103 protein-coding genes, 1 pseudogene and 2 riboswitches (2 of these 106 only partly in view) are annotated in these 114444 nt (G+C 70.6%); of the genes and pseudogenes, 48 read left to right on the top strand and 56 right to left on the bottom strand.

From position 1 onward, the window contains the following. Both hemL and OVA17_RS04645 read left to right on the top strand, forming a co-directional pair. On the top strand, positions 1–962 hold the 3' portion of the coding sequence (hemL, locus tag OVA17_RS04650) for a glutamate-1-semialdehyde 2,1-aminomutase (RefSeq protein ID WP_267788496.1). The gene continues 379 nt to the left of window position 1, outside the view; 962 of the gene's 1341 nt are visible here — the last part of the coding sequence; the start codon falls outside the window, past its left edge; it ends in the stop codon at positions 960–962. Between the two features lie 75 nt (positions 963–1037). Then, a complete protein-coding gene (locus OVA17_RS04645; protein WP_267788495.1) occupies positions 1038–1169 on the top strand; it encodes a hypothetical protein in 132 nt (43 codons plus the stop codon). Here the strand turns inward: OVA17_RS04645 and OVA17_RS04640 are convergent, their stop codons facing one another. The 12 genes from OVA17_RS04640 to OVA17_RS04585 all read right to left on the bottom strand — a co-directional run bounded on the left by OVA17_RS04640 (position 1170) and on the right by OVA17_RS04585 (position 8719). Then, positions 1170–1439, bottom strand: a complete 270-nt coding sequence (locus OVA17_RS04640; RefSeq protein ID WP_267788494.1) for a hypothetical protein — start codon at positions 1437–1439, stop codon at positions 1170–1172. A gap of 17 nt (positions 1440–1456) precedes the next feature. Then, a complete protein-coding gene (locus OVA17_RS04635) occupies positions 1457–2017 on the bottom strand; it encodes a hypothetical protein (RefSeq protein ID WP_267788492.1) in 561 nt (186 codons plus the stop codon). Beyond that, on the bottom strand, positions 2017–2535 hold the full coding sequence (locus OVA17_RS04630) for a hypothetical protein (protein WP_141378282.1): 519 nt from the start codon (positions 2533–2535) through the stop codon (positions 2017–2019). Before OVA17_RS04630 ends, OVA17_RS04635 begins: the two co-directional genes overlap by 1 nt. 38 nt (positions 2536–2573) lie before the next feature. Beyond that, on the bottom strand, positions 2574–2921 hold the full coding sequence (locus OVA17_RS04625; RefSeq protein WP_141378281.1) for a hypothetical protein: 348 nt from the start codon (positions 2919–2921) through the stop codon (positions 2574–2576). Between the two features lie 2 nt (positions 2922–2923). Next, positions 2924–4273, bottom strand: coding sequence for a TNT domain-containing protein (locus OVA17_RS04620; protein ID WP_267788491.1), 1350 nt, complete (start codon positions 4271–4273; stop codon positions 2924–2926). Then, a complete protein-coding gene (locus OVA17_RS04615; RefSeq protein WP_056224595.1) occupies positions 4270–4584 on the bottom strand; it encodes a hypothetical protein in 315 nt (104 codons plus the stop codon). The genes OVA17_RS04620 and OVA17_RS04615 overlap by 4 nt, the downstream gene beginning before the upstream one ends. Positions 4585–4589: 5 nt before the next feature. Continuing rightward, positions 4590–4991 (bottom strand): YbaB/EbfC family nucleoid-associated protein, encoded by a 402-nt coding sequence (locus OVA17_RS04610; protein WP_267788486.1) that lies wholly within the window; start codon positions 4989–4991, stop codon positions 4590–4592. A 97-nt stretch (positions 4992–5088) separates the two neighbouring features. Continuing rightward, positions 5089–5295: a hypothetical protein gene (locus tag OVA17_RS04605; protein ID WP_267788484.1), complete on the bottom strand. Its 207-nt coding sequence runs from the start codon at positions 5293–5295 to the stop codon at positions 5089–5091. 66 nt (positions 5296–5361) lie between these two features. Continuing rightward, positions 5362–5682 (bottom strand): hypothetical protein, encoded by a 321-nt coding sequence (locus OVA17_RS04600; RefSeq protein WP_141378278.1) that lies wholly within the window; start codon positions 5680–5682, stop codon positions 5362–5364. 1001 nt (positions 5683–6683) lie between these two features. Further along, a complete protein-coding gene (locus OVA17_RS04595; RefSeq protein ID WP_267788482.1) occupies positions 6684–7634 on the bottom strand; it encodes a TNT domain-containing protein in 951 nt (316 codons plus the stop codon). Between the two features lie 360 nt (positions 7635–7994). Next, positions 7995–8309: a hypothetical protein gene (locus tag OVA17_RS04590; RefSeq protein ID WP_141378276.1), complete on the bottom strand. Its 315-nt coding sequence runs from the start codon at positions 8307–8309 to the stop codon at positions 7995–7997. 5 nt (positions 8310–8314) lie between these two features. Beyond that, positions 8315–8719 carry a YbaB/EbfC family nucleoid-associated protein gene (locus OVA17_RS04585; RefSeq protein WP_170210723.1) on the bottom strand — a complete coding sequence of 135 codons (405 nt, stop codon included), beginning with the start codon at positions 8717–8719 and terminating at the stop codon, positions 8315–8317. Positions 8720–8803: 84 nt separating this feature from the next. Between OVA17_RS04585 and cofD the strand changes: the two genes are divergently transcribed. Beyond that, complete coding sequence (gene cofD / locus OVA17_RS04580) at positions 8804–9769, top strand: 2-phospho-L-lactate transferase (RefSeq protein WP_267788481.1); 966 nt, start codon at positions 8804–8806, stop codon at positions 9767–9769. Positions 9770–9827: 58 nt separating this feature from the next. Here cofD and OVA17_RS04575 read toward each other — a convergent pair whose 3' ends face one another. The 6 genes from OVA17_RS04575 to cofG all read right to left on the bottom strand — a co-directional run bounded on the left by OVA17_RS04575 (position 9828) and on the right by cofG (position 17285). After that, entirely contained in the window at positions 9828–10901 is a 1074-nt protein-coding gene (locus tag OVA17_RS04575) for a CU044_5270 family protein (protein WP_267788480.1), read from the bottom strand. Then, the gene (locus OVA17_RS04570; protein WP_267788479.1) at positions 10894–11475 is read right to left on the bottom strand and encodes an RNA polymerase sigma factor; all 582 of its coding nucleotides are present in this window, start codon (positions 11473–11475) and stop codon (positions 10894–10896) included. Before OVA17_RS04570 ends, OVA17_RS04575 begins: the two co-directional genes overlap by 8 nt. A gap of 88 nt (positions 11476–11563) precedes the next feature. Then, positions 11564–12199 carry a 2-phospho-L-lactate guanylyltransferase gene (gene cofC, locus OVA17_RS04565; protein ID WP_210075923.1) on the bottom strand — a complete coding sequence of 212 codons (636 nt, stop codon included), beginning with the start codon at positions 12197–12199 and terminating at the stop codon, positions 11564–11566. A gap of 88 nt (positions 12200–12287) precedes the next feature. Further along, a complete protein-coding gene (fgd, locus tag OVA17_RS04560; RefSeq protein WP_267788478.1) occupies positions 12288–13298 on the bottom strand; it encodes a glucose-6-phosphate dehydrogenase (coenzyme-F420) in 1011 nt (336 codons plus the stop codon). A 19-nt stretch (positions 13299–13317) separates the two neighbouring features. Continuing rightward, positions 13318–14787, bottom strand: a complete 1470-nt coding sequence (locus OVA17_RS04555; RefSeq protein ID WP_267788476.1) for a flavin-containing monooxygenase — start codon at positions 14785–14787, stop codon at positions 13318–13320. Next, the gene (gene cofG / locus OVA17_RS04550) at positions 14784–17285 is read right to left on the bottom strand and encodes a 7,8-didemethyl-8-hydroxy-5-deazariboflavin synthase CofG (protein WP_267788474.1); all 2502 of its coding nucleotides are present in this window, start codon (positions 17283–17285) and stop codon (positions 14784–14786) included. Before cofG ends, OVA17_RS04555 begins: the two co-directional genes overlap by 4 nt. 120 nt (positions 17286–17405) lie before the next feature. Here cofG and OVA17_RS04545 point away from each other — a divergent pair, with 120 nt between their 5' ends. After that, positions 17406–17795, top strand: a complete 390-nt coding sequence (locus OVA17_RS04545) for a hypothetical protein (protein ID WP_267788472.1) — start codon at positions 17406–17408, stop codon at positions 17793–17795. A gap of 149 nt (positions 17796–17944) precedes the next feature. On the opposite strand, the gene OVA17_RS04540 is transcribed toward OVA17_RS04545, so the two are convergent. From OVA17_RS04540 to OVA17_RS04530, 3 genes are all read right to left on the bottom strand, one after another. Beyond that, positions 17945–18763, bottom strand: a complete 819-nt coding sequence (locus tag OVA17_RS04540) for a sulfite exporter TauE/SafE family protein (protein WP_210075931.1) — start codon at positions 18761–18763, stop codon at positions 17945–17947. Between the two features lie 76 nt (positions 18764–18839). Beyond that, on the bottom strand, positions 18840–19658 hold the full coding sequence (locus OVA17_RS04535) for an ABC transporter permease subunit (RefSeq protein WP_267788471.1): 819 nt from the start codon (positions 19656–19658) through the stop codon (positions 18840–18842). Continuing rightward, entirely contained in the window at positions 19655–20926 is a 1272-nt protein-coding gene (locus tag OVA17_RS04530) for an ABC transporter ATP-binding protein (protein WP_267788470.1), read from the bottom strand. Before OVA17_RS04530 ends, OVA17_RS04535 begins: the two co-directional genes overlap by 4 nt. A gap of 109 nt (positions 20927–21035) precedes the next feature. On the opposite strand from OVA17_RS04530, the gene OVA17_RS04525 reads away from it, so the two are divergent. The 3 genes from OVA17_RS04525 (at position 21036) to OVA17_RS04515 (ending at position 23364) form a co-directional block, all read left to right on the top strand. Then, on the top strand, positions 21036–22124 hold the full coding sequence (locus OVA17_RS04525; RefSeq protein ID WP_267788468.1) for an enoyl-CoA hydratase/isomerase family protein: 1089 nt from the start codon (positions 21036–21038) through the stop codon (positions 22122–22124). Positions 22125–22216: 92 nt separating this feature from the next. Beyond that, positions 22217–23143 carry a DnaJ domain-containing protein gene (locus tag OVA17_RS04520; protein WP_267788467.1) on the top strand — a complete coding sequence of 309 codons (927 nt, stop codon included), beginning with the start codon at positions 22217–22219 and terminating at the stop codon, positions 23141–23143. A 38-nt stretch (positions 23144–23181) separates the two neighbouring features. Beyond that, positions 23182–23364: a DUF5302 domain-containing protein gene (locus tag OVA17_RS04515; RefSeq protein ID WP_210075941.1), complete on the top strand. Its 183-nt coding sequence runs from the start codon at positions 23182–23184 to the stop codon at positions 23362–23364. A 63-nt stretch (positions 23365–23427) separates the two neighbouring features. Here OVA17_RS04515 and thiD read toward each other — a convergent pair whose 3' ends face one another. The 10 genes and pseudogenes from thiD to OVA17_RS04465 all read right to left on the bottom strand — a co-directional run bounded on the left by thiD (position 23428) and on the right by OVA17_RS04465 (position 34192). Beyond that, the gene (gene thiD / locus OVA17_RS04510) at positions 23428–24864 is read right to left on the bottom strand and encodes a bifunctional hydroxymethylpyrimidine kinase/phosphomethylpyrimidine kinase (RefSeq protein WP_267788465.1); all 1437 of its coding nucleotides are present in this window, start codon (positions 24862–24864) and stop codon (positions 23428–23430) included. Then, positions 24861–25538, bottom strand: a complete 678-nt coding sequence (locus tag OVA17_RS04505; RefSeq protein WP_267788464.1) for a thiamine phosphate synthase — start codon at positions 25536–25538, stop codon at positions 24861–24863. The genes thiD and OVA17_RS04505 overlap by 4 nt, the downstream gene beginning before the upstream one ends. After that, positions 25535–26344 carry a hydroxyethylthiazole kinase gene (gene thiM / locus OVA17_RS04500; RefSeq protein ID WP_267788462.1) on the bottom strand — a complete coding sequence of 270 codons (810 nt, stop codon included), beginning with the start codon at positions 26342–26344 and terminating at the stop codon, positions 25535–25537. Before thiM ends, OVA17_RS04505 begins: the two co-directional genes overlap by 4 nt. Continuing rightward, positions 26336–26427: riboswitch (TPP riboswitch) on the bottom strand. Its footprint overlaps the gene before it by 9 nt. 39 nt (positions 26428–26466) lie before the next feature. After that, positions 26467–27540 (bottom strand): hypothetical protein, encoded by a 1074-nt coding sequence (locus tag OVA17_RS04495; RefSeq protein ID WP_267788461.1) that lies wholly within the window; start codon positions 27538–27540, stop codon positions 26467–26469. 288 nt (positions 27541–27828) lie between these two features. Next, positions 27829–29106 (bottom strand): S8 family serine peptidase, encoded by a 1278-nt coding sequence (locus OVA17_RS04490; protein WP_267789356.1) that lies wholly within the window; start codon positions 29104–29106, stop codon positions 27829–27831. 53 nt (positions 29107–29159) lie between these two features. After that, entirely contained in the window at positions 29160–29561 is a 402-nt protein-coding gene (locus OVA17_RS04485) for a hypothetical protein (protein ID WP_267788460.1), read from the bottom strand. A 261-nt stretch (positions 29562–29822) separates the two neighbouring features. Continuing rightward, positions 29823–30290 (bottom strand): annotated as a pseudogene (locus OVA17_RS04480) (SDR family oxidoreductase); the annotation flags it as partial. Between the two features lie 10 nt (positions 30291–30300). Next, positions 30301–31641, bottom strand: coding sequence for an HNH endonuclease signature motif containing protein (locus OVA17_RS04475; protein ID WP_267788458.1), 1341 nt, complete (start codon positions 31639–31641; stop codon positions 30301–30303). A 598-nt stretch (positions 31642–32239) separates the two neighbouring features. Beyond that, complete coding sequence (locus OVA17_RS04470; protein WP_210075959.1) at positions 32240–32596, bottom strand: GntR family transcriptional regulator; 357 nt, start codon at positions 32594–32596, stop codon at positions 32240–32242. Positions 32597–32599: 3 nt separating this feature from the next. Further along, on the bottom strand, positions 32600–34192 hold the full coding sequence (locus tag OVA17_RS04465; RefSeq protein WP_267788456.1) for a D-alanyl-D-alanine carboxypeptidase family protein: 1593 nt from the start codon (positions 34190–34192) through the stop codon (positions 32600–32602). Between the two features lie 37 nt (positions 34193–34229). Next, positions 34230–34340, top strand: a riboswitch (TPP riboswitch). On the opposite strand from OVA17_RS04465, the gene OVA17_RS04460 reads away from it, so the two are divergent. From OVA17_RS04460 to OVA17_RS04450, 3 genes are all read left to right on the top strand, one after another. Continuing rightward, positions 34332–34967 (top strand): ECF transporter S component, encoded by a 636-nt coding sequence (locus tag OVA17_RS04460; RefSeq protein WP_210075963.1) that lies wholly within the window; start codon positions 34332–34334, stop codon positions 34965–34967. Its footprint overlaps the riboswitch before it by 9 nt. Next, positions 34967–36415 carry an ABC transporter ATP-binding protein gene (locus OVA17_RS04455; protein WP_267788454.1) on the top strand — a complete coding sequence of 483 codons (1449 nt, stop codon included), beginning with the start codon at positions 34967–34969 and terminating at the stop codon, positions 36413–36415. The genes OVA17_RS04460 and OVA17_RS04455 overlap by 1 nt, the downstream gene beginning before the upstream one ends. Continuing rightward, the gene (locus tag OVA17_RS04450) at positions 36412–37197 is read left to right on the top strand and encodes an energy-coupling factor transporter transmembrane component T family protein (protein WP_267788453.1); all 786 of its coding nucleotides are present in this window, start codon (positions 36412–36414) and stop codon (positions 37195–37197) included. The genes OVA17_RS04455 and OVA17_RS04450 overlap by 4 nt, the downstream gene beginning before the upstream one ends. 81 nt (positions 37198–37278) lie before the next feature. On the opposite strand, the gene OVA17_RS04445 is transcribed toward OVA17_RS04450, so the two are convergent. Continuing rightward, positions 37279–37773, bottom strand: coding sequence for a GNAT family N-acetyltransferase (locus tag OVA17_RS04445; RefSeq protein WP_267788451.1), 495 nt, complete (start codon positions 37771–37773; stop codon positions 37279–37281). Between the two features lie 124 nt (positions 37774–37897). Here OVA17_RS04445 and OVA17_RS04440 point away from each other — a divergent pair, with 124 nt between their 5' ends. Genes OVA17_RS04440 through OVA17_RS04425 form a run of 4 tightly spaced genes read left to right on the top strand, consistent with a single transcriptional unit; the run spans position 37898 to position 41289 of the window. Continuing rightward, on the top strand, positions 37898–38881 hold the full coding sequence (locus OVA17_RS04440) for a hypothetical protein (protein ID WP_267788449.1): 984 nt from the start codon (positions 37898–37900) through the stop codon (positions 38879–38881). Between the two features lie 46 nt (positions 38882–38927). Beyond that, complete coding sequence (locus OVA17_RS04435) at positions 38928–39689, top strand: SDR family NAD(P)-dependent oxidoreductase (RefSeq protein WP_267788448.1); 762 nt, start codon at positions 38928–38930, stop codon at positions 39687–39689. Further along, the gene (locus OVA17_RS04430) at positions 39686–40462 is read left to right on the top strand and encodes an enoyl-CoA hydratase/isomerase family protein (protein ID WP_267788447.1); all 777 of its coding nucleotides are present in this window, start codon (positions 39686–39688) and stop codon (positions 40460–40462) included. The genes OVA17_RS04435 and OVA17_RS04430 overlap by 4 nt, the downstream gene beginning before the upstream one ends. Beyond that, positions 40459–41289 (top strand): SDR family oxidoreductase, encoded by an 831-nt coding sequence (locus OVA17_RS04425; RefSeq protein WP_267788445.1) that lies wholly within the window; start codon positions 40459–40461, stop codon positions 41287–41289. The genes OVA17_RS04430 and OVA17_RS04425 overlap by 4 nt, the downstream gene beginning before the upstream one ends. A 162-nt stretch (positions 41290–41451) precedes the next feature. On the opposite strand, the gene OVA17_RS04420 is transcribed toward OVA17_RS04425, so the two are convergent. The 4 genes from OVA17_RS04420 to OVA17_RS04405 form a co-directional block, all read right to left on the bottom strand. Beyond that, positions 41452–42309: a Cof-type HAD-IIB family hydrolase gene (locus OVA17_RS04420; protein ID WP_267788444.1), complete on the bottom strand. Its 858-nt coding sequence runs from the start codon at positions 42307–42309 to the stop codon at positions 41452–41454. 62 nt (positions 42310–42371) lie between these two features. After that, the gene (locus tag OVA17_RS04415; protein ID WP_267788443.1) at positions 42372–43787 is read right to left on the bottom strand and encodes a glycoside hydrolase family 1 protein; all 1416 of its coding nucleotides are present in this window, start codon (positions 43785–43787) and stop codon (positions 42372–42374) included. Positions 43788–43806: 19 nt separating this feature from the next. Beyond that, entirely contained in the window at positions 43807–45663 is a 1857-nt protein-coding gene (locus tag OVA17_RS04410; protein WP_267788441.1) for a beta-glucoside-specific PTS transporter subunit IIABC, read from the bottom strand. A gap of 191 nt (positions 45664–45854) precedes the next feature. After that, positions 45855–46763 carry a PRD domain-containing protein gene (locus OVA17_RS04405; RefSeq protein ID WP_103208169.1) on the bottom strand — a complete coding sequence of 303 codons (909 nt, stop codon included), beginning with the start codon at positions 46761–46763 and terminating at the stop codon, positions 45855–45857. A gap of 138 nt (positions 46764–46901) precedes the next feature. Here OVA17_RS04405 and rlmN point away from each other — a divergent pair, with 138 nt between their 5' ends. After that, positions 46902–48185, top strand: a complete 1284-nt coding sequence (gene rlmN / locus OVA17_RS04400; RefSeq protein ID WP_267788437.1) for a 23S rRNA (adenine(2503)-C(2))-methyltransferase RlmN — start codon at positions 46902–46904, stop codon at positions 48183–48185. Positions 48186–48213: 28 nt separating this feature from the next. Here rlmN and OVA17_RS04395 read toward each other — a convergent pair whose 3' ends face one another. From OVA17_RS04395 to OVA17_RS04380, 4 genes are read right to left on the bottom strand one after another with little or no spacing between them, the layout of a single operon-like run. Next, the gene (locus OVA17_RS04395; RefSeq protein ID WP_267788435.1) at positions 48214–49848 is read right to left on the bottom strand and encodes a class F sortase; all 1635 of its coding nucleotides are present in this window, start codon (positions 49846–49848) and stop codon (positions 48214–48216) included. Further along, entirely contained in the window at positions 49845–50741 is an 897-nt protein-coding gene (locus tag OVA17_RS04390) for a DUF4397 domain-containing protein (protein ID WP_267788434.1), read from the bottom strand. Before OVA17_RS04390 ends, OVA17_RS04395 begins: the two co-directional genes overlap by 4 nt. A 47-nt stretch (positions 50742–50788) precedes the next feature. Continuing rightward, complete coding sequence (locus tag OVA17_RS04385; RefSeq protein ID WP_267788432.1) at positions 50789–52774, bottom strand: hypothetical protein; 1986 nt, start codon at positions 52772–52774, stop codon at positions 50789–50791. Further along, a complete protein-coding gene (locus OVA17_RS04380; RefSeq protein WP_267788430.1) occupies positions 52771–54246 on the bottom strand; it encodes a glycosyltransferase in 1476 nt (491 codons plus the stop codon). Before OVA17_RS04380 ends, OVA17_RS04385 begins: the two co-directional genes overlap by 4 nt. A 329-nt stretch (positions 54247–54575) precedes the next feature. On the opposite strand from OVA17_RS04380, the gene OVA17_RS04375 reads away from it, so the two are divergent. After that, positions 54576–54713, top strand: a complete 138-nt coding sequence (locus OVA17_RS04375; protein WP_267788428.1) for a hypothetical protein — start codon at positions 54576–54578, stop codon at positions 54711–54713. Between the two features lie 90 nt (positions 54714–54803). Here OVA17_RS04375 and OVA17_RS04370 read toward each other — a convergent pair whose 3' ends face one another. From OVA17_RS04370 to OVA17_RS04355, 4 genes are all read right to left on the bottom strand, one after another. After that, on the bottom strand, positions 54804–55514 hold the full coding sequence (locus tag OVA17_RS04370) for a FadR/GntR family transcriptional regulator (protein WP_210076007.1): 711 nt from the start codon (positions 55512–55514) through the stop codon (positions 54804–54806). Positions 55515–55591: 77 nt separating this feature from the next. Next, a complete protein-coding gene (locus OVA17_RS04365; protein ID WP_267788426.1) occupies positions 55592–57025 on the bottom strand; it encodes a GntP family transporter in 1434 nt (477 codons plus the stop codon). Positions 57026–57060: 35 nt separating this feature from the next. Continuing rightward, positions 57061–57960: an NAD(P)-dependent oxidoreductase gene (locus OVA17_RS04360; protein WP_267788425.1), complete on the bottom strand. Its 900-nt coding sequence runs from the start codon at positions 57958–57960 to the stop codon at positions 57061–57063. Between the two features lie 27 nt (positions 57961–57987). Next, positions 57988–59427 (bottom strand): four-carbon acid sugar kinase family protein, encoded by a 1440-nt coding sequence (locus tag OVA17_RS04355; protein WP_267788423.1) that lies wholly within the window; start codon positions 59425–59427, stop codon positions 57988–57990. 163 nt (positions 59428–59590) lie between these two features. Between OVA17_RS04355 and OVA17_RS04350 the strand changes: the two genes are divergently transcribed. The 5 genes from OVA17_RS04350 to OVA17_RS04330 all read left to right on the top strand — a co-directional run bounded on the left by OVA17_RS04350 (position 59591) and on the right by OVA17_RS04330 (position 65400). After that, a complete protein-coding gene (locus OVA17_RS04350; RefSeq protein ID WP_267788421.1) occupies positions 59591–60466 on the top strand; it encodes an ABC transporter ATP-binding protein in 876 nt (291 codons plus the stop codon). A gap of 97 nt (positions 60467–60563) precedes the next feature. Beyond that, complete coding sequence (locus OVA17_RS04345; RefSeq protein ID WP_324289912.1) at positions 60564–61265, top strand: ABC transporter permease; 702 nt, start codon at positions 60564–60566, stop codon at positions 61263–61265. A gap of 149 nt (positions 61266–61414) precedes the next feature. Next, a complete protein-coding gene (locus tag OVA17_RS04340) occupies positions 61415–62428 on the top strand; it encodes an aldo/keto reductase family protein (protein ID WP_267788420.1) in 1014 nt (337 codons plus the stop codon). Positions 62429–63286: 858 nt separating this feature from the next. Beyond that, entirely contained in the window at positions 63287–64921 is a 1635-nt protein-coding gene (locus OVA17_RS04335) for a DUF4407 domain-containing protein (protein WP_267788418.1), read from the top strand. After that, complete coding sequence (locus OVA17_RS04330) at positions 64921–65400, top strand: NUDIX domain-containing protein (RefSeq protein WP_267788417.1); 480 nt, start codon at positions 64921–64923, stop codon at positions 65398–65400. Before OVA17_RS04335 ends, OVA17_RS04330 begins: the two co-directional genes overlap by 1 nt. Positions 65401–65911: 511 nt before the next feature. On the opposite strand, the gene OVA17_RS04325 is transcribed toward OVA17_RS04330, so the two are convergent. Next, the gene (locus OVA17_RS04325; protein WP_210076023.1) at positions 65912–66886 is read right to left on the bottom strand and encodes a zinc-binding dehydrogenase; all 975 of its coding nucleotides are present in this window, start codon (positions 66884–66886) and stop codon (positions 65912–65914) included. A 96-nt stretch (positions 66887–66982) separates the two neighbouring features. Here OVA17_RS04325 and OVA17_RS04320 point away from each other — a divergent pair, with 96 nt between their 5' ends. Next, on the top strand, positions 66983–67561 hold the full coding sequence (locus tag OVA17_RS04320; RefSeq protein WP_267788416.1) for a TetR/AcrR family transcriptional regulator: 579 nt from the start codon (positions 66983–66985) through the stop codon (positions 67559–67561). Positions 67562–67578: 17 nt separating this feature from the next. Here the strand turns inward: OVA17_RS04320 and OVA17_RS04315 are convergent, their stop codons facing one another. Further along, entirely contained in the window at positions 67579–67893 is a 315-nt protein-coding gene (locus OVA17_RS04315) for a YbjQ family protein (protein WP_210076028.1), read from the bottom strand. A 144-nt stretch (positions 67894–68037) separates the two neighbouring features. Here OVA17_RS04315 and OVA17_RS04310 point away from each other — a divergent pair, with 144 nt between their 5' ends. The 5 genes from OVA17_RS04310 to OVA17_RS04290 all read left to right on the top strand — a co-directional run bounded on the left by OVA17_RS04310 (position 68038) and on the right by OVA17_RS04290 (position 73616). After that, positions 68038–68667, top strand: a complete 630-nt coding sequence (locus OVA17_RS04310) for a GntR family transcriptional regulator (protein WP_267788414.1) — start codon at positions 68038–68040, stop codon at positions 68665–68667. Then, on the top strand, positions 68664–70190 hold the full coding sequence (locus OVA17_RS04305; RefSeq protein ID WP_267788412.1) for an MmgE/PrpD family protein: 1527 nt from the start codon (positions 68664–68666) through the stop codon (positions 70188–70190). The genes OVA17_RS04310 and OVA17_RS04305 overlap by 4 nt, the downstream gene beginning before the upstream one ends. Positions 70191–70317: 127 nt before the next feature. Then, positions 70318–71217, top strand: coding sequence for a methylisocitrate lyase (prpB, locus tag OVA17_RS04300; protein ID WP_267788411.1), 900 nt, complete (start codon positions 70318–70320; stop codon positions 71215–71217). Positions 71218–71253: 36 nt separating this feature from the next. Further along, the gene (locus OVA17_RS04295) at positions 71254–72438 is read left to right on the top strand and encodes a bifunctional 2-methylcitrate synthase/citrate synthase (RefSeq protein ID WP_267788410.1); all 1185 of its coding nucleotides are present in this window, start codon (positions 71254–71256) and stop codon (positions 72436–72438) included. Continuing rightward, positions 72438–73616 (top strand): thiolase family protein, encoded by a 1179-nt coding sequence (locus OVA17_RS04290; RefSeq protein ID WP_267788409.1) that lies wholly within the window; start codon positions 72438–72440, stop codon positions 73614–73616. Before OVA17_RS04295 ends, OVA17_RS04290 begins: the two co-directional genes overlap by 1 nt. A 183-nt stretch (positions 73617–73799) precedes the next feature. Here OVA17_RS04290 and OVA17_RS04285 read toward each other — a convergent pair whose 3' ends face one another. Next, entirely contained in the window at positions 73800–74237 is a 438-nt protein-coding gene (locus OVA17_RS04285) for a GNAT family N-acetyltransferase (protein WP_267788408.1), read from the bottom strand. 49 nt (positions 74238–74286) lie between these two features. On the opposite strand from OVA17_RS04285, the gene OVA17_RS04280 reads away from it, so the two are divergent. Continuing rightward, entirely contained in the window at positions 74287–75003 is a 717-nt protein-coding gene (locus OVA17_RS04280) for a Type 1 glutamine amidotransferase-like domain-containing protein (protein WP_267788406.1), read from the top strand. Between the two features lie 127 nt (positions 75004–75130). Here OVA17_RS04280 and OVA17_RS04275 read toward each other — a convergent pair whose 3' ends face one another. Next, positions 75131–78880: a choice-of-anchor I family protein gene (locus OVA17_RS04275; RefSeq protein WP_267788405.1), complete on the bottom strand. Its 3750-nt coding sequence runs from the start codon at positions 78878–78880 to the stop codon at positions 75131–75133. Positions 78881–79040: 160 nt separating this feature from the next. Between OVA17_RS04275 and OVA17_RS04270 the strand changes: the two genes are divergently transcribed. The 3 genes from OVA17_RS04270 to OVA17_RS04260 all read left to right on the top strand — a co-directional run bounded on the left by OVA17_RS04270 (position 79041) and on the right by OVA17_RS04260 (position 81915). Beyond that, positions 79041–79778: a VIT1/CCC1 transporter family protein gene (locus OVA17_RS04270; protein WP_267788404.1), complete on the top strand. Its 738-nt coding sequence runs from the start codon at positions 79041–79043 to the stop codon at positions 79776–79778. A gap of 80 nt (positions 79779–79858) precedes the next feature. Beyond that, a complete protein-coding gene (locus OVA17_RS04265; protein ID WP_267788402.1) occupies positions 79859–81037 on the top strand; it encodes an acyl-CoA dehydrogenase family protein in 1179 nt (392 codons plus the stop codon). An 89-nt stretch (positions 81038–81126) separates the two neighbouring features. Then, a complete protein-coding gene (locus OVA17_RS04260) occupies positions 81127–81915 on the top strand; it encodes an enoyl-CoA hydratase-related protein (protein ID WP_267788400.1) in 789 nt (262 codons plus the stop codon). 4 nt (positions 81916–81919) lie between these two features. Here the strand turns inward: OVA17_RS04260 and OVA17_RS04255 are convergent, their stop codons facing one another. After that, entirely contained in the window at positions 81920–82447 is a 528-nt protein-coding gene (locus OVA17_RS04255) for a MarR family winged helix-turn-helix transcriptional regulator (protein WP_267788399.1), read from the bottom strand. 136 nt (positions 82448–82583) lie between these two features. On the opposite strand from OVA17_RS04255, the gene OVA17_RS04250 reads away from it, so the two are divergent. From OVA17_RS04250 to OVA17_RS04240, 3 genes are all read left to right on the top strand, one after another. Then, positions 82584–83360, top strand: a complete 777-nt coding sequence (locus OVA17_RS04250) for an electron transfer flavoprotein subunit beta/FixA family protein (protein ID WP_267788398.1) — start codon at positions 82584–82586, stop codon at positions 83358–83360. Continuing rightward, positions 83360–84325 (top strand): electron transfer flavoprotein subunit alpha/FixB family protein, encoded by a 966-nt coding sequence (locus OVA17_RS04245; RefSeq protein WP_267788397.1) that lies wholly within the window; start codon positions 83360–83362, stop codon positions 84323–84325. The genes OVA17_RS04250 and OVA17_RS04245 overlap by 1 nt, the downstream gene beginning before the upstream one ends. A 225-nt stretch (positions 84326–84550) precedes the next feature. Further along, positions 84551–85921 (top strand): cytochrome b/b6 domain-containing protein, encoded by a 1371-nt coding sequence (locus OVA17_RS04240; RefSeq protein ID WP_267788396.1) that lies wholly within the window; start codon positions 84551–84553, stop codon positions 85919–85921. A gap of 128 nt (positions 85922–86049) precedes the next feature. Here OVA17_RS04240 and OVA17_RS04235 read toward each other — a convergent pair whose 3' ends face one another. Then, the gene (locus tag OVA17_RS04235; protein ID WP_267788395.1) at positions 86050–86619 is read right to left on the bottom strand and encodes a TetR/AcrR family transcriptional regulator C-terminal domain-containing protein; all 570 of its coding nucleotides are present in this window, start codon (positions 86617–86619) and stop codon (positions 86050–86052) included. 65 nt (positions 86620–86684) lie between these two features. On the opposite strand from OVA17_RS04235, the gene OVA17_RS04230 reads away from it, so the two are divergent. The 3 genes from OVA17_RS04230 to OVA17_RS04220 are packed head-to-tail and all read left to right on the top strand — an operon-like array spanning position 86685 to position 88572. Beyond that, the gene (locus tag OVA17_RS04230) at positions 86685–87281 is read left to right on the top strand and encodes a biotin transporter BioY (RefSeq protein WP_267788394.1); all 597 of its coding nucleotides are present in this window, start codon (positions 86685–86687) and stop codon (positions 87279–87281) included. Next, positions 87278–87982: an energy-coupling factor ABC transporter ATP-binding protein gene (locus OVA17_RS04225; RefSeq protein WP_373459397.1), complete on the top strand. Its 705-nt coding sequence runs from the start codon at positions 87278–87280 to the stop codon at positions 87980–87982. The genes OVA17_RS04230 and OVA17_RS04225 overlap by 4 nt, the downstream gene beginning before the upstream one ends. Beyond that, positions 87976–88572 (top strand): energy-coupling factor transporter transmembrane component T, encoded by a 597-nt coding sequence (locus OVA17_RS04220; RefSeq protein ID WP_267788393.1) that lies wholly within the window; start codon positions 87976–87978, stop codon positions 88570–88572. The genes OVA17_RS04225 and OVA17_RS04220 overlap by 7 nt, the downstream gene beginning before the upstream one ends. 142 nt (positions 88573–88714) lie before the next feature. Here OVA17_RS04220 and cofE read toward each other — a convergent pair whose 3' ends face one another. Both cofE and OVA17_RS04210 read right to left on the bottom strand, forming a co-directional pair. Next, the gene (cofE, locus tag OVA17_RS04215; RefSeq protein WP_267788391.1) at positions 88715–89497 is read right to left on the bottom strand and encodes a coenzyme F420-0:L-glutamate ligase; all 783 of its coding nucleotides are present in this window, start codon (positions 89495–89497) and stop codon (positions 88715–88717) included. Position 89498: 1 nt separating this feature from the next. Next, positions 89499–90005, bottom strand: coding sequence for a GNAT family N-acetyltransferase (locus OVA17_RS04210; RefSeq protein ID WP_267788390.1), 507 nt, complete (start codon positions 90003–90005; stop codon positions 89499–89501). 142 nt (positions 90006–90147) lie between these two features. Here OVA17_RS04210 and OVA17_RS04205 point away from each other — a divergent pair, with 142 nt between their 5' ends. Next, entirely contained in the window at positions 90148–90708 is a 561-nt protein-coding gene (locus tag OVA17_RS04205) for an acyl-CoA thioesterase (protein WP_267788389.1), read from the top strand. A 78-nt stretch (positions 90709–90786) separates the two neighbouring features. On the opposite strand, the gene OVA17_RS04200 is transcribed toward OVA17_RS04205, so the two are convergent. Further along, complete coding sequence (locus OVA17_RS04200) at positions 90787–91764, bottom strand: acetylxylan esterase (RefSeq protein WP_267788387.1); 978 nt, start codon at positions 91762–91764, stop codon at positions 90787–90789. 67 nt (positions 91765–91831) lie between these two features. Beyond that, positions 91832–92947 carry a S1 family peptidase gene (locus OVA17_RS04195; RefSeq protein WP_267788384.1) on the bottom strand — a complete coding sequence of 372 codons (1116 nt, stop codon included), beginning with the start codon at positions 92945–92947 and terminating at the stop codon, positions 91832–91834. Between the two features lie 271 nt (positions 92948–93218). On the opposite strand from OVA17_RS04195, the gene OVA17_RS04190 reads away from it, so the two are divergent. Then, a complete protein-coding gene (locus OVA17_RS04190) occupies positions 93219–98714 on the top strand; it encodes an alpha-L-arabinofuranosidase C-terminal domain-containing protein (protein ID WP_267788382.1) in 5496 nt (1831 codons plus the stop codon). Between the two features lie 234 nt (positions 98715–98948). Here OVA17_RS04190 and OVA17_RS04185 read toward each other — a convergent pair whose 3' ends face one another. Further along, positions 98949–100073, bottom strand: a complete 1125-nt coding sequence (locus OVA17_RS04185) for a S1 family peptidase (RefSeq protein ID WP_267788380.1) — start codon at positions 100071–100073, stop codon at positions 98949–98951. 231 nt (positions 100074–100304) lie between these two features. Between OVA17_RS04185 and OVA17_RS04180 the strand changes: the two genes are divergently transcribed. The 4 genes from OVA17_RS04180 to rocD all read left to right on the top strand — a co-directional run bounded on the left by OVA17_RS04180 (position 100305) and on the right by rocD (position 108047). Next, complete coding sequence (locus OVA17_RS04180) at positions 100305–104003, top strand: aldehyde dehydrogenase family protein (RefSeq protein ID WP_267788378.1); 3699 nt, start codon at positions 100305–100307, stop codon at positions 104001–104003. 167 nt (positions 104004–104170) lie between these two features. Then, entirely contained in the window at positions 104171–105685 is a 1515-nt protein-coding gene (locus OVA17_RS04175; protein ID WP_267788376.1) for an alpha-N-arabinofuranosidase, read from the top strand. Between the two features lie 263 nt (positions 105686–105948). Then, positions 105949–106833 carry a dimethylargininase gene (gene ddaH, locus OVA17_RS04170; RefSeq protein WP_267788374.1) on the top strand — a complete coding sequence of 295 codons (885 nt, stop codon included), beginning with the start codon at positions 105949–105951 and terminating at the stop codon, positions 106831–106833. Next, entirely contained in the window at positions 106830–108047 is a 1218-nt protein-coding gene (gene rocD, locus OVA17_RS04165; RefSeq protein WP_267788372.1) for an ornithine--oxo-acid transaminase, read from the top strand. Before ddaH ends, rocD begins: the two co-directional genes overlap by 4 nt. Positions 108048–108182: 135 nt before the next feature. On the opposite strand, the gene OVA17_RS04160 is transcribed toward rocD, so the two are convergent. After that, complete coding sequence (locus OVA17_RS04160; protein WP_267788371.1) at positions 108183–109718, bottom strand: molybdopterin-dependent oxidoreductase; 1536 nt, start codon at positions 109716–109718, stop codon at positions 108183–108185. A gap of 145 nt (positions 109719–109863) precedes the next feature. On the opposite strand from OVA17_RS04160, the gene OVA17_RS04155 reads away from it, so the two are divergent. The 5 genes from OVA17_RS04155 to OVA17_RS04135 form a co-directional block, all read left to right on the top strand. Further along, positions 109864–110910 (top strand): acyl-CoA dehydrogenase, encoded by a 1047-nt coding sequence (locus tag OVA17_RS04155; protein WP_267788370.1) that lies wholly within the window; start codon positions 109864–109866, stop codon positions 110908–110910. Beyond that, the gene (locus OVA17_RS04150) at positions 110904–112271 is read left to right on the top strand and encodes a PIG-L family deacetylase (RefSeq protein ID WP_267788369.1); all 1368 of its coding nucleotides are present in this window, start codon (positions 110904–110906) and stop codon (positions 112269–112271) included. The genes OVA17_RS04155 and OVA17_RS04150 overlap by 7 nt, the downstream gene beginning before the upstream one ends. Positions 112272–112276: 5 nt before the next feature. Continuing rightward, on the top strand, positions 112277–112987 hold the full coding sequence (locus OVA17_RS04145; RefSeq protein WP_267788368.1) for a glycosyltransferase: 711 nt from the start codon (positions 112277–112279) through the stop codon (positions 112985–112987). Positions 112988–113073: 86 nt separating this feature from the next. Next, positions 113074–114255, top strand: a complete 1182-nt coding sequence (locus tag OVA17_RS04140) for a zinc-dependent alcohol dehydrogenase (protein ID WP_267788366.1) — start codon at positions 113074–113076, stop codon at positions 114253–114255. A gap of 67 nt (positions 114256–114322) precedes the next feature. Beyond that, positions 114323–114444, top strand: partial view of a circularly permuted type 2 ATP-grasp protein gene (locus tag OVA17_RS04135; protein WP_267788365.1) — the start only. It continues 1606 nt past the right edge of the window; the window shows 122 of its 1728 coding nt (coding positions 1–122); its start codon is at positions 114323–114325; its stop codon lies off the right edge, out of view.

The raw sequence follows: 114444 nt of genomic DNA, 5'->3' as shown, positions 1-114444 counted from the left end.
CCGCCATCCGCCTGGCGCGCGGTGTCACCGGTCGCGATCTGCTGATCAAGTTCGCCGGGCACTACCACGGGCACTCCGACGGGCTGTTGGCTGCGGCGGGCTCGGGCGTCGCCACGCTCGCGCTGCCCGGATCCGCGGGTGTTCCCGCTCCGATCGCCGCGCAAACGCTCGTGCTGCCGTACAACGATCTCGACGCGGTGCGCGAGGTGTTCGAGGTGCACGGCGAGAACATCGCCGCGATCATCGTCGAGGCCGCCTCGGCCAACATGGGAGTCGTTCCGCCGCTCCCCGGCTTCAACGCCGCGCTCGCCGACATCGCGCACAGCCACGGCGCCCTGTTGATCATGGACGAGGTGCTCACCGGTTTCCGCGTGCACCCCGCCGGATTCTGGGGCCTGCAGGCGTCGCAGGGCGAGCGCTATCTGCCCGACATCCTCACGTACGGCAAGGTCATCGGCGGCGGCATGCCTCTGGCCGCTCTCGCCGGTCGCGCCGAGATCATGGACCATCTGGCGCCGCTGGGCCCGGTGTACCAGGCGGGAACGCTGTCGGGGAACCCGCTGTCGGTGGCTGCAGGCCTGGCGACGCTCCGCCTCGCGACGCCCGAGGTCTATGCGGCGGTCGACGCCGCGGCCGCTCAGGTGTCGGAGGCGTTGGACGCCGCGCTGACCGCCGAAGGCGTCGTGCACGCCGTCCCGCGCGCGGGGTCGCTCTTCGGCGTCGCGTTCCTGCCCGAGGTGCCCCGCGACTACGCCACCGCCCTGACGCAGCAGTCGTACCGGTACGCCCCGTTCTTCCACGCGATGCTGGATGCCGGCGTCTCGCTGCCCCCGAGCGTGTTCGAGGCCTGGTTCCTCACCGCGGCGCACGACGAGGTCGCTCTCGAACGTGTGCTCGAGGCGCTGCCGATGGCGGCGAAGGCGGCCGCGGAGGCGCTGGATCCGACGCTGCTCGCGCAATAGGGATCATCCCCGAGGGGGAGGCGTTTCGTCCTTTGCGATGATGCGCGGGGCAGGCCCGGTCGCGAGGCTGGAGTCATGCTCCCCGCACGCACTCAGCCCACCGCCTTCTCGTCGCTGCTGTCGCGGCTCGCGTCGTGGTGGCCCACCTCCATGGCCCCGCGGCGTCGGCGCGCGACGTGGCAGCCGTGCCCGCGCGGCCAGGTCTGATCAGCGCCAGGTCCAGCTGAGCAGGGCCGAAAGGGCCCGGATGCCGGCCTCGCCGACGTCGCCGTACTGGCTCGCTATCGCGCGGACGGTGCGGTCGGCCCACGCGGCGAGATCCGTGGCGTCGGCGCCGGGGGTCACGGCATCCATTCGCTCGATCAGGCCCTCGACACGGTCGCGGAGGGCTCGGTCGGGGACGGATTCGGGATGCCGGCCGGGGACGGCGGAGCCGTCGGCCCAGATGTAGGCGGTGAGGGCGGTGTCGAGGGTCATGGTGTCTTCTGAGCGGTCTAGAACGGAGAGGTCTGCGGTACTACGAAGGGCCAGCGCCAGGTGAGGGCGTCCAGGGCGTCATCGGAGAGGCGGGGCATGATCAGCCCCAGACGGGCTCGGACGCGGCCGAGGAGCCCGTCATCGGAGGGCGCCACCTCGTGGAAGACGATCGATGCGGAACCGCGGACGAACGCGGCCAAGACCGGCTCGAGCGCCGGGAAATCTTTCGGGAATCGCGCCGCCACAGGGGCGACGTCGTCGATTGGTTCCGGCGTCACGCCCCACCCGGTGAAGAGCACGATCGCCTCGCTCAGCTGTGCATCGTCGACGACGGGCGCTGACGCGATGCGCTGTTCGGGGAAGCGCGCTCGGGCGTCGGCGACCGTGGCGGGATTGCGGAACCTGCTGTTGGCGGTCCACCAGGTCTGGCAGAAGTCGCACCGGTACAGGAAATCGTCGGGCGACGTCGCGACGATGAAGGCGGGCTGACCTTCGCGCATCGCCAGGTCGAGGCACGCGGGGCAGCCGAGGGGTTTCGGCTGCTCCGGGTCGTGAATGCGGGCGGAGAAAGATCGCATTAGGACTCGGTGTGGGCGCCGCTCTCTTCGTCGAGGAAGAAGAATGGCTCCACGAACTTGCCCGGGGTGGTGATGGTTGACGGCTCACCAGCCTGTGCCAGCTGCAAAAGCTCATGCACGGCGGCGACAAGGGCATCGAGAGTCGGAGGGAGATCAGCCCTCGGGTCCGGCTCCGCCAGTTGCTCGACGATGACCACCGGACGACCGTCCGGAAGACGGGTGTGGGCCACCTCGAGGAGGACGACCTCCGGGGGAAGAACCACCTCCTGCTCCGCGGGATGCGCGGAGAACGCCGCGATGTCGCGTCCGGTACGGCTGACGATGGCGGCAATCGCAGGCGTGGAAAAGTTCTCGGTCGCGATCCGCGGGTCTTTACTGGTGGCGGTGACGCCACGGGTCCATCGAGCAGGCGCGAGCTGCGGGACCGAGGGGAGTCCGTGGAACACGATTCCTGTGTAAGTCGGTAGCTTCTCGAGCGCTTGCAGGAAGCGCGTCGCCGCTTCTGCGGGATCGAACATGAGTGCTCGTGTTTTGTGCGTGTTCGTCAGCGGTGCGGCTACAGCCCCAGCGACCGGCGCAATTCGTCGTCGAAGTTGCGCGTGACGCGTTCGGATTCTGCCTTCTCTCCGGGAGTCAGGCGCACCCCCGGGCGATGCGTCCTGCGTACTTGTTCGAGGATGAAGGCGCACGCCTCCGACTCCGATGCGAAACGCGCCAGTTCAGACCACTGGCCACGATCCTGCGCCCCAACCGCGAAGGAGGACGGCCCGTCTTCCCGGAGGATCAGATCACCGGTAACAGGATCGCCGTCGCCCACGCGTGGGTGTTGAGGGCTCGAGATGGGAGCAGAGCCGAACTCATCGCGGAGCAGACCGCACAACTGCTCGAATGTCAGGTCTTGCATGCTCAATTCTCGACTTTCGTGAGGTACCCGTGTTCCTCAAGCCACTGGACGGGCTTCGGGAGGTGGAACTGAACGCCTCCACCGGGCTGCTCGAACCATGGCGCGATGGCACCGGCGCGCGGCATCCCGGACTCTTCGTCGAAGGGCTTGGCCACCCGGTACTGGAAATAAGGCTGACCGACCGAGTCCGGCGGGATCGCTCGCTCCGGGAACGGCGTGCCCGAAGGCGACGTGTATCTACCGTACGGCTCGCCGTAGCGGTCCATGATGTAGCCCTCGGGGAGGTCGACTTCCTTCGGGGCCCTCCCCGCCGACAGGTCGAACCCGTCATCCGGCGGGTAGCGCCATCCGCCCGTCGATTTGTCGTAGTTGACGCTTTCAGGGTTCCAGTACTTCTCAACGAACTCAGACTCCGAGAGGTCGCCGAAGCGCTGATATGAATCGGGGATGTTGGTGTGCCCCGGGGTTGCGTCGGTGACTTCCGAGGGACCGAGGTGATCCGATGGATTCCGGGCGACCGGCGGCGGATCGGGAAGCGGCGAGGTCGGCTCGTGCGGGTGTGCGGAAGGCGCGTCGGCGGCGGGCCTGCCGCCGGCGGCACGGCGGGGCACCTTCTCGAGGAGACTCGCCCCCTTGCTCATCAGCGCCCGCAACTCGTTCAACAGGTCCCCGAGCTTGCCGCACGAGCGCAGCAGGCCGGTGAGCTTGCCGCTGATCTTGGCGGTCCAGCTCGCAACGCGGGAAGAGACCTGGCTGATGATCCAGGGGGTGGCGAGGCCCACGGTGACGACGGCTTCGGTGGCCCACGAGATCGCCGAACCGACGAGCTGCGAAAGGATGTCGCGGACGAGGTCGTGGACGACCTGGACGATCGTGGAGGCGATCTGCAGTCCGGTGGCCATGGCGCCCGCCCATAGGCCGGAGGCGCGGATGTGGGCGGCTGCGTCGGTCTGGAACCGGCGGTAGGCCTCGATCGCTTCGCCGGCCATGTCGTCGAGGTCGCTGACGACGCGGTCGAGGTAGTCGGCGGAGCTGTTGAGCTGGTTCTGGACGTTGGTCCACGTCTGCGAGAACCCGGCGACGGCGCCGGCATCGCCCGTGAGGTCGTTGAACCAGCCCTTGATCGGCTCGAAGTGGTCGATGAGCCAGCCGAGGCCGGCGGCGATGAGCGAGCCGAGCGGGTCGATGGCGGTGGCGACGGTATCGACGACGGTGCTGAAGGCGGCGAGGCCGCCCTCGACCCAGTTGCCGGACTCGATGGCGGATGCCAATTGGGTCCCGGAATCGAGGAGCCCGGCGCCGCTGAACGGCGTCGCTGTGTCGACCGGACCGGCGACGAGCGCGTTGCTCACAGGCCCGTCTCCAACGCGCGGATCGACTCGAGCACCTTCTGCTCGTACGCGTCCATGTCGCTGCCGACCCCGACGATCTCGGTGGCGGAGCGGCGCACCATGTCTTCGGCGGCACCGATCAACGACCGAGCGGCGTCGGCCACCATCGTCGCGGGCGGCACGAGGAACGAACACAGCACCCCGAACGCCTCGGCGTTCAATCCGCCGGACGATCCTGCGTCACGGGCGACGGAGATGTCGGATGCCACGGCGCTCAATCGCGAGGCGTGCGAGCCGATGAGCTCGGAGTCGACGGCGATGCGATCAGCCACGCGCGTCAGACCCGGAAGCCCATGGGCTGGGCCGGGGGCTCACGATCGAGTTCACCCGCGAGGTGACCGACGATCGGAGAATCAGCCCCGAACGCGACCCGGGTGATCTCCAACGCCTGCTCGCCTGCCAGCACCTGAGCGCGCCCGGCGGTCTCGACGATCAGTTGCTCCAGCGCATCGGGACGCAGCTCGTACGCCGCATCGGCGAGGCGGATACCGGCCAGTCGACCCGCTGCGTCGACGGTCACCGTGACCTCGCGACGCGGAGAGGTCGCCGAAGCGCGGACCGCGTCGATGTCCGCCTGCACCTGCTGCGCCTGCGCTGCCCGAACCTGCGCTTCGGCCACCTGCTGCTCGATCCGGGCGATGGCCGCCTCGGCTTCACGAGAGGAGAAGAGGTCTGTCACTCGGGTGATCGTAGCCCTCAAGTCCATGACCTGGGTCAAAGATGTGAGAACTTTCATTTTCGCGCCGTTCGTGCTGGCGCCATCTGGGTGAGGTGTCTCAGTCTTCTATGCGCGCTTCGGGGAATGCCGCTCGAGCGGCATCCGGTGACACGGGGTTCTGGTAGCGCTGCGTTCCGATCCACCACGTCCGGCAGAAGTCACACCGATACAACAGGTCGGACGGAGACGTGGCGAGGACAAATCGCGGTTGATACGGCTTTCCGGAGTGCGACAGACCGATCTGGCATCCAAGATCATTGCCCATACACAACTCCTTTCACGTTTCTGTCTGAGGCTGGCTGCGCCGCTCATCACGCCTCGACCGAACCGGTCAGCGCAGATTGAGGAAGCCCCAGCGCCAGCCGATGGCCCTGACCGCGTCTCCCGACAGTCCAGGAAAAAGCTCCTGGATGCGCGCATGCAGCCGGTGCCGCAGCGACTGGTCGAACGGGCCCACGTCATGAAGGGTGATCGCTTCAGAAACTGCCAGAATCCGGCGGATCTCCTGCTGCAGAGAGAGCGCCTCGCGCGGACATGTCGTGATCACTGACGAAGGGTCGTCGACCGGCATGGGTGAACGCCCCTCACCGATATAGCGCACCAAGGCGTCGCTGATCACCGTCTGGTCAACGGCGCGGGCAGCCTCGGTCATGCGGGCGATCGTACCCCGGGCCCATCACCGGTAAAACCGACGGGTGAGCACGCCAGGTCGGGGGGGGAAGACTGAACCAATGCTTCCTCCCCCGCCCCGTGTCGTCGTGCTCGCCGGTGGAGTCGGGGGGCGAAGTTCACCCTCGGCGTCCGCGCCGCCCTTCGCCGGCTGAACGCTCCCGAGGCCACCGTCGTCGTTAACACGGGCGACGACCTGTGGCTCTCGGGTGTGAAGCTCCTTGTCCACCTTCAGGGTATACGAGGAGAAAGCCGGCGACAGGCATTCCGGGGGAATGCTGCGTTCCTGGAACGTGACCGACGCAGGGGAAGCAAACTTTCCTGTGTCTTCCTCTGGCCTGGCAGGTGATATTCGGGTGATCATTTCCCTTCGGAAAGAACTTCCGATGCGGGTCTTATTGGCCGCGAGGTGTCGAACCCGCCATCAGGCGGCCAAGTCCACTCCGGGTATCCGTTCTCATAGAAACCCCGGAGATGTGTATCGACAAAATTCCGCCCCGCGGTCGGCAAGGCCAGCGGGCGGCAGGCAGTGGCTTTGCTTGATCCTCGGCCTGAGGCATGCGACCGTCTGGGCGGTATTTTCAGTCGGAGATGGCTCCGCTCGCGGCCTTCCACTCCCGAAGACGCTGTTCCCGCCGCGCGCGCTGTCTATCTCCACTTGCGAGTGATTCTCGCTCCTCCTCCGGTGAATATGTAGGCGTCACGCCCAGTCCGGGCTCGAGATCTTGCCACGCCCACGCGCAGGCATCCGCCTCGCTGGCGAACGTCAGTTCCTCCCCCGCCTCGTTGAGGACAGGGCGCGCTATAGTCCGTAGGTCACCCCGCGTGGCAGTGAATCGTCCGCCCTCATGCTTCACGAGACAGATGACCGTAGGGATTGGCTTGCCGTCATGAGCTAAGGAAATGATCCGCGGCACCCCCTCGACGCCCACTCTCTCTCTCACGAGTTCTTTCAATTTTTCGTAATCCACTATTCGCTCTTTCCTACTTCGGCTTCAAGTAGCCGGCTTCAATCCACTTCGATATTCCGCCAGGAAAATAGAATTGAGTCCCTCCGCCGGGCTGCTGGAAGTCTGCTTGAATGTTCCCCACTTTGACTTCCTCGGGGAGTTCCTTGAGGACGATGAGCTCGTGTGTTTTGAAGCTTGGTGCGAGGCGATCTGGTGGGAGGCTTTGAGTAACGAATGCTGTGCCCGGAGGGGACGCGTACTCACCGATGTCCTTCAGGATCGGAGCCGGAGTAAGGCGCGTTATCGTATCGTTCTTGCTGAGTACCGTGCTGGCCGGGTCTATGGGGAGCGAGGTATCGAAGCCGTTTGATTCTGGCCATCTCCAATCCGCGTGACCCTCTCGAGTGAAGCGCCGCAAGTGAGTATCGATGAACGAATTTCCGTCGAGGTTCCCGAATGGTCTGTAGTCAGGCAGATGCGCATTTGCCGCCCACTGTTTCATATCACTCACAAGCTGGTCTCGACGTGGGTCCAGCCGACGCACACCCGGTAGGGCGACAACGGCTTCTTTCGCGTTATGAACTGCGGTCTTCCCCTTGTCGAGCACTGCGGAGAACTTCTCGGCGACCTGAGCCATTAGCGCCCGCAGCTCCGTCAGCAGATCCCCGAGCTTGCCGCACGAGCGCAGCAGACCGGTGAGCTTGGAGCTGATCTTCGCGGTCCAGCTCGCTACGCGCGACGACACCTGCGCGATGATCCAGGGGGTGGCGATGCCGACGGTGACCACGGCCTGTGTGGCCCACGAGATCGCCGAGCCCACGAGCTGCGACAGGATGTCGCGCACGAGGTCGTGAACGACCTGCACGATGGTCGACGCGATCTGCAGGCCGGTCGACATGGCTCCGGCCCATGACGCGGAGGCGCGGATGTGGGCGGCAGCGTCGGTCTGGAACCGGCGATATGCCTCGATCGCCTCGCCGGCCATGTCGTCGAGGTCGGTGATGACGCGCTCGAGGTAGTCGGCGGAAGCATCGAGCTGGTTCTGGACGTTGGTCCATGTCTGCGCGAAGCCGGCGACCGCTCCGGCGTCGCCGGCTCAGGTCGTTGAACCAGCCCTTGATGGGCTCGAAGTGATCGATCAGCCAGCCCAGGCCCGCGGCGATCAGCGAGCCGAGAGGGTCCATCACGGCGGCGACGGTGTCGGCCACCGCTCCGAACGCTGCAAGCCCGCCCTCGACCCAGTTGCCTGACTCGATCGCCGCGACGAGTTGAGTCCCGGAATCGAGCAGACCCGCCCCGCTGAACGGCGTCGCGGTGTCGACGGGGCCGGTGATCAGGGCGTTGCTCACAGGCCCGCCTCCAGTGCCCGGACGGTCTCGAGCACCTTCTGCTCGTAAGCCTCCATGTCGCTTCCCACCCCCACAATCTCGGTCGCTGAGCGTCGCACCATGTCTTCGGCGGCGCCGATCATCGACCGTGCGGCGTCCGCGACCATCGTGGCGGGTGGAACGAGGAACGAGCACAGAACGCCGAAGGCTTCCGCGTTCAGCCCGCCCGAGGAACCCGCGTCGCGGGCGACGGAGATATCGGATGCCACGGCACCCAGCCGAGACGCGTGCGAGCTGATCAGCTCGGCATCGATGGCGATGCGATCGGCCATCGGACTCAGACCCGGAATCCGGCGGGCGGTGCGGACGGCGGCTCGCGATCGATCTCTCCCGCGAGCCGCTCGACGATCGGCGAGTCCGCACCGAAAGCGGCGCGCGAGATCTCCAACGCCTGCTCGCCGGCGAGACGTTGGGCCCGCCCGGCCGTCTCCACGATCAACTGCTCCAACGCGTCGGTGCGCAGGTCGTAAGCCGCGTCGGCGAGGCGGATGCCGGCCAGTCGACCCGCGGCATCCACGGTCACGGTTATCTCCCGACGCGGCGACGTCGCCGACGCGCGGACGGCGTCGATGTCGGCCTGCACCTGTTGCGCCTGGGCTGCCCGAACCTGCGCTTCGGCCACCTGCTGCTCGATCCGGGCGATGGCCGCCTCGGCTTCACCCGAAGAGAAGAGGTCTGTCACCCCCGCGAGCGTAGTCGTTCTCCTCATGAGCGAGCAGCACCATGTGAACAATTTCATCCGCCCCGCGGGTGAAAGACTGAACCAATGCTTCTCTCCCAGCCCCGTGTCGTCGTGCTCGCCGGTGGAGTCGGGGGGTCGAAGTTCACCCTCGGCGTCCGCGCCGCCCTTCGCCGGCTGAACGCTCCCGAGGCCACCGTCATCGTCAACACGGGCGACGACCTGTGGCTCTCGGGCGTGCGGTTGCAGCCCGACGTCGACTCGATCACCTACGCCCTCGCCGGGGTGAACGACACCGAGCGCGGCTGGGGTCGCGCGGGCGACACCGAACGCGTCAACGAAGAACTCCAGGCGTGGGGCGCGGGCTGGCCGTGGTTCACGCTCGGCGACCTCGACCTCGGCACCCACCTGGCCCGCACCGGGTGGCTTCGTGACGGACACACCCCGACCCAGGTGCTCGCGCGCATGGCGGAACGGTGGCCGCTCGGCATCCGGATGCTCCCCATGACCGACAGCGAGGTCGACACCCACGTGCTGCTCGAGGACGGCGGGCGAATGCACTTCCAGGAGTGGTGGACGCGCCACCGCGCCCAACTCACGCCCCGCGCCTTCGAGAACCCCGGGATCGCGGATGCCGTGCCCGCCCCGGGCATCGCCGAGGCGATCGCGGGGGCCGATGTCGTCCTCATCGCGCCGTCGAATCCCGTCGTGTCGATCGGGCCGATCCTGGCGGTTCCCGGGATTCGGGATGCCGTCCGGGAGACGTCCGCGAAAGTCGTCGGCGTCTCGCCGATCATCGGCGGGCGGGTCGTGCGCGGCATGGCCGACGTGTGCCTGACGGCGATCGGGGTCGAGACCTCCGCCGCGGCAGTCGCCCGGCACTACGGCGCACGGTCGGCGGGCGGCGTGCTCGATGCGTGGCTGCTCGCGGAGGAGGATGCGGCTGCGGCCGCGGACGTCGAGACCGCCGGTATCCGCGCGGTGGTCGCCCCGTTGTGGATGCGAGACGAGGCGACCTCGGCCGCGATCACCGAGGCGGCACTGGGGGTCTGAAACGCGACGGTCACACTGAGCGTGGGAGGAAGCAGCAGGTCTGCGGGCCCCAATCCCCTCACCCCCCGCACAGGCTCGTACCCTCGGGCGCCGCGTCCACGACCGTCGTGGTCACGGAGCTGGAGCCGGTGGCCGTCCCCGCTGGCAAGTCGGCGACCGGATGCAGGAGAACCTGCCGTTCGCCGATGAACGCCCCGGTCTCGGGATCGATGATGATGTCCTGGCGGAAGCCGCCCTCGGTCTCGTCGCGGCCAATCGCGGTGCCGGTCCGGCCGTTCAGCGTGGCCTGCTGCTCGGTGATCGTGACGCCGGGGATGAGTGCTGCGGTGTCGTAGAACACCGAGCGCAGTTCGGCTGAAACGGTTCCCGACCGGAGGCGATCGGCGATCCACACCAGGGCCTCTCCATCGCGCGACGGTCCGGCAGCCCCGTTGTCCTGATAGATCTTCTGGAGCAGTTGCCGTGGGTCGCGAGGGAGCGCGGCGGCGGTGTCGGCATCGAGGGTGACGACGGAGTAGCCGCTCTCGGTCTTTCCTCCCGGGAACGCTTGACGTGCGTCGTGTTCGAGGCCCCCTGCCTCAGCGGCGAACGTCTCCGAGCGGGGGCCGAACGTCTGCACGGGCTCACGCGCGCACCGAACCTCGATCCAGTCAGCTGATCGGTCGGCTGGCACCCAGAGGGCTCGCAGATCGCGTTCGAGAAACGTCGTCAGGTCGCCGTCCCGGAGGTTGCCGTCGTTCTCGCGGCGGGCCTCCTCGGCATCCGCCTCGGTGGTGCCCATGGCGGCGTACAGAGCGTCGGTGCGCACCTCGAGGTACTGTCCCGGACCGACGACGGGGTCCGTCACGCTGCGTGCCGCCGCGGCGGCTGAGCCCAATACCGCCGCTGCGGCGGGGTCCGCACCGACCGGGGCGCCGAGGGCGCCGCCGAACACGAGCACCCCGGTGAGGGCGCAGGTTGCCGCCACAGCCGAACCGACCCAGATCCACCGCTGGCGTGGATGACGGCGAGCGGGGGGAGCGGCGGGCGCGTCGATTGCGCGTAACAGCGCGGCGCGGCCGCGGATCACGTCGTCAGGATTCCGCTCGGGAACGTCGGCCCGGACGCGGTTCAGCAGTGAGATCTCATCCACGGTGGTGCTCTCTTTCTCGGCTCGGAGCCGGGGTGATGTGCGGGGTGATCGCAGCGCGGACCTTTCGCCGCGCGCGGCTCAGACGTGAGCGGACCGTTCCCAGGGGAATATCGAGGGCTTCGGCGATCCCCGCATAATCGAGGTCTCCGAACGTATGGAGCAGCAGCACGTCACGGTCGCCGCGTGACAGGTCGGCGAGCGCGGTGCCGAGGTGCGGGGCGAGTCCGTCGGCATCCATCCGCTCCTCGGCGGTCTCGATGTCGTCGACGTGCACTCGTGCGATGTCGGCCGCGAGCATTCCTCGCCAGGCCCGGGCCTCGAGGCGCGAGTGCTTCTGCATCAGGACGGTGGCGATACCGAGGAGCCACGGGCGCGCGTCGAGGCCACCGGTGAACGAGGCCCGACGCGCGAAGGCGACGAGGAACGTCTCGGACGTCACGTCTTCGGCGAAGGCTACGCCGAGGCGTCTGCCGACGTAACGGTGCACCACGCGCTGGTGCCGGTCATAGAGATCGGCGAAGACGGCCCCGTGTGTCAGGGACCGCACGATGATGTCGCCGTCGTGGGTGCTCACACTGGGTATTGTCCGATTCGCGGAAAAGGTTCTCGATTCGCTCGTCGGATTTCGGGAATGCGGTCGAACGCTCGGACACCCAGCCCGCTCAGGCCGCTGCCGCCGCCAAGACCGCCGCCGTCCGCGGCCCCACGCCCAGCGCCACGGCCTCGGAGAGCTGCGCGGCGGTGTCGACGTCGCGGTGCAGCGTCGAGTCGCGCGCGACGCTCAGGTCGGTGCAGCCGAGCAGGCGGTGGCGTGCGGCGGAGTCGGGGCCGAAGGCCGAGACCCACACCGCCCCGGCGCGTGCGGTGATGAGCGTGGAGCCCGTGCCCTCGGCATCCGTGACCAGACCTCGTTCGACGGATGCCGCGCGCTCGAGCGCGGCGTCGAGATCGGCGGGCCGCAGGGCGGGGACGTCGCCGAGCAGGGCGGCGCGGGGCGAGCCGACACCCGCGACGGCTGCCCCCAAAGCAATGGCTGCGTCGAGACCGCGGGTGTCGCCCTCGGGCACGACTTCGACGGTGCGCGAGCGGCGGAACTCGGCGCGGACGCCCTCGTCGTCGGTGACGACGATGACGCGTGACACCAGATCGGCGGCGGCTGCGGCGGTGATGGTGTCGAGCGCGATGGCGCGCGCGAGGGCCTCGCGGTCGGTACCGACGTCGGTGAGACGCGTCTTGCCGACCGCGGCGGGTTTCACCGGGACGACGATCGTCCAGCCGGAGGTGTCGGGGGTGCTCATTGCCTCCATTGTGTGCCGTACCCCCGACATTTCCGCGCGGGGGTAGCGGGGTGCCGCAAAAGATGCACGGCCAGCCCCGCCGCCCGCCTCAGCTGAACCGCTTGCGCAGGCGAGGGAGGATCTCCTCGCCGTACATGCGCAGGAACTGCTCCTGGTCGTGGCCGGGGTCGTGGAACACGAGGTGGCGGAAGCCGAGGTCGACGTACTGCGCGATGCGCTCGACGTGCTCGTCGGGGTCGGTCGAGACGATGAAGCGCGACGCCGCCCGCTCGATCGGCAGCTCGTTTGCGAGCCGCTGCATCTCGATGGGGTCGTGGACGCTCATCTTCTCTTCGGCGGTGAGGGCGAGCGGCGCCCAGAAGCGCGTCTTCTCCATCGCGGTGTCGTGATCGGGGTGGTACGACACCTTCACCTCCATGAGGGTGTCGACGTCGTCGCGCGTGCGGCCCGCCTTGGCGAGGCCGTCGTCGAGGGCGGGGAGGAGCTTGTCGGTGTAGAGCTCGGGATCCTTGCCGCTCGTGGTGATGTATCCCTCGGCGATGCGGCCGGCCAGGCGCGTGGCGGCGGGGCCCGAGGCTCCGATGTAGATCGGCACCTTCTGCTCGGGGCGGTCGTAGATCGTGGCGTCCTTGACCGAGTAGTAGGTGCCCTCGTAGGTGACGCGTTCGCCGGCCCACAGCTCGTTGATGATCGCGATCGCCTCTTTGAGTCGCTGGAAGCGCTCGGGCGGCTCGGGCCACTCAAGACCGAGCGTGACCTCGTTGAGGGCCTCGCCCGTACCGACGCCGAGCACGACGCGGCCGGGGTACATCACGCCGAGGGTCGCGAACACCTGCGCGATGACGCCCGGGTGGTAGCGGAAGGTCGGGGTCAGCACCGAGGTTCCGATGATGACGCGCTCGGTGCGCGCACCGAGGGCACCGAGCCAGGGGAGGGCGTTGGGGGCGTGACCGCCGTCGTGCATCCACGGCTGCAGGTGATCGGAGAGGAAGACGGAGTCGAAGCCCATCTTCTCGGCGAGCACCCCGAAGTCGAGTAGCTCGTTCGGCCCGAACTGCTCGCTCGAGGCCTTGTAACCGAATCTGAGGGGAATGCTCATGGGTGGCTCCTCTTATGTGTCAGCTGCGCACGGGGCTGTGCGCGGGTTCGAACTCCGACCCGTCGGCGCCGGTGAGGCGCTCGCGGAACGCCTGGACGGTGCCCGGCCACAGCAGGGTCAGCCGCCCCGAACGCTCGTCGACGTACCAGTTGCGGCATCCGCCGGTCATCCAGGGAGTGGATGCCGCGGCGGCGGCGATCTCGTCTGTGTAATCCGCCTCGGCCTCGGGGCGGACGCGCAGCACCCGGTCGGGGCGGCGGTCGCGCTCGGCGAGAGCGCGCACCACGTAGGCGGCCTGCTCCTCGGCCATGAGCACGGCGGAATTGTGCCCGAGGCTGGCATTGGGGCCGTTGAGGACGAAGAGGTTCGGGAAGCCCGCGACCACGGTGGAGCCGAACGAGGTCATGCCCTCCGACCAGTGCTCGGCGAGGGTCGTCTCGTCGCCGCGGACGAGGTCGGCGTAGGGCTGCTGGGCGGCGGCGAATCCGGTGGCGAGCACGAGCACGTCGGCCTCGTGGGTCTCTCCGCCGGCGGCGGTGAGCGTGGAGCCGTCGACGCGCGAGAGGGCCGTCGGCTCAAGGGTCACGGCCTCCGAGGCGACGGCGGGGTAGAACGCGTCCGAGAGCAGCACGCGCTTGCAGCCGAAGGCGTAGTCGGGGGTGAGCGCCGCGCGCAGCGCAGGGTCGGCGACCTGCGCGTGCAGGTGTGCGACGGCGGCATCACGGGCGGTGGCGGATGCCGCGGCGTCGCCCGAACGCGAGGCGAAGCGCTGCTCGCCCTCGGCGTAGAGCTCAGCCCGTAGTCGCGCGAGGGCTCCGGGATTCTCGGCGAGCCGATCGCGCTCGGCGGCGGGGATGTCGCCGCCGCCCCGGGGCATGATCCAGGCGGGCGTGCGTTGGAACAGCGTGACGTGGGCGGCGGTGCGGGCGAGTTCGGGCACGAGCTGCACGGCGCTCGCCCCGGTCCCCACCACCGCGACGCGCATCCCCGTGAGGTCGGCGTCGTGGTCCCAGCGAGCCGAATGGAACAGCGGCCCGGGGAACGACTCGAGCCCGGCGATGGCGGGGACGTTCGGCTCGGTCAGCCGACCGCACGCGAGGACGAGGGCACGGGCGACGAGCGGCTCGGCGCCGGTGTCGATGCGCCACACTGCGTCCTCGGCATCCCACCGCGCTCCGAGCATCGGGGTGCGAAGACGCAGCCGATCGCCCAGGGCTTCGCTTTCGGCGACGCCGCGCAGGTAGTCCTGGATCTCTCCGCCGGGGGCGAAGGTGCGAGACCATCGCGCGTTCGGGTGGGCGGCGAGGCTGTACAGGTGCGCCGGCACGTCGCAGGCGACACCCGGGTAGGTGTTGTCGCGCCAGGTGCCGCCCACGTCGTCGGCGCGTTCGAGCACGACGAAGTCGTCGCGCCCGGCGCGGCGGAGGGCACCAGCCATGGCGAGGCCGGCGAACCCTGCCCCGACGATCGCGGCGTCGAGGATCCTCACGCGCGCGGCCCGTCGGCGGGGAGGGCGTAGCGGGTGCCCCCGCTCGTTTCGATGTACGGGGCGGACGGGTCGGGCAGCGGCACCGCCACCCGGTAGTCCGTCGTCCGCAGTCGGAAGGGACGCATGAGGCTTCGCGCGATGCGCTCGGCTGCGGAGACCGGCAGCTCGAGCCCGTGCTCGATACCGGTATCGGGCAGGACGCGTCCGTCGTAGAGCGTTCCGCCCAGGTCGTCTCCGCCGGAGCGCAGCAGCGCGGCCGCCGTCTCGCGACCGACGCGGGTCCACGGGATCTGCACGTGCGAGATGCTCCCCGACAGCGCGAGGCGCGACACGGCGACCATCGCACGATGCTCGTCGACCGGGCTGCGGCCCTCGACGAGCGCCACGTCGCCGCCGGGCAGGGGAATCGGTACGAACTCGGCGAAGCCGCCGGTCTCGGCCTGGATCTCGCGCAGGCGCCGCAGATGCGCGATGCGCTCCTGGGCGGTTTCGACATGCCCGTAGAACAACACCGACGTCGAGCGGAACCCCGACCGATGAGCCGCGGTGATCCCCTCGATCCACCTGTCGATCTCGAGATCGAGCGGTGCGACGAGGGCGCGCACACGCTCGCTGAGGACTTTCACGCCCGTACCCGGAACGGTGTCGACCCCGGCCTCGTGCATCGCTGCGAGGGCACCGTCGAGACCGAGACCCCCGCGCTCGGCCAGGTCGCGGACATCGGCGGGGCGATAGGCGTGGACGTGGATGCCGGGAGCTGCGCGCTTCACCGTGCGCACGAGGTCCAGGTAGGCGGCGGGATCTTCGGCGGGCACGAGCGAGCCCTGGATGCAGATCTCGGTGGCCCCGAGGGCCGCGGCGTCGGCAGCGATGTCCGCTGCGTCCTGGAGATCGAACTCGCCGCTGCCCGTGCGGCCGGCGCGCCGGAACCCCGTCGAGGTGAGGTTGCGGTTCTGCACGAGGGTCACGGGTTCGCCGACGGTGTACCGGCGGGCGTCGTCGGCGGCCGCGGTGAGCTCGTCGAGCTCAGCGCCTTCCGCGCGCAGGAGTCGTACCCAGTCGTCGTCATCGAGATCGGAGGCTTGGGATGCCGCCCGCTCGGCCAGCCGCTTCACCCCGGGGTCGTGGCCGGGGGCGCCTCCGCGAGGGGAGGAGGATTCGCCACGGGAGGATGCTTCGGCGCGTAGGGATCCTCCCGCTGCGGAATCTCCTTCCGTCGAGACGTCGTCCGTGCCCGTCGCACGGGCATCGGTGCCCCGCGGGATCACGTCGGCCGCGAGCCCCGTGGCATCGGCCAACGCCAGAACCGGCTCGCGAAGCGCCGGGTCGATCCAGCGAGTGGCATCCGCGACGTACTCGGGGTGTGCGGTGAGACGCTCGAGCAGGTAAAAGCCTCGGGTCGCGGTCTGGGCGGCGAGGTCGTCGATCTGCGGCCACGGTCGCTCGGGGTTGACGTGGTCGGCGGTGAGGGGCGAGACCCCGCCCCAGTCGTCGATGCCCGCCTCGATCAGCAGCCCCAGCTCGCGCGGGTCGGAGAGGTTCGGCGGGACCTGGATGCGCATGTCGGTGCCGAACACGAGCCGCGCGACGGCAACCGCGGCCAGGTAGTCGTGCATGTCGGCATCCGGCGCGCCCTGCATCGCGGTGCGGGGCTTCGCACGGAAGTTCTGCACGATGACCTCTTGCACGTGACCGTGCCGGTCGTCGATCTCGCGCAGGGCGACGAGCGACTCGGCGCGGTCGCGCACGGTCTCGCCGATCCCGACGAGAATGCCCGTGGTGAACGGGATGCCGGCGGCCCCGGCGTCGTCGATGACCTTCAGGCGCAGCGCCGGGTCTTTGTCGGGCGAGCCGAAGTGCACCTGCCCGGGCTCCTCGTACAGCCGGCGCGAGGTGGTCTCGAGCATCATGCCCATCGACGGCGACACCGGGCGGAGGGCGGCGAGCTCGTCGGGGTGCATGACGCCGGGGTTGGCGTGCACGAGCATGCCGGTCTCGGCGGTGATGAGTCGGGCGATGTGCGCGACGTAGTCGATGGTCGAGGCGAAACCGTGATCGTCCAGCCAGGCGCGGGCTTCGGGCCAGCGCTCTTCCGGGCGGTCGCCGAGGGTGAGGAGCGCCTCTTTGCAGCCGAGAGCCTGACCCTGGCGCACGACGGAGAGCACCTGCTCGGGGCTCATGTACGCCGGCTTGCGCAGCAGGCTCAGCTGACCGGGGGTGTCGACGAAGACGCAGTAGTGGCACCGGTCGCGGCACAGCGTGGTGAGCGGGACGAACACCTTGCGCGAGTACGTGATGACGCGGTGGCGCCCGGCGCGGTCGAGACCCTCGTCGCGCAGGGCCGAGGCGACGCGCAAGAGCGCAGGGAGCGGGGCGCCCAACAGCGCCTCGGTCTCATCGACGTCGGGGCGGTGACCCGACGAGATCGCCGCCAGAAGGTCGTTGATCGAAGCGCCTCGGGCCGGTGCGACTCGCGGCGCAGCGCTGCCCGTGCTCATTCGTCCAGGCTATCCCGCACCTCCGACATACGGGCCGCCTCGACGCGCACCGGGTGATCGTTGCGCTCCTGTGAGGTGAGGGAGGGGTGGGGGCTGCCGGACGCTGGCAGGATGGAAGGCATGGTGACCCTGCTGCTCGACTCGACGCAGCTCGAGGTCGTGCTCTCGCCGACCGAGCGTGCGATGTCTTTCCGCAAGAGCAACATCGTCGTCCCCCGTGAGCACATCGAACGGGTGCAGCTCACCGACGACGCGTGGACCTGGATCCGCGGTGTCCCGAACCCCGGGATCAACCTGCCCGTCGCGGTCGGCGCGGGTACCTGGAAGTCGGCCGGGGGGAACGACTTCGTCATCATCCGGGGTCGCAAGCCCAGCGTGGTCATCGACCTCTCCGGTCATGAGGAGTTCGAGCGCCTGGTGCTGACGACGAAGCACGGGGTCGCGTTGCTCAAGGCGTTGCGTCTCGACGTGGCATCCGAACCCGAGAACGTCGCCGACATCGTCCGCTGACGCCCGCGCCGGCCGGCGCCCGTGCTCCCAGCTCTCTCTCTCCGCTCGTTGAGTGTCCAAAACACCCGGACGGATTCTGAAAACGCCCGGGTGTTTTGGACACTCAACGGGTACCACGACGCCTGAGACGCAGCTTCCGCGAGCCAGCGCTAGGACGTGAACTGCACCACGGTGTCCCACGCGAGCTTGACGATGAGGATCGACAGCGTGACGAGGAACACGATCCGCACGAAACCGCTGCCCCGTCGGGTCGCCATGTGAGCGCCGATGAAGCCGCCGGTGACGTTCATCGCGGCCATCGCGAGCCCCAGCACCAGCAGGATCTCGCCGTGGACGCCGTACACCGCGAGGGCGGCCAGATTCGTGGTGAGGTTCGCGATCTTCGCGTTGACGCTCGCCTGCAGGAAGCCGTAGCCCAAGACGCTCACGATGAGGATGACGAAGAACGAGCCCGTTCCCGGCCCCAGGATGCCGTCGTAGAACCCCACCGCGAGACCGATCGCCGCCGCCCGCCAGGCGATGGCCACCGCCTTGTCGTGCCGCGGTTCGTGGTGCAGGCCCATCCGGGGCTTGAGCAGGGTGTACAGCGCGACCGCGATCACGGCCACGAGGACGATCGGGGTCAGCACCTCGCGGGGGACGAACCGCGAGAGCGCGGCGCCGGCGGTGGAACCCGCATACGCCCCCGCCACGAGGGGGATCAACAGGACGAGCTGCACCCTGATCTTGCGCAGGTACACCCAGCTCGCCGACAGCGTTCCGAAGAACGAGGACAGCTTGTTGGTGCCGAGGATGAACGGGGTCGCGACGTCTTTCGGAACGGCGATCACGAGCGCGGGGAGCTGGATGAGTCCGCCCCCGCCGACCACCGCATCGACCCAGCCGGCGACTCCCGCGGCGATCAACAGCAGCACGAGGGCGGCCACCGAGACGGGGAGCCACTCGGCGATCACCGGTCCATCGAGCACGGTTGATTCTCACTGACCCCGCAGCAGCCGACCAAATGCGGGGACGATGAGCGCACTCGTCGCGGGTGCGCCCCGCTCAGTCGATGTCGCGGCGCCAGGTCGTGAAGAAACCGATGACGAGGAAGACGACCGCGTACCCCAGCAGAACGAGGCCACCGACCCACCAGTCGAGAGCGCTGTTGTTGCCCGTGCCCATGGTGCCGAAGATCGTCTGCCCCACCAGGGCGTCGCTCGCGGCGCTCGGGAACCACTTGACCACATCGCCGAAGCCCTCGACGAGCCCGCCGATGGTGCGCACGATCGGTTCGATGAACAGTGTCACGGCCAGCACGATGACGATCGCGGCGACCTGATTGCGCACGACCGTGCCCACGCCGATGCCGATCAGGGCCCAGAGGGCGAACGCCAGCAGCATGCGCCCGATCAGCACCCACGTGTCGGAGGAGCCGAGCTCGGCGTCGATACCGAAGACGCTCAGCACGCCCGCGCCGGCGGCGACGGCGGCGATCGAGCCCAGGATGCCGTAGAGCAGCCCGACCACGATGCCGATGACGAATTTGCCGACGAGGACGACGCCGCGGCGCGGGGTCGACAGGAAAGTCGGGGTCAGCGTCTTGTGGCGGAACTCGGTGGTGACCATGAGCGTGCCGATGAGCAGCGGGAAGACGTAGCCGACCGCGGTGGCCGAGCTGTAGACGAGAGGCGGAACGCCGGCGCTCGACATCAGGGGGCCACTCGCTCCGGTGAGCTCGCCCGAAGCGAGCCCTCCGAAGACGAAGGCGAGGGCGGCGGCGGTGAAGCCGACGTAGGCGACGAGCACGATGCCCAGCACCCACCAGCCGGCGGTGCTGAACTGCTTGGTGTACTCGGAACGCGTGGCGGCGACGAGGCTCATCGCTGCACCTCCTGGTCGGCGGGCGTCTTCTCGGACGGGCTCTCGGGCCGGTCGCCGGAAGGTGTGGGCGCGACGATGTCGATCACACCGGTCGAGGCCACGGCGTAGGACTGGCGCGGACCGGCCTCAGACGTCAGGGGCGTCTCGGCCGCGGTGCGCAGCGTGCGGGGTGGGGCGATGACGGCGACGAGGGCGGTGGAGGGACGCGCGTCGTCGTGCGGGGCCGGTGCCTCGGAAGAGAGATCGTCGTGGCTCACCGCGGGGGCGGGTGCGCCGGTCGGTGCGGGGAAGGCGTCGAGACCCGTCGCGGGCGCCGGGGTCGCGGCATCCGGGATCGATTCGGTTGCGGGGACCGCACCCGCGCTCTCGTGCACACGCACCCCGCTCACGAGCTCCAGGAAGATGTCTTCGAGGCTCGCGCCCTTGCTCTGCAGGTTCGACAGGGCGATGCCCGCGCCGGCGGCCAGGCCGCCGATCTCGACCGGGTCGTGGTGGCGGATCGTGAAGCCGTTGCGCAGCAGCTGGTACCCGATGCCGCGCTCATCGAGCACGCGCGACAGAGCCGCTCGGTCGGGGGAGTCGACGACGGTGGCGTACTCGTCGGGGTCGGCGAGGTCTTCGATGCCGCCCTGGAACACCAGACGGCCGCGCGAGATGATCAGCAGCGCGTCGACCGTCTGCTGGACTTCGGCCAGCAGGTGCGAGGAGATGAGGACGGTGCGCCCCTCTTCGGCCAGGTGGCGCAGCAGGGAGCGCATCCAGCGGATGCCCTCGGGGTCGAGGCCGTTCGAGGGTTCGTCGAGGACGACGACGCCCGGGTCGCCGAGCAGTGCCGTGGCGAGCCCGAGGCGCTGGCGCATGCCGAGAGAGAAGCCGCCGACCCGTCGGCCCGCGACGTCGGCGAGACCGACCAGGCCGAGCACCTCGTCGATGCGGGAGGCCGGCAGCCCGGCGGCGCGGGCGTACACCTTGAGGTGGTTCGCGGCGGAACGGCCGGGGTGGAAACTCGAGGCCTCGAGGGCGGCTCCGACGGTCTGCAGCGGCGACGACAGCTCGCTGAAGTTCTTGCCGCCGATCGTCGCGGTGCCCGAGGTGGGACGCACCAGCCCCAAGAGCATGCGCAGCGAGGTGGTCTTGCCGGCGCCATTGGGACCGAGGAAGCCGGTGACCTGCCCGGGTTCGATGCGGGCGGAGAGATCGTCGACGGCGGAGATCGAGCCGAAGCGTTTGGTGAGCCCGGCGAGCTCCAGCACCTGTCCGTCGGGCATACGGCACCTTTCGTTCTGCGTGCGTTCTTCCTATCTTCCCCGATCCGGGGGCGAAAACACAGTTATCCACAGCCGAGGGCGCGGCGGACCGGCTGTGTAACGTGGCACCGTGCACGCACAGCGAACCGAAGACGTCAGCGCGGGCGACACCGCTGCCGACAGTGTCCTGGTCGGGGGTCGCGGTGGCCTCGGTCATCTGACGCTGAACCGTCCGAGGGCGATCAACGCCCTCGACCTCGAGATGATCCGCGCCCTGAACCTCACGCTCGACCGCTGGGAGCAGGACACCGACGTCGACGTGATCCTGCTCGACGGTGCCGGCGATCGTGGATTCTGCGCCGGCGGGGACGTGCGGGCGCTCCACGAGATGGTGACGGCGGGCCGCGTCGACGAGGTGCACGCCTTCTTCCGCGAGGAGTACGCGCTCGACCATCGGATCGCGATCTCGCGCAAGCCCGTGGTCGCGATCGCCGACGGCGTCTGCATGGGCGGCGGCATAGGCCTGGCCGGTCACGCGGCCATCCGCATCGTGACCGAGCGCTCGAAGCTCGCCATGCCCGAGACACGCATCGGGTTCACTCCCGATGTGGGCGGATCGTGGTTGTTGGCTCGAGCCCCCGGCCGGCTGGGCGAGTACCTCGCTCTCACCGGCGGGACGATGGATGCCGCCGACGCGGTGTACGCCGGCTTCGCCGACCACATGGTGCCGACCGCGCATCTCGAGGCGCTCTACGAAGCACTCGAGAACCGCGCCGATCCGTCGAGCCCCACCGAGCTGGTGCTGCTGTTCGATGAGACCCCGGAGCGCTCACGGCTCGAGGACGCCCGCGAATGGGTCGACGACGCCTTCGCGGCCGACGACGTCTTCGGCATCCTGGACCGCCTTCGTCGGCGTCCCGAGGTCGAAGCGCGCGAGACGGCCGAGCTGCTGGCCTCGTCGGCGCCGACCGCGCTCGCGGTGACGCTCGAGGCCGTGCGTCGAGCTCGCGAGCTGCCCTCGCTCCGCGCTGCCCTCGCGCAGGAGTACGGACTGGTCATGTGGTTCGCGCTCACGCAGCCCGACCTCGTCGAGGGGATCCGCGCGCAGGTCGTCGACAAGGACCGGTCGCCGTCGTGGTCTCCCGCGCGACTCGACGACCTTCCTCCCGAGCGCGTCGCCGAGGCCTTCGCCTACGCGCCCGAGCCCGCGCTGTGGTGATCGAGGCCTGACCTCGCCGTCCGGGCCGCACTCAGCCGCAGCGGGTTAGCCTGAGAGGCGCCGCGTCCTCGCGGCAGAACGGATGAACGCACGTGTTCGACAGTCCTATGTCGTCCTCGGCATACGAGGTGCTCCGCGTCGCGGCCGACATCGACGAAGAGGGCCTGCGCCGCGCGTATCGCGTGCGTCTGCGCGAGACGCACCCCGACACCGGGGGCGACGCCGCGTTGTTCGTCCAGGTGCAGCGCGCGTGGGAACTCGTCGGAACGCCCGAGGCGCGCAGCGCCTACGACCGGGGCCGCGGGACGGCTCCCGGGGAATGGGGCGGCGGGGTGCCGGCATCCGCTCCCTCCCGTCCGAGCGACACGCGTCCGCGCGCACGCTCGCACGGCCAGCCCGGCGGGTGGCGACGCGAGCGCTATCTCGGACTCATCCGCGAGTGGGTGGGGCGCGGCGTCGAGATCCCCGACCCCTACGACCCGGCACTCGTGCGCTCGGCTCCGCCCGAGATCCGGCACATCCTCGCCGACGCGCTCGCCGAAGAAGAGACCGCGCGCCTCGTCTCGGAACTGGGCATGGGCTACACGGTGTGGCACGACGTGTTCGCCGATCGCGACGGGCGCGACCCGGAGCAGAAGCTTGACCACCTCGTGCTCGGACCCAGCGGCCTCTACGCTCTGCTGAGCGAGGACTTCGGCGGCCCGGTGGGCGTGCGGCGCGGCGAGATCACCGGAGCGAACGTCATCGGCTCCCCGGTGACCGAGCTCGTGTCGCGGGCGCGTGTGATCGCGCGAGCGGCCGGCGTCCGCTTCAGCGGGGCGATGGTGGTGCTTCCCGACGACGCCGTGCTCGATGCGATCACCGAACTCGGCAAGGTGCGCGGAACGCCCGTGGCCCTGGTCACGCGCAGCGCCCTGACCACGCTGCTGCGGCGCGGAATCACGGGGGGTCGCGAGGTCGGCGGCACCGAACTGTTCGACATCCGCACCAGGTTGCAGCAGCGCGTGCGGCACGTCTGATCAGCGACAGGTCGCCGCTACCTGCCTAGGGTGGAGTCATGAGTACCGACGAGACCTCGGGTGCCTCGGCATCCGACGACATGAAGCGCAAGTTCAAAGAGGCGCTGGAGAAGAAGAACGGCCAGCACCGTTCGGGTCAGGCGCACCTCGACGGCCACTCCGCCGTGCAGGGCACGCACGGAGCGGTCACCAAGCGGGAGTTCCGCCGCAAGAGCGGCTGAGGCCTCCGCCCATCGTCACCCGAGGTGTCGGGGACCCCTCTCATGAGCGGCGTCCCCGGCACCTCACGCGCGTTTCAGGGGCGCTTCGAAGAACGCCAGCTCGAGCGACATGGATCGGTAGTACGCCGTGGCCATCTCGTGCCGGAGGGGAACGGATGCCGATCGTGCGGCGGCATCCGCGATGCGCGCCGCCTCGGCGGATGACACGGCGAACGTCTCGTCTCCGTAGGCCGTGAGCCAATCGGCGTAGGGATGGTCGGCGTCGAAGGTGCCCCGCCAGCGCACGCCGATGTCGGTGTACAGGACGAAGCAGGGCAGGATCGCGGCCACCAGCACCGCGTACGACCCCGCGGCCGCTGCCGCGTGCAGGTGATCGGTGTAGGCCCAGGTCGCCGGGGCTGCCTCGAGCCCGGCCGGATCGACGTGCGACTGGTGCAGCGCCGCCTCCTCGACCAGGCACGACACCGAGGCCGTCGCCCAGAACCGCTGCTCCTCGACCGTGGGAGCGAGGGCCGCCGCGCGCGCGAGCACCCGTGCGTATTCGCGCAGGTAGAGCAGGTCCTGCCCGAGGTACCAGGCGAAGGCGTCGCGGTCGAGATCCCCGGATGCCAGACCGCGCACGAACGCGCAGGCGTCGACATCGGCGCGGGTGGCGGCGGTGGCCTCCCACCGTGCGCTGCTCCAGGATCGGTCGAGGTCGAGGTGGGGGCGCAGCTCGTGCAGATGGTCGATCGGGCCGTTGCCCCGGCCGACGTGCAGCTCTTCGGCGTGTTCGAGGGCGCCGGTGAGCCAGCGCTTCGCGCGGATGAGCGCGTCGGTCCAGGGCAGGCCGTGGGCGGCGAGGGTCGCCATGGCCGACGACAGCGAGCAACCGGTGCCGTGGGTGTGCGGGGTGTCGACGCGGCGGCCCGGAACCTCGTGGACACCGGAAGAGTCGACGATGGCATCCGGGCACTGTCGGCCGTCGAGGTGTCCGCCCTTGAGGAGCACCGCGGTGTCGGCCGAGGCGGCGAGCTGCTGGGCCTGGGCGACCGCGACCCCCCAGGTCGTCGCGACGGGTTCGCGCACCAGCACCGCGAGCTCGGGCAGGTTGGGAGTGACGAGGTCGGCGCGTCGGCACAGTGCGCGCACCGCGTCTTCGGCGTTGGCCTCGAGCAGCCGGTCTCCGCTCGTGGCCACCATGACCGGGTCGAGGACGACGATCGCCGGTCGCGTCGAGGTGAGCCAGCGGTCGACGGTGGCGATGACGTCGGTCGAGCCGAGCATGCCGATCTTCACCGCGTCGATCTCGACGTCCTCGCTGACCGCGCGGAGCTGTTCGTCGAGGAACGCCGTCGGTGGCACATGGACGGAGCGGACTCCGAGGGTGTTCTGGGCGACCAGCGCGGTGACCGCGGCCATGCCGTAGCCGCCGAACGCGGCGATGGATTTGAGGTCGGCCTGGATACCCGCCCCGCCGGTCGGGTCGGTGCCCGCGATGCTCAGGACGCGGGGGATCACGCTCCTTCCTCCCACGCGGCGCGGAGATCCCGGACGACTCCGCCCGGGTGGTCGTCCTCGCTCAGCAGGGAGACCACCGCGACGCCCGCAGCGCCCGAGCGGCGGAGGGCGGTGACGTCGTCGAGGCCGATCCCCCCGATCGCGACGCACGAGAGGGAAGTGGATGCCGCGAGCTCGCCGAACCCGTCGATGCCGAGCGGTCGCGGATGATCGGGTTTCGTCGTCGTCGCCCGAATGACGCCGACGCCGAGGTAGTCGACGGTTCCGCGAAGGAACGCCTCGGCCGTCGCGAGGTGCGCCGGGGTGTTCGCCGTCCATCCGATGAGGGCGTCGGGGCCGAGCAGGGAGCGCGCGGCGTCGACGGGGAGGTCGCTCTGGCCGAGATGGATGCCGTCCACCCGGGCGCCGGCTCCGCGGGTGCCGGGCTTTTGGCCCAGGCGCTCGCGCGCGGCGAGGACGACGTCGAGGCGATCGTCGACGACGAACGTGCAGCGTCCCGAGATGACGTCGGCGAGGTCGAGGGTGCGGGCGAACAGTTCTCCGCCGCTCGCGACCTTGTCGCGCAGTTGCACCACGCTCACGCCCGCGGTGACGGCCTCGTCGACGATGTCGCGCAGGCGCGCGAACGGCACACGGTGATCGGTGACGAGGTGAAGGGACAGGTCGGCGGTCATCGCGTGACCTCGGTGTCGACGCGGACGCGTCCGTCGAGGTCGGCGGGCTCGATCTCGGCGAGCTCGTCGAGGAAGGCCACCGCGAACGACCCCGGCCCTCTCGTTCGGGATGCCGCCCGCTCCGACGCCACGGCCCAGATCACGCTGGCGGTGAGAGCCGCGTCGAACGCGGGGGTGACGGCGAGCAGGCTCGCCATCGCGGCGCCGAGGGCGCAGCCTCCGCCGGTGACCTTCGTCAGCAGGGCGCTGCCGCCGCTCACGCGCGCCGTGCGGGTGGCATCCACGATGAGGTCGGTCTCTCCCGAGACGGCGACGGTGCCGCCGGTGCGGATCGCGAGGGAGCGTGCGGCGTCGAGGGCGTCTTCGGCGGAGTCGGTGGCGTCGACCCCGCGGCCGCCGGAGCCGGTTCCCGCGAGGGCGAGGATCTCGGATGCGTTCCCGCGGACGATCTCCGGGTGCGCGTCGAGCAGCTCGTGTGCGAGGGCGGTGCGCACGGGCAGGGCGCCGACGGCGACCGGGTCGAGGACCCAGGGTGTTCCCGCGGTGACGGCCTCTCGGGCGGCATCCCTCTGCTCGCTCGTGGGGGTCCCGAGGTTGACGAGAACTCCGCCGGAGATCCCGGCGAACATCCCGGCCTCTCCGGGGATGTCGCACATCGCGGGCGAGGCGCCGAGAGCCAGGAGTGCGTTGGCGGTGAAGTTCGTCACCACCGCGTTGGTGATGCACTGCGTGAGCGGCGCGGCCTCGCGGAGTGAGCGCAGCGCTTCGGTGGGGGTGGATGGAGACGACGACGTGCGAACGACCATTCGCGACATCCCTTCGCTAGTACGAACTAGATCAGGTTCGACGGGTGTGTTCTCAGCCCTGGCGGGCACCCCGTGTCACTGCCTGGCACGCTAGCAGGTCGTCGGCCTCCGGATGCCGGTCCTCAGTCGTCGCGTGAACCCGCCGCGGCGTTCTCGGAACGCGGTGCGGTTTCTTCGTCGTCCTCGAGGCGTGGCGCGATGGGGCCGCCGAGACCGCGTCGCTCGTCGCGGCGGTCGGACCGGGAGCCCGAGCCCATGCCTCCGGCGCCCCGGCTGCCGGCGGCGCCGGCCGTGCCGCCGCCCGTTCCACCGGCGCCGGTTGGGGTTGCGGCTCCGCGGCCTCCGGCCGCGGCGGCGTTCGCGCCGGTTCCGGGTGTGCCGGTGCCGCCCGTCGCACCTCCGCCCAGGGAGCCGGTGCCCGAGCGTCCGCCGAGTCCGGCACCGGTGGCCGAGGCCCCGCTCTTGCCCAGGAGGCCTCCGCTGCCGCTGATCGTGCGTCCGGCGGCCGCGGTACTCGAGCCCGTTCCCGAGCTCAACCGGCTCAACGCAGCGGCGCCACCGCCCCCTGCGATCAGTCCCGCCGAGAGGCCCGAGCCGAGGCCTGCGCCTCCGCCGGAGATGCCACCACCGGGGAAGGAACCGCCGATCGAGCCGGGGCCGGAGATGTGTCCGGGGAGGGTGCCGATGCCGGAGATGGAGCCGTCCGGCGTGGGCGGGGTGTAGTGCGGGGGGACCTGTCCGAGGTCGATGCCGGGGCCACGGGGGGCGTCGGGAGAGGGGACGAGATGCGCCGGCGGGGGGCCGGGCGTGGCAGCGTCTTCGACGGGCGCGGGGCCACGAGGGACGGGGACACTCTCGTTTCCACTTCGGTCACCGCCGCGGAATGGCCGCTGGCCGGAATTGGTCGTGCCCGTACCGGCAGGGCCCTCCTCAAGCTCGACCGATCGCCCGCCGTCGCTGGAAAGCGCGGCCGGCGGCGGCGGCGGCGTCGGTGGCGACATGCCGTTCAGAGTTTGGCTGATGGTGGTGAAGTCACCTTGCGCCTGTTGCTCGCGTTGTTGCGCGAGGTAGGCGTTGAAGGCCTGCACCGCTCCCTCGCCAGCCAGCAGCGAGATGGGCCCGAGAAACAGCGTCGTCCCCACCGCGGCAGAACGGACGACGGTCTCCTGGCCGCCCGACAAGCTCCCGGCTGGCAACGCCGAAAGCTTCTCGCGTGCTGCGTCCCGCAGCCCGTTCGCCAAGCGGAGGGCATCGTCGAGAGTTCCCTCGAGATACGCGATCTGCTGCCCGATCGTCTCCGCCGCCGCGTCGAACTTTGCTTTCGCTGCCCCGGCGGCCTCGCCGTCGATGCCCGGCAGCTCAGCGGCGCCCGAGACAACCTCTCGGAGCGAGCCTCAACTTTTCGATGAGGTCTCGCGTCGCGGGCACGTCGAATGGTGCTCCACCTTCGGCGAGATTGATCAACGCCTGCTCGTACCGACCGGTCACGGGTGCTCAACTCTCTCTCGGGTGTCCTGCGCGACACGTCTCGTCCGACTCCTCCGAGTCACGGTGATGGCGACTAGCGCCCCGGCTGCGATGACGATCAAGCCGAGCGCGCTCAAGACGGCGATCAGCGTGATGTCCGGTCCCGCCGGACTACTCGTCGGGTCGTCGTCGGAACGGGGATGGACCTCTGTCGGAGAGGTCACCGAGGGTTCGGCCACCGGGGGATATGCGGAGCCCCGTGCGGCGGCCTGCTCGATCTGCGCGGCGGTCGGAGCCGCCTCGACTCGTCCGACCAGCAGGTTGTCGTCGGGGTATGTCGTGGCATCCACTCCGACGATATTGGCCGGCCACGCCAAGCCGAAGCCGTAACCACTGGTCCGGTCATCCGACAATTCATGCGGTTCTTTGCCGGTATTGCGGAGCAACGCCTGTACCAATTGGTTGGACGTGGCTTGAGGCGAGCGCTGCTCTGCCAGGGCGAGAGCTCCCGCGACGAGAGGCGCGGCGAAGGATGATCCTGATCCTCGCCCGGCGCTGTCCCAGCCGCCGCTCGCGCTACCCACTGTGGTGAGACCCACCCCCGGTGCGACCACGGCGGTGCGCGGATAGACCAGCGAGCGGCCGTCGTCATAGGTGTTCAGTTGGCCCGCCTCGTCTACCGCCGATGCGACGATCACGCCTTGATACTCGCGGAGTCCGGCGAGGTCTCGCGTGGTGGGGTTGGGGCCCGATGCGACCACGGCGACGCCCTTTGCGATGGCGTTCGCTATCACGTCCGAGTCTCCTGGCTCCTTCCCCCCGGCGACCGAGGTCGTGATGATATCTGCGCCGTCGTCGAGGGCGCGCTGTACGCCGAGCGCGACGGCGGTGAGCTGGTCACCGTACTCGGCGGCCGTGCAGGGCTCTTCGTCCGTCTGCGTTCCGAGGCTGTAGAACGTCACCTCGGCATCGGGCGCGATCCCGCGAATGCCGCCGGGTCCTTGTCCGCTACCGATGATCTGCGCAACCACGGTCGCGCCGTGTCCGGCCCCCACGGTGCGTTCTGTCGTGGTCGGTGAGGAAACCTCGGCGCAGAGCGGGCGAGGGTCGACCTTCAGATTGCGACCTGCGAAGACGGGGAGGTCAGGGTTGATGTTGCTGTCGATCACCGCGATCTTCACGCCGGCGCCCGTCCATCCCTCGTTGTGGATGGCTGCAACACCGTACGCTTCATACCACCATTCACCGGTATCCGTTGCGGTCGCGGGCTCCGCGGGAGCTGAGGCGAGGAGCATCGCCACAGCGGCGATACCGAGGCCCGCCATCACGCGAGTTCTCCCGTGGTGCTTCATCCGCCGAACCCTGACCGCGCGGCAGCGGCGTCGCCGGAAGGAGCGGGGACTGGTGTCGACGACACCGCCGGAGTCGTTCCGTTGGCGATGTCGTCGATGAGCGCAGCAGCGCTTCGAGCTTCACCGGCGCTGATCTGATCTCGCTCGCGGAGCAGGGAGACCGCCTGCGCGAGCGCGTCGGCGTTGCGCAGGGCGAACTCACGGACTTCCTGTACTCGTGCCGCGATTTCCGCCGCAACCCCCTCGAGTTTCTTCGTGTACGCCTCGGGAGCGTCCTCTTCGCGATTGCCGTGAACGACTGTGATCGCCGCATCGTTGGGCAGGTCGTCGCTCGCCTGTCGGATACGTGAGACGTGGTAGTCGCTCACCCCGTCGTCGACTCGGATCATTCCGACCATGTCCAGGTTCCTCTCGCGCGTGGCACGAACGGGGCCCGACCACTGGCGAGAGCGTCGCCCCCCGGTTTCGCTTACGACTCCATGATGGCGCATGGGCCGATGTGCGCAAACCGGTTATCCACAACCGCCGACACCCTCACGGGGCCGGTCGAGTAGGGCGTCAACCTTGACCCCAGTACCCGCGGTATCTCAGGCCTGCTCCCCCAGGGAGCAGCGGTTCCTCCGTGCATGCCACGCCCCGGGAGTGGGCGCTCGACGCCGTCAATAGCGTGCGGAAAACCCGCCGTCCGCGTGCAGCAGCTGACCGCTGACCCAGCGACCCTCGTCGGAGAGGAGGAAGGTTGTGATGCCCGCGATGTCGCGGGGCGTCCCGAGTCGACCCAGAGGATGGTGTGCGGGCATTGCGTCGCGCGTGGTGTCGTCCATCCATCCGGTGTCTATGGGGCCCGGATTGACGACATTGGCGGAGATGCGGCGCGGCCCGAGTTCGCGTGCGGCCGAGATGACGATCCGATCGAGAGCCCCTTTCGAGGCGCCGTAGGGCAGATTGCCGGTGGTGTGATCGCTCGTGAAAGCGACGATCGCGCCACCGGTGGCGTCGACCTGTCGGGCGAACGCGGCGATCATCAGGAGAGACGCGCGGGCGTTCACTGCGGTATGGCGATCGAGACTCTCGGCAGTGGTGTTGAGAATGCCGGATTCGATGTCGTGAGCGTGGCTCAGAACCAACGCCTACGCGTCAGAAAGGTGGGGGCATCCCGTCATCGTCGGGGTCGGGTGGGGGCGGGTCATCGGGGAGGAATCGGACGGCGGGGGAATAGGGGAGGGGCTCGTCGGCGTACGTGCGACCGGTCGGGCTGGTCCAGTGGAGAATCCCGCCGGGATGCTGTGTCACGGTCCACCGGGTGAACTGCTTCTGGGTGTGGTGGCGTTGGCAGAGGTGGGCGAGATTGGCGACGTCGGTGGGGCCGCCGAGCGCGTAGTCGCGGGTGTGGTCGACTTCGCAGCGGATGGCGGGGACGGTGCAGCCGGGCCAACGGCAGTGGCGGTCGCGGGCGCGGACGTGACGGTCTAGGGCGGTGGTGCGCTGGTAGGTGTCGGTGTGCAGGACCGCCCCGGTGATCGGATGAGTGACGACCCGGTCCCAGGGGGCGGTGGTGGCATCAGCCAAGGTTCGGGCTGTTTCGGCGTCGATGGGGCCATGTCCGATGAGCTCGGCGGGGTCGTGGTTCTCGCGGTCGGGCGTCAACATCGTCAGCGCGGGCACGATGACTTGCACGCGGGCGCGGATGGCGCCGAGGGTGCCGGGGCCGTCGTCGGTGCGGGTGGGGTCGGCTCCGGGGGAGCCGGTGAGGAGCAGGTCGGCGAGGATGTCGGCCCGTAGCTGCGCGGTCGTGCGCTCATCGGCTGACGCGTCGGGGCCGTCGAGGCGGTGGTCGATCAGGGCGCGGGCCTGGTGGGTGAGTCGGTCGTAGATACCGACCGCCAGGACCGTGGGAAGGGTCGCGACGAGGTCCGACATCCCGTCGTGCCCGGTGGTGATGCGCACGCAACGGGTGTCGCGGCCGCGGCGGTGGCGTTCAGTGAGGGTGGTGGGATGCAGTCGCTCGGCGAGGACGGCGAGGCGCGACCGCAGCCGGCCCGGACTGAGACCCTCGGCGGTGGTGACCGCGAGCGCATCGAACTCAGCCCGTACGTCGACCGGGAGAGGGGAGCCGATGTCGAGGATCACCCCCACGTGGGCACGGGTGAGGACCCCGCCTTCCCAGGCGGAGAGCGTCTCGGGGTAGGCGTCGACGAGGGCCATGGCGCGACCGATCTGGGTCTGCACGGTGCGGTCGGAGATGTTCTCTGCCGCGGCGATCTCGGATGCCACCTCTCGCAGGGCGAGCTCTGCGGCGCGGGAAGACGCGCAGAGGCCTGCCATCACGTCGAGGGCGAGGTGACCGGCTTCGGCGAGGGCGCGGGTGCGGGCTGCTTCGGCGTGGGCGACTGCGGCGCTGGCGCGTCGGACCTCGTCGACGAGGGTCGACAGGAGGCGTGGCCTGCCGGGGTTCGTCGGAGAGGTGTAATCGCGCATGTGTGCATGCTAATGGTGACCTCCGACATTGAAGTGTCTAGAAAATCCCAGATGGGGATAACTTCTTGGGGTGCCCGCCTGGGGAGGAGCGTGGTCCGGCGAAGCGGGCCGGGCGGTCGAGGAAGCGTGCGATGTAGACCGCCTCGACTGGTGTTCACGACAGGCTCATCAACCTCGTGGGAGCGCCTCGATCGGTGGCCCCGACGACCCCAACCGCCCCGGGTGAAAGCGGGTGGCGGACGGGGCGTGACTGGCCGTTCCGACGGATTCAGCCACTGGGTACGAAAGCGACCGTCGGCTCCGCGTAGCCAGCGCCGCACCACGGCGCGTGGCCCCCACCGATTGCGCAGCACCGCCCGCACGAGCTCAAGCGCCTTCTCGGGCGTCACCCCCAGATGCCGTAGCGCAGTGCGTCTGTCGCCCCCACCGATCGCGCAGCACTGCCCGCACAAGGTCGATCGCCTTCTCGGACGTCCCCCGACGTGTCGCACCGCAGCACGTCTGTCGCCCCCACCGATCGCGTAGCGCCGCCCGCACGAGCTCGATCGCGCGCTCGGACGTCACCCCGAGGCGGCGCACCGCAGCGCATCGGTCGCGCTCACCGATCCCGCAGCGCCGCCCGTACGAGCTCGACCGCGTCGTCCGCCGACACCCCGAGGCGCCGCACGGTTTCGACGTACGTGCGCGCCGCACCCGCGGCGCGAGCGGAGGCCGCATCGGCCCCCTTCACGAACGTGCCTGCACGACCGCGGGTTTCGACGTACCCCGCCTCCTCGAGCTCCCGGTACGTGCGCGCCACCGTGTTGGCGGCGAGGCCGAGCTCGGTCGCGAGCGCTCGCACCGGCGGCAGCCGCGTCCCCGCGACGAGCTCGCCGGCCTCGATCTGCGCGATGACCTGCGCCCGTACCTGCTCGAACGGCGGCGTCGAAGAGGTGGCATCCACGGAGAGTCTCATGGCTCAGTCGTTCAGGCCGAAGAGGTCGAGAGGGTGGGTGAGGCGCCACCAGGGGCTCGGCGGGTCGATGTCGCCGGTGAGCTTCACATCGACCGTGTCGGCGTCGACGGGACCGGTCGCGGTCAGCGTCCCCACGGTCGAGCCCGCCGTGGTGGTGTCGCCGAGGCTGAAGGACGTGGAGGTCTGCGCCGCACCGCCGTTCCACAGCACGACCGTGGCGTCGGACTCCGTCACGAGATCGATGTCGGGACCCCACAGCGTCTCGGCCTTGCCGACCAGCGTCCCGGCGGGCACCGAGGGCTTCGGCTGCAGTTCCTGCTCGATGCGGGCGAAGAGGTCGCGCGCGGCCTGGTTGCGGCTGTCGGGCCCGGGCTGACCGAGAACGGCGGCGTACGCGCGCACGGTGGCGGTTCCGACGGTGATGTCTTTCGCGGTGAGCAGGTTCCACGCATCGAGCGTGCCCGTCTTCACCCCGATCACTCCGGGGTCGGCCAGCAGCGCGTTGCCGTTCTTGAACGTGCCGGCTCCGGGCAGGGTCAGCTCCGGGGTGCGCACGATCTCGGCGATCACGGGATTGGCGAGCGCCCGCTCGGCCAGTGCGATGAGCGCGGCCGGGGTGGCGGTGTTGCCGGCTTCGATCCCGGTGGGGTTCACGATCGTGATGCCCTCGATGCCCCGCTCCGCGAGGTACTGGGTCGCGGCGGCCGCGAACTCGGCATCCGTCCCGAAGAGGTCTGTCGACAGGCGCTGCGCGTAGTTGTTGGCGGAGGCGATGAGCATGCCCTGCAGCATCTGCAGCTGGGTGAGGCTGCCGTCGACGGGAACGTCGAGCGACGACTCCCCGCGGGCCCGGTACTGCCAGTAGTCCGCGCTGTCGGCCTGCGTGAAGGTGTAGCTCTTGCCCTGTTCTCCCGGGGCGAGCGGCAGTCGATCGAGAACGACGAGTGCCGTGACGACCTTGGTGATGCTCGCGATCGATTCGGGAGCGCTGGCCGACGACGACAGCGTGTCGGGGATTCCGTCGAGCGCGATCGCCGCTTCGCCCTCGGCGGGCCATGCCGGAACCGCCGCCGGAGCAGCGATCGGCTGCACGGCGACCGCCCGGGTCGTCGGCATGACGGCGTTCAGCGGCCAGAGCAGCGTCGTCGCGGCGTAGGCGGCGATGATCAGCACGAAGAGCAGCGTGGGGATGATCGTTCCGGGGCGCAGCACCGGCCGACGCGCACCCGCGAGCAGGTCGACCGAGCGCGAGGTGGCCCCCGAGACGACGAACGTCGGGGTCGGTCGCGGGGCTCCCGCTTCGTCGGGATCGACCCAGAGCAACGCCCCGAGCGCGACCGGCAAAGGCGTGGCGCGAGCCTCACCGGAGGAGACCTCGGATGCCGGGGGCTCGCTCACCGCGGCATCCGCCACCGCGCCACCCTGCTCCGCCTCCCCGGACCGCAGGGCCGGGGACGTGGCATCGGGAAGCGCAAGGGCGGGGCCGAGCTCGCCCGTCGTCGACAGAGCGGGGCCGAAGTCGCCGGAGGTCGCCGCGCGAGGCGAGGAGTCCTGGGCACGCAGCGCACGCCGTGAGGCCGGGGTCTGCTCGTGCACCCGCCCACGCTACCCCGCGACACCCCTCTATACTCATCACGACAACCACGGGAGTCCGGTGAGCCGGGCTGAGAGGAAGCGAATCCACGCTTCGACCGTCGAACCTGATCCGGATCATGCCGGCGCAGGGAGGAGAGAAATGCACACGTCCACGTCTGCCCCCGCGAACCGCTCATCGGTCGCCGCGACGAACCGCTTCTCGTGGCGCGTCGTCGACATCGTCGTCGCCGCCGTCCTGGGCGTTGCGATCGGCCTGCTCTTCTGGGGTTGGAACACCGTCGGCGGCCTCTGGTTCACCGCGATGGACGGCCTCACCCCGGGTCTCGGCGGGATCGCCGTCGGCATCTGGCTGATCGGCGGCGTCATCGGCGGCCTCGTCATCCGCAAGCCCGGGGCGGCGCTGCTCGTCGAGCTGATCGCGGCGATCGTGTCGGCGCTCATCGGCAACGTGTGGGGCGTGACCACGATCTTCTCGGGCCTGGCCCAGGGTCTCGGCGCCGAGCTGATCTTCCTCGCCTTCCTCTACGTGCGTTTCACGCTGCCCGTCGCGATGCTCGCGGGTGTCGGCGCCGGTGTCGGGGCCTGGGTGCTGGAGCTGTTCCTCACGCCCAACATCGTGAAGTCGCTCGAGTTCAACCTCATCTACCTCGGTACCCTCGCCGTCTCGGGTGCCCTGCTGGCCGGTCTCGTCGGCTGGCTGCTCGTGCGCGCCCTCGCCGCCACCGGGGCGCTCAGCCGCTTCGCCGCGGGCCGGGAAGCGCGTCGCGACGTCTGATGCGGGGCCCCGCACGCGTCGACGTCGAGGGCTGGGGCTGGCGCTACGCCGGTCGCAGGCTGCCCGCCACGCGCGAGGTCGATCTCGTCATCGAGCCCGGAGAGCGCGTGCTGCTGCTCGGGGCCTCGGGAGCCGGCAAGTCGACCTTGCTCGCGGGGCTGGCGGGTCTGCTCGGCGGCGCCGACGAGGGTGAGGTCAGCGGCCGGATCCTCGTCGACGGGGGCGCGCCCGAGGCTCAGCGCGGGCGCATCGGCCTCGTGCTGCAGGACCCCGAGGCGGGCATCGTGCTGTCGAAGGTGGGCGACGACGTCGCTTTCGGCTGCGAGAACCTCGGCGTCCCGGCGGCCGAGATCCCGGCGCGGGTGGCTGAGGCCCTGGCATCCGTGGGGCTCGCCGTCCCCCTCGACCGCCCCACGAAGGCGCTGTCGGGTGGGCAGAAGCAGCGTCTGGCCCTGGCGGGGGTGCTGGCGATGCGACCGGGACTGCTGCTCCTCGACGAACCCACCGCCAATCTCGACCCCGAGGGCGTCGCCGAAGTCCGCCGCGCCGTAGAACGAGTCGTCGCGCGCGAGGGCACCACCCTCGTGCTCATCGAGCACCGTACGGCCGTCTGGGCCGACCTGATGACCCGCGTCGTCGTCCTCGCTCCGGGTGGCGGCGTTCTCGCCGACGGCCCTCCCGACCGCGTCTTCGCCGAGCACGGCGACGCGCTCGCCGCGGCGGGGGTGTGGGTGCCGCAGCGCCCGGTCGACCTTCCCGTACTCGAGCCCGCCTCGACACCGGATGCCGTTCTGCGGGCGTCCGCGCTGTCGACCGGGCGTGAGAGGCACACGGTCGTCGCGTCCGGGCTCGACCTTGACCTTCCGCGCGGTGCCGGAACCGTGATCACGGGACCGAACGGCGGGGGAAAGTCCACCCTCGCGCTGACCCTCGCGGGGCTCCTCCCCGAACTGGCGGGCGAGGTCGTCGCCGCCGAGGAGCTCTCGGCGCGCGGGGGTCGCCGCCCCTCTCGCTGGAGGTCCACGGAGCTGCTGACCCGCATCGGCACGGTCTTCCAGGAGCCCGAGCACCAGTTCCTCGCCTCGACCCTGCGCGACGAGCTCGCCGTCGGACCCCGCGCTCTGCGCAAGGCGCCGGCCGAGGTCGACCGCATCGTCGACGAACTGCTGGAGCGTCTCGATCTGGCATCCCTCGCGCTTGCGAACCCGTTCACGCTGTCGGGAGGCCAGAAGAGACGACTGTCGGTGGCCACGGTGCTCGCCGCCTCTCCCGCCGTCCTCGTTCTCGATGAGCCGACCTTCGGCCAGGACCGTCGCGGTTGGATCGAGCTCGTCGCCCTGCTCCAGCGGGAGATCGAGCGCGGGCGCACGGTCGTCGCCGTCACGCACGATGCGGACGTGGTTCGTCACCTCGGGCAGCACCGCATCCGGCTGGGGGACGCCGCGTGACCGCCCTCGCCGTCGAACGCCCGCGGACGGCCTGGCTCGACGGGGTGAACCCCGTCACCAAGGTCGCGATGGTGCTCGTGCTCGCGGTTCCCCTGCTGGTCTCGATCGACGCGGTGAGCGCGGGGACGGCCCTGATCCTCGAGCTGCTGTGCGTACCGCTGACGGGGGCGGCCTACGGAACCGTCCTGAGACGTCTGGTGCCGGTGATCGTCTTCGCCCCCGTCGCCGCGGTGAGCATGTTGCTCTACGCCCGGCCGGGCGGAACCGTCTACGGCACCTTCCTCTTCGCCACGGTCAGCGACGACTCCATCGCCCTGTCGCTGGCCGTACTGGTGCGCGTCGTGGCCCTGGCCATGCCGATCATCCTGCTCTTCGCCCGCACCGACCCCACCGAGCTCGCCGACGCCCTCGCGCAGGTGGCGAAGTTGCCCAGCCGTTTCGTGCTGGGGGTGCTCGCGGGTGCCCGCACGGTCGGGCTGTTCGTCGACGACTGGCGCACGATGAGCCTCGCCCGCCGCGCCCGGGGCCTGGGCGACCGCGGGGCGATCCGGCGTTTCTTCTCGATGGCGTTCGTGCTGCTCGTCTTCGCCGTGCGTCGCGGCACGAAACTGGCCACCGCGATGGAAGCCCGCGGGTTCGGGTCCGACATCGAACGGACCTGGGCGCGTCCGTCGACACTCTCGTCTCGGGATGCCGTGGCCCTGGGCGCCTCGGTCGCGCTCATCGTCGTCGCCCTCGCGGCGGCGGTGCTGTCGGGGGCGTTCCGGGTGGTGGGGACGTAGGTCCCCGCCGGGGGGCCGATGACGTCGCGAGGGTGGCCGACGACGCGGTGCGTCATGGGCGCTCGATGCGGAGCGGGCGGCTCAGAAGACGTACTCGAAGCAGAGCGAGCGCGGCATGGTCTCGAGATACGGCTCGTACACGGGGATCGGCGTGAACCCCGCGGCGGTGTACACGCGCAGCGACTCGGGCTGCATGCGCCCGCTCTGCAGGATGACGCGCCGTGCGCCAGCGCGTCGGGCGAGGTCGACGACCTCGGCGGTGAGCGCCGAGCCGATGCCGCGTCGACGGCCCGCGGGCACGACGACGAGGCGCTTGAGCTCCCATTCGTCGCCCAGGCGGCGCAGGATGACGTGCCCGAGCGGGGTGTCGTCCGCATCGATCGCCAAGAGGGTGGCGACGACCTGCTCGGCGTGGACGGCGAGCGCCTCGGCGCGCTTCGCGGCGACCTCGGGGGAGTCCTCGGCATCGGCGTCGCGATACCGCTCGTCGAGGTCGGCGTCCAAGACGCCTCGGAGCGTCACGGCTCGGGGATCGTCGACATTCACCCTGTCGATGCGGAAACCGGGGAGATTCACCCGTCGAGCCTAGGCGTGCGCGGGAACCACGCGGTGCGGAGGGACGGTACGGCGTGGAGCAGGACGTTCGGATCCTGGGGAAAAGGAATGCGCGCCGGAGACGAACGGTTCCGACATCGACAGAATGAGCACGGGGGATGCCATGGGATTGTCGTTCGGGATACTCGCGGTGAGTGTGGCCGTCGCGGGCGCCGTGATGTTCGTCGCCATGCCGCGCTGCGGAACCCCGGGCCCCACGACGCTCTTCTTGCGGTTCGCCGCCGTCGCGGGGGTGACGGCGGCCGGTTCCAGCGCGATGTACTTCATCTACGGCGCGGGCGGTGGCATCCTGACCCTCGTTCTCGGGGACGTGGGGATGATACTCGCGCCCGCCCTGCTCATCATCGCGCTGAGCGCCCTCGAGGGGCGGCGCGCGCGGAGGATCTCGGCGGTGATCCTCGCCCTCGTGCTCGTCGTCGCCGTGGTGACCGCCACGGTGCCGCTCCCGAACTCTCTCGCGGTGAAGGCCGTCGCCCTCGCCACCACCTGCGGCGCGTGCGCCTGGGTCGCCGCCCACTCTCGCGTCGAGCCCTTCGGCCCCCTTCGCGTGATCGCGCTGGCGACTGCTCTGTTCGCCGTCTATTCGCTGTCGCGTGCGATGGTGGGCGTCGTCATCGGCTGGGACTCGCCGCTGTATCGCTACGCCTTCTCATTCGCCCCCGCGACGATCCTCGGCGCTCTCGCCGTCGTCGCGATCGGTGCGGCGGTGGTGCGCGTGCGTTTCGGTCCGCGCGTCGAGACGGAGCCCGTGCACTGTCCGGCGGGGGCGACGGTCGTCGTGGGCGATTGGAACCTGGCATCCGCCGCCTATGGTCCCGATCGCATGCGGGGGCTCGTCGCCGACCTGCGCTCCGCCGCACGCGATCTCGATCCCGGCGCCGCCGACGTGCCTCGCGGGACCGAGACCATGGTGCCCGATGCGGTCTCGGCGCTCGGCGCACGCCTGCGGAACGTCTACGGGTGGGAGCCCGAGCAGACCATCCTGCTCGTGGACGGCACCGCCGCCGGGGCGATCCGCACGCAGCAGGGGCGCTCCGCGAGGAGGGAGAGAGGCTCGTCGCGGTCCTGAGTCTCGACTAAAGTGATACTCGGTTTCAGCTTTCGAAGGAGAACGCATGGATATCGCAGGAGCATCCGCCCTCGTCACCGGCGGCGCCTCGGGACTCGGTCTCGCTACCGCGCGCCGGCTCACGGAGGCCGGAGCCCGTGTCACCGTCGTCGACCTGCCGTCGTCGAACGGCGCCGCGATCTCCGAAGAGCTGGGCGGGTCCTTCGCCGCCGCCGATGTGACCGATGCCGAGCAGATCGCCGCCGCGGCAGCTCTCGCCGCCGAGGCCGGGCCCCTACGCGTCGTCGTGAACTGCGCGGGGATCGCCCCACCGGCCAAGGTGCTCGATCGCGACGGTGCCCCTTCTTCTCTGCGGGATTTCGAGCGCGTCATCCGCGTCAACCTCATCGGCACCTACAACGTCATCGCGCAGGCGTCCGCCGTCATGGCGAAGACCCAACCGACCGGGGGCGGCGACCGCGGCGTCATCGTGAACACCGCGAGCGTCGCCGCCTTCGACGGACAGATCGGTCAGCCCGCGTACTCGGCGAGCAAGGGCGGCGTGCACGCCATGACGCTCCCCATCGCCCGTGAGCTCGCGCGCCACGGCATCCGGGTCGTGACCATCGCCCCCGGCATCATGGAGACACCGATGCTCAAGGGCCTGCCACAGGCGGCGCAGGACTCCCTCGGGCAGCAGGTGCCCTACCCGTCGCGCCTCGGCGCCCCCCACGAGTACGCGCGCCTCGTGCTCGCGATCGCCGACAACGGCTACCTCAACGGCGAGACCATCCGACTCGACGGCGCGATCAGAATGGCACCGAAATGACCGACGGCATCCTGCTCCACATCGACGACGGGCTCGCCCGCGTCACCTTCGACCGCCCCGCCTCGCTCAACGCGATGGACTTCCCTATGGCCGCGCGCTGGCGAGAGGTCGCGCACGAGGTCACCTCCGACCCCTCCGTCGGAGCGGTGATCCTGGATGCCACGGGCCCCGCGTTCTGCGCGGGAGGCGACGTGGTGGCCATGGCGACCACCGGTTCGTCGGGCGCCGAGGTGACCGAGACCGCTCGGGCGATCCACGACGGTATCCGCACCTTCGCCGAAGCGCCGCTGCCGATGGTCGCCGCCGTCCAGGGCGCGGTCGCCGGCGGCGGACTCGGGCTCATGCTGACCGCCGACTACGTCGTCGCGAGCGAGAACGCCCGCTTCGTCAGCCGCTACGCCAACATCGGGCTGACGCCCGACCTGGGTGTGTCCACTCTGCTCCCCGCCGCGATCGGCCAGCGTCGCGCGCTGCAGCTGCTGCTGCAGGACCGCATGCTCGATGCCGCGGAGGCCCGGGAGTGGGGTCTGGTGGCCGAGGTCGTGGCATCCGAAGCGCTGAGCACCCGCGTCGAGGAGATCGCGCGCTTCTGGCTCGACGGCGCGACCGCGGCGTTCGGGCAGGCGACGCGGTTGGTGCGCGTGGGCGCCGGACGGTCGTTCGGTGAGAACCTCGACGACGAGGCCGCCACCATCGGCGCCGCCTTCGATACCCCCGAGGCGCAGGCGCGGGTTGCCGCGTTCGCCGCCGCCTCCACGAAAGGACGCTCGTGACGCTCTCGGGAAAGACCATCCTCATGTCGGGCGGGAGCCGCGGGATCGGCCTCGCCATCGCGCTGCGCGCCGCCCGCGACGGCGCGAACATCGCGATGCTCGCCAAGACCGACACCCCGCACCCGAAGCTCCCCGGCACCGTGCACACCGCCGCGGAGGAGATCCGCGCGGCCGGCGGGCAGGCGCTGCCGATCGTGGGCGACGTCCGCGACGAAGCCTCGATCACCGAGGCGGTTCTTCGCACCGTGGGCGAGTTCGGCGGGATCGACATCGTCGTCAACAACGCCAGCGTGATCGATCTGTCGGGCTCGTTGGACCTCGCGACCAAGAAGTACGACCTCATGCAGGACGTCAACGTGCGCGGGACGTTCCTGCTGTCCCGGGCCGCGGTGCCCCAGCTGAAGGATGCCGAGAACCCCCACATCCTCTCGCTGTCGCCGCCGCTGAACGCCACGCCCAAGTGGCTCGGCGCGCACACGGGCTACAGCCTCGCGAAGTTCGGCATGACGATGGCGACCCTCGGCCTGGCGTCGGAGTTCGCGAGCGACGGGATCGCCGCGAACACTCTCTGGCCGCGCACGACGATCGCGACCGCGGCTGTGCAGAACGTCATCGGCGGCGACCGCCTCATGGCCGTCTCGCGCACGCCCGAGATCTACGCGGACGCCGCGTACGAGGTGCTGTGCGCTCCGTCGCGCGAGGTGACCGGGCAGACGCTGATCGTCGAGGACGTGCTCGAGCGCGCCGGAGTCACCGACTTCGGCAAGTACGCCGCCGTGCCGGGGACCCCGGACACGGCGCTGTACCCGGACATCTTCCTCGATTGATCGCGGGGTCATCCCCCGCATAAACGCCGTTCGCGCGCAGAAACGCGCTGTGCTCGTGTTTGCGTGAGCTGATCGCGTTTCTGCGCGCGTGAGGGCGGCCGGAGGAGCGAGTCAGCCCCGCGGGCGGAGGAGGCGGGGCGATCTCGGGGAGGTGAGCCGGACTCAGATCAGGCCCAGGTCCTCGAACGCATTGTGCACGCCGTCGTCGAGCACCGCCGTCGTCACCCGACCGGCGAGGCGCTGCAACTCGGCGGGGGCGTTGCCCATCGCGACGGGGGTGCCGACGACCTCGAACATCTCGACGTCGTTCCAGCTGTCGCCGATGCCGATGGCATCCGCCGCCGACAGGCCCAGCTGGGAGAGCACCGCGGTGATCGCGGAGCCCTTGGTGACGCCGGCCTGACCGATCTCGCCGTTCGAGCCGCCGGGAAGGGGGATCGAACCCGGGATGACGTGGAAGTCTTCGCCCAACTCCGCCGCCGCGTGGGCGACGGTGTCGATCGAGGGGCTGACGAACACGGCCTTGGCGACGGCGTCGCGGTCGACCTCGGACACCGGGCGGGGCTCGCGCCACAGCGGTTGTTCGGGCGGAAGGCCCTGCGCCTCGAGTTCTGCCGCGCGACGCTCGTGGCGCTCGCGCCGGTACTCCGTCATCACGGGGCCCATCCCGGGGCTCGCGTACACCCCGCCGTGCGTCTGGAGGAAGTAGTGGATGCCGTGGGCTTCGAAGTACCGCTCGAGCTCCTCGACGGCCCCGCGGGGCATGGGGCGTTCGACGATGGGGGTGTCTTCGCCGGGATCGCCGCCGCGGGTCGCGTACGCACCCCCGTTCGTGATCGCGCCGTCGAAGCCGATGGCCAGCACCTCGGGGTGGATGTCTCCTGCGGAGCGACCGGTGCAGAGCCACACGAGATGGCCGTTCTCGCGCGCCGTGCGCACGGCTGTCACCGTCGAGGGCGCGATCACCGAGCCGTGCTCGAGGATCGTTCCGTCGACGTCGAGGAAGGCGATGCGGGTCATGTGCACTCCAGAAGGGGATCGGCGCCGGGTCCTGGGACCCGGGGCCGATCCGATGAGGGGGATCAGCGCGTGAGGGACGCGCCGTTGGATCGGATGACGTCGGCGTACCAGCCGAACGACTTCTTCCGGTAGCGATCGAGCGAACCGGTGCCGTCGTCGTTGCGGTCGACGTAGATGAAACCGTATCGCTTGCTCAACTGGGCGGTGCTGGCGCTGACGATGTCGATGCAGCCCCACGAGGTGTAGCCGAGCACCTCGACGCCGTCTTCGATTGCCTCGCCGACCTGCACGAGGTGGTCGTTGAGGTACGCGATGCGGTAGTCGTCGACGACCGTCTTCTCGCCGTCGACCTCGACGAGCTGGTCGCGCGCTCCCAGACCGTTCTCGACGATGAACAGCGGCTTCTGCCACCGGTCCCAGAACTGGTTCAGCACCAGGCGCAGGCCCACGGGGTCGATCTGCCAGCCCCACTCGCTCGCCGGGAGCGTGGGGTTCGGCACGCCGCCCATGAGGTTTCCGCGGCCGGCGACCTTCTTCTCGGGGTCGACGGTCTCGGCGATCGACATGTAGTAGCTGAACGAGACGAAGTCGACGGTGTTGGTCAGATCGTCGCGGTCCTCATCGGTGATGTCGAGCTCGATGCCCTTCTCGCGGAGCGTCCGCAGGAAGTAGCCCGGGTAGGCGCCGCGGGTGTGCACGTCGCCGTAGACGAGGTTGCCGTGGTCGGCCTCCATCACGGCGACGGCGTCGTCGGGCGACGGCGTCAGCGGGTAGATCGGCATCGACAGCACCATGCAGCCGACCTTCGCGTCGGGGGCGACCTCGCGGGCGATGCGGGTGGCACGGGCGGATGCCACGAGCTCGTGGTGCATCGCCTGGTACAGCTGCTGCTCGGGAACGCCGCCCTCGGGGATCGGGATGCCGCCGCTCATGAAAGGCGCGTGCAGCAGGGAGTTGATCTCGTTGAAGGTCAACCAATACTTCACGCGGGCGCCGAACCGCTCGAAGAGCGTGCGCGCGTACCGCTCGTAGAACCCGATGAGCTCACGGTTGGTCCAGCCCCCGTACTGCTCGGCCAGGTGCAGGGGCGTCTCGTAGTGCGAGATCGTCACGAGCGGCTCGATGCCGTGCTTCTCGAGCTCGTCGAGCACGCGATCGTAGAACGCCAGGCCCGCTTCGTTGGGCTCGGTCTCGTCGCCCTTCGGGAAGATGCGGCTCCACGCGATCGAGAAGCGGTAGACGCCGAACCCCATCTCGGCGAAGAGCGCGATGTCCTCCGCGTAGCGGTGGTAGTGGTCGATGCCGATGAGCTTGAGGTTGTCGGGCGTCGGCTGCTCGCTGCGCGGACCCGAGATACCCTTCGGCATCACGTCCTGCACCGAGTACCCCTTACCGTCCTCGTCGTAAGCGCCCTCGATCTGGTTGGCGGCGGTGGCGCCGCCCCACAGGAAGCCGTCGGGGAAAGGAGTGTTCGTCATGTTCTGTGCCTCCAGGGAGTCAGCGGGCGGTGGAGAGGGAGTCGACCGAGATGGCGCGGAACAGCGTCTCGCCGTGCGAGAGGGGCCCGGATGCCACGTCGGAGACGTCGGGGTACAGGTCGCCGTTGGTGACGATGACCGGGGTGATCAGGTCGTAGCCGGCCTTCTCGATCGCGTCGCCGTCGAACTCGACGAGCAGGTCGCCCGCCTTCACCTCGGTGCCGGACTGCACCTTCAGCGTGAAGTGCTCGCCGCCGAGCTTGACGGTGTCGAGACCGACGTGGATGAGCAGTTCGACGCCGTCCACTCCGCGCAGGCCTACGGCATGACCGGTCGGGAAGGCCGCGACGACTGTTCCGTCGAAGGGCGCGTAGACCGCGCCCGAGGTCGGACGGATCGCGACGCCCTTGCCGAGCGAGCCGTCGGCGAAGGCGGCATCCGGAACCTCGCTGAGAGCGACGACCGTGCCGTCCACGGGGCTCGACACGACGGTGTCGGTCGCCGCGGCCGGTGCGGCGGGAGCGGCGGCGTCGACCGGGTCGGTGAAGCCGAGCAGGACGACCAGCACGAACGGGACGGCGATGGCCACGAGCAGACCGATGCCGAGCATGAGCATGTTGCCGTTACCGAGCAGGGCAGGAAGAGCCAGACCGGAGGGCACGACGAACGCCTTCGAGAACACGCCGCCCATCGCGATGAGCGCGCCGCCGAGCGCGCCGCCGACGACGCCGAAGGCGAAGGGGCGCTTGAGGGGGAGGTTGATGCCGTAGATCGCGGGCTCGGTGATGCCGGCGAGGAAGCCCGACAGCGTGGCCGGAGCGGCGAGCGAGCGCAGGTTCTTGTTGCGGGTGCGCACCAGCACGCCGGCGACGGCGGCCGCCTGGGCGAGCACGGCGGCGAACACGGGGCCGAGGAGCAGGATCTGACCGGTGGTCTGGTACTCGAGCTGGAACAGCGGCACGAGACCCCAGTGCAGGCCGAAGATCACGAAGACCTGCCACAGACCGCCCATGATCGCGCCACCCAGCCACGGGAGGGTCTGGAAGACCCAGCCGATGCCGGCCGCGAGGCCACCGCCGAGGAGGCTCGAGATCGGGCCGATCACGAGGAAGACGAGCGGCACGGCGACGAGCACGACGATCATCGGGGTCAGGAAGCGGCGCACCGCGCCGGGCAGGACCTTGAGCAGGAAGCGCTCGGCGTAGCTCTGCAGCCACACGATGATGATCACCGGGATGACGCTCGAGACGTAGCTGACCATCGTGACCGGGATGCCGAAGAAGGTGATGTCGGGCTGACCGTTCAGCGCCGTGATGGTCGGGTACACCAGAGCGCCGGCGATGGCGAAGGAGGTGAACTCCGACGCCTTGAAGTAGCGGGCCGCGGTGATGGCCAGCGCCAGCGGCAGGAAGTTGATCAACGCATCGGACAGCGCGTTGAGGATCGTGTAGGTCGTGCTCGTGGCATCCAGCCATCCGAAGGTGACGGCCGCGGCGACGAAGGCCTTCAGCAGACCCGTGCCCGCGAGGGCCCAGAGGATCGGCGTGAAGATCGACGAGATCATCGTGATGAACCGGTTGAAGAGGTTGCCCTTCGCCCCGCTCTCGCCTCCCTCGGCGTCGCCGCCGAGCGTGGTCTGCGACTGGATCGCGGCGTACACGTCGGGCACGTCGTTGCCGATCACGACCTGGTACTGACCGCCCGCCTGGGCCGTGGTGATGACGCCGGGCGTGGCGCGGATCGCCGCGGCATCCGCCTTGCCCTCGTCTTTCAACACGAACCGAAGCCTCGTCGCACAGTGCACGAGGGATTGGACGTTGCTCTCTCCACCGACACCGGCGAGGACCCCCGCCGCCGTCTTCGCGTGATCCGCCATCGGAACCGCCTGCCTTTCGCCGCATCGATGCGGCCTGTTCGAATGTTCTGTGGCGACGCTGCCGGGTGTTTCGGGCAATAAAAAAGACCCGAATCCGTTCATCGCTCGTCAGCGATGTGGATTCAGGTCTTGCCCGCTCGCGCGGTAACAATCCGGAAAACGTCGGCAGGGTGTGACGCCTGCGACGGTGACTATAGCACCGGGGCGTCGGGGCCGCCACTGTCGTCGGCGCGGCCCAGGCTCGTCGCGAGGCGCTCGACATGCACCGTGAGGTAGAGCACCTCCTCGTCGGTGAGGGTCGACCCGGTCGCCGCGAGGACGTAGGCCTTGACGGCCTCGGCGATGCCAAAGGCGCGGGGGTAACGGTGCTTGGCGAACTCGAAGAAAGACGAGTCGCCGCTCGAGAGCATCGCGCGGTTCACGAGCCGCTGCAGCAGGAAGCGCACGTGCAGGATGAAACGCGCGTAGTCGGGGCTCTCGGTGTCGAGCGCGACGCCGAGGCCGGTCTCGACGGTGCGCACGACGTGCTGCACCCGACGGAACAGCAGGGCCGCGGTGCCGTTGGGCTCGTCGCGCGTGGCGTTGAGCAGGTGCATCGTCAGGAACACGCCCTCTTCGGGCGGGAGCTCACGGTCGAGGGAGGCCGCGATCGAGGTCGCCATGCGCTCCGCGGCGCGTGATTCGTCGGGGTGGAGGATCCGTAGCTCGGGCATGGAGGTGCCGGGGATGCGGATGCCCTGATCGAGGCGTTCGATCACATAGGTGATGTGGTCGATGACCGCGAGCGGTAGCCGGCGCCCCAGGTCGCGACCCAGGTCGCGCTCGGCCTGGTCGACGGCGTGCAGGACCGCCTCGACGAGCGCGTACGGCGCGTCGGTGAGGAGCTTCTGGGCGTGAGCGGTGTCGCTGCCCTGCTCGAGGACGAACGTCTTCTCGACCTTCGCGGGATCGACGCGGCCCTCGTGCTTGAGCTGGAAGCCGATGCCCCGACCCATGAGCACGCGCTCGCGGCCGTCGCCGTCGATCGCCACGACGACGTTGTTGTTCAGAAGCTTCTGCACGCCGCCGGGCGGGAGGGAGACGTCACCGGCACCGGGCATGGGATGCATCCTAGGGTGCGGTCCCGCTGCGTACGCGCGTGAGGGGCGAGAACGGGACTCGTCGGGCCGAGGAAGGACCGCTCGCGCGGCGGTGAAGCGCCCAGCCGCGGCGCAGATGCGCCCGGTACCCTGGAAACCATGACTGATCAGCCCCCCGTGCGCACGACGACGCCCCGCCCGGTGCGCCCCGAGGGAGCCCCGGCGAACACCGGCATCCGCCAGGTGCGCCCCAAGACCGAAGGATGGCAGCAGGCCAAGGACGAGACCGGTCGTCCGCTGCTGCAGTTCGCCAGCCCCAAGCGCGGCAAGCCGCCGGTGCACCTCGCCGACCTCACGCACGACGAGCGCATCGCCAAGCTCAAGGAGCTCGGCCTCCCCGGCTTCCGCGCGAAGCAGCTCGAGAAGCACTACTTCACCCACTACACCTCCGACCCGGCCGACATGACCGATCTGCCGGCATCCGGTCGCGAAGAACTCGTCGCCGGAATGCTGCCGCCGCTGCTCACCGAGGTGCGCCGGCTCGAGACCGACCGCGGCGACACCATCAAGTTCCTCTGGAAGCTGCACGACGGCGCGCTCGTGGAGTCCGTTCTCATGCGCTACCCCGGGCGCATCACGCTGTGCGTGTCGAGCCAGGCGGGGTGCGGCATGAACTGCCCGTTCTGCGCCACCGGCCAGGCGGGACTGACCCGCAACATGTCGGCGGCCGAGATCGTCGAGCAGATCGTGCGCGCCAACGCCCTCATCGCCGTCGGCGGCCTGGGCGGCAAGAAGAGCTCCGACCACTCGCTCGACCGTGTGTCGAACATCGTCTTCATGGGCATGGGTGAGCCGCTCGCCAACTACGCCCGCGTCATGCAGGCCGTGCGCGTCATGGTCGACAAAGACCACGGGCTCGGCATGAGCGCCCGCGGCATCACGGTGTCGACCGTCGGTCTCGTGCCCGCGATCAAGAAGCTCGCCGACGAGGACATCCCGGTGACCTTCGCGCTGTCGCTGCACGCGCCCGACGACCACCTGCGCGACGAGCTCATCCCGGTGAACTCGAAGTGGAAGGTCGACGAGGCCCTGGATGCCGCCCGCGCCTACTTCGACAAGACCGGGCGCCGCGTGTCGATCGAATACGCCCTGATCAAAGACATGAACGACCACGCCTGGCGTGCCGATCTGCTGGCCGACAAGCTCAACGCCCGCGGCCGGGGCTGGGTGCACGTGAACCCGATCCCGCTGAACCCGACTCCGGGCTCGATCTGGACGGCATCCGAGGTCCCCGTGCAGAACGAGTTCGTGCGCCGCTTGAACGACGCCGGCATCCCGACGACCCTCCGCGACACCCGCGGCAAAGAGATCGACGGGGCGTGCGGCCAGCTCGTGGCGACCGAAGAAGACGAGGCGGCCGCGGAGGCGACGCCCGTCGGCTGAGCCCCGTCCCCGACCGACTCCCGCCGCTTCAGCCGGCTACGGCCGTAACGACCAGGTTGTCCACGTAGTGGCCGGTGGCCGGGTCCCACGCCCCCGCACACGTCACGATGCGCAGTTCCGGGGTGGGGACGGGAGCATAGATCGACGCGGTGGGGAAGGTGTCCTTCTCGACGGTCTGCAAACCGGTCACGACGAAGGTCGCCGTCGTGCCGTCGCTGCGCGATATCGACACCCGGTCTCCGGCTTCGAGCCGCGGGAGGTCGAAGAAGACGGCGGGGCCCGTGGGTGAATCGACGTGCGCCGCGATCACGGCAGGTCCCACGGCTCCGGGCAGCACGCCCTTCTCGTACCATCCGACCGCGTTGTAATCGGTGGGGGCTTCGATCCACCCGTCTGCTCCGCGATCCAGGCCGACGAGGTCGGAGTCGACGCCGATGGCGGGAATCGAGATGTGCGTGGGCGTCGCGCTAGAGGCAGCGGGCGCTGAGACCGGGTCCTGCAGCCCCGCTGCGGCCCCGCGCGCGTCGCCTGCGGCGGCGGCGCCCCCGCTGGTCGCGCCCGCCGCCGCCCCGTCGTCGCTCAGCGGCGGGCAGCCGCCGAGCACATCGTCGCTCAGCATGGCCGTGGTCAAGGCGTTCCATGCGTCGCCGTAGTACGTCGGCGTGCTCGAGGAGGTCTCGGTCATGCGCGAGAGGTCCGCGCGCGCGGCCTCGTCGCGATCGCCGCCGGCGAGGGCTGCGGCTCGAGCCGCGTAGGCGCTCGCGTGCCGATCGCCGGTGACGCCCCCGCCACCGGAGTCCAACTCGGCGGGCAGCACCTCATCCGTGGGGAGCGCGTCGGCCATCCGACCCGCGAGTGCACGGTCAGCGGGATCGCACGACTCCGCGAAGCGGATCGGCGTGCGAACGGCGTCGTATCCGTACCGCGGCTCGCCGCCGCCGCCCGCGGAGCCGGCGATCGCTACTGTGCCGTCGTCGGCGACCGTTGCCCAGTTGGTCGGCAGGGGATTCGCGTCGAGCAGAGCCGCGGTGGCTGCGCGACTGCCCTCGGCCAGTTCGTCCCACCGGGTGTCCCCCGACGCGTCCGACAACACCGCGTATGCGGCCGGCGATGCGTAGGAGGGGTTGTAAGCGTGCGGCGTCGAGGTGGCCCACGGCCCCGGCAGCAGGATGCGGCCGAGGGCGGTGGTCGCGGTCATGCGATCGAGCAGCGCCGTACCCAGCTCGACTCCTCGCTCGCGGAGGTCGTCGCGTCCGAACTCGTCGCCGGCCAGCACCAGGGCGCGCGCGGCGTCGAGGTCGGCGTCGGAAGCGGGCTGATCGTCGACGACGGAGCCGTCCTTCCACTGCCAGGACAGCAGCAGGTCGTCGCGCTGCAGGTTGTCGACGGTCCAGTCCCAGATCCGGTCGAACTGCTCCTCGTCGTCGGCGGCCACGGCCAGGAGCAGGCCGTACGCCTGCCCCTCACTCACCGTGTCGCCACCCTGATCGGTTCGCACGACGCGTCCGTCGTCGACGTAGGTCGACAGGAACGCGGATGCCGTGGCGACGGTGCGCTCGCGGGCGTCGGAGACCTGCTGCGCCGGCGCGGTGCATGCACTGAGCGTCACGACGCAGACCGCGGCGACGACAGCGGTCGCGAGGGTCTTCCTCCCGCGCATCATGCGGTGCCCTTCGAGGACCGACGGCGCAGCACCACCATCGTCGCAACGAGTCCGCCGAGGAGTGCGACGACGCCGCCGATGAGCCCAGCGGGCGCCGCGGACTGCACCGCCGTGCCGCCGCCGCCCGTGTGGATACCGCCGGTGGGCATGTCGGCGAGAGTCGCCGAGTCGGTGACCGTCCGGGCGGTCAGCGCGCCCGCGGCGTCGTCGAGCACGAAGATGGTCGAGACGCTCCCCGCGGGAAGGGCGACGGCGGAGGATGCCGTTTCGTCTGCGCCCGAGAGCTCGAGGTTCCAAGAGCCGGCGGGCACGGCGGCGTAGCCGGTTGCGGAGCCGGAGGTCACGGCCTGCGCGATCGACCGGCCCTCCGCCGTGTCGACGTCGACGCGGGGCTCGAGCGTGGACGCCTGCACGACGCGCACGCGTGCCTGGCCCTCCGCCGGGGCGGAGAGGTCGTCGTCGAAGACGGTGGTCTTCAGCTCGGCGTTGCGCCCGTATGCCGCAACGGTGATGGGCTCTCCCGCCGACACCTCCACCGACTGCTGCACGACGGGTTCGGAGTCGTCCGTGGCGTCGGAGGGGACCATCGACACGACGTACGTTCCCTCGGCGAGAGGGATGTAGTCGCTCACCGCGCCGTACGAGACGTCGTCGAGCTCGTAGACGACCGCACCGCCGGCCAGCGCGGTCATCTGCACGTCGACCGATTTGGTATCGGGCGAGAGATGCGCGACCCGGGCCCAGCCGCTCGGTGCGGCCGGTGCGGCCATCGCCGCGGGCGCCGTTGCGACGCCGAGGGCCAGGGGGAGTACGGCTGCGGCGGTCAGGGCAAGGCCGCGCAGGCCGATCCGAGACCGACGGGCGGGACGGGGGGAGGGGGAGGAGATGGTCATGGCGGATCCTTTCTTCGGGGGGAGGGGGATCGAACGGGTGAACGGGATCATGAAGCGGGACGGGGGAGCAGGTCGGTGGGTTCGTCGGGTGAGAACGTCACGATCACCCCGGCGTCCCCTCGCTCGACCGAGACCGGGCGCAGAGGACCCGCGAGCGACGAGAAGAACCGCACGACCTCGTCAGCGCCGGGAGCGTCACCGCGTGCGTCCTGACCGGCGAACGAGCTCACGACGAGCTGCCGGTGGACGCCCGAGGGGTCGCCTCCCAACTGTGCGATGTCGGCGATATCGACGCGACCGGTCGCCGCCAACTGGCCCAGCGTGAGCAGGATGCGGCCGTCCACGATGCCGGAGGTGAGCAGGTCCTGCTCCGGGCCGGGCACACCGACGTCGGGGTTCTGCAGGAGCTGCTGACCGGCGACGGATCGGGCGGCGTAGAGCCCGTCGTCCGAAGCCTGGGCCAGTGCCGCCTGGTTGCGATCGACGAGGCGCACGTCGACTTGTTGCGCGCCTTCGCCGAAGGACGCCACCACCACGCTGTTGTCGATCGCCTGCCGCACCGTGGGGAACTCGGTGGGGAACGTGCGCATCGAGTCCGTGGTGACGACGTAGTCGTAGTCGCGCCACCCGTCGGGAGCGAGCCGCTGCACGTCGGTGTCGGTGTCGGCCTTGTAGTACCAGACCACGTTCTCGCGGTCGAAGCCGGCGTCGACGAGATCGACCCACATCGCGTCGTCGACGAGCATGCGCGCGTCTCCCGGCGCGTTCTGGGTCATCCATGTCTCGGCGTCACGGAGGGGGCGATCGAGGTCGGCGAGCAAGAAGCCCCGGAGCTGCGCCGCCCACAGCGGCCCGGCCGCGAGGAGCGCGACGATCAGGCCGGAGGCCAGCGCGACACCCGTGAGGCGCTGCAGCACGGCGTCCGCGCGCAGCGTTTCGACGGCCCGTTGGCCCATGCCGGCCACGACGATCGCGGCGAACGGCAGCAGCATGATGACGTACGGCACAGGGAGGTAGCCCCCGCGGAACATGAACGCCGTCAGCGCCAGCAGAGTGATCGCCCACGGCCTCAGGCGACGAACGAACAGCGCGGCGACGGCGGCGGCCAGCGCGGTCACGATGAGCACGGCGTCGAGCTGCCACCACAGACCGATGGTCCGCGACATGAGGCTCTCGGGATCGAAGAGCGATCCGCTGCCCTCTCGCGACGACAGCTGGAAAGCGAGACCGTCCCACAGGCTCACCCGACCGGGTGCCGGGGTCACCTCGCCCTTCACCAGCGCGAACGCCACGTAGGTCAGACCGATCAGGGCGAGGACGGAGGCCGCGACCGACACCGTGTACCGACGCGTCGTCCGGTCGGCGCCCCGCCACATGAACCAGGCCACGAGCGGAAGTGCCAGCAGGTAGGTCTCTTTCGTGAGAACCGCCACACCGAAGGCCGCCGCCGCACCGGCGTAGCCGATCAGCTGGGCGCGCCGACTCATCGCGAGCAGCAGCGCACCGAGCAACCACGCGGTCGCGATGTTGTCGAGGTACACCTGACGGTGGAACTGCACCGCGAGCGGCGACAGCAGGAAGATCGCCACGGCGACGGATGCCGTGAGCCGGGCGAATCCGATGCGGCGTACGAGGCACCACAGCAGCACCGCGGCGATCGCGGTCGCAACCAGCATCGCCTCGCGGGCGGCGATCACGGCGACGTCGTATCGGTCCCACGCGTCGGTGAGCCCGGCCCACGCCGCGATCTGGATCCACCCGAGCGGCGGATGGTCGTACCAGTACGTGTAGTGAGTCAGCTCGCCGAGATTGCCGAGGCTCCACGCCTGGGCGGTGTAGGTGCCCTCGTCGTCGATGCGCTGGGGTGAGCCGCCCAGGTTGAGGGCATTGACCAAGATGCCGATGAGCAGCGGAGGCACAAGCCACGCGGCATCGACCAGACGCTCGCGCCACCGCGATCGTCGGGTCTCTGACACCCGCTCCGCTCGACGAGAGGCGGGGGCAGGGGACGTGCGATCGAGGATGGAGGTCATCGGTTCACCGCCACCGTCGTGGTCACGAGTTCGGACGTCGCGGCCGGGGCCGCGGCGGCATCCCGGTGCGCACCCGTGTGCTCGGTCTTCTCCCAGCTGCCGTCGCCCTTGAGCTGGCGAACGACCGAGCGCACGGCCGCGGCGGCGAGGAACACCTGGTAGGGAACGAGGCCGAGGACGAGACGGACGTAGTCGCGCACGCGCACTTTCTTGTCGTAGACGCGTCCGAACTCCGTCAGCCCGGCAGCCTCCGCGACGAGGGTGATCACCGTCGGCACCAGGGGGAGGAACGTGATGAGGGCGACGGGCGTCGGCACCTTGACCAGCAGGATGAACGCGATCGAGATGGGGATCAGCAGTCCGGTCGCCGCCTGCAGGAACGGCATGTTCAGCAGGTAACGGGCGTACATGCGCTGGCGCAGGGTCGGCAGTGCCTTCCATTCGCCTTTGCCGAGCACCTGCAGGAAGCCCTGGTTCCAGCGCGTGCGCTGCTTGTAGAGCGACTTCAACGTGGGCGGGGTCTCCTCACGCGTGACGTATTCGGGGTTGTAGGCGACGACGACCTTCGCGCCGTCGCTCGACAGGCGCACGCCCAGTTCGCAGTCCTCGGCCAGGCACTGGTCGTCCCAACCGGCCGACCACTGCAGCCGCTCGCGAGTGACGAAGACGGTGTTGCCCCCGAGCGGGATGAACTTCGACCGGGCGTGGAAGTGCAGACGCGAGCGGAACCAGAAGTAGTACTCGAGCACGTTGCGCAGCGACCACCAGCTCGTCTCGAAGTTCATCAACTGCACGCCGCCCTGAACCACGTCGGCACCGGTCTCCTGGAACTTGGAGTCGACGACGGTGAGCAGACCGGGGTGCACCTCGTCTTCTGCGTCGAACACGCCGACCACGTCGCCGGTGGCGATCTGCAGGGCGCGATTGAGCGCCTTGGGCTTGTTCTTGGGGACGCTGTCATCGACGACGACCTTGATGAGGTCCGGATGCCGCGCTGCCGCCTGGCGGACCACGAGCTCGGTGCCCGGGTCGTCGTGCCCGACGATCGCGATGATCTCGAAGTCGGGGTGATCCTGTTGCGCGAGGCGATCGAGGGTCTGGCCCATGACCTCTTCCTCGTGCCGGCCGGGGACGAGGAGCGTGAAGCGGTGTCGAGCGGGTCGCGGGGACGAGCTGAACTGCGTCGCCCGCAGGTCGTCGGCGGAGCGCCAGGCGTGCAGCATCCACCACAGCGTCGTCGTGGCGACGACGGTCAGGGCGAGAGCGAGCACGATGACGCCGCTGTAGCCGAGCCATTCCCCGATCGACCAGTCGGGAAGGAACCCGCCGGGGGCGGAAGTACCGGGCTGGACGGGGATGACGGTGTCGGTGACGCCGGTCGAGCCTTGACCGGGGGCGGGGGTGACCGGCGTCAGCAGGGGGTCGGGCGTCGGGTTCGGGGCGGTCTGCGAAAGGAGGGGGGACTGCAGCAACGACAAAAGAACCTCCAGCGTCCACATGGACGGTTCGAGGGCGGTAAGGGGAGTTGCGCGACGACCGGGGGCGAAAACGTCTCGCACAGGTGGTTCGGGGGCAGGCGGGGGGAATGGTTTGGACGGCACAGGGGATTGCCAGGCTCGGAGGTCGAGGCCGTACCCCGATGTCGCGTTCGAAGACGAGAACGGACACCTTCTCGACGTCACCGTCGAGCGGCGGGTCGTTCTTGGCGCAGGGGCCCGGCCCGCAGCTCATCGAGACTCCCGTCGGCGGGTTCGCCGTCACGGTGCTCGGATGAGATGCCGCCTCCCCGCACGGCGCCCCGGTGACCCACACGGTGTGGGCCGCTCAGACCGGGGGAAGGGTGCGCGGCTCCTGGCCGATCGAACTCGATATCGTCGAGGGGCCGACGGTCGCGGTCACCGCGTGGCTGGTCGACGTCGATCCGACCAGCCCGGGCTGAGCCTGCTCCCCGGCTCGCCTCGCCCGGCGGGGAATCCATGAGGGCGGCGCTGCACCGGCGTCCGCGATGCCGCAGGCTCCTACGGCGGCCTCAGCGGGCGCGGCCTGCGCCCAGCACGTGCGTGCGAAGGTCGTCGAGTGTCTGCTGCATGTGCTGGTCCATCGCGCGGCGCGCGCCCTCGGCGTCGGCGTCGCGCAGCGCCTCGAGCACGTGCTCGTGCTCGGCGATGGCGTTGTGCTGGATGACGCGGACGGCCGACGTCTGTGCGCGGCGCTCCGAGAGCACCTCGGTGAGGGGAGCGAACATCACCGTGAGGAACGGGTTGCGCGATGCGGCGAGGATGCGGTCGTGGAACGACAGGTCGGCGGCGACGAAGGATGCCAGGTCGTCGGCCTCGTGAGCGTCGCGCATCGCCGCGAGGTCGGCGGCGATGGCCTCGACCTCGTCGGGGCGTGCGCGCTCGGCCGCGAGGGCGGCCGCACCTGTCTCGAAGATGCGGCGGAGCTCGATCAGCTGCTCGGCGGCCGAGGCGTCGCCGGTCGCGGAGGTGGCGGCGAGCACGGCGCTGAGCGAGGTCCAGCGCGCGAGCGGCTGGACGAACGATCCGCGTCCGCTCTCGACGCGCACGACGCCGCGCGCCTGCAGGGTCTTGATGGCCTCGCGCACGGTCACCCGACTGACGTCGAAACGCTCGCCCAGCTCGGGTTCGCTGGGCAATACCTGATCGGCGACGAGTCGGCGCGCGACGATGTCGTCGAACAAGCCGTCGACCACCTCGTCGACACGTGAGCGTCGTGCCATGGCATCCCCCTTCCGCTCCAACCTAATCGCCGGGCCGGGGAACTCTCGTCCCCGACCCGGCGTCGATGCCGAATGCCTCAGCCCGCCAGGGCGAACACCGCCCAGGTCAGCAGGAAGCCGGCCACACCCAGGATGGTGGTCAGCACCGTCCACGTGCGCAGGCCGTCGGCGACCGTGAGGCCGAGGTAGCGCGTGACGATCCAGAAGCCCGCGTCGGTGACCATCGACAGGCCGAGCGAGCCGAAGCCCACGGCCACGGCGATGGCGGCGATCTGCACCGGGCTGTACCCGGCCTCGGCGACGCCGGCCGACAGCAGGCTGGCCGTGGTGACGATGGCGACGGTCGCCGAGCCCTGCGCGGCGCGGAGCGCGAGCGTGATGAGGAACGCCGCACCCAGCAGAGGGACGCCGAGGTGTTCGAGCGTGACCGACAGGGCGGTTCCGATGCCCGAGGCCTGCAGCACCGCGCCGAACACGCCGCCGCCGGCGACGACCAGCAGGATCGACGCGATCGGGGGCATGGAGCTCTCGAACACCTCGTTCGTGCGGGCCAGACCCCAGCGGCGACGGACCGGCAGCACGAAGAAGGCCACGATGACCGCCACGAGCAGGGCGAAGGCCGGGGTGCCGATGAAGGTAGCGATGCCACGACCGCTCGATCCGGCCGGCAGGCTGAGCGAGAGCATCGTGCCGACGAGGATCTGCACGATCGGAAGGGCGATCAGGGCGACGACGGTGCCGGTGCTCGGCGGCGCCATGACGGTTCCGTCGGCGCGGCGCGACTCGATGACCGTGGAGGTCTGCCCGAACTCCGCCATCTGGGTCGCGACCCGCGGTGCGAGGGCGTACTCGGTGCGGTTCATGATGCGCGCGACCCAGAAGCACAGGAAGCCGAGAACCGCGCAGATGGGCAGGGCGATCGCCGTGACCAGGCCCAGGTCGGCACCGAAGACACCGGCACCCGCCACGATGCCGGGGTGCGGCGGGACGGCCACGTGCACGGCGAGCATGAGACCGAACATCGGCAGGCCGAACACGATCGGCTTGACACCCGCGATCTTGCTGAAGGCGTAGAGGATCGGCACGAGCACGATGACGCCGACCTCGAAGAACACCGGGATGGCGACCACGAACGCCACGATGGTCAGGGCGATCGCCACACGGCGCGGCCCGAGGCGGTCGGTGAAGCTCTCGGCGAGCTGCTGCACGCCGCCCGACACCTCGATGAGGCGGCCGAGGATGGCGCCCAGCGCGATGATGATGAGCACCTTGCCCATGGTCGAGCCGACGCCGTTCGCGACCAGGGTGAAGACGTCACCGGCGGGGATCTGCGCCGAGATCGCCACGACGACGCTCGTGATGAGCAGTGAGACGAACGCGTGCACCTTGAACAGGATGATGAGCACCAGCAGCAGGGCGATGCCCGCCGCGGCGATGGCGAGCAGCGCACCGGTGCCGAACTCCACCGCCGGGGCGATGGGCGGGGTGTCGGCCGTGAGGATGGGAAGCATGGCGGGATCTCCTTCGATCTCGGGTGAACGTGTCGTCAGCCGTGACGACGTTCGGGGGCGACGGCGCGGATGACGGCGGAGTCGTCGTTCGAGCCCAGACCCTGGGCGCGACCGCTGAGGTAGAGCTGCTCGGCGGCGGCGGCGACCGGCGTGGGCAGGCCCACGCGACGCGCGGCGTCGCCGACGATGCCCATGTCCTTGACGAAGATGTCGAGAGCGCTCAGCACCTCGGCGCCTTCCTCGTCGTACGCCTGGAGCATGCGCGGGCCGCGGTTGCCGAGCATGAACGACGCGGCGGCACCGCCCATGAGGGCCTCGAGCGTCTTCTCGGGATCGAGTCCCAGGGCGTCGGCCAGGGCGAGGGCTTCTGCCGCGGCGGCGATGTGCACGCCGCAGAGCAGTTGGTTCACGGTCTTCAGCGCCTGGCCGTCGCCGGCGTTGTCACCCACGATGGTCAGGGTGGATGCCAGGAGCTCGAGCACGGGCGCCGCCTTCTCGCGCGCGGCGGGGGAGGCGCCGACGACGATGAGCAGGTCGCCCTGACCGGCGCGCACGGGACCGCCCGAGAGCGGCGCGTCGACGAGATCGATGCCGTCCGCCTCGAGGCGCTCGGCGACGGGACGGATGCCGGCGGTGCCGACGGTGCTGGTGAGGATGACGACCGATCCCGGGCGCAGTGCGGGCGCGATGCCGCTGTCGCCGAAGAGCACGTCGTCGAGCTGGTACTGGTCGCGCACCGCGAGCAGGACGGCGTCGGCCTCGGCGACGGCCGCGCGGGCGGAGGGGAACGGAGTGACGCCCTGCTCCTCGGCGAGGGCGAGGCGCGACGGGGCGATGTCGAAGCCGTGGACCGTGAGTCCGGTGGCCAGGCGGGTGGCCATGGGCAGGCCCATGGCTCCCAGCCCCAGGACGGCGACGGTGGAGGTGGTGGTCATCGGAGAGCTCCTTTGCGTGCGGATGGGTCAGCGGCCGGTGACGGCCGCGGGCGTGCGGGTGAGGGTGGACACGACCTGGGCGAGGGCGTCGTCGTCACCGACGTTGCCCGCGAAGACGACGTACGGGATGCCGGTGGCCGGGCCGTCGGCGGGCTCCCAGAGCGAGATGATGCCGGGCAGCATGGGGCCGCGCACCGTGGCCTGGCGCATCGCGAGCCCGTGGGCGGCGACGTCGCTGGAGGTGATGCCTCCCTTCGCCACGACGAAGCGTGGCCGGGTGCGGGCGACGACCTCGCGCACGACGTCGACGACGGCGGCCGACACGGTGCGGGCGATCCGCAGACTGTCGTCGGCGGTCGCGGCGGTGGTCACCGTGCGGGTCGTGCTGATGACGACGTCTGAGCCCTCCAGCTCGTCGACGACGCGGTCGGCGATGGCGCGGAGGTAGGCGGGCGCGCCGTCGGCGTCGAGCACGCGGGCGACGTCGATCTCGATGTCGGTGAGGTCGGGGTTCGTCTCGCGCAGGCGGGAGAGCTGGCGGGTGGTGACGGCCACGTGCGAGCCCACGACGATCAGCCCGCCCCGGTCGGTGCCGCCGTCGGGGTAGATCTCGGCAGCCGTCAGCGGCTCGCGCCTCTCGCTGCCGATGCGGGCGCGCACGAAGGGCGGTCCCACGCGTGAGAGCAGGGTCTTGCCGCGCCGACGTGCCTCGATCAGACCGACCGAGATGAGCCGCAGGTCGTCTTCGGTCACGACGTCGCACACGATCGGGGTGAGGTCCACGGCATCCTGGATCGCGTCTGCGACGGCCGTCGCGCCCGCGCGGATGGTGCCGAGGTCGAGCGTGATGACGGCGTGGGCCGGGTAGCGACCACCCGACTTCTCCTCGACCCAGGCCGCGAGGTTCGAGCTGCGGTAGCCGAACGTCGCGTCGCGGGCGAACTCCGTCTCGCCGATCGGTTGCAGGTCATCACCGTCGCGCATGTAGTGGACGCCGCCGACGGTGATGCGACCGGCATCGGGAAAGGCGGGGACGATCACGACCCCGTCGATCGGTGCGCCGCCCGCCGCCGCGACGGCGGCGGCGAGGGTATCGGTCTCGAGCGGGAAGTGCCCGCGCAGGGTGGAGTCGCCCCGGCTGACGAATTCGACCTCCACTCCCGCGGTGGCCGCGGCGGCGAGGGCGTTCTGCGCCACCTCGAGGTTGCGCAGGCGAGCGTCGTCGTCGCCGAGGCTGCGGGCGTTGGTGAGCACGTAGACGGCCGGGGCCTCGGTGGCGAACACCGCGGCGAAGTCGTCGATCTCCCAGCGGGTGAGCACGGGCAGGTCGGCGACCGATTGCGTTCCCGTCGGATCGTCGTCGAGCACGACGAGGCGGGAGCCGAGCGCCTCGGAGGCCGCGCGCACCTCGTCGGCGCTCACGGCGGCAGGGGCGGGGAATGCGCGGAGGGCGTGCGCTTCGTTCATCGTCTCACTCCTTCGTGGTGTGACCATCAGCGGTCAGGCGTCAGCCATCATATGGCTTCGAGTGTCGGATGCCAAGAGCTGTTCGCCGCGTACCCACCGATGGATGGATGCCGTTTCCCGGCCCGTCGTGCCGGTCCGCCCCGCTCGCCGCCAGACTGGGGACATGAGCGAGAACGTCGTGCGGGTGGAGAACCTGCGCAAGACCTACCGAGGGGGCCTCGAGGCGTTGCGCGGGGTGAGCTTCGACATCCGCCGCGGCGAGACGTTCGCGCTGCTCGGGCCCAACGGTGCAGGCAAGAGCACGGTCATCGAGATCCTCGAGGGCTACCGTGACCGCACGAGCGGCGAGGTGCGCGTGCTCGGCGTCGACCCGCACCGCGGCGGTCTCGACTGGAAGGCACGGCTCGGCATCGTCCTGCAGAACACCGGTGAGGCCCCGACCGCGTCGGTGCGCGAGCTGCTGGCCCACTTCGCCGCGTTCTATCCGCGGCCCCGCGACGTCGACGAGGTGATCGCCGCGGTGGGGCTGAGCGAGAAGGCGAAGGTGTCGGTGCGCAAGCTCTCGGGTGGTCAGCGTCGCCGCGTGGACGTCGCCCTCGGCATCGTCGGCCGACCCGAGCTGCTGTTCCTCGACGAGCCGACCACGGGTTTCGACCCCGAGGTGCGGCGCCAGTTCTGGGACCTCATCCGCGAGCTGCAGGACGAGGGCACCACCATTTTGCTGACGACGCACTATCTCGACGAAGCCGCCGAGCTGGCGGAGCGCGCAGCGATCATCGTCGGTGGGCAGATGGCATCCGTCGGTCGTGTCGACGAACTCGGGGGACCGTCGGCGCGTGTGCCCTTCGTGCGGTGGCGCGAGGGTGGCGAGGTGCGCGAGGAACGCACGCAGGACCCCGGGGTCGTGGTGGCGGAGCTGTACGCCCGCCTCGGCGAGCCCGAGCGGCTCGAGGTCGTGCGTCCGAGCCTCGAAGACGTGTACCTGTCGTTCCTCGGCGACGAGGCGCGTCGTATCACCGCGGCCGGGGGCGTCGCGTGAGCCGCGTGCTGCGGCTGGGCGCCGCGCGCATCGCCTTCGAGGTGCGTTCGTACTTCCGCCAGGGCGACTCGGTGTTCTTCACCTTCCTCTCCCCGTGATGATCCTGCTGATCTTCGCCGTCGCCTTCGACGCTCAGACCTTCGGTCCGCCCGGAGACGAGGTGGATGCCGCGCAGTTCTACCTCCCCGCGATGCTCGCCGCGGGCGTGCTGCTGTCGGGCTTGCAGAACATGTCGATCGACATCGCGATGGAGCGCAGCGACGGCACGCTCAAACGCCTCGGCGGCACCCCGCTGAGCCCCGTGTCGTACTTCATCGGCAAGCTCGGTCAGGTCCTGGTGACCGGCCTCCTGCAGTCGGTGCTGCTCATCGTCGTCGCCGCGGTGTTCTTCGGGGTGCCGCTGCCGACCGAGCCGGAGCGCTGGCTGACCTTCGCGTGGGTGTTCCTGCTGGGGGTGACCACGTGCGCGATCCTCGGCATCGGCCTGTCGGCGCTGCCGCGGACCGGGCGCAGCGCCACAGGCGTCGTCATCCCGATCGTTCTCCTGCTGCAGTTCATCTCGGGCGTCTACATCAACTTCGCAGCCCTCCCCGAGTGGCTGCAGAACGTGGCGAGCATTTTTCCGCTGAAGTGGCTCGCGCAGGGCTTCCGCTCGGTGTTCCTGCCCGAGGGCTTCGCCGCGGCCGAGCCGTCGGGCTCGTGGGACCACCCGCTGATCCTTTTGGTGACGGGACTCTGGCTGGTGCTGGGGCTCGCGCTCGTGCGTCTGACGTTCCGGTGGATCCGGAAGGACGCGTGACGGCGAACCCGCCCTCGCACCCTCACGCATAAACGCTTCCCGCGACCATAAACACGCTCTGCTCGCGTTTCCGTGCGCGCAAAGCGTTTATGCGTGAGGGGAAGGGATGCCGCGGCCCCGGTGCCGGTGGCCGGGTCTAGCGTGGAGGGATGGTCGGTTATCGCTATCTCGGAAACAGTGGATTCAAGATCTCGGAGATCACCCTCGGCAACTGGGTGACCCACGGCTCGCAGGTCGGTGACGACGCGGCGATCAAGACGGTGCACGCGGCTCTCGACGCGGGCATCTCGACGTTCGACACCGCCGATGCCTACGCCAACGGAGCGGCGGAGACCGTGCTCGGAAAGGCCCTCGAAGGGCAGCGGCGCGAGTCGCTCGAGATCTTCACGAAGGTCTACTTCCCTACCGGCCCCAAGGGGCCGAACGACACCGGGCTCAGCCGCAAGCACATCATGGACTCGATCAACGGATCGCTCGAGCGCCTGGGCACCGACTACGTCGACCTCTACCAGGCCCACCGCTTCGACTACGAGACCCCGCTCGAAGAGACCTTCCAGGCCTTCGCCGACGTCGTCCGCCAGGGCAAGGCGCTGTACATCGGGGTGTCCGAGTGGACCGCCGAGCAGCTGCGCGAGGGTCACGCGCTCGCCAAGCAGCTCGGCATCCAGCTCATCTCGAATCAGCCGCAGTATTCGATGCTGTGGCGCGTGATCGAGGGCAAGGTCGTGCCGGCCAGCGAAGAGCTCGGCATCTCGCAGATCGTCTGGTCGCCCATGGCGCAGGGCGTGCTGAGCGGCAAGTACCTGCCCGGTCAGCCGGTGCCCGAGGGCTCGCGCGCGACCGACGAGAAGAGCGGCGCGACCTTCATCAAGCGGTTCCTGAACGACGACACCCTCGAGGCCGTGCAGCGCCTGAAGCCCATCGCAGACGAGGCGGGTCTCGCCATGCCTCAGCTCGCGATCGCGTGGGTGCTGCAGAACCCCAACATCGCCGCGGCCCTGGTCGGAGCCTCGCGCCCCGAGCAGCTCGTCGACACCGTGAAGGCGTCGGGAGTGACCCTGGATGCCGACACCCTCGCCGCCATCGACGAGGCGCTCGGCGACGCGGTGTTCTCCGACCCCGAGAACACGTACGAGGTGTCACCCAAGGAGCGCGTGGCCTGAGTCGAGCGCGGGCGGGGCGGGCTTCGGCTCCGCCCCGCCCTTCGTGTTCCGCGGTACCGGGTCGTCCCGCGCGGAAACGCTTCCTGCGACGGGAAACGCGGTGTGCTCGTGTTTCCCGTCGCGCATGGCGTTTATGCGTGAGGGGGCGGATGCCGCGGACGCGGTGCTGGCGTCGGTGCGGGCTGCGGTGCTGGCCTGGGCGTCGGCTTCGGTTTCGGCGTCCGCGGAACCTGCTCGTCCCGCGCAGAAACGCTTCCTGCGACGGGAAACGCGGTGTGCTCGTGTTTCCCGTCGCGTACAGCGTTTATGCGTGAGGGGGCGGATGCCGCGGACGCGGTGCTGGCGTCGGTGCGGGTCGCGGCGTCGGTGCGGGCTGCGGCGTCGGCTTCGGCGTCGGTTTCGGTTTCGGTTTCGGTGTCCGCGGAACCGGCTCGTCCCGCGCAGAAACGCTTCCTGCGACGGGAAACGCGGTGTGCTCGTGTTTCCCGTCGCGTACAGCGTTTATGCGTGAGGGGGTGGATGCCGCGGACGCGGTGCTGGCGTCGGTGCGGGTCGCGGCGTCGGTGCGGGCTGCGGCGTCGGCTTCGGCGTCGGTTTCGGTTTCGGTTTCGGTGTCCGCGGAACCGGCTCGTCCCGCGCAGAAACGCTTCCTGCGACGGGAAACGCGGTGTGCTCGTGTTTCCCGTCGCGTACAGCGTTTATGCGTGAGGGGGTGGATGCCGCGGACGCGGTGCTGGCGTCGGCGCAGTGCCGCGGGGGCGACGGCAGGTATCAGGCCGGCGCGGAGCGGCGGCGGCGCCTGGCTGCGCCTCAGGCCCCGCTCAGGAGAGAACGGTGCGGGCGTCGTACCCTGTGCGAATGTCCTTTTCCGCTCACCGGCCCGGCCGTTTCGGCTCCGACGGCCGTATCGAGTTCACGACGGACGAGGAACGCGAGCAGTATCTCGACGACATCCTCGCCGCGCAGAACGCGGCGAACCGTCCCGCCGAACCCCAGGATCACACTGCCGAGCCGTGGGGCGCGCCGCCCGCCGACGACGACCCACGCTCCTCCATCGCCGCCGACCCGAGCGATACCGATCCGCTCGACGTGGACGTCGACGCCGCCGACGCCCGCGACACCGTCGTGATCGATCGCGCCGGGCGTGCGCGCGCCGACGACGAGACCGCGGTCCCGTCCGACGAGGCGCCCGAGCCCGCGGCATCCATCCCCGTGGCATCCGAACCGCGCCAGCCCCGTCTGCGCCGACACGACCCGCGCCGCCCGCGCCTGTCGCTGATCCGCCGCATGGCCGTGCTCGGCGGCGCCGACAACGACGTGCTCGACGAGGTGCCCGAAGAGGTGCCGCGCTTCGTGCAGATGTTCCTCGTGCTCGCGGGAACCGCTCTCGTCTCGTCGCTGTCGATGATGTTCGCGCTGCTGACGGGCGTGCGGGTCAGCCTCTGGCTCGCGATCCCCCTCGCGATCGTGTGGGGCCTCATTATCTTCAACCTCGACCGCTTCCTCACCTCCACGATGCGTTCGACGAAGAACATCTTCCGGCTGCTCGGCCTCGCCATGCCCCGCGTGATCATGGCCGCTCTCATCGGCATCGTCGTGGCCGAGCCCCTGGTTCTGCAGGTGTTCCAGAACGACATCGTGCGCGAGGTCAACTCCACGAACGTCACGCAGGCCCTCACGGACCAGGATGCCGTCACCAACGGCCCCGAGAAGCAGGCGCTCGACGCCGCGAGCGCGCAGGTGTCGGCGCTCGAGAACCAGGCGGCGACCGGCATCGTGACCGGCACCTCGTCGACCTCGGCCGAATCCGCCGCTGCGCAGCAGAGCGTCGACCAGCTCACGCAACAGCTCGCCGCCCAGCAGAGCGTGATCGACCAGGCGCGCGCCGTGTACCAGTGCGAGCTCACCGGCCAGGGCGCCGGAACGGTTCCCGGCTGCACCGGTGTCGCCGGCAACGGCGCGAGCTCCGATGCGGCGCAGGCGCAGCTCGCACAGGCGCAGTCGGCGTACGACTCGCTGTCGACCCAGCTCGCGCAGGCGCAGTCGACGCTCGCCGCGGCGAACTCCGCCGGCGCCGAGGCCGCCGCGTCGTCCGCCGACCAGAACAAGCAGCAGGCCGAAGACCAGCTGCCCGCCGCTCGCGCCCAGTACGACTCGGCGCTCACGGCGTACAACGCGAGGGCGTCGTCGGTCGCCGACGGCAATGCGGGAGCGGTGGGTCTGCTGAGCCAGATCACGGCCCTCGAGCGCCTGTCGGATCGCGAGCCGACGCTGCGCTGGGCGCACTATCTAATCGCAGCGCTGTTCTTCATGATCGAGCTGCTGCCCGTGCTGGTGAAGGTGCTGACCGGCTTCGGCGGCCCTTCGCTCTACGAGAAGGCCGAGAAGATGCGTGGGCAGATCGCCCTCGACCGGGTGTCGGCCCGCACCTTCCGCAAGCGCGCCGACATCATCGCCGACGGGGCGAACCGCGTTCCGGCGACCGTCTCCTGATGGTCGTATGGAGCGCGGGACTGCTGCTGTACCGGCTCGCGCCGGAGCCGCAGGTGTTCGTCGCGCACATGGGCGGCCCGTTCTGGGCGAAGAAGGATGCCGGCGCCTGGTCGATCCCGAAGGGCGAGTACGACCCCGGCACCGAGGGTGCGCTGGATGCCGCCCGCCGCGAGTTCCGCGAGGAGCTCGGGGTCGATGCGCCCGAGGTCGAGTGGGCCGAACTCGGCACGTTCGCGTATTCGAGCGGCAAGAAGGTGGTCGTCTTCGCGGGTGACGGCGCCGGCTTCACGGCATCCGACTTCACCTTCGGCACCTTCGAGATGGCGTGGCCACCCCGCTCGGGCAAGACCGCGACGTTCCCCGAGGTCGACCGCGCGGAGTGGATGGGGCTGGATGCCGCTCGCGAGGCGCTCGTGAAGGGGCAGCGCCCCGCGATCGAGGCGCTCGCCGTCGCCCTCGAGGGCCTGGGTGGCGATTGAGGCGCTCCCCGCTGGGGGTGGAGGTCGTGCGTAACTCCTGAGAAGCCGCGGCGCAGCCGGATATCCGCGCCGGTTCTCCCGGCGAACAAGCGGCCCCCTCCGCGCTTCTCAGGACTTGTGTACGCCCCGGCCATCCCCGGCGCGTGCCGCCTCCTTCGCCCGTGCCGCCGCTACCCGCGTGCCACCCCTCGGCCGCGCACGCCGCGGCGGCCGCCTCGCTCGGGCCGTGGAATGGTGCGTAACTCCTGAACGGAGGCGGCCCCGTCTCCTCGGCGCCCCGGGATACAGGGCACAGCGCCCGGCGTGCGCCGTTCTCTCAGGAGTTACGCGCGGCGACCCTCCCCGCGCTGCCGCTCCGCCCGGGGCTCCGCATCGCCTTGGGCGCCCGCGCCCCGAACGCACGAGTGTCCAGAACACCCGGACGTTTTGAAAAATCGTCCGGGTGTTCTGGACACTCAAGAGGGGCTCGGGCCCGCGCGTCGCGGGACGCGAGCCCCGCGGCGCGACCCGCTTACGGGCGGATGAGGATTTTGCCGACGCGGGGCGCGTCGCTCGCGGTGACGGCTTCGACGATGTCGTCGAGACCGAAGGTGGCGGCGACGGGCAGGGTCAGGGTGCCGTCGGCGAGGTAGCGCGACAGCTCGCCGAAGAGGGCGCCGCGGGTCTCGGCATCCATCGTCTTGCTGACGACACTGCCCCAGAAGCCCTTCACGGTGGCCTGACGGAAGATGAGGTCTCCGGCGCCGAGCTCGAGCTTGCCCGCGCCCATCGAACCGAAGATCACGAGGGTGCCGTTCTCGCTCAGCAGCGAGAGCACCTGGCCGGCGGCGGGGCCACCGACGGAGTCGACGCCCGCGACGACCCGTCCGTCGCCCACGAGGGCGAGGGCCTGGTCGCGCCAGTCGTCGGCGTCGGTCGACACGACGTTGTCGATGCCCTGGGCGGCGAGCTCCTCGACGGCGCTCTGACGGCGCACGAGGCCGACGACGTTGACGCCACGCGCCTTGGCGATCTGCGCGACCATGCGGCCGACGGCGCCGTTGGCCGTGTTCTGCACGATCCAGTCGCCGGCCTTCAGGTCGAGCGAGTGCAGCAGGCTGATGGCGCTGAAGGGCATCGAGACGAGCTGCGAGGCGACCTCGTCGCTCAGGCCCTCGGCGACGGGGATGAGGCCCGCGGCCTTGGCGACGACCTGCTCGGCCCACACCCCGAACGTGCCGCCGGTGGCGACGCGCTGGCCGACGGTCAGGTTCTCGACACCCTCGCCGAGTTCCTCGATGACGCCGACGGCCTCGGTGCCGGCGCGGGCGGGCAGCTCGGGCTTGAAGCCGTAGGTGCCGCGGATGGTCCACAGGTCGTGGTTGTGGATGGGCGACAGGAGCACGCGCAGGCGCACCTCGCCGGGGCCGGGGGTCGGGTTCTCGACCTCTTCGACGCCGACGACGTCGGCCGGCTCGCCGAACTGGTGGTGGATGACTGCGCGCATGGATTCCTCCTGTGGTTATTTTGTAACGACCGGTCTAATATAGACCTCGGGCCTGCGAATGCAACCCAGAAGACGTTAAGTGGCGAGGGAGAGAACATGGGCAGGATGCCGAGCTTCGAACGCTCCGCCGTCGTCGACGCCGCGCGCGACGTCTTCTGGCGCCGCGGGTACGCCGAGACGGGCATCGCCGAGCTCGAAGAGGCCACGGGCCTCACCCGCTCGAGCCTCTACAACGCCTTCGGCAGCAAACGCGGACTCTTCGACGCCGTCCTCTCGGCATACCTCGACGACGTCGTGCGCACGCGCCTCCGCCCCCTCGGCGGGGGAGACCCCGGCGCGCTCGAGGCCTACGTCGACGAGATGCGTTCGGCCATCGAGACCGACGCCCCGCGCGCGCGGCTCGGCTGCCTGCTGCTGAACGCGGGTTCGTCTCCGCTGGCGAGCGACGACGCCGAGGTGCGCACCCTCGTCTCGGACTACGCCGCCGAGATGCGCGCCGCGATCCGCTCGGCGGTCGCCGACCGGCGTCCGGATCTGACCCCGGATGCCGTGGACGCCCTCGCCGCGGTGTGCGCCTCGCTCGTGGTGGCCGGCCTCACCCTCGCGCGGGCCGATCGAGACGCGGCGCTGGCGACCCTGGCATCCGTCTCCTCGACCCTGGAGTCTTGGGGCTGAGTCGGCCCCCGGCGGTGTCAGCCCAGCTTCACGGCCGTGCCGTAGGCGACGACCTCCTGGAAGTTCTGCGCCACCTCGCTCGTGTCGAAGCGCATGGCGATGACCGCGTCGGCCCCGACGGCTTCGGCGGCCTCGACCAGGCGCTGCTTGGCTTCGTCGCGACTGTCCTGCAGCTGCTTGGTGAGGCCCTGGAGCTCACCGCCGAAGATCGACTTGAGTCCGGCGCCGAACTGCACGCCGATGTTGCGGGCGCGCACGGTCAGGCCGGTCACCTCGCCGTACACCTCGACGATCTGGCGGCCGGGGACATCGTTCATGGTCGTGACGAGCATGCGCCCAGTGTGGCAGGTGACGGGCCGCTCCGCGAGGGGTGAATCGAGCCGCTCTGTGTATACCTAGACGGCATGCGGGAGGCAATATATCCCCGTTTCGTCCGCGGATTGCATACACTGGAGCAATGACGGCGAGGGGGCAGCATGCGGGCGAGTGAACGCGCCTACGCGACCCTCCTCGACGAGATCCAGACCGGCACGCTGTCGCCGGGGACCGTCCTCGCCGAAGTGGAGCAGTCCACCCGCCTCGGAGTCAGCCGCACCCCTCTTCGCGAGGCGCTGCGCCGATTGGCATCCGACGGCCTCGTCGCTCAGGCTTCGGCCCGCGTGACCGTGGTCGCCGGCATCGACGCCGACGACATCCGCTCGCTCTTCGACCTGCGTCGGGCGCTCGAGACCGAGGCGGCGCGACTGGCCGCCCGGCGCGGCGATCGCGGGGAGTTCCGACGCCTCGCGACCGAGTTCGCCGCCGTCGACACCACCGACGCCGACGCGTACTACGCCCTGATCGCCCGCTTCGACGCCGCGATCGACGACGCCGTCGACAACGCCTATCTCTCCGCCGCGCTCCGGAGCGTGCGCACCCACCTCGTGCGGGTGCGGCGCATGGCGCGAGACAACCCCCTTCGCCTCTCGGCCTCGGCCGGGGAGCATGAACTGATCGCGAGAGCGATCGGCGCCGGCGACCCCGAACTCGCCGCCCACGCCGCCCATGTGCACCTGCACAACGCCCTCACCACCATCCTCGAAGCCCTCACGGAGGACCCCTCATGACGATCACCCACCACGTGCGCGTGCACCGCAGCGACGAGAACCTCGCCCGTGAGGGCCAGCTCGCCTGGGCGCTCGCCCGCGTCGCGGTCGACCCGGTGGCCGTCGACGACGACGTGGTGGACATGATCGTCAACCGCCTCATCGACAACGCGGCCGTCGCCGCCGCCTCGATCACCCGTCAGCCCGTGAGCGCTGCGCGTCAGCAGGCTCTCGACCACGCCGTCTCGATCGGCGGCTCGGGTGCCACGGTCTTCGGCTGCCTGCTCGAGCGGCGCACGAGTCCCGAGTGGGCGGCGTGGGCGAACGGCGTGGCCGTGCGCGAGCTCGACTACCACGACACCTTCCTCGCCGCCGATTACTCGCACCCGGGCGACAACATCCCTCCGGTCCTCGCGGTCGCCCAGCACACGGGGCGGGACGGCGCCGCGCTGGTCCGCGCGTTGGCGACGGCGTACGAGATCCAGATCGACCTCGTGCGCGCCATCTCGCTGCATAAGCACAAGATCGACCACGTCGCCCACCTCGGTCCCGCCGCGGCCGCCGGCATCGGCACCCTGCTCGACCTCGACCAGGAGACGATCTACCAGGCCATCGGCCAGGCGCTCCACACCACCACGGCCACCCGTCAGTCGCGCAAGGGCGAGATCTCGACGTGGAAGGCGCACGCGCCCGCCTTCGCCGGCAAGATGGCGATCGAAGCCGTCGACCGTGCGATGCGCGGCGAGACCAGCCCCTCGCCGATCTACGAGGGCGAGGACGGCGTGATCGCCTGGATGCTCGACGGCCCCGACGCGTCCTACGACGTGCCCCTGCCCGGCGAGGGCGAGAGCAAGCGCGGCATCCTCGATTCGTACACGAAGGAGCACTCGGCCGAGTACCAGGCGCAGGCCTGGATCGACCTCGCCCGACGCCTCGGCACGGAGCGCCCCGAGCTGCGCGAGCCCGCCAATGTGGCATCCATCGTCCTGCACACGAGCCACCACACGCACTACGTGATCGGCTCCGGAGCGAACGACCCGCAGAAGTACGACCCCACCGCCTCGCGCGAGACGCTCGACCACTCGATCCCGTACATCTTCGCCGTCGCCCTGCAGGACGGCGCGTGGCACCACGTCGACTCCTACACCCCCGAGCGCGCGGGCCGCGAAGACACCGTCGCGCTGTGGCACAAGGTCACCACGGCCGAGGATGCCGAGTGGACGCGCCGCTACCACTCCGACGACCCGAACGAGAAGGCCTTCGGCGGTCGCGTCGTGATCACCCTGACCGACGGGTCGATCGTCGAAGACGAGATCGCCGTCGCCGATGCCCACCCGCTCGGCTCCCGGCCGTTCGCGCGCGAGGACTACGTGCGCAAGTTCCGGCTGCTCGCCGAGCCCGTGCTGCTGCCCGACGAGATCGAGCGCTTCCTCGAGCTCGTGCAGCGCCTGCCCGAGCTGACCCCGGCCGAGGTGATGCAGCTCACCATCGTGGCGAAGCCCGGCGTGCTGGCCCTGGCACCCGCGCCGAAGGGGCTGTTCTGATGCGCGGGCCGTGCGTAACTCCTGAAGTCTGCACGGTCGGGGGCTTCGGCTCCGTGTCATTCCGCGGGTGCTGCGTCGCTGTGCCGCGATTCCTCAGGAGTTGTGCACACCCGACGGAGAAGAACTGATGCTCTACGCCCAGACCACCGCCCAGCAGAAGCGTCGCGCGCTGCGCGAGAAGCTGGCATCCGGTGAACTCGTCCGGATGCCGGGAGCCTTCAACCCGCTGTCGGCCCGACTCATCGAGCGCAAGGGCTTCGACGGCGTCTACATCTCGGGCGCGGTGATCTCGGCCGACCTGGGTCTGCCCGACATCGGCCTCACGACCCTCACCGAGGTCGCGGGTCGCGGTCAGCAGATCGCGCGCATGACGGAGCTGCCCGCGATCATCGACGCCGACACCGGGTTCGGCGAGCCGATGAACGTCGCCCGCACGATCCAGACCCTCGAAGACGCGGGGCTTGCGGGCACCCACATCGAGGACCAGGTCAACCCGAAGCGCTGCGGCCACCTCGACGGCAAGAGCGTCGTGGACGCCGACACCGCGATCAAGCGCATCCGCGCCGCGGTCGATGCCCGCCGCGACCCCGACTTCCTGATCATGGCGCGCACCGACGTGCGGGCGGTGGAGGGACTGGATGCCGCCATCGACCGCGCGAAAGCCCTGGTCGACGCGGGCGCCGACGCGATCTTCCCCGAGGCGATGCGCGACCTCGCAGAGTTCGAGGCGATGCGCTCGGCGCTCGACGTGCCGATCCTGGCGAACATGACCGAGTTCGGCAAGAGCGAGCTGTTCTCGACGCAGCAGTTGCAAGACGCCGGGGTGAACCTGGTGATCTGGCCGGTGTCGCTGCTCCGACTCGCGATGGGCGCGGCGGGCCGCGGCCTCGACGCCCTGGCATCAGAGGGTCACCTTCGCGACCAGCTCGGCGAGATGCAGCACCGCGCCGACCTGTACGACCTCATCGACTACGAGGGCTACACCCGCTTCGACGCCGACGTGTTCGATTTCACCGTCGAACGCTGACGCGGCCGCACACGAGCACGACTCAAGGGAGAGACGATGACCGACATCAAGAAGGGCCTCGCCGGGGTCACGGTCGACGAGACCGCCGTCAGCAAGGTGAACCCCGAGACCAACAGCCTGCTGTACCGCGGTTACCCCGTGCAGGAGCTCGCCGCCACCCAGCCGTTCGAAGCGGTCGCGTACCTGCTGTGGAACGGGGAGCTTCCCGATGCCGCGCAGCTCGCCGACCTGCGCCGGACCGAGCGTGCGCACCGCGCGTTGAGCGACGACGTCCGCGCCGCGATCGACCTGCTGCCCACGAGCGCCCACCCGATGGACGAGGTACGCACGGCCGTGAGCGTGATCGGCGCGCGCGAGACCGCGGGGATCTCGAACGTGATGGATGCCGTGGGCACGCCCGAACAGAATCTCGAGCGCTCGATCCGCCTGTGGGCGCAGCTGCCCGCCGTGGTCGCGTACGGTCAGCGTCGCCGTCGCGCAGAGGAGCTGGTCGAGCCCCGCGACGACCTCGACTATGCGGCGAACTTCCTCTGGATGACCTTCGGCGAGGAGGCCGACGAGGTCGTCGTCGATGCGTTCAACCGCTCGATGATCCTGTACGCCGAGCACTCCTTCAACGCCTCGACCTTCACCGCTCGCGTCATCGCTTCGACCCTCAGCGATCTGTACTCCGCGGTCGTCGGCGCGATCGGCGCTCTCAAGGGTCCCCTGCACGGCGGGGCGAACGAGGCCGTGCTGCACGTGTTCACCGAGATCGGCTCGGCCGAGAACGTCGGGCCGTGGCTCGACACCGCCCTCGCCGACAAGCGCAAGATCATGGGCTTCGGTCACCGCGTCTACAAGCGCGGCGACTCACGCGTGCCGACGATGAAGGCCGCCCTCGACACGCTCGTCGAGTACTACGGTCGTCCCGACGTCGCCGCCCTCTACGACGCGCTCGAGTCGCAGTTCGTCGAGCGCAAGGGCATCTACCCGAACCTCGACTACCCCTCGGGTCCGGCCTACGACCTGATGGGCTTCGACACGCTCACCTTCACCCCCCTCTTCGTCGCCGCGCGCGTGACCGGCTGGACCGCGCACATCCGCGAGCAGCAGGCGTCGAACGCCCTCATCCGCCCCCTCTCGGAATACGTCGGTCCCGACGAGCGCCACGTCGAGGGCTACGTCCCGGATGCCGCCGACGTCGAGGCCCAGGAGCGCCCCGAGGAAGCGGCCGGCTGATGTCGTCTCCGAAGATCGTTCTGGTCTCGGGCGCCCGCACGCCCATCGGCTCGTTCGGCGGAGCGCTCTCGGGCGTGGACGCCTACGAGCTCGGCGCGGTCGCCGTCACCGAGGCCCTGCGTCGCGCCGGCGTCGAGAAAGGGGCGGTCGACGAGGTCGTGATGGGCTGCATCGCCCAGAACGGGCCCGATGCCTACAACGCCCGTCGCGTTGCGCTCGCCGCGGGCCTTCCCACGCGCGTGCCCGCTTTCACGGTGAATCGCCTCTGCGGTTCGGGTCTGCAGGCGATCTGGTCGGCCGCCCAGGAGCTTCGCTGGGGCGGGATCGACGTCGCCGTGGCCGGTGGCGACGAGAGCATGTCGCGCACGCCCTTCCTCGAGTACGGTGCCCGCGGCAACGCACGGCTCGGCGATCGGCAGCTCCTCGACGGCACGCTCGCGATCCTCACCGACCCCTTCAGCGGCCGGCACATGGGCACGACGGCCGAGGTCGTGGCATCCCGATACTCCGTCCCGCGGACGCAGCAGGACGCCTTCGCCGTCGAGAGCCAGCGCAGAGCGGCGACGGATGCCGCGCGCGCGGCCTTCGCAGAAGAGATCGTGCCCGTGACCACGGGCGGCCGCACGCCCGTCGAGGTCTCGGTCGACGAGCACCCGCGTCCGGGTACGACCCTGCAGGCCCTCGCGGACCTGCGCCCGGCGTTCGAGAAGGACGGATCGGTCACGGCCGGCAACTCGTCGGGCATCAACGACGGCGCCGCGGCGACCGTACTGATGCGCGAGGACGACGTGCGCGAGCGCGGTCTGTCGGGGCTCGCGACGCTCGAGGCCGTGACCACCGCCGGCGTCGACCCCGAGATCATGGGCTACGCGCCCGTCATCGCGCTGCAGCGGCTGTGGGAGCAGACCGGGCTCACGCCGGCCGACGTCGACGTGATCGAGCTGAACGAGGCCTTCGCCGCCCAAGCGGTGGCGGTGATCCGCGACGCGGGCCTCGACCCCGAGAAGGTGAACCCCTACGGCGGCGCGATCGCCCTCGGCCACCCGGTCGGTGCGACGGGCGCGATCCTCACGGTGCGCGCGGCCCTCGATCTGCGCCGTCGCGACCTGGAGTACGCCGTCGTGACGATGTGCATCGGCGGCGGACAGGCCCTGGCCGCGCTGCTGCGGCGGTACTGAGTCGGGTTTCGCCCTCACCAGGCGGGCCGTCCCGCGGAGTTCGTCGGCGACATGCCGGGTCGGCGGGCTGGTGGGCGGCGTGTCGGCCGTGGGGTCCGCGGGACGGCCCGCCCAGGGCGATGCGGGCCGCGGGCGGGGGCCATCAGGTGTGCGCCGGGCGGGGTCGAATGTCCTACTGGAGGGTCACGCCCGCGGTGCTCGACGGACCAGGAAGACGTCGACCTCGTCCTCGGAGTCGAGGGTGAATCCGGCGCGCTCGTAGAGGCGGCGGGCGGGGCTGCCCTGCAGCACGTTCAGGCGCGTCGGGCCGTCCCACGGTTCCGCCAGCACGCGAGAGAGGACCTCGCCGCCCACGCCCCGACCCTGCAGAGCGGATGCCAGGTAGAAATGCTCGATCCAGCGCGACGCCCCGTCGGTGCGGACGGTGAGAGAACCGGCATCCGCCCCGTCGACGACGATGATGCGCGTGTGTTCGGGACGGAACCCGGTGCGCAGGCGCTCGCGGACGCGATGCTCGTCGAAGCGGCCGAGGCGCTCGAGGTCGGCGCGCAACACCTCGGCGCGCAGCTCGACGAGCCAGGTGATGTCGGCGGGCACGCTCGGCCGGAGGCGGATGTCCATGCGTCGAGTCTAGGAATCGCGACGTGGACGGGCCCGCGATACTGGGCGTATGAGCGTGTTCCTTCTCGGTGGCGGGCGCGATGTCGCGCGCTGCGGCGACCTGCTGCGTCCCTTCGTCCGCGAGGCGCGCGAGCGCGCCGGCGAGCGCGCTCCGGTGATCGCGCTGCTGCTCGTGCTCGAGGCCGAAGACGACACCAGGATCGCCCTCCACCGCGCCATGTTGGACGCAGCGCAGGCGGTGCCCGCCGAGATCCGCGTCAAGACGATCGTCGAGGGCGAGGTCTTCGATGCCTCGGCGCTCGCCGCCGACGCGCTGTTCGTCGGCGGCGGCCTCACCCCGGCCTACCTGGATGCTTTCGCGCAGATCCGGGATGCCGTGATCGAGCGTGTCCGCGAGGGGATGCCGTACGCCGGGTTCTCCGCCGGCTCCGTGATCGCCGCCGGTCCGGCGCTGGTCGGCGGATACCGTCTGGGCGGGGTCGAGGTCGTGTCGGAGAACGCCGGCGAGGAACTCGACGAGCTCGAGGTCCGCGCGGGCCTCGGACTGCTGGACTTCGCCGTCGATGTGCACGCCGCCCAGTGGGGGACCCTTTCTCGTCTGGTCGCCGCGGTCGATGCCGGGCTCGTCTCCGACGGCGTGGCGATCGACGAGCACACGGCCCTGGTGATCTCGGCACAGGCGGCCCCGGCCGTCCGCGGCGGCGGGCAGGTCTGGCGCGTGGAGTCCTCGGCATCCGGAGTCCACGTCCAGGTGCTCCGCGCCTGAGGCGCCGCGCTCGTCGCGAGCCGCCGGGATCTGTCTCTCGCGCGAGTCCTGACGCGGCGGAGTCCGGCGATTCCTGCACGCAACGGCCCCCACCCCGAGGGGTGAGGGCCGTTGCGGAATCCGCGCGTCAGGCGGTGCGGCGGCGACGCAGGGCGAAGGCGAGACCGCCCGCGACCACGAGGAAGCCGCCCGCGAGGGCGATGCCCCACGGCGCTTGCGCGCCCGTCGCCGCCAGGGCCCCCTTACGGACCACCTCGACCGCGAGAGCGGGGAGCACGGTGCCGTCGGCGCGCTTGATGACCACCGTGTGCGCCCCGGGTTCGAGAGTCGCGGGCACGTTCACGCGGAAGGTCACGGTGCCGGAGGCATCTGCGGCCGGGATGCCGGTGATCACGATCGGCGTGCTGTTGAGCGTGGCCGTCAGCTGCTCGCCGGCGTTCAGCCCCGAGACGGTGACGGTGAACGACCCGCCCTGCTCGACGCGCGCCGCGCTCGCCGTGATGCGCGCCGAGGTCGACGGCGAAGCCGTGGGGCTGCCGGTGGGCTGACCCGTGGGGTTGGCGGTGGGCGTCGGCTTCGGCGTGCCTTCGTCGACCGGCGTCGAACCGACCAGGTACGCCCGGCCGAGAGGTGAGGGCGCGATGGTCTTCTTCGCGGTGAAGAAGTCGACCGTGGCCTGCAGGTCGATCTGGCCCGAGTCGGCCTTGTTCGTGCCCTGCGCGAAGACGCCGAAGTTGTCGCCTCCCGCCGCGAGGAACGAGTTGGTCACGACGCGGTACGAGGTCGTCGCGCCGATGGGCGTTCCGTTCAGTGCGATCGACGAGATCCGCGAGCCCTCGGCCGCCTTCGGGTCGTACTGGAAGGTGAAGCCCTTCGAGACGCCGAGCGCGAGCACCGGGCGAGCCGCACCCGACGGCTGCCATTGCTGCTCGAGCACCTGCTTCAGCTGCGCGCCGGTGAGCGACAGCGTCACCAGCGTGTTGCCGAAGGGCTGCACGTTGGCCGCCTCGCGGTACGACACGGAGCCGTTGTCGGAGCCGTAGAGCAGGTCGGCCCGCAGACCGCCGGGGTTCATGAACGCGATCTGCGCGTCCTGCCCGTTGAACGAGGGGTTCTCGCTCGTGGCCCAGAGGTACACGTCCGCGACGGTGTTGCCGAGCGTGGAGTACGCACCGCGATCCTCACCACCCGAGCTGTTCTTCGCGCGCGTGATGTCGGCGGTGATTGTGCCGACCTCGACCTTGCCCTTCGTGTCGGCGGTGGCCTTGGCATCCGCGACGATCTTCGCCGCAGCGGCCTGGGGGTAGGCGATGTACTGGCCCACGGTGGAGTCGTAGAGCGAGCGCACGCCGGGCGCGATCGAGACGAGCTTGCCGGTGGCATCCAGATCGATGTCGAGCGTGCCGAGGTTGGTGCCGTACGAGCCGGTCTGGATGACCGAGCGACCCCCGATGGTGCACGAATACTTCTGGTGCGTGTGCGCCGAGACGATCGCGTTGACGTCGGCGGAGGCACCGCGCACGACGGCGCCGAAGTCGCTGGATTCGGTCGCGATCGTGGTGCAGTCCGTGCTCTCCGAGCCGTCGTGGACCAGCACGATGACGATGTCGGCACCTGCCGCGCGGGCGTTCTTCGCCTCGCGGTTCACGGCCTCGGTCTCGTCGCCGAACTCGATGTCGGTGATCTTCGAGGGGTCGGCCATGCCGGCCGTCTGCGGAGTGACGGTGCCGACGAAGGCGACCTTCGTGCTGCCGACCTGCTTGATCGTGTAGGGCTTGAGGGCGGGGGTGTTCGTGCCCTTCTTATAGACGTTCGCGCCGAGAGCGAAGTCGCTCGATGCTCCCGTGTTGCCGCCGTAGGTGGGAATGACCCGCTCGGTCAGGTCGGCGAAGCCGCGGTCGAACTCGTGGTTGCCCACCGCGCTGACGTCGAGCGTCGCGGCTTTGAGGGCCTTGATGGTCGGGGTGTCCTGGTCGATGAACGACTCGAAGGCGCTCGCGCCGATGTTGTCGCCGGCCGAGACGAACAGGGTGTTCGGGTTCTGCTGGCGGTACTTCTCGACGGCGCCGGCGAGCACCGCGGCCCCGGCGACGCCACCGGTCTCCTGCAGCAGGCGCCCGTGGAAGTCGTTGATCGTGAGGATCTGCAGGTCGGGGGTCTTCGGCTTCGTCGGACGCACCTCGAACACGGTCGTGGTGCCCGAGACCTCGTTGCCCGTGACCAGCAGCGGCACGCCGGTGGGCGAGCGCAGTGCCGACACGAAGGTGATGCCCTCGGGGCCGAGGTCACCGGACGCGGCGAAGTCGATCGTGTCGTCCGCCTTCGTGGTGTTGACGTTGCGGTTGTTGACGTAGGTGACGTAGCTCGCCTTCGTCGGGTCGGTGATGTCGTAGACCATCACGCCGCCCGCGCGCTCGAGGCCGATGAAGGCGTAGGTGCGGCCGTCTACGACGCCGATGGTGACGTTCTCGGGCTCGGGGCCCTTGTCGTCGCTGCGGTCGTCGAGGGTGTTGTTGTCGTTCGAGACGTTGAACAGCTGCGGGGCGACGTTCTTGAGCTTCTGCTCGAACTGGTCGCCCGAGTCGAAGACGAGAGCGCCCTTGGTGTCCCAGATCGAGAAGGAGCGCCCGCCGTAGGCGTAGAGCTCGCTGTAGCAGCCGTCCGCTGTCTTGCCGAGGTCCGTGACGACCTTGAGGCGACCGGCGGCGTCATTGGCGGTCTGGCCCGCGAGCGGGCTCGAGGTGCAGATGGGCGCCAGGCCGTTCTTGCCGAAGGCGTTGATGCGCGCCTCGTCGTCGAAGGAGCCCCACTTGCGCCCGTCCCCTTCGTTCGCGGTGACGAGGTAGGTCGTGGCCTTGCCGTTGGTGTTCGCCGAGTACGAGGCGATCCCGTCGGGCATGTAGAGGCCCTTGAGCCCAGCGACGGTGTGGATGCTCTCGGCGGCCGTCGTGCCGTCTTTGTCGCTCGGGTCGAGTCCGACGGTGCCCCAGTCCTTGTAGCCCAAAGGCAGGATGCCGGTCACCTCGGCCTTCGTGAGATCCACCGTCGCAACGGCGTTGTTCTCCTGCAGGGTGACGTAGGCCACGGTGCCGTCGGTGGTGATGTACTCGGGCTCGAGGTTGCGCGAGACGCGGTTGGTCGACAGGGTCGCGGCATCCTGGCCCGGGGCGGCGACATCGGGGCCGAACACGCGCACCTTGGAGTCGAGCGTCTTGCTCCCGCCGGGCTCGAAGGCGCGGAAGCCGGCCGTCTTGACGGCGCTCTGCGCGGGGGCGGACAGGGCGGACGACAGCGCGATGACGCTGACCGAACCCTCGGGGTCGACCGAGAAGTCCGCCGCCGGTTCGCCCTCATTGGCGACGACGGCGTAGGAGCCGTCCTTCGAGAAGGTCACCATGTCGGGTAGAGCACCGACGGTGACCTCGCCGAGCTTCGCGCTCGCGGCATCCGTCTTGTTGGCGTCGAAGAAGACGAGGTGACCGGGGTCGGTCTTCGTCTTCGCTTCGAAGGCGATGACGCCGAGGCCGTCGTCGCGCACCGCGACCGAGTTGGCGACACCGTTCGACGAGATGTCGAACAGTTTGACCGGCTTCTTGGGGTCGCCGTTGTCGAGCACGGTCACGGTGCCGGCCTGCGCGTTGACGACGAAGAGGCGGTCGCGGTAGGCCTGGACGATCTCGGCCGCGGATTCCTTGTAGACGCCGGTGTCGTACGAGCCGACCGGGGTCACGCTGATCGCGGCGTCGGAGACGCTGTTCGAGACGGGCTGCGAAACGATCGCGGCGGATGCCGCGGTGGTACTCGACAGGGCGAGCGCGCACACCGCCGCGGTCGTCGCGGTGAACGCGGCGGCGCGGCGAAGGAAGGTCGAAGGCATGGCTGTGTCCTCGGATTCGGGTGGGGATGCGATCCACGCGGGCGGCGCGATCCTGTGGATTTTGCCTGGAGTTCGTGACGACCCGGTGAACGGGGAGGGAACGCGACGGCCGTGAACCGTCATCGGCCCGTCGGGACGGACGCGGTCGTACGCTCGTCGCATGACCGAGAACGCGCCCGCGGCGACGCCCCCGGGGCCCCACTCCGATGAGCCCCATCGCCAGGGGCTCTCGCAGAGACTGAACTGGTTGCGCGCCGGCGTGCTCGGCGCCAACGACGGCATCGTCTCGACGGCCGCGGTCGTGGTCGGTGTCGCGGGGGCCATGAGCGACACCGGTCCGGTGCTGATCGCGGGCCTCGCCGCCCTCGTCGGTGGGGCCATCTCGATGGCGCTCGGCGAGTACGTCTCGGTCTCGAGCCAGCGCGACAGCGAGCACGCCCTCATCCAGAAAGAGAGGCGTGAGCTCGCCGATGACCCCGAGGCCGAACTCGCCGAGCTCGTGGGCATGTACGAGGCCCAGGGGCTCTCGCGTGACACGGCGACGCGCGTGGCGAACGAGCTCACGGCATCCGACGCCCTCAAGGCCCACCTCTCGGTCGAGCTCAACATCGACGCAGAGGATGTCGTGAGCCCGTGGGCCGCGGCCTTCGCCTCGGCGGTCGCCTTCACCATCGGCGCGCTGCTGCCGCTCGCGACGATCCTGCTGGCGCCGGTCGAGATCCGCGTACCTCTCACCTTCGTCGCCGTCCTCATGGCGCTCGCCATCACCGGCTACGTCGCCGCGGTCCTCGGAGGAGCGCGGCGCGGGCGGGCGGTGCTGCGCACGGTGGTTGGCGGTGCGCTCGCGCTCGCCGCGACCTACGCGGTCGGCGCGTTGTTCGGGGTCTCCGCCTCGTAGTCGGTACCTCTATCAATTAATAGGACGTCCAGGTAATCTGAGGGGAGCGACGACGCCGTCGCTTTCCGAAGGAGAGCCGCATGGACACCACCCCTGCTCCCGCGCTCGACGCCCCGTCGACCGGCACCCTGAGTTCCGACGAGCGCGATGCCATCCTCGACGCGGTGCGCGACTTCGCGGCGACCGAGTTCGCCCCGCGCACCCTCGAATGGGATGCCGAGAAGCACTTCCCCCGCGACGTGCTGCGCCGCGCGGGGGAGCTGGGTCTCGGCGGCGTCTACGTCAACGACGACGTGGGCGGCGCCGGGTTGTCGCGCGTCGACGCGGTGGCGATCTTCGAGGAGCTCGCCTACGGCGACCCGACGGTCACGGCCTACATCACGATCCACAACATGGTCGCGTGGATGATCGACACCTACGGCACCGCCGAGCAGCGCGAGCGGTGGCTGCCGTCGCTGGTGGCCATGGAAGATCTCGGCGCCTACTGCCTCACCGAGCCCGGCGCCGGGTCCGACGCCGCGGCCATCACCACCTCGGCGATCCGGCACGGCGACACCTACGTGCTGACGGGGGTCAAGCAGTTCATCTCGGGCGCCGGCGAGGCGTCGGTCTACGTCGTCATGGCTCGCACGGGGGAGCCGGGAGCGCGCGGCATCAGCGCCTTCCTCATGCCCGCCGACTCCGAAGGACTCTCGTTCGGAGCGAACGAGAAGAAGATGGGTTGGAACGCGCAGCCCACCCGTCCCGTCATCCTCGACGAGGTGCGCGTGCCCGCCGAGAACCTCCTCGGCGGCGAGGGACGCGGCTTCTCGATCGCGATGAACGCCCTCAACGGCGGTCGCCTGAATATCGCCACGTGCTCGATCGGCGGGGCGCGCTGGGCGCTCGATCGCGCGATCGCCTACGTGCACGAGCGTTTCACCTTCGGCGAGGCCCTCGCCGAGAAGCAGTCGGTCGTGTTCGCGGTGGCCGACATGGCGACCGAGCTCGAAGCCGCACGACTGCTCGTGCGCGATGCGGCGACCGCCCTGGATGCGAAGGCTCCGGATGCCGCGACCCGGTGCGCCATGGCGAAGAGGTTCGCGACCGACGTCGGCTTCCGCGTCGCCAACGAGTCGCTGCAGTTGCACGGCGGATACGGCTACCTGCAGGACTACGGCATCGAGAAGGTCGTTCGCGATCTGCGTGTGCACCAGATCCTCGAGGGGACGAACGAGATCATGCGGCTCATCGTGGGTCGCAGCGTCTTGGCCGCGTGACGCGCGCGGAGGAAAGGCCCGGGCGGATGTCGGCGGGTCGTGCGAGCATGCCGGTGCGGGCTTCGCCGCGCCGATGAGACGGGAGTGACATGACGGATCACGATGCAGGGTACGAGACGATCCGCGTCGAGCAGCGCGCACGAGTCGGGTGGATCACCCTCGATCGCCCCGAGGCGCTGAACGCGCTCAACACACGGACCATGACCGAGGTCGTCGCGGCTGCCGAGGCGTTCGACGCCGACGAAGGCGTCGGCGCGATCGTGGTGACCGGCAGCGAGAAGGCCTTCGCGGCCGGGGCCGACATCAAAGAGATGGAGCAGAAGTCGGGCCTCGACATGATGCTCACCGACCACTTCGGCGCCTGGGCGCGCTTCGCCGCCGTCCGCACGCCCGTGATCGCCGCGGTCTCGGGATACGCCCTGGGCGGCGGGTGCGAGCTCGCTCTCATGTGCGATGTGATCCTGGCATCCGATCGCGCGAAGTTCGGCCAGCCCGAGGTGCAGCTCGGCGTGATCCCGGGCATGGGCGGCACCCAGCGGCTCGTCCGCGCGCTCGGGTACTACAAGGCCGCCGAGCTCGTGCTCACCGGACGCATGATCGACGCCGCCGAGGCCGAGCGCGCCGGACTCGTCTCTCGTGTGGTGGCGTCGACCGACCTGCTCGACGAAGCCGAGGCGGTCGCCCGCACGATCGCAGAGAAGCCGCTCCCGGCCTTGTACGCGGCCAAGGCCGCTCTCGACGTGGCCCTGGAATCGACGCTGGCCGAGGGCGTGCGCTTCGAGCGGCAGGCGTTCGCGGCGCTGTTCGACACCGCCGATCAGAAGGAGGGGATGGCGGCCTTCCGCGAGAAGCGGTCGCCGTCGTTCACGCACCGATGAGCGCTCAGAGCGGATCGGGCACCGGCGCGGGGTCGGCGAAGTCGCCGGCGCCCTTGCGGAAGCGCGCGATGATCCGCACCAGTGCCGTCGCGTCATCGTCGTCGAGGCCCAGATCGGCGAACACCTCGTTCAAGGCCGTCGTGGCGTCGTCGACCCGTCGACGCCCGTCCTCGGTGAGCGCGAGCAGGGCCGCACGCCCGTCGGTCGGGTGCGGTTCACGCGTCACGAGCCCGTCTCGAGCGAGGCGCTCGACCGTGTTCGTGACGCTCGTCGGGTGCACCTGGAGGCGCGCGATCGCGCTGGCCATCGGCATCCGGCCCTCTCGCGTGAAGGCGAGCAACCGCAGCATCTCGAACCGCGAGAACGACAGGTCGAAGGGCTTGAGCGCACGATCGATGGATGCCAGGAGCAACTGGTGCGCGCGGATCACCGAGGTCACGACCGTCATGCCGTCGGCGGCGGCGTCCCACCCGTGTGCGAGCCACTGGCGCTTGGCCTCGGCGATCGGGTCGACCGGTAATCGTCGCGTCATCGGTCCTCCTCGCGTTTCACGGTACCGCTCGCCCGCGGGCCGCGCTGCCCGGCGGCGGCTGAGCCCGTCGGTGCTCCGAGTCCGGCCGCTGCCGCGGGGCGGCGGCATTCGTCCTCTCACCGAAGGAGCATGATCTATGAAGATCGTGGTGCTGATCAAGGAAGTCCCCGATACCTGGGGTGAGCGTCGCCTCGACCTCGAGACCGGGCTCTCCGACCGTGCCGCGTCGGCCCCGGTGCTCGACGAGATCGACGAGCGCGCGGTCGAAGCCGCCCTCGCATACGCCGACGCGAACCCCGGCACCGAGGTCGTGGTGCTCACGATGGCTCCGGCCTCGGCCACGGCGACCGTGCGAAAGGCGCTCGCGATGGGCGCGACCTCGGCCGTGCACGTCGTCGACGACGCCCTGCGCGGTGCCGACCTGCTGTTGACCGCCGACGTGCTCGCGGCAGCCATCCGGCGCACGGGGTTCGACCTGGTCATCGCGGGCAACCTCTCCACCGACGGCGGTGGGGGAGTCGTTCCGGCGATGGTCGCCGAGGTGCTCGGCGTGCCGCAGCTCACCGCGCTGTCGAGTCTCGAGGTGACCGACGACACCGTGTCCGGTGACCGCGTGAGCGATGCCGGGACGATGCGGGTGTCGGCGTCGCTTCCCGCGGTGGTCTCGGTGACCGAGGCGCTGCCCGAGGGGCGGTTCACGACATTCAAGGGCATCATGGCCGCGAAGAAGAAGCCGTACGAGACCCCGGATGCCGTCGAGTTGGGCGTCGAGGCCGAAGACCCGGCGCAGGCCCGGTACATCATGCTGTCGGTCGCCGAGAGGCCGCCGCGAGAGGCCGGGACGAAGATCGTCGACGAGGGCGATGCCGGCGAGAAGCTCGCGGACTTCCTCGTGGCCGAGGGGGTGGCGTGATGAGCACTGCTCTCGTGCTGCTCGAGGTGCTGCCCTCGGGAGCGCTGGCGGCCTCGTCCCCCGGGCTGCTCGTGGCCGCGGACGCGGTGGGAGAGCCGGTCGCGGTGATCGCGGCCCCCGCCGGGGTGCTCGACCGCGCCGCCGGGGAGGCCGCGGAGCTCGGGGCGGTCCGCGTCCTCTCCGCCGAGGTGGACCCCGCCCTCCTGACCGGCCCGGTCGTCGACGTGCTCGCGGCCGCCGTGGCAGCCGAGAACCCCGACCTGGTGCTCGCCTCGAACGCCATCGAATCGCGTGATGCGGTGGCCCGCCTCGCGGTGCGGCTGCGCCTTCCCCTCGCCACCGACGTCGTCGGCGTCGCTCGAGACGACCTCGGGGTGGTGGCCCACCATTCGGTGTTCGGCGGTGCCTTCACCGTCGACGGCGCGCCCACCTTCGGGCCCCTCGTCGCGACCCTGCGGCCCGGGGCGGTCGAGGGGCGCCTCGACGCGCAGCCGCTCGCCGTGCGAGACCTCGAGGTGCCGGCATCCGCGATGCCCTCCGCGCGCGTCGAGGCGTTCTCCGAGACGACCGCTCCCTCGAGCCGGCCGGAGCTGCGCGGCGCGGCGACGGTCGTCGCCGGGGGCCGGGGCGTGGGATCGAAAGAGGACTTCGTCCTCGTCGAGCAGCTCGCCGACGCCCTGGGCGCTGCCGTCGGCGCCTCGCGCGCGGCCGTCGACGCGGGGTACGTACCCGCGACCGCGCAGGTCGGGCAGACGGGGGTGTCGGTCTCGCCGAGGCTGTACGTCGCCCTGGGGATCTCGGGTGCGATCCAGCACCGCGCGGGCATGCAGACCGCTCGCACGATCGTCGCGATCGACAAGAACCCCGAGGCGCCGATCTTCGACATCGCCGACTTCGGTATCGTCGGAGATCTGTTCACCGTCGTCCCGCAACTCATCAGCGCGCTCGAGGCTCACAAGAAGTAGATGGCGTCCACACCCCGCACTCCGCGTCGCGGGCTGCCGCGCGTCCCCGGTGGGGAGCCCTGGCCGCTCGCGGGCTCGGACGCGCCCTCGACGTCTTCGCCTCACGATGACGCGGACGGCCCCGCAGCGGCCGTCGAGAAGCGCGGCGCCGGCTCTCCCGCAGCGGATTCGAATTCGTCCACGGGAATCGGGTCGGAGGCACCGTCGCGCCCGGATCCGGGGCACGTGTCCGAATCCGTCGAGCTCGCGAGCCCTTCGCTCGGTCCGGAACAGCAGAGCGTGACGTCGGATGCCGCGGCGACCGGCGTGCGCCGAGGTCTGCCGCGCGAGCCCGGCGGGGAGCCCTGGCCTCCGGCATCCGGTGCTGCATCCGGTGTGCGCTCGGCGTCGGATTCGGGAGTGCGCAGCGGAATCGGGTCGGAGGCGCCGTCGCGTCCGGATCCGGTGCACGCGTCCGAATCCGCTGGGGCGTCTGCGGCGACAGTCCCCGCCGAGCCGGCTGACGGCGCGATCGGCGCGACCTCGGTGCCCGTGCCCCCGGCCGAGGCACCCGGGGCCCTCGCGCACCCGGCCCCGCGGCCGCCCCTCACCGTTGCACGCACCGTCTGGCCCGGCGCCGCGGCCCGTCGCTCCGCGACTCGCGCGGTACCCGGCGCGAAGCCCCGGGTAGCCGCCCTCGGCGACTACTCGCCCGTCCAGCTGCTCGGATCGACCGCCGTTCTCGGCGTCTTCGCACTCGCTCTCGTGGGCATCGTCGTGCTTCTCGCGCGATTCGTGCTCGCGATCGGCCCCGGGCGGGAGTTCCTCGCGGCATTCCCGGGCGAGTACCACCTGCCCGCATCCGCTCCGGTGGGGCTTCCGGCGTGGCTGAACTGGTCGCACTTCCTCAACAGCTTCTTCCTGCTGCTGATCATCCGCACCGGGTGGCAGGTACGCCGAGAGAAGAGGCCCTCGGCCTTCTGGTCGCCGCGCAACAACAAGAAGCGCCGCATCAGCCTCGCGCTGTGGTTCCACCAGGCGCTCGACATCCTCTGGATGGCGAACGGCGTCGTCTTCGTGGTGCTGCTGTTCGTCACCGGGCAGTGGATGCGGATCGTGCCGACGTCGTGGGAGGTCTTCCCCAACGCGCTCTCGGCCGCGCTGCAGTACGCCTCTCTCGACTGGCCCACCGAGAACGGCTGGGTGAACTACAACAGTCTCCAGCAGCTGTCGTACTTCGCGATCACCTTCGTCGCCGCGCCTCTGGCGATCGTCAGTGGTGTGCGTCTGTCGGGCGTGTGGCCCAAGAACGCCGAGAGGCTCAACCGTCTGTACCCGGTCGAGTGGGCGCGCAAGGTGCACTTCCCCACGATGCTCTTCTTCGTGGCGTTCATCATCGTGCACGTCGCCCTCGTCCTCGCCACCGGCGCCCTGCGCAACCTGAACCACATGTACGCCGCGCGCGGGGCGGTCGATCCCGAGGCGTTCGTGAGCGATCCCACCGGATTGCTGATCTTCGCGGCATCCCTCGTCGTGATGGCCGCGGCCTGGGTGGCCGCGCGCCCCGCGGTGCTCGTGCCGATCGCGCGCCTGTTCGGCGAGGTCAAGCAGCGCTGACGCTGCCGCGGGTCGCCGTCCCCGGGATCACGAGCCGGCGGGCCAGATCACGAGCCGATGCGCGGCATCTCGGGTCGTCTCGGGGAACGCGGGTGGTCCCTGTAACTCCCCTGGTGGCCGCTCGGGCCTCAGACGCGACCGTTCGCGCGCAGCCCCGCGGCGATGAGATCGAGGCCGAAGGTGAAGTCGTCGGCGGAGGATGCAGCGGTGAAGGGCGTATCCCGTGCTCCCTCTCGGGCCCCGGCGCTGTCGTACTGCAGGCGCTGCTGCTCGTGCCAGACGAACCCGAGGACGTAGTGCAGCACCGTGGTGGCGACCCGCCGAGCGGTGTCGGGGGCGAAGCCGTCGGCGGCGACCGCCTCGGTCAGTCGGTCGAGCGCGAGGGTCGAGCCCAGGCCCAGAGCGAGCGTGCTCGAGACGACCTCGGCGCCGTCGCGGTAGGCCAGTAGGGCATCGCGCAGGGCACCGGCCCGAGAGCGGAGGTCGTCGGAGGTGCCGGATGCCATGCGCCCCACGATCCGATCGGACAGCTCCGCGAGCAGGGACTGCTTGTTGGGGAAGTGCCAGTACAGGGCGCTGGCCTGCACGTCGAGGGCGGTTGCGAGGCGACGCATCGTCAGGTCGGGGAGGCCGTGGTCGTCGAGGATCCGCAGGGCGGTGCGCGCGACGTCGTCGGCCGTATGTCCTCGCGGTGCCATGAGTCTGAGTATAGTGAACGCCGTTCAGGTGAACAGTGTTCAGGTACCCGATCCGAAAGGCCCCCATGCGCCGCTCCCTCGATGCCACCGACCTCGCCCGCGTGGCCGTCTTCGCCGCCCTCATCGCCGTTCTCGGGCTCCCCGGGAGCTTCCCGGTCTTCGGCGGCGTGCCGATCACCGCACAGACCCTCGGGGTCATGATCGCGGGTGCCGTCCTCGGCCCGGCGCTCGGCGCCCTCTCGGTCACGGTGCTGCTCGCCCTCGTCGCGGCGGGCTTCCCGCTGCTCGCGGGCGGACGCGGCGGCATCGCGGTCTTCTTCGGGCCCACGGCGGGCTACGCGCTGGGGTGGATCCTCGGGGCGGCGGTCATCGGCCTCGTGGTGCACGCGGGCGGACGGCGGCCCGTCGTCTGGCGTACGGGTCTGGCCATGGTCTCGGGCGGGATCGTCGCGATCTACGCCGTCGGCATCCCCGTGCAGAGTCTCGTGACCCGGCTGCCGCTCGGGGAGACGGCGCTGTCGAGCCTGGTCTTCGTCCCCGGAGATCTGCTCAAGGCCGCTCTCGCGACCGTCGTGGTCTCGACCCTCGTCCGCGCCTACCCGCGGGGCTTCCGACGCGACTGGGGCACTCCGGTGCGCCCCGCGGCGATCGCCCGCGCGTGAGGCCGACGATCCGCGGAGGAACCGTCCGCTGCTCTCGCCTGGCCGCACGCCTCGACGGCCGAGACGTCCTCCGCGACGTGACCCTCGACCTCGATGCCCGCACGATCGCCGTGATCGGCGACAACGGCTCCGGCAAGTCGACCTTCGCCCGCGTCGTCGCGGGGCTCGTGCCCCGGTCCTCGGGCGCGCTCGAGGTGCTCGGGGCGGATCCGGCGACGGATGCCGCGACCCACCGCCGCCGCATCGCCCTCGTGCTGAGCAACCCCGACGCGCAGATCGTGATGCCGGTCGTGTCCGATGACGTCGCCTTCTCGCTGCGTCCCGAGCGCCTGCCGAAGCCCGAGCGGGCGGCGCGCGTGGCCGCGGCCCTCGAACGGTTCGGTCTCACCGACCTCGCGGACCGTCCCGCCTCGGACCTGTCCGGTGGGCAGAAGCAACTGCTCGCGCTTTGCGGCGCCTTCGTGCGCGACCCCGCGCTGGTCGTCGCCGACGAGCCCACGGCCCTCCTCGATGCACGCAACGCCCGCCGGGTGGCCGACCATCTGCTCGGAGACGGACGCCACCGCGCGCTCGTCGTCACCCACGATCTCGCCCTCGCCCGACGATGCGAAGCCGCGGTGCTCTTCGCGGACGGTCGCGTGCTCGCCGCCGGCGCGGCATCCGGGATCGTCGATCGCTATGAGCGGTCGCTGACGTGCTGACCGTGTATCGGCCGGGGACGGGGGTGTTTCATCGGCTCCCCGCCGGCCCGAAGATGCTGGCGGTCGCGGTGCTCGCCCTCGCGGTGGCGGTGCTGCCGACCACCCTGTGGGCCGCGGGGGTCGCGGCGGCGGCGGCGGGGGCCTCCTACGCGGTGTCGGCTCTGGGTGCTCGGGAGCTGGCCAGACAGACCTGGGCCCTGCGATGGATCGTCGTCGTCACCGCGGCGGGGCAACTGCTCTTCCTCGGCATCGAACCCGCCGTCGCGAACACCGCGCGCGTGACGGCGGCGCTGCTGATCGCGGCCCTGCTGCCGTTGACGACGCGCGCGGACGAGCTGCTCGACGCCCTCGAGCGAGGACTCGCCCCGCTGCGGCGGGTCGGAGGCGATGCCGAGCGCGCAGCGCTGCTGCTCGCCGTCACTGTCACGACCGTGCCGGTGCTGGCGCGACGGGCTGCCGAGGTGCGCGAGGCGCAGAGGGCCCGCGGTGTGCGGCCGTCGCTGCGACTCTCGATCGTGCCGTTCCTCGTGCTGTCGCTTCGGCACGCCGACCAGCTCGGCGAGGCCCTCGCCGCCCGCGGGGTGCGCTGAGTCGGCGTCGAGACCGCGGGCGCCCACCGTCGGTGCGATGCGTCCTCTTCGCCGAACGGCTGCGGTCTCGACGCGCGAGAGCGGTGGCAAGGCGCGGACGACGCGACCGCGGCGTCAGTACCCCGCGCGATGACCCGCCGCGTCAGCCCGCGGCGGCCCGCCCCGCGGCGAAGCCTTCGGCATAGGCCTCGTCGGCTCCCTGACGGAACATGTCCCGCACGGGATCGCGCACGATCGAGCGTGCTCCGGGCAGGTCGAGCTCTCCCACCAGGTCGCCGCGGCCGCGCACGACCGCCACGGGGCGGCGCGCGGCCTTGCCCTTGACGAGGTCGGTAGCCGCGGCGATCTCGTCGGCCACGCAGGGCAGGGTCACGACGAGGGGGCGGCCCTCGGCATCCACCGTTCCGCGCAGGTCTTCGAACACGTGCACGCCGCCCGCGCCGATGGCGTGATCGGTCTGGCCCTCGCGCCAGGCGCGGCCGAGCGTGTCGGTGATCAGGACGCCGACGTGGGCCCCGGTCGCGGCGCGCAGCCCGGTCGCCAAGGCGCGCGCGGAGGCGTCAGGGTCGATCGGCAGCAGCAGCACGGTGCCCTCGGGGGTGTTGCTCGCGTCGACGCCGGCGGCGGCCGAGACGATGCCCAGGGGGTTCTCGACGATCCGCGTCACGTGCCCGGTGGGGGAGGTGCGCGATGCCACGAGACGCACGGTCTCGCGCGTGATGGCGTCCTCGCGGTCCGCGGCGCGGATGATCCGGCCCTCGGCCTTCGACACGATCTTGCTGGTGACGACCACGATGTCGCCGTCGCGGAGCGACCCGTCGACACCGTCACGCAGGGGTTCGGTCGTGGCATCCAGGATCACCCGGACGAGGTCGTCGCCCGCGGTGATCTCGGGAATGCCGTCGAGGGCCCAGATCTGCAGCACGTCAGCGGACGAAGCGCACCTCGGTGAGCTCCTCACCGAGGAAGGGCTGCACCTGAGAGGCGCCGTCGAGGGTGAAGCCGTTGCGCGTGTAGAAGCGGTGCGCGCGGGGGTTGTCATCGGCGACCCAGAGGTACACGCCCTCACCGTCGTCGATCGCGGCGTCGAACAGCTGCTGGCCGATACCGGTGCCGTGGTACGCGTCGAGCAGGTAGATGAAGTACAGCTCGCGCTCGCGCGGAGCGTCGTCGTCGCGCGCCGGGCCCGAGCCGACGAAACCGACGATCTCGCCGTCGACGAGGGCCGCGTGCATGCGGTAATCCTCGCCCTGGGAGGCCCAGTGGGTCCAGAGTTCGGCCATGCGGCGAGGCGAGACGGCCTCGAGGGCGGCCTTGCTGATCAGGTGGTCGTAGGTCTCGTGCCAGCAGGTCGCGTGCACGCGGCCGAGGGCCTCGGCATCCACGTCTCTTACCGGACGGACGACGATGTCGGTTCGGGCTTCCGCAGTCATGGCGCGACTCTACGCGGGCGCTCGTCGCGGGTGAAATCGAGGCGCTCCGGCTCTCGGATGCGCTATACGCCGAGCTGGCCACCTTGTCGCTCGTCTACAACGGGATCGCCGATCCGTGGTCGGATCGCTACGCTCGCCCCTCGTGAACGTCCTCTGGCGCACCCTGCTGGTGCTCGCTCGTGCCCGCCGTCGTCTTCGTCGCGAAGGTCCCATCGATCCGAACACCGTGGCCCGCGTGTCGATCCGCGTCCTGCCCACCGACATCGATCTGCTGCGCCACCTGAACAACGGACGGTACCTGTCGCTGTTCGACCTCGGGCGGTGGGATCTGTTGACCCGCACCGGTCTGCTCGCCGCGATGACGAAGCAGGGCTGGTACGCGGTGGTCGCCGCCGAGACCATCACGTTCCGTCGTTCCCTCGAGCTCGGGCAGCGGTTCGTGCTCGAGACCCGTCTCATCGGGCACGACGATCGCGCGGTCTACCTCGAACACCGCGCGCTGGTGAGGGGCGAGATCTACGCCCGGGCGATGATCCGTGCCCGCATCCTCCGCCGTACCGGCGGCACGGTCCCGCACGACGAGCTGTTCGCCGCCGTCGGGCGCCCCGAGGGGCTGCCCGACATCGAGTCGTGGGTGCACGACTGGGCGGCGGGTTCGGCCCTGCCGTCGACGAAGCGCCCCGCGCCGAGCGTGTGGGGGTGAGGGTTCACCCCTCCTATGCGCGGCAGGGCGCGGCGCAGTCGAGACGCGGGGTCGGGGCCACCGGTGCTAAGACCGGCCCTACCGGTCCAAGCGCGCGTCGAGCCAGGCGACCTGGCGCATCCAGTGGCGGTGGCCGCCGCCCTCGTGGCCGTTGTAGGTGTACTCCTCGATCGCTGCGTCGTCGGAGGCGAGTGCGTGGAACGCCGCGAACACTCCGGACGGTAGAACGATGTCGTCCATGAAACCGACGGAGAAGTAGGCGGGCGCGCTGATGCGGCGCGCGTGGATGGCGCCGTCGATGTGCGAGAGGGTGTGCAGGGCGCGCTCGGCCTCGTCGCGGTGCACCGACAGGTACCGCGTGATCTCGGTGAAGGGTGCCGACGGCGTGCGGACGATCGCGTTCGGGATGTCGCACAGGAACGGCACGTCGGGCATGACCGCCGCCACCGCATCGCCGCTGAGGGCGGCCGCCGCGATCGACAGGGCCCCGCCCTGGCTGCCCCCGGTGACGGCCACGCGAGAGGGATCGACGCCGGGGAGCTCGCGCACCACATCGACGAGACGTGCGGCGTCGGTGTAGAGGCGGCGGTAGTAGTAGTCGCGGGGGTCGAGGATGCCGCGCGTCATGACACCGGGGAACGCAGCCGCCGAGCCGTGCGGGTCGGGGGTGTCGCCTTTGCTCCACGTGGAGCCCTGGCCGCGCGTGTCCATGATGACGTGGACGTATCCGGCTGCCGCCCACGACAGCTTCTCGCCGGGCAACCCACGGCCGCCGCCGTAGCCGATGTACTCGATGACGGCGGGGAGGACCTCGTCGCCGTGCGGCCGCACGACCCAGCCGCGGATCTCGTCCCCCGCGAAGCCGGTGAACGTCAGATCGTGAACGCTCAGCGCTCTGACGGGGGCCTCGACAGGGGTGAGGGACGCGGGGCGGGCGGACTCCCGGGCCGTGGTCAGGGTCTCGCTCCAGAAGTCGTCGAATCCCGCGGGCTCCACCAGGGAGGGGCGGTACTCGCGCAGCAGGTCGAGTGGCATGTCGGTGAAGGTCACGGCCATGGACATCGACAGTAGCGGGCACGGCAACGCCCCGACTCCACGAGGGTGATCGGGGCGTTGCGGGTGCTCAGTTCGTGAGCAGGGTGAGGCCGTAGGCGTCGAGGATCTCGTTCACCGGCTGGAACCAGGTCTGACCACCACTGCTGCAGTCGCCCCATCCGCCGGAGGTCACGCCCTGGGCTTGATCACCGGCGAGGAGCGAACCGCCCGAGTCGCCGGGCTCGGCGCACACGGTGGTCTCGATGAGACCGTTGACGGTGTCGCTGCCGTACTGCACGGATGTGTCGTAGGCCAGGATCTCGCCGCAGTGCCATCCGGTGGTCGACCCGGACCGGCAGACCGTCGCTCCGACGGGGGCGGGCGTGGAACCCTTGACCGCCACGTTGCCGCCCGACCAGTCGACGACCTCGCCCAGGGGGTTGTGATTCGGGGTGGAGACCCAGGCGTAGTCGTTGTCGGGGAACGACGAGCCCGCGAAGGTGCCGTAGTTCGTGCTCTCGCCCTGGCTGCCGCAGTGGCCGGCGGTGACGAAGCCGCCCACGACAGCGAAGCCGATCGAGCAGCGGTACTGGTTCGAGATGTAATACGCGATGCCGCCGCGCAGGTCGTCGAAGGTCTGCGGCGTGCCGCCGGCCGTCTCGACGCGCACCGCGTCGGCGTCGACGCCGAGGCCGGTCACGAAGGCGGTCACGCTGGCCTCCGAGCCCGGGAGGGCCTCGACGACGACATCGTTGGCCGCGACGTCGACGTGCCACGAGGCGACCCCGGCGGGGCGGTCTGCGGCGCTGACACGCGCGGTGACACCCTCGAGCTCGTTCAGCGAGTGCTCGGCCGCGACCGGAACGGCACCGGCGTTCGCGACGAGGGCGCGGGCGACCTCGCTGGTCGCGGCGGCGTAGACGGCGCGGCTGCTCTCATCGATCCACGAACCGGCGTAGGCGTCGCCGGCGACAGCCGAGGCATCGGCCGTGAGGGCGGCGGCGTCGGCCTGGAAGCGCAGGACGTCCTGCGCGCCGGCGACGTCGGTGCCGAGGGCTTCGGCCATGGCACCGAGCAGCTGCGTCTCGGAGGAGGGGGAAGACGCGGCGGGTGACGGTTGGGCCAGTGCGGGCGCTGCGGCCGCCGAGACGAGGATCAGCCCGAGGGCGGACGCGCCCACGGTCATTTTCGATATGCGGTTCACGGAGTGACCTTCCATCCAGGGGGATAAATGGTGTGGGTACCCGCCGGAAGTAAAACATCGTTGTGGCCGTAAAACGCAGTCGCGCAGCTTTCTTTCAGTTGCCTGTTGCTTCTGTGAAGCTTCACATCGCCCGCTCGAAACGCACAAAGTGGCGCATTCATGCATTGACTTTGCCGTTGGGAATCTCAGACACTACTCATAGTGAGCGCTCACATTCAGCGCCGCTGCACGCCGGCTGTCAGCCGGCCACCCATCGTCGAGGAGGACGATCATGGTGCTGTCACGACCCCATCTGCCCGGGGGACGGATTCGACGCGCGGGCGCGATCGCCGCAGCCGCCGTCGTCGTTCTGACCGGCCTCGTTCCGGGTGCCGCCGCGTCGGCGGCACCGCTGCCCGCGCCGCTGGCGTCGTACGACTTCGCCGCCACCTCGGGCACCGTCGTTCCCGATGCCTCGGGTCACGGTCGCGATGCGACCGTCGTCGGCGCCGGGGCGACGGTCGAGGGCGACGCCCTGTCGCTCCCCGGCGGCGCGGCGGGTTCGTCGGCGGCGTACGTCGAGCTGCCGAAGGGATTGTTCGACGGCAAGAGCACCGTCACCGTCTCCGCGTGGCTGCAGGACCGCACCGGCTCCGGCAACCAGGCCGCGATGTTCTTCGGCACCACAGAGAACCTCCCCCAGCAGTACTGGCTGCTCAACCCCGCCAATCCGGCCGGTCAGGTCAAGTCGGTCCTCACCGACGGGCCGCGGATCGCCCAGCCCTGGACCCTCGAGCGCGGGATCGCTCCGACTGACGGCACCCGCGGCATCCCGGGTCCTTCCTCGACGTCCGAATGGGCGCTTTACACCACGGTGATCACGCCCACCTCGATCACCTCCTACCTGGGCGAGACGAAGATCGGCACGGTCGCCACCTCGCGTTCGATCGCCGACTTCGGCTCCGGTCTCGTGGGCTACATCGGTCGTTCGTCCTATCCCGATCGCTCGTGGAAGGGCGGCGTGCGCGATGTCGCGATCTTCGACAGCGCGCTCAGCGACGACGACGTCAAGGCGCTCGTCGCGCAGGGCACCCCGACGAACGCCCAGGACGTCGACACCGCCGCGAAGGCCCTCTCGATCCCGGATGCCGACGACGTGCGCGGCAACGTGACGCTGCCCACGGTCGGGTCGAACGGCACATCGGTGGCGTGGTCGTCGTCGAACGCGCAGGTCGTGACCCCGACCGGCGAGGTCGCGCGACCGGCCACCGGGTCGGCGGCCGTGACCGTGACGCTCACCGCGACGGTCGCGAAGGGGTCGAGCGAGACCACGCGCACCTTCGACCTGGTCGTCCAGCCGAAGCCCGCGCAGCAGAAGCTCGAGGGCTACTTCTTCCCGTTCTTCACCGGTGAGAGCACGACAACGGACGAGGAGATCTCGTTCGCCACGAGCCGCGGGAACGACCCGAAGAGCTGGCTGACCCTGAACGACGGGCAGCCCGTGCTCACCTCGGACCAGGGCGAGAAGGGCATCCGCGACCCCTTCGTGATGCGTTCGCCCGACGGTGACCGCTTCTACATGCTGTCGACCGACCTGAACATGTACGACCTCTACAACGGCGACTTCGGCCGCGCACAGGAGGTCGGCAGCCGCACGCTCAATGTCTGGCAGTCCGACGACCTCGCGACCTGGAGCCCGCTCCGGCAGATCACCGTGTCGAGCGAGCTGGCCGGCAACACCTGGGCCCCCGAAGCCACGTGGGACGCCGACCGCGGTGAGTACGTCGTCTACTGGGCATCGAACCTGTACCCGAGCGCGTCCACCGCGGGCCGGAAGGCATCGGACACCTACAACCGCATGATGATGGTCACCACGCGCGACTTCGTCACCTTCAGCGAGCCGCAGCCATGGGTCGACGTCCAGCGCGGCGCGGGTAAGGGCACGATCGACGCCACCGTCGTGCGCGACGGCGACACGTACTACCGCTTCATCAAAGACGAAGCGTCGATGACCGTGCGCCAGGAGCGCTCGACCTCGCTCACCGCGACCGTATCCGGCTCCCTTCCCACCCCGACCTCCAGCCCCGGCTGGCAGCTCGTGAAGGAGCAGATCGGCGTCGGTCAGCCCAACCCCTGGGGCGGGACGTTCACCAACGGCGAGGGACCCACGGTGTTCGCCGACAACGCCGAGGCCGGTCACTGGTACATGCTCATCGACCAACCAAGCTACCACGGCGGTCAGGGCTACATGATGTTCGAGACCCGAGACATCGGTTCCGGGAACTGGACGTCGGTTCTGGATGCCACCCTCCCGGCGCGTCCGCGTCACGGAACCGTCCTGCCGATCAGCGCAGCGGAGCAGCAGCGGCTGCTCGCGGCGTACCCGACGGACGAGACCGCGGACTACTCGATCACGGCTGACCCGAGCCAGAACGGCGCCGAGATCGATGACGCGATGTACGGCGTCTTCTTCGAAGACATCAACAATGCCGCAGACGGCGGCCTGTACGCCGAGCTCGTGCGCAACCGCTCGTTCGAGTTCCTGCCCGTCGACAACCGGGGCTTCACCGGGATGACCGCGTGGACGCCCGTGGCCCTGGGCGGCGGTGCGGGATCGGCGAAGCCGGTCGACGACGACGAGCGCATGAACGAGCGCAACCGCACCTACCTGCAGCTCGACCTGAACAGCGGCGCGGGGACGTACGGCGTGGAGAACGCGGGCTTCGACACCGGGGTGGCCCTCACGAAGGACGGCGTCTACGACGTGTCGTTCTGGGCGCGCACCACCGCGACCAGCGGTACCCCCGTCTCGCTCGCGCTGCGCTCCGCCGACGGCTCGGTGCTGTCGAACCCCTTCACCGCGACCGTGGGCGGAGACGGCTGGGTGAAGTACCGCGGCTCCGTGACGGCGACGGCCACGACCGACGCCGCGCGCGTGCTCGTGCAGGCGGCAGGGGCGGGAACGCTCCGGCTCGACGAGGTCTCGGTGTTCCCGCGCGACACCTTCAAGGGCCGCGAGAACGGCCTGCGCAAGGACATCGCGCAGAAGATCGCCGACCTCCACCCCAAGTTCGTGCGCTTCCCCGGCGGCTGCATCGTCAACGTCAACAGCCACGAGGACTACTCGGCCGACTCGAACTGGGAGCGCGCCCGGTCGTACCAGTGGAAGGACAGCGTCGGCCCGGTCGAGACCCGAGCCACCAACGCCAACTTCTGGGGCTACAACCAGTCGCTGGGCTTGGGGTACTACGAGTACTTCCAGTTCGCGGAAGACATCGGCGCCAAGCCCGTCCCCGATGTGCCGGCCCTGATGAACGGCTGCGGTCAGGCCCTCCAGCCGACCGACCCGGCCCTGCTCCAGCGCCACATCCAGGACACCCTCGACCTCATCGAGTTCGCCAAGGGCGACGTGACGACGACGTGGGGCAAGCTCCGCGCTGACATGGGCCACCCCGCCCCCTTCGCGCTCGACCGCATCGAGATCGGCAACGAGGAGAACTACCCCGAGGCGTTCATGGCGAACTTCGTGCAGTTCCGGGATGCCATCACGTCGAAGTACCCCGACATGATCCTGATCAGCAACTCGGGCCCCGACGCCGAGGGCGCGAGTTTCGAGAAGCACTGGGAGCAGAACAGGGCCGAGAAGGTCGACATGGTCGACGAGCACTACTACCGCGACCCCTCGTGGTTCCTCTCGCACAACCAGCGGTACGACTCGTACGACCGGGGCGGACCCAAGGTGTGGATCGGTGAGTACGCCTCGCGTGACAACCGGTTCGCGAACGCTCTCTCCGAGGCCGCGTACATGACGGGCCTCGAGCGCAACGCCGACGTGGTCAAGATGGCGTCGTACGCGCCGCTGCTGGCCGACACCAGCAACGTGCAGTGGAGCCCCGACCTCATCTGGTTCGACCGCGACCAGGTGTGGGGCTCGGCGAACTACGAGGTGCAGAAGCTCTTCATGCGCAACGTCGGCGACCGGGTCGTTCCGACCACGGCGGGCGGAGACCTGGCATCCACCGCTGTCTCCGGTGCCGTAGGGCTGTCGACGTGGAGCACCTCCGCCCGCTACGACGACGTGAAGGTCACGACGCCCGACGGGAAGACGCTCTTCTCCGACGACTTCGCCGACAAGAACGACGACGGATGGACCAAGCTCGCGGGCGCGGGTTCGTGGTCGGCCGCCGACGGCAGCTACGTGCAGTCCTCGACGACGGCGAACAACACGCTGGTCGCCGGTCCCGCACTGACCGCCACCGACTACGACGTCTCGCTCAAGGCCACGAAGCTCGCCGGCGCCGAGGGCTTCCTCGTGGGCTTCGGCGTGAAGGGGTCGGCCGACTACCTGTGGTGGAACCTCGGCGGATGGGGGAACACCCGCAGCGTCGTGGAGAAGGCCGTGGACGGTGCGAAATCGATCGTCGCCGACACGGGTACCCCCCGCGTCGAGACCGGTCGGACCTATGACCTGCGCGTCCAGGTGCGCGGCGCCCAGGTGACGCTCTTCGCCGACGGCGTGCAGCAGGGGCAGTTCTCCAACACGGCGGTCGAGCCTTTCGCCCAGGTCATGACGAAGGACGAGTCAACGGGAGACGTGATCCTGAAGGTCGTCAACGCCCAGGCCAAGGCGGCGGTGACGAAGGTCGATCTCGGAGGGCTCACGGTGCTCCCGACCGCGGACGTGACGACCCTGCAGGCGGCTCCGACGGCGCTGAACACGGCGACGTCGACGCCCGTGGCCCCGAAGGCCTCACAGATGCCGGTCTCGAACTCCTTCACGCACTCGTTCGAGCCGTACTCGGTCACGTTCGTGCGGATGCACACGCGTCCGGCCGACAAGACGGCGCCCACGGTGGCCGTGACGGCCGATCCGATCTCGCCCGATGGAGCCGACGGGTGGTACGTGTCGCAGCCGACGGTCACGGCTTCGGCGACCGACGACCTCGACCCGGCGCCGCGCCTCGAGTTCAGCGCCGACGGGGGGACGACCTGGGCGACGTACACCGGCGCGGTGACCCCGGCGGAGGGGACGTGGAACCTCGCGTTCCGCGCGACGGACGCCGCGGGCAACGTCTCGGAGTCGGTGACGGCGGCGGTGAGGATCGATCGCACCGCCCCGGCGACGACGGCGACGGTGGATGCCGCGGCCCGCACGGTGACACTCCTCGCGAGCGACAGCGGGTCGGGAGTCGCGCGCCTCGAGTACCGCGTCGGCGACGCGGCGGCCTGGACGACCGCGTCCGGGGAGCGGGCGGTCGCGAGCGTCGGTGCGGGCGTGACCACCGTGTCGTACCGGGCGGTGGACGTGGCCGGCAACGTCAGCGGGATCGGATCGACCTCTGTCGGCGCGAACGCGGGAGACCCGACTCTGTCGGTCTCGGGCGACCTCACCGCCGGCGGGGTCATCACCGTGTCGGGCACGGGCTGGCCGGCGAACGCCGACGGTGAGCTCGAACTGCGCTCCACTCCGGTCCAGCTGGGCACGGTCCGCACCGACGCCGCCGGGGCGTTCCTCGTGAACGTCACGCTCCCCTCGGACAGCCCCGCGGGCGTCCACCGGGTGATCGCGCGCATCGGCGGCGTCGAGGCCGCGGTGGGTATCGAGGTCACGGCTGCCGCCACGGGCACCACCCCCGTCGTTCCCCCGGCTCGGGACGACGCTGCAGATTCGAGCACGGCACCGCTTGCGGTGACCGGTGGTGCGGTCTCGGGCGCGGCCCTCGCCCTGGGACTGCTCGCGGTCCTGGTCGGGGCGGCCCTGAAGCGCCGCCGCCGGGCGATCAGCTGACGACGGAGTCGAACGGTGCCCCGGCCGTCGCAAGGCGACCGCGGCATCCCGAACAGGGGACTGGCAAAGACGATGCCCCGGCCGCGGTGAGGTGACCGCGGCATCCCGGACAGGAGACGGGGAAACGGTGCCCCGGCCGCCGTAAGGTGACCGCGGCATCCCGGACAGGAGGCTCGAAAAAACGGTGCCCCGGCCGCCGTGAGGCGACCGGGGCACCGGGGTACCGGAGGGGGATCAGCTGGTGAGCAGGCGCAGGCCGTAGGTCTGCAGGATCTCGTTCACGGGCTGGAAGTACGTCGTTCCGCCGCTCGAGCAGTTGCCCGAGCCGCCCGAGGTGACGCCCTGGGCCTGGTTGCCGGCGAGCAGTGAGCCGCCGGAGTCGCCGGGCTCGGCGCAGACGTTGGTGCGGATGAGGCCCGAGACCGATCCCTCGGCGTAGCGCACCGTGGAGTTGTAGGCCTGGATCTGGCCGCAGTGCCAGCCGGTGGTCGAGCCCGAGCGGCACACGGTCGCGCCGACGGCGGCGGCGGTCGAGCCCTTCACGGCGACGGAGCCGCCGGAGTAGTTCGACACCGAGCCGACGGGGGTGTGGTTGGGCGTGCTGACCCAGGCGTAGTCGTTGCCGGGGAACGAGGAGCCCTGGAACGTGCCGTAGGTGGTGCTGTCGCCCGCGTCGCCGCAGTGGCCGGCGGTGACGAAACCGCCCTGCACCGCGAAGCCCACCGAGCAGCGGCTCTGGTTGTTGATGTTGTAGGCGATGCCGCCCTGGATCGTCGCGAAGGTCTCCGGGGCCTCGGCTCCGGTCTCGAGGCGCACGGCGCCCGCGGGGGCGTCGAGCGTCGCGACGAAGTCGGCCGCGGCCTGGTCGCCGCCGGCCACTACGTCGACGACGAGGTCGTTCTGCTCGACGTCGATCCACCACGAGGGGATCGCGTCGGGAACGGGGCTCGCCGCAAGCTTCGCGGCGAGCGCCTCGAGGTCGTCGAGGGAGTGCTCCGCGGCGACGGGGACGGCGCCCGCCTCGGCGGCCGCTTCGCGAGCGGCATCCGTGGTCGCCGCGGCGTACACGGTGCGCGTCGACTCGTCGAGCCAGGTGCCGGCGAAGGCGTCGCCTGAGACGGCGGCGACCTCGTCGGCGGTCCCGGCCGCGTCGGCCTGGAAACGCAGGACGTCCTGCGCTCCGGCCACGTCGGTGCCGAGGTCGGCCGCCATCGCTTCGAGCAGCTGGGCGTCGACTCCGTCGACGGCCGCGCCGGGCGATGACGTGGGGGTCTGCGCCAGCGCGGGAGCGGTGGCGGCGGTGGTCAGGAACAGGCCGAGAGCGGTGGCGCCCACGACGGTTTTCGATATGCGGTTCACGTGGAGTGACCTTCCATCCAGGGGGATAAATGGCGGGGTACCCACCGCCATGAAAACACGACCCGGACGAAAAGCGAAGGAATTCCTGTGAATTTCTGATCAGAGTGCAAATATGTCGCCCATTCGGGGGACACGCGATTCGGCCCCCGTGAGCTGCGACCCGGCCGCCGATCCGCGGGTTGCGCGGCGGGCCGCCGAGGTGCCGCGCACGCGCTAATTAGGCTGACGGGCATGAGCACGAACGACCCCGGCGCCCCCGTTCCCGCGCTCTCTCCGGGCCTTCCGGCCCGCGCCGCTCGCGTCGCCGCGACGTTCTCTCGACGAACGGTCCCCGCCTCCGTGCCGCGTCGTGGCGAACTGCCCGCCGACCCCGCCGCCGCGGCGTTCCTGGCCGCAGCGGTCGACGGCGTCTCCCGTCCGGAGTCGCTGACCTCGGCCGCCTCCGCGCTGCACCGGCTCGCCGGCGACCTCCCCGCGTCTCTCCCGTGGTTCGTCCGCGGTGCCCTGCAGCTCGGCGGAGCCGTCGCGCCCGTCCTGCCGAGTCCCGCCGTACCCCTCGCTCGCCGCGCGCTGCGCGACCTCCTCGCCGCCCTCGTGCTCGACGCGCGCCCCGAGCGGCTCAGCCCCGCGCTCGATGCGCTCGGCTCACCGGTCGAGGTGCGCCTCGTCGGTCCCGCCGTCGTGGGCGACGCGGGTGCGCGACGCCGGGTCGACGGCATCCGTTCTCTTCTCTCGCGCGAGGACGTCCCGCGGGTCTGTCTCGCGATCTCCGATGTCGTGGTCACGCCGTCGCCGTGGGCCTTCGATGCCGAGGTCGAGCACGCGGCCGAGCGGCTGCTGCCGGTCTTCCTCGATGCGCTCGCCGCGCGCACCCACGTCACCCTCGTCGCCGAAGGACGCGACGACCTCGATCTCACCGTCGCGGTGCTCACCCGCGTGCTCGAGGAGCCGCGCCTCACCTCGCTCCGGGCCGGTGTCCAGCTGCCGGCGGCGGTCGCCGAGGTCCCCGAGGCCGTCCGGGAGCTGTCGGCGTGGGCGCGCGTGCGCACCTCCGAGGGCGGCGCCCGACTGACGCTGCGTCTGAGCGATGCCCCCATCGAGACCCCGGATGCCGTGTCGGCGGCGCGCCACGGGTGGCTCGCCCCGGCGGTCACGGCTCGAGACGACGTGGATGCCGCCCTCGTGCGCGGCCTGCGCGAGGCCCTGAGCCCGAGGGGGATCGAGGGCTTCGCCCTGGAGCTTGCGACCGCCGACCCCGAACGTGCCGCCCTCGCCCTGTCCCTCGCGACGGAGGCCGGGGCCGAGCTCGCGCTCGCCGTGCCGCACACCGCGCCGTGGACACCGGGGGAGGGGCACCTGTGGACGGCGCCGACCGCGTACCCCGACGACGTCGATGCCGTCGTCGCGCGCCTCGCCGCCCGCTACGCGATCGCGGTGGCCGGTGCCCCCGACCTGCCGCTGGCGGTGCCCGCGTCGGAGGATGAGCCCGACGAGAGCACGCCCGAGGACGCCCCCGAGACCGCATCCATCGCGGCCCGCGCTCGACGCGCCCTGGCCGCAGCCGACCTTCCCTCGCCCGCCGTGCGCGCTCCGCAGCGCGACACCGAGGCCGATCCGGCGATCCTGCGCGAGCGCGCGGCCGACGACGCCGCCGAGCCCGGACTCACGCAGGCGGTGCTGGGCATCGCGCGCGAGGCCGCGGCATCCGCCGACACCTCCGCTCTGGGCCCCGACGTGCAGCAGATGCTGTTCGGCGGACAGGCCTTCGTCGACACCGCCGTGTTCTCGGCTCGCGAGAGCGCGGAACTCGCGGGCGGCGCACCCGGGTTCCGCAATGTGCCCGACACCGACCCGACGCTCCCCGCCGACCGCGCCTGGTCGATGGCCGCCCTCGGCCGGGTCGCCGGTTCGACCGCCGGAGACGCCACGGCCGCCGCGGGACGCATCGACGACGAAGCGGGGCTCGACGCGGTCATCGACCGCGTGCGCACCGCCGCAGAGCCCTGGGGTGCGCTCGCCGCCGCCGACCGGGCCGCTGTGCTGCAGTCGGTCGCACGCAGCCTCGAGCAGCGCCGGGGCGAGCTGATCGAGGTTCTCGCCTCCGAGGGCGGGGCTCTGCTCGCCGAGGCCGACACCGAGGTGAGCCAGGCCGTCGACGCCGCCGCGTACTACGCCGCCACCGCGAAGGAGCTCGATCGCGTGCCCGGGGCCGTGTTCGTACCCGATCGGCTGAGCGTCGTCGCCCCGCGTTGGAACGCCCCGGTCGGGCTCTGCGCCGCCGAGGCCGTCGCCGCGCTGGCCGCCGGATCCGGGGTGCTGCTCACGCCCTCGCCGCGCGCACGGCGCTGCGGAGCCGTCGTGGCCGAGGCTCTCTGGGCCGCGGGGGTGCCGCGCGACCTGCTCGCCTATGTCGACCTCAACGAGGACGCCTCGGGCCGCGCGCTCATCGCCCACCCCGGCGTCGACCGCGTGCTGCTGGCGGGAGCCCGGACGACGGCCGAGCGCTTCGCCGCCTGGCGACCGGCCCTGCCCGTGCAGGCGCTCACCGCCGGGCGCAACGTCGCGATCGTCGCCCCCTCCGCCGACGTGGATGCCGCCGTCGCCGACATCGTCGCCGGGGCTTTCGCCCGAGCGGGCCAGGCCGCCACGGCCGTGTCGCTCGTCATCCTCGTCGGGGCGGTCGGTCGCTCGCCGTGGTTCACCGAGCAGCTCAAGGACGCGGTCTCGTCGTTGCGTGTGGGTCCCGCCGACGACCCGCTCTCCGACATCGGTCCGCTCGTCGAAGAACCCGCGGGCGAGGTGCGACGCGCCCTGACCGTCCTCGGCGACGGCGAACGCTGGCTCGTGGAACCGCGAGAGCTCGACCTCGGACCCGACACGGCCGGCCGCTTCTGGTCGCCGGGCGTGCGTACGGGCGTCACCGCCGGGTCTCACCTCACCCGGGCCGCGGTCGCGGCGCCGGTGCTCGGCATCCTGCACGCTCCCACCGTGACACGCGCGATCGAGCTGCAGAACGCGATCGGCTCGGGTTTCGTCGCCGGTCTCCACACCCGCGACGAGGCCGATCTCGAGCTCTGGCTCGACACCGTCGAGGCCGCCGTGCTGCGGGTCAACCGTCCCTCGACGGGGGCCGTCATCCAGCGCGAGCCGCTCGGCGGGTGGGGCGAGGCGTCCGTGGGCGACGGGGCGATGTCGGGCGGGCCGAACCGTCTCGTCACCCTCGGATCGTGGCGGCCGTCGTCAGGAGGGGCGTCGTCGTCGACCCTGCACCTGCGCGGACTCGACTCGCGCATCACGGCCCTGATCGAAGCGGCCCAACCGACCCTGTCGTACGAGGCGTTCGACTGGCTCCGTCGGGGCGCCCTCGCCGACGCCGTCGCGTGGGATCGCGAGTTCGGCCGCGTCCGCGACGTGTCGCGCCTGGTCGTCGAACGCAACCTCCGGCGTTACCGTCCGGTCGATGTCGCCGTGCGCGCCACCGCCGACGCCGCGTGGGAGGCGGTGCTGCGCGTTCTGGTGGCCGCGGTGCGCTCGGGCTCGGCCTTCAGCCTCAGTACCCCGGTGGGTCTTCCCGCCGCCGTCCGACACCTGCTGGGCGACAGCGGGGTCGCGGTCTCGGTCGAGAGCGACGCCGAGTGGTTGCAGCGTCTGGCGGGTGGCATCCCGGATGCCGCCGACGGCGATGCCGAAACCCTCGTCGTCGCCCCGCGCCCCGGGCGCCTGCGCCTCGTGGGCCCCGCCGAGACGGTGGCGACGCTGCGCGCGGCCGTTGCCGAGACGGTCGCGGGCGATGTCTCGCTCACCGTGTACGCGGACGAGGTCACGACGGCCGGCCGCCTCGAGCTGCTGCCGTTCCTGCGCGAGCAGGCGGTGTCGATCGGCGCGTTCCGCTCCGGCGCCGTCGATGCCTGGAGCGCGTCGGTCATCTGACCGGCCCCGCGACCCGCGCCCGACCCGCGCCCGACCCGCGCTCCGCGTCCGCGGCGGCCTCGCCGAACGACCGCGCCCTCGGCGGTACGGCGCCTCCGCGGGGTTTCGAAAACGTTTAGCGCGGCGCCCGCGCCGGGGTACCGTCGTCGAAACCGCGAGGAGCACCGATGACCGCTGCCCGACTGACCGTCGACCCCCGTTTCGCGATCGGCCCCGTGCGCCGGCGCCTGTTCGGGGGGTTCGTCGAGCACCTCGGCCGCCACGTCTACGACGGCCTCTACGAGCCCGACCACCCCGAAGCCGACGAGCGCGGGTTCCGCCGCGACGTGATCGCCCTCGTCCGCGAACTCGGGGTCTCGACGATCCGCTACCCCGGTGGCAACTTCGTCTCGGGCTTCCGGTGGGAGGACAGCGTCGGGCCCCGCGCCGAGCGGCCTCGTCGCCTCGACCTCGCGTGGCACTCGACCGAGACGAACGAGGTCGGCCTGCACGAGTTCTCGGACTGGCTCGAGGCCGTCGGCAGCGACCTCATGCTCGCGGTCAATCTCGGCACGCGCGGCACGCTCGAGGCGATCGACCTGCTCGAGTACGCCAACGTCCCGGGTGGGTCGGCGCTGTCGCAGCAGCGCATCGACAACGGCCGCACCGCACCGTTCGACGTGCGCGTGTGGTGCCTCGGCAACGAGATGGACGGCCCGTGGCAGCTCGGCCACCGCTCCGCCGACGACTACGGAAAGCTCGCCTCCCGCACGGCGAAGGGCATGCGCCAGCTCGACCCCTCGATCGAGCTCGTCGTGTGCGGCTCGTCGGGTGCGCAGATGCCCACCTTCGGCGAGTGGGAGCGGGTGGTGCTCGAGCACACCTACGACGACGTCGACATGATCTCGTGCCACGCCTACTACCAGGAGCACGACGGTGACGCGGCATCCTTCCTCGCCTCCGCCGTCGACATGGATCGCTTCATCGAGGCGGTCGTCGCCACCGCCGACCACGTCGGCGCGGCGCGCGGCAGCACGAAGCGCATCGGCATCTCGTTCGACGAGTGGAACGTCTGGTACATCGACCGCGTGGATGCCGTGAAACCCACCGCCATCGACGACTGGCCGATCGCCCCGCGCCTGCTCGAAGACGTGTACTCCGTCCTGGATGCCGTGGTCTTCGGCAGTCTGCTCATCTCGCTTCTGAAGCATGCCGACAGGGTGGCGTCGGCGTCTCTCGCTCAACTCGTGAACGTCATCGCGCCGATCATGACCGAGCCCGGCGGCCCCGCCTGGCGCCAGACGACCTTCTTCCCCTTCGCGATCTGCTCGCGCCTGGCTCGAGGGCGAGCGGTGCGACTACCCCTCGAGGCCCCGACGCTCGACACCGCCCGCTACGGGACGGTGCCCGCGGTGGATGCCGTGGCCACCGTCGACGACGAGGCCGGAACCGCCGCGGTCTTCGTCGTCCACAGGGGGCTCGAACACCCCGTCGCCGTCGACATCGACGTCAGCGCCCTCGGCGAGGTGGAGGTCGTCGAGACCCACCTCCTCCACGACGACGACCCCGGTGCCGCGAACACCCTCGACGAGCCCGAGCGGGTGCGGCCGCGGGCGGTCGAGACGCGCCTGGTGAACGGCATCCTGTCGGTGTCCCTCCCGCCCGTCGCGTGGATCGCGCTGTCGCTGCGGCGCACGGGCTGAGGGACGCGGGTCTCGCGGGACGACCCTCTTCGCGCGCGCAAGGCGCGAGGCCCGGGCTTTCTCGCGGGACCACCGGCGGCAGGGCGGACCGCCGCGTCGCGCCGCTCGCCTCCGCGCGCACACGCGTGCGACAATGACACCGGCGTGCTCGGACCGACCTTTCCCCGCACGGCGCCACATGCAGTTGATGGGTGCCGCGTGGGTTCGAAGGGCCACCGAGCCCCAGGACAGCGTCCGCCGCACCTTTCCTCCGAGGAGCAGAGATGTCCGCTACCCCCGTCGCCACCCCCGCCGAGGTCACGCCCGCCGAGCGCGTGCAGCAGCACCGTCGGTACCTCATGTGCCGCCCCGAGCACTTCACGGTGAGCTACAGCATCAACCCGTGGATGGAGCCCTCGCGCCCCACCGACACGAACCTCGCCGTGCGGCAGTGGCAGTCGCTCTACGACACCTACACGCAGCTCGGGCACGAGATCGAGCTGATCGACCCGCTCGAGGGACTGCCCGACATGGTCTACACGGCCAACGGCGGCTTCGTGATCGACGGGGTCGCGTACGGTCCCAAGTTCCGCTTCCGTGAGCGCGCGGCCGAGGCCCCCGCGTTCATCGACTGGTTTGCCGCGAACGGCTTCGAGGTCGCCGAGCCGGTCGAGGTCAACGAGGGCGAGGGCGACTTCCTGCTCGTGGGCGACACGATCCTCGCCGGCACGGGTTTCCGTTCCACCGGCGACAGCCACCGTGAGGTGGGCGAGGTCTTCTCGCGCGAGGTCGTGTCGCTGACGCTGACCGACCCTCGGTTCTACCACCTCGACACCGCGATCGCCGTGCTCGATCCCGTGGAGGGCCCCGGCGGCGTCGAGAAGGCGAACATCGCCTACCTCCCCAACGCGTTCGACGATCGGAGCCAGGCGATCCTGCGCGAGCGCTACCCGGATGCCATCCGCGTGTCCGACAGTGACGGTGCGGTCTTCGGGCTGAACTCCGCCAGCGACGGCAAGAACGTCATCATCTCTCCCCGCGCCGTGGGCTTCGAGGCGCAGCTGCGCGAGCGCGGGTACACCCCCGTGAAGGTCGATCTCTCCGAGCTGCTGCTCGGCGGCGGCGGCATCAAGTGCTGCACGCTGGAGCTGCGCGGCGGTTCGCGATGAGTACCACCGTCGACAACCTCGGCGCTCGTCTGATCGCCGAAGAGGGCGCGCACCTCGCCCACAACTACCACCCGCTGCCCGTCGTGGTCTCGCGCGCCGAGGGCGTCTGGGTCACCGACATCGAGGGCAAGCGGTACCTCGATCTGCTGTCGGCATACTCGGCGCTCAACTTCGGCCACGGACACCCGGCGATCCTCGCCGCCGCCCGAGAGCAGCTCGAGCGCCTGACTCTCACCAGTCGCGCGTACCACAACGACCGTCTCGGTCCCTTCGCCGCCGCGCTCGCGCAGCTCTGCGGCAAAGATCTCGTGCTGCCGATGAACACCGGCGCCGAGGCCGTCGAGACCGGGATCAAGCTCGCGCGCGCCTGGGGCTACCGCACCAAGGGCATTGCCCCGGATGCCGCGACGATCATCGTGGCGAACGGCAACTTCCACGGCCGCACCACCACGATCGTCGGCTTCAGCGACGACCCCACGGCGCACGACGACTTCGGTCCCTATGCGCCGGGCTTCGTGCACGTGCCCTACGGCGACGCGGATGCCATCGCCGCCGCGATCGACGAGAACACCGCGGCCGTCATGCTCGAGCCCATCCAGGGCGAGGCCGGTGTGGTGCTCCCGCCCGAGGGGTTCCTGCAGCGGGTCCGCGAGATCTGCACCGAGAACAACGTGCTCTTCATCGCCGATGAGATCCAGTCGGGTCTGGGACGAGTGGGCGAGACGTTCGCGTGCGATCGCGAGGGCGTCGTGCCCGACGTCTATCTGCTCGGCAAGGCGCTCGGCGGCGGCATCCTGCCCCTGTCGGCCGTGGTCGCGAACGAGGACGTGCTCGGCGTCATCCGCGCCGGCGAGCACGGCTCGACCTTCGGCGGCAACCCGCTGGCCGCGGCCGTGGGCCTGCGGGTCGTCGAGATGCTGGCATCCGGAGAATTCCAGACCCGCGCGAAGGCGCTGGGGGCGCACCTCGAGGCGTCGCTGCAATCGCTGGTCGGAAACGGCGTCACGACCGTTCGCATCGCGGGCCTGTGGGCCGGCGTCGACATCGACCCCGCGTACGGCACCGGGCGCGAGGTGGCCGAGAAGCTGCTGACGCGTGGCGTGCTCGTCAAGGACACGCACGGTCAGACGATCCGCATCGCGCCGCCGCTGACCATCCGCGCGACCGAGCTGGACTGGGCCGTCGAGCAGGTTCGGCACGTGCTGTCGGCCTGAGCGCCGAACGGCCCCGCGCCCGCGCCCGCGCCGAGGCGTGCGTGTCCCACTTCGTGCGGACCCCGTGCGGATCTTCTGCACGAAGTGGGACACGGGCCGTCGCGCCGCGGACGGGCGTCGCGCCTCTGAGCGCGCTCAGGCCACCGAGACCGTGCGTTCGTCCCAGCCTGTCGCGCCGTCGGGGGCGGGGGCGGCCACGTCGCTCGTCTGCGTCTGACCGTCGGCCGAGATCGCCCGGCACCGGATCGTGTGCGATCCGCTCGTGGCGTTCCACGGCAGGCTCCACTGCACCCAGGTGTCGGCCGAGATCGCGGTCGCCAGGGTCGCCGCCTGCCACGGGCCGTCGTCGATCTGCACCTCGACGCCCGAGACGCCCACGTGCGTCTGCCAGGCCACGCCCGCGATGACGGTGTCGCCCGCACCCACTCGAGCGCCCGACCGGGGCACGTCGATGCGCGACTGCAGCTTGACGGGTCCGCGTTCCGACCAGCCGCGCGAGGTCCAGTACCCCTCGGCCCGGTCGTAGCGGGTGACCTCGAGCTCGCTCACCCACTTCGTCGCCGAAACGTACCCGTACAGGCCCGGCACGACCATCCGCACGGGGAAGCCGTGCTCGATCGGCAGGGGTTCGCCGTTCATGCCGATGGCCAGCAGGGCGTCTCGGCCGTCGGTGAGGGCTTCGAGCGGAGTGGATGCCGTGAACCCGTCGACCGAGTGCGAGAGCACCATGTCGGCCTCGGTCGTCGGCTTCGCGCGCTCGAGGATGTCGCGAAGGGGCACCCCCAGCCAGCGGGCGGTGCCGATGAGCGATCCGCCCACCTCGTTCGACACGCACACGAGGGTTGCGACGGTCTCCTTCTGGGGGAGGGTGACCAGATCGTCCCACCGCAGCACGACCTCTTGCTCGACCATGCCGTGCACCCGCAGTGTCCAGGTCGCGGGGTCCACCTGCGGAACGACGAGGGCGGTGTCGATGCGGTAGAAGTCCGACGAGGCGGTGATGATCGGCCCGAGCCCGTCGATGCCGAGGTCGGCTCCGGCCGGGACGGGCGTGGTCGTCGCGGGCGAGGGCAGGCGCAGGGCGGAGCGCACCGCGCTGACGGCGCGCGCGCCCCCGCTCACCGCGACGGATCCGACGGCGGCGAGGGCTCCGGCCATGACGGCCACCCCCGACAGCGCGAGGACGCTGCGCCGCGAGACGCCGTCGTCGGTCGGGGCCTTCGTCGACCGTCGCCGGAGCCGGGCGACCAGCAGCCCGGCCACCAGGGCGGCGGCTCCCGCGACCAGCGACGGGAGGGGCGACAGTGTCCCGGCATCCGCCCGCGTCATCGAGACGATCGCGCCGATCACCCCGAGCGCCACGAGGACGACCCGCCCCCACGGGGCCTTGCGCCGTTCGAGAACTCCGGCGACCCCGGCGACGATCAGCAGCAGTACCGCGATCCCCACGAGCAGGGCCGCCTTGTCGCCCGTGCCGAACAGGTCGATGGCCAGGTCTTTCGCCCAGGCCGGGGCGAGGTCGATCATGCCCCCGCCGATGACGGCGAACGGGCTCGCGGTGGGCGAGACGACCGCCGCGGCGAGCTCGCCGAGGCCGGCGCCGAACACGGTGGCGGCGATCGAGGCGACGATCGCCGCGAGATCACGGCGGCGGGAAGATGCGGGGGTCACGAAGGGAGCCTAGGGAGCCCCGGGCACCCGGGCGCCGCGCGTGCGATATTCACAGGCAACCGGCACCCGTCGCCGCACGGGGTCGCAGACGGAGGGCGGTGTCAAGCTTCTATCCGAAAGTCTCCGCGATCCCCACACTGACGCGGTGAAGCACCGCGACCATTCGGCATCCCCTCTTCTCCTGTCCGACGACGCCCCCGACCTCGACGATGTCCGCGAGGCGCTGGCGGGCATGGATGCCGTCGAGGTGCCCGGCCGCGACATCGCCGCGACCCTGGCCTGGGCGACGACCGTCACCTCGCCGCGCTCTCTCGGCGCGACCTGGGAGCTGCTGGCCTCGGTCTCGGCGCGCGACGTGGCCGCCGCCCGCGTGCTCGAGCCGCACCTCGACGCCCTCGCGATCCTCGACGAGGCCGCCCGCGAGGGGATCGACGTCGACCTCGAGCCCGGCGGGTCGTGGGGGGTCTTCGCGGCGGAGGGGCCCGGCACGCGCGTAGAGGCGCGACGCTCCGCCGGTACCTGGACACTGCACGGGACCAAGCCGTGGTGCTCGCTCGCCGCCCACCTCGATCGCGCGCTCGTGACCGCGTGGGTCGACGACGAACGGCGACAGCTCTTCGCCCTCGACCTGCGCGCCCCGGGCGTCACCGCGCGGACCGGCCCCTGGCACGCCCGCGGACTCGACCGGGTCGTCAGCGCGCCGATCGACCTCGACGAAGCGGTCGCCGTCCCCGTGGGGGAGCCCGGCTGGTACCTGCGTCGGCCCGGCTTCGCGCACGGCGGGGTGGGGGTCGCGGCGTGCTGGTGGGGCGGGGCCCTGCCGCTGCGTGACGCGTTGCAGGCGGCTGCAGCCGTCGACCGCGCCGACCAGCTCTCCCGCGTGCATCTCGGCCGCGCCGATACGGCGCTCTGGGCCGCCCGCACCGTCTTGCGCGAGACGGCGGCGGTCTTCGAGGCCGGGGGTGCGGCATCCGCCGGTCTGCGTGCCGCCCGCGCGCGCACCGTGGTCGCCGACGCCGTCGAGACCACCCTCGTCCAGGCCGCGCACGCGCTGGGACCGTTGCCGCTCGTCGCCGACGAGGCGCACGCGCGGCGCGTCGCCGACCTGCAGGTCTACCTGCGTCAGCACCACGGCGAGCGCGACGTCGCGCGGATCGGCGCCGAGGTCGCGACGGGAGCGGTCGCGTGGTGAGCTTCGACCATCGCGATCCCGGCACCGACGAGAGCGTCTGGGCCGAGGCTCTTCGCCGAGACCTGCCCCCGCTCGATCTCGACGTCGACCATCTGATCGTGGTGGCCGCGCACCCCGACGACGAGAGCCTCGGAGCCGCGGGTCTGCTCGCGACCGCGGCGGCCCGCGGCATCCCGGTCGATCTTCTCGTCGTGACCGACGGCGAGGGCTCTCACCCCGATTCGCCCACCCACGGGCCCGCGACCCTCGCGCTGATGCGCCGCCGCGAGCTCTACGATGCGGCGCGCATCGTGGGGCTGGTCGGTGAACCGATCTTCCTCGGCCTGCCGGACGGCGGGACGGAGGAGTATCGGGATGCCGTCTCCGCGGCGCTGCGCGAAACGCTCGACGCCGCGGCCGGTCGGCGCGTGCTGGTGCTGTCGCCGTGGCGGGGAGACGGGCACCGCGACCACCGGGTCGTCGGCGAGATCGTCGAGCAGGTCTGCGCCGCCCGCGGGGTGCGCTCGCGGGCCTTCCCGATCTGGCTCTGGCACTGGGGCGGCCCTGACGACGTGCCGTGGGACCGCGTCGAACGTCTCGTGCTCGAGCCCCGCGCGCGCGAGGCCAAGACCCGCGCCCTCGACGCGCACCGCAGTCAGCTCGAGCCGCTGTCGCGAGCACCGGGGGACGAGGCGATGATCCACGCCGGAATGCGCGCGCACGCCGAGCGCGACGCCGAGTTCTTCGTCGTTCCGGAGCGCCCCGCCGCCCCGGCGGCCAGTGTCGGCCGGGAGTACTTCGACGACATGTACGCCCGCCACGACGACCCCTGGGGCTTCGACTCGCGGTGGTACGAGGAGCGCAAACGCGCCGTGCTCCTCTCCGCCCTCCCGCGGCGCCGCTACCGTTCGACCCTCGAGGCGGGGTGCTCGACCGGAGCGCTGACCGCGCAGCTGACCGATCGGAGCGATCGGGTGCTCGCCGTCGATCTCGCCCCCGCGGCCCTGGAACGCGCACGGACGCGTCTGGCGGGGCACGACAACGTCGAGCTGCGTCTCGCGACGCTTCCCGGCGCGTGGCCGGAGGGCGAGTTCGACCTGGTCGTGCTGTCGGAGGTGGCGTACTACTGGGCGGGAGTCGACCTCGATCGCGGGCTCACGGCGGCCGCCGCCTCGCTGAGCGTCGACGGCCACCTGGTCGCCTGCCACTGGCGGCATCCGGTCGCCGAGTATCCGCTCAGCGGCGACCAGGTGCACGACGCGCTCGCCGCCCGGGGCGACCTCGTGCGCCTCGCGCGGCACGACGAGGAGGACTTCGTGCTCGAGGTGTACGCGCACCCGGGCGTGCGATCGGTGGCGGCCGAGTCCGGACTCGTCCCGTGAGGGCGGTGGCCGTGGTGATCCCGGCGCACGACGAGGAGGCCCTGATCGGGCGCTGCCTGGCAGCGGTCGACCGGGCCGTCTCCCACGCGAAGGAGCGCACCCCCGACCTGGATGTCGCGGTCGTCGTCGTGCTCGATGCGTGCACCGACACCACCGCCGCGCAGGTGCGGCGCTGGCCGGTCGAGGCGGTCGAGATCGGCGCTCGCCGCGTGGGCACCGCGCGGCGGGTCGGTGTCGCTCATGCGCTCGGGGCGCTCTCCGCGAGTCCGGCCGACACGTGGATCGCCATGACCGACGCCGACACCGTCGTGCCGTCGAACTGGATCACGCACCAGCTCGACCTCGCCGAGGCCGGGGTCGACCTCGTCCTCGGAACCGTCCGCCCCGACTTCGCCGACCTCAGCGCCCGCCACGCCGCGTACTGGCGTGCCACGCACCATCGGGGCGCACCGCCCGGGAACGTCCACGGGGCCAACCTCGGCGTGCGGGCGAGCACGTACGCCCGGGCGGGCGGCATCCCGGATCTCCTCGAGCACGAGGACGTGGCCCTCGTCGGCGCGGCTCGGGCCCTCGGCGCGCGGGAGCGGGCGAGCGATGCGCACGAGGTCGAGACGTCCGGCCGATTCACGGGGCGCACACCCGCCGGCTACGCGGCGTTCCTCGCGCGGGTGCACGCCTGGGTCGATGCGCCACCCCTGGCGGCCCCCGGCGCCTGACGCATCGGGCGGGGGCTCGTCAACCACCTCGGCCGTCGCGCACGCGCGTCGCAGACTGATCGTCCCCCGGAACGAGAGGCACCACCATGAAGGCACTGACCTGGCAGGGCAAGCGCAACGTGAGCGTCGAGGAGGTCCCCGACCCCGAGATCCTCGAGCCGACCGATGCGATCGTGAAGATCACCTCGACCGCGATCTGCGGCTCCGACCTGCACCTCTACGAACTTTTCGGCCCGTTCATCGACAGAGGCGACGTGCTCGGCCACGAGCCGATGGGCGTCGTCGTCGAGGTGGGCTCGGCCGTGACGAACCTGGCCGTCGGCGACCGCGTCGTCGTTCCCTTCAACATCTCGTGCGGTCACTGCTTCATGTGCCGCCGCGGCCTGCAGTCGCAGTGCGAGACGACGCAGGTGCGCGAGTACGGCAGTGGTGCGGCGCTCTTCGGCTACACGAAGCTCTACGGGCAGGTGCCCGGCGGTCAGGCGGAGTACCTGCGCGTGCCGCTGGCCGACTACAACCACATCCGCGTCGGCGACGACCTGCCCGACGACCGCTACCTCTTCCTCAGCGACATCGTGCCGACCGCCTGGCAGGGAGTGCAGTACGCGAACGTCCCCGAGGGCGGCACGCTCGCGGTCATGGGCCTCGGCCCGGTGGGGCAGTTTGCCGCCCGTATCGGCGTGCACCTGGGCTACCGCGTGCTCGCGATCGAGCCCGAACCCGAGCGCCGCGCGATGGCCGAGCGCCACGGCATCCTGACCTACGACCTGACCGACACGGTGGTCGACGAGCTGATCGATCTCACCGAGGGTCGCGGAGCGGATGCCGTGGTGGATGCCGTGGGCATGGAGGCCCACGGAAACGGCGGCATCCGGCTGGCGCAGAACGCCGTGGGGCTGCTCCCCGATGCCCTCGCGCAGAAGGTCATGGACAAGGCCGGGCTCGACCGCCTCGCCGCGGTCTACGCCTCGATCGACCTCGTGCGCCGCGGCGGCACCGTTTCGTTAAGCGGCGTGTACGCCGGTGAGGCGGACGTGCTGCCGATGAAGACGATGTTCGACAAGCAGATCGCCATGCGGATGGGGCAGTGCAACGTCAAGCGCTGGATCGACGACCTGCTGCCGCTGGTCGAAGACCCCGCCGACCCGCTCGGCGTGATGGACCTGGTGACGCACCACGCCCCGCTCGAAGATGCCCCGGGCCTGTACGAGACGTTCCAGAAGAAGGAGGACGGCTGCATTAAGGTGGTCCTGCGCCCCGGCGTCTGAGCCGTGCGGCGGCGCCGCGCGCGGGTGGGAAACGTGTGCGCAACACGGCGCTGAGTAGAGTCGACGCATGGGTGACCTGTTCGACGGTTACGGCTCCACGCTGGCGCCGCGCAAGACCGCTTCCGGCATCCCGGCGTTCGACGAGATGTTCGGCGTTCCGGCGAGTCCCGGAGATGCCGCCCCCTCGCG

Source organism: Microbacterium sp. SL75 (assembly GCF_026625865.1).
In the GTDB taxonomy this organism is placed as follows: domain Bacteria; phylum Actinomycetota; class Actinomycetes; order Actinomycetales; family Microbacteriaceae; genus Microbacterium.
This window is presented reverse-complemented; position numbering and strand designations above follow the sequence as displayed.

Coding starts and splice junctions, on each gene's coding strand:
- OVA17_RS04645 (WP_267788495.1), top strand. CDS start 1,038: ATGCTCCCCGCACGCACTCAGCCCACCGCCTTCTCGTCGCTGCTGTCG.
- OVA17_RS04640 (WP_267788494.1), bottom strand. CDS start 1,439: ATGACCCTCGACACCGCCCTCACCGCCTACATCTGGGCCGACGGCTCC.
- OVA17_RS04635 (WP_267788492.1), bottom strand. CDS start 2,017: ATGCGATCTTTCTCCGCCCGCATTCACGACCCGGAGCAGCCGAAACCC.
- OVA17_RS04630 (WP_141378282.1), bottom strand. CDS start 2,535: ATGTTCGATCCCGCAGAAGCGGCGACGCGCTTCCTGCAAGCGCTCGAG.
- OVA17_RS04625 (WP_141378281.1), bottom strand. CDS start 2,921: ATGCAAGACCTGACATTCGAGCAGTTGTGCGGTCTGCTCCGCGATGAG.
- OVA17_RS04605 (WP_267788484.1), bottom strand. CDS start 5,295: ATGGGCAATGATCTTGGATGCCAGATCGGTCTGTCGCACTCCGGAAAG.
- OVA17_RS04600 (WP_141378278.1), bottom strand. CDS start 5,682: ATGACCGAGGCTGCCCGCGCCGTTGACCAGACGGTGATCAGCGACGCC.
- OVA17_RS04595 (WP_267788482.1), bottom strand. CDS start 7,634: ATGGCCGGCGAGGCGATCGAGGCATATCGCCGGTTCCAGACCGACGCT.
- OVA17_RS04590 (WP_141378276.1), bottom strand. CDS start 8,309: ATGGCCGATCGCATCGCCATCGATGCCGAGCTGATCAGCTCGCACGCG.
- cofD (WP_267788481.1), top strand. CDS start 8,804: ATGCTTCTCTCCCAGCCCCGTGTCGTCGTGCTCGCCGGTGGAGTCGGG.
- cofC (WP_210075923.1), bottom strand. CDS start 12,199: ATGAGCACCCCCGACACCTCCGGCTGGACGATCGTCGTCCCGGTGAAA.
- fgd (WP_267788478.1), bottom strand. CDS start 13,298: ATGAGCATTCCCCTCAGATTCGGTTACAAGGCCTCGAGCGAGCAGTTC.
- cofG (WP_267788474.1), bottom strand. CDS start 17,285: ATGAGCACGGGCAGCGCTGCGCCGCGAGTCGCACCGGCCCGAGGCGCT.
- OVA17_RS04545 (WP_267788472.1), top strand. CDS start 17,406: ATGGTGACCCTGCTGCTCGACTCGACGCAGCTCGAGGTCGTGCTCTCG.
- OVA17_RS04535 (WP_267788471.1), bottom strand. CDS start 19,658: ATGAGCCTCGTCGCCGCCACGCGTTCCGAGTACACCAAGCAGTTCAGC.
- OVA17_RS04530 (WP_267788470.1), bottom strand. CDS start 20,926: ATGCCCGACGGACAGGTGCTGGAGCTCGCCGGGCTCACCAAACGCTTC.
- OVA17_RS04515 (WP_210075941.1), top strand. CDS start 23,182: ATGAGTACCGACGAGACCTCGGGTGCCTCGGCATCCGACGACATGAAG.
- OVA17_RS04505 (WP_267788464.1), bottom strand. CDS start 25,538: ATGACCGCCGACCTGTCCCTTCACCTCGTCACCGATCACCGTGTGCCG.
- thiM (WP_267788462.1), bottom strand. CDS start 26,344: ATGGTCGTTCGCACGTCGTCGTCTCCATCCACCCCCACCGAAGCGCTG.
- OVA17_RS04490 (WP_267789356.1), bottom strand. CDS start 29,106: ATGCTCCTCGCCTCAGCTCCCGCGGAGCCCGCGACCGCAACGGATACC.
- OVA17_RS04485 (WP_267788460.1), bottom strand. CDS start 29,561: ATGGTCGGAATGATCCGAGTCGACGACGGGGTGAGCGACTACCACGTC.
- OVA17_RS04475 (WP_267788458.1), bottom strand. CDS start 31,641: ATGCGCGATTACACCTCTCCGACGAACCCCGGCAGGCCACGCCTCCTG.
- OVA17_RS04470 (WP_210075959.1), bottom strand. CDS start 32,596: ATGAGACTCTCCGTGGATGCCACCTCTTCGACGCCGCCGTTCGAGCAG.
- OVA17_RS04460 (WP_210075963.1), top strand. CDS start 34,332: ATGCACACGTCCACGTCTGCCCCCGCGAACCGCTCATCGGTCGCCGCG.
- OVA17_RS04455 (WP_267788454.1), top strand. CDS start 34,967: ATGCGGGGCCCCGCACGCGTCGACGTCGAGGGCTGGGGCTGGCGCTAC.
- OVA17_RS04440 (WP_267788449.1), top strand. CDS start 37,898: ATGAGCACGGGGGATGCCATGGGATTGTCGTTCGGGATACTCGCGGTG.
- OVA17_RS04435 (WP_267788448.1), top strand. CDS start 38,928: ATGGATATCGCAGGAGCATCCGCCCTCGTCACCGGCGGCGCCTCGGGA.
- OVA17_RS04430 (WP_267788447.1), top strand. CDS start 39,686: ATGACCGACGGCATCCTGCTCCACATCGACGACGGGCTCGCCCGCGTC.
- OVA17_RS04420 (WP_267788444.1), bottom strand. CDS start 42,309: ATGACCCGCATCGCCTTCCTCGACGTCGACGGAACGATCCTCGAGCAC.
- OVA17_RS04415 (WP_267788443.1), bottom strand. CDS start 43,787: ATGACGAACACTCCTTTCCCCGACGGCTTCCTGTGGGGCGGCGCCACC.
- OVA17_RS04410 (WP_267788441.1), bottom strand. CDS start 45,663: ATGGCGGATCACGCGAAGACGGCGGCGGGGGTCCTCGCCGGTGTCGGT.
- OVA17_RS04405 (WP_103208169.1), bottom strand. CDS start 46,763: ATGCCCGGTGCCGGTGACGTCTCCCTCCCGCCCGGCGGCGTGCAGAAG.
- rlmN (WP_267788437.1), top strand. CDS start 46,902: ATGACTGATCAGCCCCCCGTGCGCACGACGACGCCCCGCCCGGTGCGC.
- OVA17_RS04395 (WP_267788435.1), bottom strand. CDS start 49,848: ATGATGCGCGGGAGGAAGACCCTCGCGACCGCTGTCGTCGCCGCGGTC.
- OVA17_RS04390 (WP_267788434.1), bottom strand. CDS start 50,741: ATGACCATCTCCTCCCCCTCCCCCCGTCCCGCCCGTCGGTCTCGGATC.
- OVA17_RS04385 (WP_267788432.1), bottom strand. CDS start 52,774: ATGACCTCCATCCTCGATCGCACGTCCCCTGCCCCCGCCTCTCGTCGA.
- OVA17_RS04370 (WP_210076007.1), bottom strand. CDS start 55,514: ATGGCACGACGCTCACGTGTCGACGAGGTGGTCGACGGCTTGTTCGAC.
- OVA17_RS04365 (WP_267788426.1), bottom strand. CDS start 57,025: ATGCTTCCCATCCTCACGGCCGACACCCCGCCCATCGCCCCGGCGGTG.
- OVA17_RS04360 (WP_267788425.1), bottom strand. CDS start 57,960: ATGACCACCACCTCCACCGTCGCCGTCCTGGGGCTGGGAGCCATGGGC.
- OVA17_RS04355 (WP_267788423.1), bottom strand. CDS start 59,427: ATGAACGAAGCGCACGCCCTCCGCGCATTCCCCGCCCCTGCCGCCGTG.
- OVA17_RS04350 (WP_267788421.1), top strand. CDS start 59,591: ATGAGCGAGAACGTCGTGCGGGTGGAGAACCTGCGCAAGACCTACCGA.
- OVA17_RS04345 (WP_324289912.1), top strand. CDS start 60,564: ATGATCCTGCTGATCTTCGCCGTCGCCTTCGACGCTCAGACCTTCGGT.
- OVA17_RS04340 (WP_267788420.1), top strand. CDS start 61,415: ATGGTCGGTTATCGCTATCTCGGAAACAGTGGATTCAAGATCTCGGAG.
- OVA17_RS04335 (WP_267788418.1), top strand. CDS start 63,287: ATGTCCTTTTCCGCTCACCGGCCCGGCCGTTTCGGCTCCGACGGCCGT.
- OVA17_RS04330 (WP_267788417.1), top strand. CDS start 64,921: ATGGTCGTATGGAGCGCGGGACTGCTGCTGTACCGGCTCGCGCCGGAG.
- OVA17_RS04325 (WP_210076023.1), bottom strand. CDS start 66,886: ATGCGCGCAGTCATCCACCACCAGTTCGGCGAGCCGGCCGACGTCGTC.
- OVA17_RS04320 (WP_267788416.1), top strand. CDS start 66,983: ATGGGCAGGATGCCGAGCTTCGAACGCTCCGCCGTCGTCGACGCCGCG.
- OVA17_RS04315 (WP_210076028.1), bottom strand. CDS start 67,893: ATGCTCGTCACGACCATGAACGATGTCCCCGGCCGCCAGATCGTCGAG.
- OVA17_RS04310 (WP_267788414.1), top strand. CDS start 68,038: ATGCGGGCGAGTGAACGCGCCTACGCGACCCTCCTCGACGAGATCCAG.
- OVA17_RS04305 (WP_267788412.1), top strand. CDS start 68,664: ATGACGATCACCCACCACGTGCGCGTGCACCGCAGCGACGAGAACCTC.
- prpB (WP_267788411.1), top strand. CDS start 70,318: ATGCTCTACGCCCAGACCACCGCCCAGCAGAAGCGTCGCGCGCTGCGC.
- OVA17_RS04295 (WP_267788410.1), top strand. CDS start 71,254: ATGACCGACATCAAGAAGGGCCTCGCCGGGGTCACGGTCGACGAGACC.
- OVA17_RS04290 (WP_267788409.1), top strand. CDS start 72,438: ATGTCGTCTCCGAAGATCGTTCTGGTCTCGGGCGCCCGCACGCCCATC.
- OVA17_RS04285 (WP_267788408.1), bottom strand. CDS start 74,237: ATGGACATCCGCCTCCGGCCGAGCGTGCCCGCCGACATCACCTGGCTC.
- OVA17_RS04280 (WP_267788406.1), top strand. CDS start 74,287: ATGAGCGTGTTCCTTCTCGGTGGCGGGCGCGATGTCGCGCGCTGCGGC.
- OVA17_RS04275 (WP_267788405.1), bottom strand. CDS start 78,880: ATGCCTTCGACCTTCCTTCGCCGCGCCGCCGCGTTCACCGCGACGACC.
- OVA17_RS04270 (WP_267788404.1), top strand. CDS start 79,041: ATGACCGAGAACGCGCCCGCGGCGACGCCCCCGGGGCCCCACTCCGAT.
- OVA17_RS04265 (WP_267788402.1), top strand. CDS start 79,859: ATGGACACCACCCCTGCTCCCGCGCTCGACGCCCCGTCGACCGGCACC.
- OVA17_RS04260 (WP_267788400.1), top strand. CDS start 81,127: ATGACGGATCACGATGCAGGGTACGAGACGATCCGCGTCGAGCAGCGC.
- OVA17_RS04255 (WP_267788399.1), bottom strand. CDS start 82,447: ATGACGCGACGATTACCGGTCGACCCGATCGCCGAGGCCAAGCGCCAG.
- OVA17_RS04250 (WP_267788398.1), top strand. CDS start 82,584: ATGAAGATCGTGGTGCTGATCAAGGAAGTCCCCGATACCTGGGGTGAG.
- OVA17_RS04245 (WP_267788397.1), top strand. CDS start 83,360: ATGAGCACTGCTCTCGTGCTGCTCGAGGTGCTGCCCTCGGGAGCGCTG.
- OVA17_RS04235 (WP_267788395.1), bottom strand. CDS start 86,619: ATGGCACCGCGAGGACATACGGCCGACGACGTCGCGCGCACCGCCCTG.
- OVA17_RS04230 (WP_267788394.1), top strand. CDS start 86,685: ATGCGCCGCTCCCTCGATGCCACCGACCTCGCCCGCGTGGCCGTCTTC.
- OVA17_RS04210 (WP_267788390.1), bottom strand. CDS start 90,005: ATGACTGCGGAAGCCCGAACCGACATCGTCGTCCGTCCGGTAAGAGAC.
- OVA17_RS04200 (WP_267788387.1), bottom strand. CDS start 91,764: ATGGCCGTGACCTTCACCGACATGCCACTCGACCTGCTGCGCGAGTAC.
- OVA17_RS04190 (WP_267788382.1), top strand. CDS start 93,219: ATGGTGCTGTCACGACCCCATCTGCCCGGGGGACGGATTCGACGCGCG.
- OVA17_RS04180 (WP_267788378.1), top strand. CDS start 100,305: ATGAGCACGAACGACCCCGGCGCCCCCGTTCCCGCGCTCTCTCCGGGC.
- OVA17_RS04175 (WP_267788376.1), top strand. CDS start 104,171: ATGACCGCTGCCCGACTGACCGTCGACCCCCGTTTCGCGATCGGCCCC.
- ddaH (WP_267788374.1), top strand. CDS start 105,949: ATGTCCGCTACCCCCGTCGCCACCCCCGCCGAGGTCACGCCCGCCGAG.
- rocD (WP_267788372.1), top strand. CDS start 106,830: ATGAGTACCACCGTCGACAACCTCGGCGCTCGTCTGATCGCCGAAGAG.
- OVA17_RS04140 (WP_267788366.1), top strand. CDS start 113,074: ATGAAGGCACTGACCTGGCAGGGCAAGCGCAACGTGAGCGTCGAGGAG.